Below are 115,343 nucleotides of genomic sequence, written 5' to 3' on the forward strand. Positions count from 1 at the left end.
GTTGTAAGCGTAATCACTTGCAGACTGTCTTTTGACTGGATTTGAAGAGTGCATGAAAAAAGCTTTCGCCTCCTTTTTTCAGAATATAATTATTATTGTATACAATAATACAGATATGTCAATGTCATCCACGAAAGACCGAAAAATAAAATCAATGAAGATCATCCTCTCAATCAAGGCGCCTTCATTTCTGGCATCCCGTCTGTTGAAAATGGTAAAATATATCACAATCGACAAAGAGGCGTTTCGCCTTAGAGCAAAAAGGAGGCCGTCCAAAAATGAATCCAGCTCACGAACCTCTTCCGCTCGAATTTTACAACAAACCAACAATCGAACTCGCCCAATCCCTGTTGGGCTGTCTGCTCGTCAAAGAAACAGAAGAAGGGACTGCTTCAGGATATATTGTGGAGACAGAGGCTTATAAAGGGCCCGGAGACAGAGCGGCGCACAGCTACTGCAACCGCCGGACGAAACGTACGGAAATCATGTATCATGAAGCCGGAGTGGTCTATACGTACACCATGCACACCCACACACTCATCAATGTTGTAAGCGGAGGGGCCGATGAACCTGAGGCCGTGCTGATCAGAGCGCTTGAACCCCATGAAGGCCTCGCGCTGATGGAGAAGCGTAGAAGCGGAAAGAAACCGCGCGATTGGACGAACGGACCGGGAAAGCTGACAAAAGCGCTTTCCATCACGATGAACGATTACGGCAGACCGCTGACAACGCCTCCGCTTTATATCGCAAAAGGGTATGAACCCCAGGACATTTTAAGCGGTCCGCGAATTGGCATTGACAACTCAGGAGAAGCGAGGGAATACCCTTGGCGATTCTGGATAAAAGGAAACCGCTACGTCTCAAGATAGTTAAAAGGTTTGGCTCCCGTTCAACAGGGAAAACAGTAAAAAAACAGGAGGGAGCCAAGCTATGAAAAAAATGTTTAAAAGCGCCGTCAAATGGGCGCCTGTCATCTATCCGATCGCATGGAAAATCATCAAAAACCGAAGAGAGAAAAAGAATCTGAAAGCCGGGTAAACCGGCTTTTTTTCTTGGAAAAAGGCCAAATTGACTTGAAAGCGCAACCATAATAGAATTTACTTAACTATGAGACAAATTTCACAAAAAGAATGAATATACCTCAGTGTATAGGTTTGGTCTCGATTCAAGTATCTTAGTGGGAGGGTCTTTTTCTATGCTCAATGCTCGGCTTAAGCTTATCCTCGGCGAATTGATAGGAGCAGAATCACCGTTAACCAGCACATATTTGGCCAATGAGCTAAATGTGACCTCTCGGACGATCAGGTCAGATGTGAAAGAATTAGACCGGCTTCTCTCCAAACACGGCGCTGCCGTCCAATCGATTAGAGGTGCAGGCTATCGGCTCTCCATCAAGAATGACCGCCTCTTTCGCCAGCTTCTGCAGCACACATTTCATGAAGAGCTTTCTACTCCCGTTTTTCCGAATGAGCGTATTCTCTATTTATTAAAAAGGCTTCTCTTAACTGAGGAGTATGTCAAACTTGAAGATTTAGCCGGTGAGATGTTTATCAGCAAATCGACGGTCCAAAACGATATGAGAGATGTGAAGAAAAGGCTCAAACCTTACGACATTGAACTGAAGATCAAACCGAATTACGGCTTTAAGCTGAAGGGAGATGAGATGAAGCTGCGATCCTGCATCGCAGAGCACCTTTTTCCAAAGCGGGAAACGGATACTGATATTATGAACACCCGGATATCCATTCTTCCAAAAGAAGAGCTTGCTATGATCCGTCAGACGATTTTAGAAAAAATAAGCGAAGATCACATTTCTCTTTCAGATATCGGACTAAACAACCTTCTCATCCACGTCGCCATTGCATGCAAACGCATCCGCAGCGGAAAACATGTTTCTCTTTATTCCACAGATGTAAAGGAGGTTATGAATCATAAAGAATATGAAGTGGCGAGGGCGATTGTCCGCACTCTTGAACAAAAGCTGCAAGTGGGCTTTCCGGAAAAAGAAACAGCCTACATCGCCATTCATCTGCTTGGCGCGAAAAGGACGGTTATGGCCTCCATTCGCAGCGATACAATCGAAAACATGATGGATGAAGAGACAGACCGGCTGACGCAATTGATTATGAAAGCCATCGATCAAAAATTGACCCTCGGCATTGGGAATGACAAAGAATTGAAAATCGGTCTCGGTCTTCACCTGAAACCGGCTCTGAATCGCTGCAGATACGGCATGAATATCAGAAATCCGATGCTGGACGCAATTAAAGCCAATTATCCCCTCGCATTTGAAGCCGGGATTCAAGCCGGTGAAGTCATCAAAAAAGAGACGGGATTTGACATTCAGGAAAGCGAGGTCGGCTATCTCGCTCTGCATATCGGCGCAGCCATGGAAAGACGCAACATGAACAGGCCCTCAAAACGCTGTATGATTGTCTGTGCGTCAGGAGCCGGAAGCGCCATGCTGCTTCAAGACAGACTGCGAGCAACATTCGGTTCAAAGCTTGAAATTCTTGGAACGGTTGATTACTACAAGCTGAATCTAATGTCGCTCCATGCACTCGACTTTGTCATCAGCACCATACCGCTGTCCGCTGAGCTTCCCATTCCGGTGATTCAAGTAAACGCCATATTGGGAGGGGGGGATTTAACGAAAATAGAACAAGTGCTTGCCGAAGATGACGGAATCGCTTCGACATATACGAAAAAAGAACTCGTCTTTTTGCAGGAAAGCCTGTCTTCCAGAGAGGAGGTCCTCCGCTTTCTGTGCGGAAAAGTGACGCAATCCGGGCTTGCAGACGCGGGGCTTGAAGCCTCCGTCTTTGAACGGGAGGCCGTTGCGCCCACTTGCTTCGGCAATCTGGTTGCGATTCCGCATCCGATGACACCAAAAACCGATTCGACTTTTTGGGCGGTTTGCACGCTGCAAAAACCGATAGTCTGGGAGAATAAGAGGGTTCAATTCGTTTGCCTTCTTTGCGTGGAAAAGGACAATACAGCAAATTTGCAAGAGATGTACAAATTTTTGGGCCGTGTTTTAGATGACAGGGCGATTGTCCGGGAACTTCTGAAATGCAAAACGTACGGGGAGTTTATGTCCGTCTTCAAAAAAAGCGGGCCGGCTCATCGATATGCTAAATAAAGATGTCCCCTTGTCTTTTTTCCTCTTCGCTGAGGAAAATCATTAAGTGTATATGAAAACGGTTTCATTATATGATAGAACTGTAAAAGAGATCAGACACGATAAGTAAAAGGGGGACATTTGAACATGAATATCTTATTAGCTTGCGCTGCAGGAATGTCAACGAGTCTGCTTGTGACGAAAATGGAAAAAAGTGCAGAGGAACAAGGCAAAGACTATAAAATCTGGGCCGTTTCCGGCGGAGAGGTTCAGAATCATATCGATAAAGCCGACGTCTTGCTTCTTGGCCCGCAAGTCCGTTACATGCTCCCGCAATTAAAAAAATTAGGAGAATCGAAAGGTGTACCCGTCGATGTCATCAATACGGTCCATTACGGAACTTGTAATGGAGCAGAAGTGTTAAAATCCGCCGAACAGCTTGCCGGCTCTTAAAGGAGGCGGCACAAGTGAATAAGTTTAATGCGTTTTTAGAGGAGAAGGTCATGCCGGTTGCCGGCAGAATTGCCGCTCAGCGCCATTTGCAGGCTCTCAGAGACGGTATTATTCTGACCATGCCATTAATCATTATCGGATCGCTGTTTCTCATCTTAGCCAATTTGCCGATTCCGGGATATCCGGAATTCATGGCAGGGATTTTCGGCGAGCAATGGGCTGATAAATTAAGCTACCCGGTTAATGTCAGCTTTGACATTATGGCGCTGATCGCAACGTTCGGCATCGCCTACCGCCTGGCCGAGAAATACGACATTGATGCTCTGTCATCAGGCGCCATTGCCGTAGCAGCTTTTCTGCTTGCGACCCCATACCAGATTCCGTTCACACCTGAAGGCGCAACAGAGGAAATTTTAGTGTCAGGCGGCATCCCGATTTCATTAATGGGAAGCAAAGGTCTGTTTGTCGGCATGCTGATCGCGATGTTCTCGACTGAGGTTTACCGCTGGGTCGTTCAAAAGGATATTGTCGTCAAAATGCCGGACGGCGTACCGCCGGCTGTCAGCAAATCATTTATCGCTCTGATTCCGGGATTCGCCGTTATCGGCTCGATCTGGGTGGCGCGTCTTTTAATTGAAATGACGCCGTTTGAAAGCCTCCATAATGTCGTCAACGTACTTTTAGGCACACCTCTGTCCATCCTTGGAGGCAGTCTCGGCGGAAGCCTTGTCGCCGAAACTGTGAAAATGCTGCTGTGGTCCTGCGGCCTTCACGGAGCAAACATTGTCGGCGGAGTGATGTCGCCGATCTGGTACGGTGCGATGGACGAAAACCGTCTTGCTTTCCAAGCCGGTGAAGCGCTCCCGAACATCTTTACGACACAGTTTTTTGAGATTTGGGTTAACATCGGCGGAAGCGGCGCCACTTTGGCTTTGGTCATTACGATGTTTGTTAGAGCGCGAAGCAAACAGATGAAACAGCTCGGCAGACTAGCCATCGGTCCCGCTATTTTTAACATCAACGAACCGATTATTTTCGGCATGCCGATCGTCATGAATCCGATGCTGCTGATTCCGTTCATCGTGTCGCCGCTGTTAATGTTAACGGCAACCTATATTGGAATGAGTACAGGTCTTGTCGCAAAGCCTGCCGGGATTGCGGTGCCGTGGACAATGCCGCCCGGCTTTTCCGGATATTTAGCAACAGGAGGGAAAATTTCCGGAGCGGTCATGCAGCTGATCAATCTGTTGATCTCGTTTGTCGTATACTATCCGTTCTTTAGAATGTGGGATCAACAAAAGCTGAGAGAAGAGAGCGAACTGGAGGCCGGGACGGCCGTAAGCGACGGTCAACAGGCCAGTGTATAGAAAAGGGGTGCCAAGATGTCCGAGGAATTGGAACGAACGATATTTCAAATTATCCTTCACGGAGGAAACGGCAGGAGCTTTTGCATGGAAGCGATAGCCGAAGCCAAAAAGGGAGATTTCGCCGCTGCAAAAGAAAAGATTCGGGCAGCTGACGAAGAACTGATCAAGGCGCATCACTTTCAGACAGCTTTGATTCAAAATGAAGCGAAGGGGACGAAAACCGAACCCTCACTTCTCATGATTCATGCGCAAGATCATTTAATGAATGCGATGACCATGAAAGATTTGGCCGCGGAGATTGTCGAGCTGTATGAAAAAATGAATGTCCACGGAGGTGTCAATTGATGAATAAAGGATTGAAAATCGTAACAATTGGCGGAGGTTCTAGTTATACGCCCGAGCTTGTCGAAGGATTAATCAAACGACATGACGAACTTCCGGTCAGCGAGCTTTGGCTCGTCGATATACCGGAAGGGGAAGAAAAACTCAATATCGTCGGCACGCTGGCGAAGCGAATGGTCGAAAAAGCGGGCGTCCCGATCGAAATTCATCTGACGCTCGACCGCAGAGAGGCTTTAAAAGATGCTGATTTTGTCACGACGCAATTCCGCGTCGGTTTGCTCGAAGCGAGAGCAAAAGATGAACGAATTCCATTAAAATACGGGGTGATCGGACAGGAAACAAATGGACCGGGCGGTCTTTTCAAAGGGCTCCGCACCATTCCGGTTATCCTTGAGATTGCAAAAGACATCGAAGAACTGTGCCCTGACGCGTGGCTTGTCAACTTTACCAACCCGGCAGGCATGGTAACTGAAGCACTGCTCCGCTACTCTAATTTGAAAAAAGTCGTCGGGCTCTGCAATGTGCCGATCGGCATGAAGATGGGGGTTGCAAAAGCGCTCGATGTTGATGAAAGCCGCATAAACATTCAATTTGCCGGATTAAATCATATGGTGTTCGGACTCGACGTTTTCCTGGACGGTGTCAGCGTCAAAGACAAAGTGATCGAAGCGATGGCAGATCCCGAAAATGCGATGACGATGAAAAACATCTCCGGAGAATCGTGGGAACCCGACTTTATCCGGGGCCTCGGCCTGATTCCGTGCGGCTACCACCGCTACTACTACAAAACGCAGGAGATGCTCGAACATGAACTGGAGGCTTCAAAAACGGAAGGAACGCGTGCAGAGGTCGTTCAGCAAGTTGAAAAGGAACTGTTTGAGCTGTATAAAGATCCGGAGCTGGCGATCAAACCGCCCCAGCTTGAAAAGCGCGGCGGGGCATATTACAGTGATGCCGCCTGCAACTTGATCAGCTCGATTTATAATGACAAGCACGACATTCAGCCTGTCAACACGATGAATAACGGAGCGATCGCAAGCATTCCGGATGACTCCGCAGTGGAGGTCAACTGTGTCATGACGAAAAACGGGCCGAAACCGATCGCGGTCGGAGATTTGCCTGTCACCGTGAGAGGTCTTGTCCAGCAAATCAAATCATTCGAACGCGTTGCGGCTGAAGCGGCTGTTACAGGTGATTACAACACCGCGCTTGTCGCCATGACAATCAACCCGCTCGTTCCGTCCGACAAAATTGCGAAACTAATACTGGATGAAATGCTTGAAGCGCATAAAGCGCATCTTCCGCAGTTTTTTAGATCTGTAGAAGCATAGGAATAAAATTGAGGTTCCGGTGTGTCAGCCGGAACCTTTTAATAGATATAGGCGCCGCCGTTTCCGAATGGCCCGGCGAAACAGCGGCCGTCCCATTCATGCTTACATATTTGCGCTTGCTTCTTTTTCTTTGACCAGATCTGACTGCCGGGCTTTGGCAAGCTGAGTGAAGATGAGGATGCCGATGCCCGCAATGATTTCGATGAAGCCGCCGATTGCGATCACGCTTCCCGCGCCAAGCGTTTTTGCGGCATATCCGCAGGCAATTGCCCCTAAAGGAAGCGATAGATTTGTGATCATATGGATGACTGCGAACACTTGAGGCTGGTCATCCCCTTCGACAGATGTCTGGATAATCGTGAATTCGGGGACATTGATCGAGCTGATGGCTGCTCCGAATGCAAAGGCGGCGAGAAATACGAGCGGCAGAAAAGTATTCAGTCCTGCGATAAAATAAGCCGCACCTTCAAGAATGCCTGCCGTGATGAAAAGGAGTCCGTACTTGTTGATTTTTACTTTTGCAAGGATAAAACCGAGTGAAAATGCTCCTCCTGCCGTCGTAGCCTTCAGCAGCGAGTGGATGAACGGCGTTCCGTTTAAATCCTCTGCAACATATACCGCAGAAAGGGCTTCCCATGGTGAAGCCGCCAGGTTCATGAAGATGCAATAAATCGCCAGCGGATATAATATTTTGTGGTTTTTCACTAATGTAAATCCTCTTTTTAATCTCGCAAAATATGTACCTCTTTGAGCAGGAGACTTAGATTGTGATTGATTCCGGGTGATGGTGTATTTGATGCAAAGCACGAATAGGCCCGATATGATATAAAAGATAAATGAAAAGACCAAAGTCGTTGCAGGGCCGATAAAAGTCAGCAGCACTCCGCACAATGTAACGGCTCCCAGCCTGATGACTTCTGAAGAAGACTGGAGAATCGCGTTGGCTTTTTGGATGAGATTTTCGTTCACGATCTGCGGAATCAGCGTAATCGACGCCGGGTTATAAGTCGCACCTGTTGCCGAATGGATGATCATGAGCCCTAAAACAAACCACATCGGTGAAAAGCCGTTTAAGTAGCAAATCGGTATTGTAATGACGACGGCTGCTCTTGTTAAATCCGAAAAATACATCCAGAATTTCAGGGCGCTTCTTTTGACTAAAGGCCCTGTAACCGGCGCCAAAAAGGCTTCGGGGAGGAAAGTGACGGCAAGAAGCAGGGAGGTACCGATTGCACCTTTTCCGTCAAAAATTAAGAACCATAAAATAGAGTTGAAGGCAAAACAGTCAGCCGAGATTTTGATTAGCCTGGAGATGAAAAGGAACGTGTAATTCTTTTCCCAGACGCTCAATTTTGTTTGATCCATTGTTCAGCGTCCTTTCTTGATTTGCATGTTACATGAGAACGGATAATCTCTCCTTTACGGTATGGTTATTGATAATTTTAACATAAAATATATAAAATGGAATCGTTTTGTGCGGAGGATTGACTAGGCGGAATGAAAAAGATGGGGAGCGGTGTGGAAACCGCCGGCACATTTCGCGATAAGGGTGCAAGCCCTCTTTTTTGCAAAAGAGAGCTTAAACCGCTTAGCAGGACTGGCTGACTTTATCAACTTCAACTGTCCAGCCGAATGTGTCTGGCAAAGCGCCTTTTTGAATACCGGTGATCGTTTGGTAGAGCCTTTTGGCGATTTCGCCTGTTTGCCCGCTGTTGATCACAAGGCTTTCGTCTTTCCAGATCAGCTCGCCGACCGGGGAAATGACAGCGGCGGTTCCGGTGCCGAACGCTTCTTCAAGCAGGCCGTCTTTGTGAGCCTGAACCAGTTCATCAACTGAAATTTTTCTTTCGGTTACGGAAAGTCCCCATTGTTTTAATAAATGGATGACGGAATTTCTCGTAATGCCTTCCAAAATGCTTCCGTTCAGAGCCGGAGTGATAATTTCACCGCTGATTTTGAAGAAGATGTTCATGCTGCCTACTTCTTCAATGTATTTCTTTTCAACTCCGTCAAGCCAAAGCACTTGCGAGAAGCCTTTGCTTTCCGCCACTTCCTGAGCCTTCAGGCTCGCCGCGTAGTTTCCGGCCGTTTTCGCATTGCCTGTACCGCCTGCCACAGCACGGACAAATTCGCTTTCAACGGCAATTTTCACAGGGCGGATGCCTTCTTTGTAATAAGATCCGACCGGCGATAAAATGATCAGCATTTTATACATATTGGACGGGGCGACGCCGAGGTACGGTTCCGTTGAAATAATGAACGGACGGATATAAAGGGATGTCCCCTCAGCTTGAGGAATCCACTCTTTGTCGATCTGAACCAGCTGCTTCAGCCCTTCCAGAACGGTGTCAGGATCAACCCGCGGAATGCAGAGGCGGTCGTTGGATTTATTGAGTCTCTCGAAGTTTTTTTCAGGTCTGAACAGAAGAACTCTGCCTTCGCTTGATAAGTAAGCTTTTAACCCTTCAAAAACGGACTGCCCGTAGTGGTAAACCATTGCCGCCGGGTCCATTTCAATCGGCTGATAAGGAACGATTCTCGGATCGTGCCAGCCGTTTTCAGCCGTATAGTCCATGATAAACATGTGGTCGGTAAATGTCCGGCCGAATTCGAGCCGGTCAGCCTCTGGTTTTTGCTTTTTTGCTGTACTGAGCTGTACGCTGATCGTTTGTTTTGTCATATTCATTCTCCCTGCCGTTTCTAGTCTTTTTCCAAAAAATATTTATCTTCTATTTTAAACCTTCTCTTGATAATCGCAATAGATTTCAGAGAAATTTGTAAAATAGAATTTTTGGAAACTTTAAAAATTTAAATCGGGCAAAAAAAGGACTCCCCATAGGGGAATCCTTTTTTATGATTGTTTTTTATAAAAGGATTCGATCTCCTGATCGACGTAAACCCAGCCTTTCCAGCCAAGGTGGAGCGTATCTTTCAAGAAGTATGGATCATATTCATGATTCGTTAAATCAGCAACTTGAAAGCCTTCTTGTTCGATTTCTTTTTTAATCTTTTTATAGAAATCTGTCCGGCCTTTTTTAGGGAAGCCGGTATAGTCGTAAAACTTGCCGTGGACCGGAACCGAGATGAACAGCGGTTCTGCGCCGGATTCTTTCAGAACATCCATCATGAGATGGAAATCGTGGAACTCGACTGACTCGGCGTAGTTCATCTTTTTATTGTGGCCTTTAAGCTTTTTCAGCTTCGCCTTCAATTTCTTATAAACGCCGTTTGAGATTTTAAACTCATTTTTGCGCGATTCTTTGGCGCCGACCTTTTCGGCCATCTGCTTTAATTCATCCCACGATTTGTTTTTTACATCCTGGGAAATGGTCCGCTTCGGTCCGTTTCCTTCAACCATGGAATAGTAGATATCCTTTTTCTCCAGAATGCTCCGGTAAGCTTTTGCCGGCGGCGTCAGAAGAGACAGCGCCACTTTGTCCTGATCGAGCTCGGCTTTAAAAAGGGCTGAAAGCAGAGCGTCATTTGTAACTGCATGAAATTTAAGCATGCGTTTGATCATTTTTTTCTTCAGCTCGGGATCGACATTTTGATTGAACACAAGATCGTATGCCTGCAAAGCCGAGAAGTTCGGCGCAAAGTGGGCTTCGTCTGAGCCGTCTTTTTGAAACCACTGCGGAGAAATAATGAAAACGATTTTTTTGCCTTTTAAATGATCAGACTGCGCCGCAAAGTTGATTGCATGAATCAAGGACTGTGAACCGCCTTTCCCGACCAGGTAAGGCGTGAACCCTTGATTGTTTACTTTAAAATAGTTAGACGGATGAAAGGCATCTAACCGGGACAATTCCGATGAACCGTAAATCGGCAGATATTTCGGATCTTCAAGCGCTTTGCCTTGAAGATACATACCCTGGAACATCATCGGGTTTATTTCTGTAGCTGAAGTTTCGACGCGATCTTTAGGAACCAGCTTTGCCAGCCATGCATTTGGGATCAAGATCGCGGTGAAAAAAAGTAAAAATGCCAAGATGATTGGCCCGAATAAAAAACGCTTTTTCATTATCTCAACTCATTCAGCTGCTTTATGATTTGATTTGGCGTGTTCCATGCATCCCGGTCAAACTCTGTAATCGGCACTGTGATGTTAAAGTGGCTTTCGAATGCGAGCAGCAATTCCACCGTGCCGAAGGAATCGAGGATTCCTTCTTCGAAAATATCAATATCCGGATTTTCCTTTACGATATCGTCCTGACATACCTCTGCTAAAACTGACAGTACTTCTTGATTAAAATCCATTATGAAAATCTCCTTTTAGTGTATTAGTTTCCCTGAGAAAATTAAAAATCCAAAACATACGAAGTGGAAGGTCACCACAATTGAGACGGCTGTCGTCCACTTATTGTTCGGCCACCACTTGTGCTTCTTATTCCATTTTTCAAAGAAGTTAAAGCCGACCATGAGCAGCGCGTGATACAGCCCGTAGACGATGTACTGAGGGGCAAGGCCGTGCCAGACGCCCATCAGAAGGAACAGCAGCACATATCCGATATTGGAAACAGCCATCCGGTTTGTGATCCATTTTTTCTTCGTCATCCAAAGGACAAAGCGCATGAACACGTAGTCCCTGAACCAGAAGGAAAGCGACATATGCCAGCGGTTCCAGAAATCTTTAATATTGCGGCTGATGAACGGCTTATTAAAGTTTTCAGGGGATTTGATTCCCATGATATAGCTGACGCCGACGGCAAAAGCCGTGTAGCCGGCAAAATCAAAAAACAGATAAAGGCTGTACGCATACATGTATGCCAATCCATGTGAGATGCTGCCGGAAGTCAAAAACGGCAGTTTCATAATGACATACGTATTAATGCAATAGCCGATAATGAATTTATATAAAAAGCCGAGAAAGATTTTATTGATTCCTTTGTAAAGCAGTTCTTCGTATTGCTCCTTCGTCCATACCGTCTGATCGTCTTTTTCAAAACGGCGGTACCTGTCGATCGGACCTGACGAGATAGTCGGAAAAAAGAGAATAAAGTAAAGCAGTCTGCTGATTGGGAGCTGCTTTTTAATGAGACCGTCGCGGGTTTCAATGATGAGCTGAACCCCTTTAAAAGTTAAATACGAGATTCCGAGAAATGTTGCCCAGTTGTCAACGGCGAAAAACGGCAGCAGCTTTGACAGTGCCAGAGGCAGGATAGAAGCTGCTGCAGCGAGACAAAATACGATGCCGCTGTTCGCTTTGAGACGGTAAGCGATATAGCCTTTGATCAGAACCACCTGCCAAAGCGTAAACAGACACAGCATGATCAGCCCGTGCAGGCTGTTTGAAAAAATAAGCGCCAGAACCAGAACGGAAACCGCCATGTTATATAAGCGGAAGCTTTTTCCGTTCAGTCCGAGAATGATGGTCGGCGCCAGTAAAATTCCTAATATAATGAAGAAAAGAAATGAACCATAGGGCGTCATACGGTTACCTCTTCTTTTAATCTCTTGCGGTCGATTTTACCGTTTGCTGTCATCGGAATCTCTTTTTGATACATGAATTTTCTCGGAATCATATAGGCAGGCAGCTTGCTGCCCAAATCTTTCTTAATCGCGCTGGTTAACTGGTATTCCTTTTCAAAATCGTGTTCGGCAGGCACGATCATGGCGATCAGATACTCGATTTTCTCCTCGCGGTAGAATGGAATAACGACCGCCGACTGCACGAATCGGGACTGATTGATTTGATATTCGATCTCTTCAAGCTCAATCCGGTAGCCATGCAGTTTGATTTGGAAATCGAGTCTTCCGAGGAAGAACAGCTGGCCGTTTTCTTTGTACCCTGCGTCACCGGTGCGATAAGCAGGGGCGCCGTTGTAAGAGAAAAACGCTTTTTCCGTCAGCGCTTTTTCCCCTAAATAGCCTTTGCTGACGCTGGCTCCGGTAATAATGATCTCGCCTTTTTCCCCGTCTTGGACGGCTTTTCCGTCTTCATCGATGATCACGATCTCGGTTTCCGGCTTTTCAGAACCGACGGGCAGAGAAGAATACTTGTTTAATACGTCGTCTGTTACTTCGATGGAAGTAACGGCAACGGTCGCTTCGGTCGGGCCGTATGTGTTAAAAACACGAGCCTTCGGAAATCTCTCTTTAAGCTGTCTGGCGACTGACGCCGGAAGCGTTTCTCCGCAGAACATAAACAAGCTCAGCTCAGGAAGCAGCTCTTCAGAATAAGACGGATCCATCAAGCACATTTGTGCGAATGAAGGCGTCGATGTCCAGACGTTGACGTTGGACTGTTTCAGCGCTTCAAACAACAATTTCGGCCGGTTAATCATATCTTTCGTAACCGTCCATAATGTGCCTCCGGACTGCAGGCAAGGGTAAAGATCCATCACAGATAAATCAAAGGAAAACGGGGCTTGATTTAAGAACACTTGGCCGCTTTCCACCGGAAAGTCATTCGTGATCCAATCTGTGAAGCTCTGAAGATTGTCGGCTGAGATTTGCACGCCTTTTGGATTTCCCGTGCTTCCGGATGTGTAGATAATGTAAAAGGTATCTTCACCATCTACCCAGCGTGCGGGATCTGTCTCCGGCACCCCGTCTCCTTCAAGAACGCCCGGTTCTACAACGGAAATGAGGGCGTCTCCCGTGTCAACCGAAGTGCCTGAGTTATTGAGTAAAAGCTCGGCTTTTGAGCTGTTGATGATTTTCAGAATCCGGTCTGCCGGAATCGATACGTCAACTGGAATGTACGGATGGCCGGCTTTCACGCAAGCCAGGAAAGAAACCGCCATGACCGGTTTCATATGTCCGTAGACAATGATCGGAGAAGCCTCTGTTAAAGCTTCGCTTTGAATCCGTGCGGCAAGGCGCTCAGATTGTAACCAAAGCTCTCCGTATGTCAGCTTTTCTTCTTCATTCACAAAAGCAAGGGTATCGGGTTGTGTTTGCGCGTATTTTTTAATTGTTTCTATCAGTTTCATTGTTTTTTTCTCCATTAAAAGTCATTATAAATATATGAACCTGTATTTGCTGTATGGAATCCGTAAATTAAAAACAGCAGCACGAGAATAAGAAAGTAATAGGAAGTGTTGAGCAGCCACTTCATTGTTGTTTTTTCATACAACATTCTTAGCTTATTTAACATTGATCTTTTCCTTTCCGTTATTGAATTGCCTTAACAACAGTATAAGACGAAAATGTTATATAAAAGTTTCATTTGTGGGAGAGTTTTATTTCTGAGCGCCGTCAGCTCAGAGCCTATCCTATTATAAACATTTTTTGTTATTGTGGAAATAAATTCTTTTTAAATCACAAAAAAACAGGCTCATATGAAAAGCGGAGCGCCTTTCGATATGAACCTGCAGTTTGTCGGAAGAAGGCTTCGTGCGTGAAGGAATTAATACCTTACAAACGCGGAACCCACAATGATCAGCAAAATAAATAATACAACAATTAAAGCGAAGTTTTTAGAGTATGACATATCATCACCTCCGTAATAAGTGGTAATACAGAATATGAAAGTTTTATGACTTTTGAAAGGGAAATAAATTTAAAAAAGTAGAAAATGATCAACCAGGCCACTTTTTGATCTTGCGCTATAAGTCGAAACTTTACTGTGGATTTGCCCGTCTACTAACTGAAAAAACGAAATGATGTCATAAGGAGAAAAATATGATGGATATGGCGATAGATAAGATGATAGGACTGCCTGAAGCCCAGATAGAAGATTTGAGAAACCTGATGGAGGACTGGAAGAACGAACTCCTCGTCTATAAATTTGCCTTGGATCAAATGGATACGAAGTTTTCGATTATCAGCCAGGAATATAATTTAATCCACGGCCATAACCCGATTGAGCATACGAAATCAAGGGTGAAAAGCTTTGAAAGCCTGATCAACAAGCTTGTGCGGAAGGGCTGCGATATTACGACAAAGGCCGCTAAGGAGCACATCAATGATATCGCGGGTCTCAGAATCGTCTGCTCGTTTTTATCCGACATTTACAATATGGTTGAAGTGCTGAAGGAACATGAAGACATCAAGATTTTAAAAATGAAAGACTACATTAAAAATCCGAAGCCGAACGGATACAGAAGTCTCCACCTGATTGTAGAGGTGCCTGTTTACTTGACCAACCGCGTCGAGCACGCCAAGGTGGAGATTCAAATCAGGACGATCGCGATGGATTTCTGGGCGAGCCTCGAACATAAAATCTACTACAAATTGAACAATGAAGTGCCGAACCAGCTCACGGATGAGCTGAAAGAAGCGGCTGACATCGCGAACTATCTGGATGAAAAGATGCTTCATATTCGAACAAAAGCGGATCAATAAAAAGCAGCCGGGCATTTTTTAGCCCGGCTGTTATTTTTTTCTGCCGCTTGAACCGAAGTTGTCAATGTTGATATCAACATCATATGTAATATCGGATTCGGCGAAAAGCTCATCCCATTTCCCTTTCACTTTTTCCCATTCCCGCGGATACTGAATTCTGTACTTTTCCCCGAATTTCAAGACGTCCGCCCGGTATTCGTCCTGCAGTTTGCCGAGCGCGCTCTTCATCCACACTTTGACCTGATCTCCGGCAAGACGCTCGGCTTCTTTCAGCTTTTTGTTTTGGAAGGCATGGCCCGGCGACGCCTTCGAGCTCTTCTTTTGTCAGCGTACTGATAAGTTTTTTGAATCTTTCACTATGCCAGCTCCGTCAAATACGTTTTTCAACTAAAAGAAAAGAGGAAGAACGCTCCTTTGTATCAAAGGTTATGACTGTCATGAATCGAAAAAACAAAACAAGAAAATGATAAGAGCATGAGGAGGTCTAAAAATGAAATCGGATATTGAAAAACTTGCGGAATGCGGTTTGCAATACGGAGCGGCAGCGATGATGCACCGGGAGTCGCAACGGCTTGATGCTGCTTTATACGGGGCCGTCGGCAGTGCTTTCGGCCGTGATGCGGGTGCGGGCGGTAAAGCGGACGGAGCTGGCGAAAGGCTGCTTTACGCTAACTAAATGGCCGGGCTGAAAAAGAACCGCGCCCTGTTTTTAACAGCCGTTGCATCCGGGACGATGCTGAATCCGCTCAACTCTTCAATGATTTCTTTGGCGCTGCACAGTATCCAGCATGAGTTTCACCTTTCATTTGCAACCGTATCGTGGCTGATTTCATCTTTTTATTTGGCCAGTGCGGTCGCACAGCCTGTCACAGGAAAAATCGGCGATTTAATCGGCCGGAAAAAGATGTTTTTGTCAGGGCTTGTTCTCGTTGCAGTATCGGCAATCGGCGCTCCTCTCGCACCGGCTTTTTCCGTCTTATTGATCATGCGTTTGTTTCAATCGATTGGGAGCGGCGCCATTTATCCTTCGGGAGTGGGGCTGATCAGAAGCCACATTCATGAAAAGCGGGCGTCCGCACTCAGTGTGCTGTCCATTTTTTCTTCGGCTATGACCGCTTTTGGACCGACTGTGGGGGGATTTTTAATCGTTCTCGGGGGATGGCCCGCCATTTTCCTCGTGAACTTTCCATTTATTTTGTTCAGCTTTTTGCTGGGGATGTATATGTTTCCGAAAGATGAGAAAAAAGCCGGCTTAAATGTCCGCGCCGTCATCAAGCGGCTTGATCTGACCGGGATTCTTCTGTTTGCGGGCGGAATCGTTCTCCTGCTGGCATTCCTGCTCTCATTGAGCACGGGCGAGCCCCGTTTTGCCGAGGGGATGTTCGGGCTTGTCTTGCTTTTGATGTTTGTTTGGTGGGAGCTGAGAGTGAGCAGCCCGTTTATTGATATCAGACTGTTGATCGCGCGCAGGACGCTAACTTCGGTCTATGCTCAATTTATTATGCTGAACATCTTTAACTACTGTTTGTTTTTTGGACTTCCGAGTTATTTTCAGGATGAAATGCACCTTTCCGTTCAAACGAGCGGTCTTTTGATGCTGTTCATGTCCGGGACGAGCGTATTGATTTCGCCTTTTGTCGGGACATGGATTGACCGTTCAGGTGAAACCCAGCCCGTTTTAATTGGTTCTTGCTTAATGGCGGCCGGCGCTATCCTGCTCACATTGTTTTTTGTCGATGCACCGATGTTGTGGAAAGGCATCATCCTCTCTTTGCTGGGGGTCAGCTACGGCCTTGGCAATGTCGCCCTGCAGGCTGCCATGTTTACGGCAAGTCCGCCGGACATCGTCGGGACCACTTCGGGGCTTTTCCAAACATGCCGCTATCTTGGCTCGATCTTTTCGTCTGTCATTCTGGGTCTGTTGTTTGGAGAAGAAATAACCGCGGGTCATTTTCAGGATCTGGGGGTGGTCATGATTGTGGTTGCCATCGGCAGCGTTTTGATGAGCTTCAGGTTTATTAAGCTGATGAAGGGTTGAAAAATGGAGCGCGAGATGCGGCTCCATTTTTGCTTCTCATAGATCCGAATGCTTGATTTGAAGATTGCACTTTGGCAATGGCAAAAGCGAAGAGGGAAAACCGAAAACTGGTATTAATTGCTTATTGAATGTTCTTAACGCTTCTTCTTTTTGATCACAGCTGTAATGATCATATAGACTATAAAGATAGTGAATAGCTGAATAAGGAAGGGAAACACAATCCATCATCTCCTAATAAATTTAAATATAAAAAACGTTGACTGTTGCAATAATAAGAGCGCTAAGGATTGTGATAACTGTCTGCGCACTCAATGCTGGCGAGATAAGAAAAAATTATAAAACATGGCTTTTTGTTTTATTAGTTTATTGCGCTCATCATTTTGCTTGAATTGAGGGTATAAATATCCCGATGTGAAAAACATGATAAATAAAGAAAAAGGAATTGAATTCATTTCAAATCGAGTTTTCCATTAGCCAATGTGCTAAAAACAGACAGAGACTTAAAGTCAACAAGGAAAAGAGTGACCTAAATGCGAACTCATGATTCAACTTCCTAAACATCTTCGCTTCTACTGTAGTATCGAAAAGGCTGCTTTCCCTGTGTCCTCATCTTGAAATAAAATAAACTTTACGTCAAGGAAGCTTTACAAAATGAGGCCCTTAGGCTCAACCTTGCAACTGCCGTTGATAGGAAAAGGCTATGCTTACATCCATCTTTAGGCTGGACGTCACAGCACAAACTGGACATGTTCGGAGAAATACCGGTTTTTTCCTGAATCGGTGAATTATTTTTTTAGGTATGCACGGGGAAGGTGATGACACGGAAGCGTGGGGAGGATAGGCGCTTTTGGTCTATGAAAAGAAGGAGGAGCAGATCAATTCGATCTGCTCCTTTTTAATATTACTGGGCAACTGAGGTGTAAGACGGTTTTCTGTTTTCTTTCTTGGTCAAGTTATACACGGCTGTTCCAGCGATTTGACCGGCTGTTTTCAGCCTGTCTTTGCTGATGTGTTCAATCGTGTCGTAAGGGGTGTGGTACCAAGGCTCCAATGCACCTGTTCCCGGCTCTCTCCAAATGAAGTTGGCCGAGTCGATGCCTGCTTCATGGAATGGGACATGGTCGGATGATCCGCCTTGATTTAAAAATAATACGTCTTTCCCAAGGCTTAAAGAAGCGGCTTTACTTAGCTGCCAGACGAGGTTTGCGGAACCGTCGGGCGTATTGATGTACAGCTGTGAAGCATTTTCCCAGCTTGTCGCCACCATATCTAAGTTAAAGTTGGCAACGCTCCGTTTGATTTCCTGACCTGACAAGGTGCTGACATAATGGCGCGATCCGAGGAGACCGATTTCTTCGGCGCCGAATGTAATAAAGCGAATTTCTTTATCGGCTGGAACCGTCTTCATGATCCGGGCCAGTTCAAGGACGACTGAAGTGCCGGAGGCATTGTCATTGGCTCCGGGAGCATAAGGGACGCTGTCATAATGCGAAGTCACATACACGATGTCCGGATTTTTGACACCTTTTGCTTTGCGGACGCCGATTACGTTTTGCGATGTTTGATTTTTATGAGCCTTCAGCTTCAAGATCGCTTCTTGTTCAGAAAGCAGCTTTTCTCCGTCTTCCTTTTTGACGCCGACTACCGGAACATCGACTTTATTACCGCCGAGATTCGGAGTCAGAGGGACGAGACCGTCGATGTTATTATAAATGATCACTCCGCTTGCGCCTGCGTCAGCAGCGTTTTTCGCTTTTTCATAGAATGTCAGCTCACCTCTTAAAATGACAGCGATTTTGCCTCTCGCTTCCTCGGCGAAGTCGCCGGGCAGGCCGAGGCCGGCATCATAGAGAGGAGCGGCCAGGCCTTCTGCTGCTGTCGGGGCGGAACCTGCGGCAGGCCGCGAAGGCACGTTATTTCCCTGAACGGTAAGCGTTCCTTCCAGCCGGTCAGGTATGCTGAAGGTTTGTGTGGTCACTTTCAAATGTGATTTTTTCATCTGTGAGGCGATGAAAGCGGCGCTCTTTTTTTCTTCTGCCGTGCCTGTCACACGCGGTCCGATCGTTTCGCTTAAATGATAAATCGTTTGATAGGCGCGGTTTTCGTTGAATTTTTTGCTGAATTTTTCGACATCTTTTACGATGGCTGTTTCCTGAGGCGCCGCTTGAACAGCATTCCCCGTTCCAGCGGTGAACACGCCGCCTGTTATTACGGATAGCGCCAATCCGATCATCATCATTTTTCTCTTCATACATAAACCTCCTCGATGGTCTTGTTTTCCTGAGAAGAGATATTCGCAGCAGAGCGGGTGAATCCTGCATGCATCTGATAAATGATTCGATAGACCAGTAATTTGAAGTTTGATAAAAAAGTTTTTTTGTTTAATAGGATGTTGACGTGAGCCTTCTTTCTGTTTAGAATACGTCCGACTTATCAGGATCCTGATTTTGAATCACATATGTGAATGTTGGAGGGTGTCATGTCAGTAAAATCCGCGGTACGTGTTGTACGTATATTTGAATTGCTGTCAAATCATCCGGATGGATTAACCGTAAAGGAGATCAGCAAAGAATTGTCGCTGCCGCAGAGCAGTACATTCAATTTGGCCGCTACACTTTTGGATGAAGGCTACCTTCAGCAGGATGCTATCAAGCGCTACAGGCTGGGGGCAAAACTAATTCAAGTTGGAACCGCTGCCATGGAGTCGATCGACATTTCGTCGCAGGGTGTTCCATTTTTAAAACAGCTGATGGACGGGGTTCAGGAGACGGTGTTTATGGCCGTTCTATCCGATGATCAGCTTGTCTACATTGCAAAAATCGATAACAACAGGTCAATCAGAACAACCGCACAGCCCGGTTCGCGCAAACCGCTTTATTGCACCGGGCTTGGCAAGGCATTTTTGGCATTCATGCCGGAGGATAAAAGGGAAGGGCTGCTCGACCGTATGGAATTCATCCGCTTTACCGGGCACACCATCACCGCCAGAGATGAGCTGGAAAAGCAGCTGCAGACATTTTTGGAACAGGGATATGCCGTTGACAATGAAGAAAATGAAGAAGGTTTGTTTTGTCTGGCGGCGCCTGTCTATGGTCCGGATGGCGTGATGAAGGCGGCGATCAGCACCGCCGGGCCAAAGGAGCGCATGCTCGCAAGAAAGGCCGTTATCGTTGAGCAGCTGCTTCACACAGCCGGAAAAATTACAGAAAGCATTGGCGGATTTAAAAAGCCGCTTGAGCAAAGGGGAGAGTTCTGATGGATGTTATTAGCATAGGAGAGACAATGGCGCTGTTCACTCCGAATGAAGACGGCCCTCTCAGATACGCAAGAAACTATCAGGTGAGAATAGCGGGCGCAGAAACCAACACGCTGATCGGGCTTTCGAAGCTCGGTAAAAAAGCCGGCTGGATTACCCGGCTTGGAAAAGACGAGTTCGGGGCGATGATTCTTTCTTCTGTCAGAGGAGAAGGCGTCGATGTCAGCCAGGTGAAGCTCGATGACGCGGCGTCGACCGGTTTGTTTTTTAAAGAAAGGAAAAGCGCGGCCAAAGTCAATGTCTTCTATTACAGGACGCTTTCAGCGGCGAGTTTTTTGAAAAAAAGCGATATTGATGAGCCATACATTGAGAAAGCGGGGTTTTTATACATTACGGGAATTACCCCGGCTTTAAGTGAAAGCGCTTCAGATGCAGTGTTTTATGCTGTGGAGCTCGCCAAAAAGCACAATAAATGCGTTGTATTTGATCCGAATTTTCGAAAAAAGCTCTGGGACGGAGAGCGGGCGCGGCAGACGATGTTTGATTTGATCAAACAGTCTGATATCGTGCTTCCGGGGTTGAGCGAAGGGCGTTTTTTGTTCGGCACCGCTGATGAGAAAAAAATAGCGGAAGCCATCCGCGGGCTCGGGGCTGAAACCGCCATCGTCAAGCTTGGTGCAAAAGGCGCCTATTATGCCGGCGGGAATGAAAACGGCTATGCGGAAGGCTATCAAATTCAGACTGCAGCGGACCCCGTTGGTGCCGGAGACGGCTTTGCAGCCGGCGTATTATCGGGTTTGATTGATCATATTCCGCTTTCTGAAGCTGTCAAACGCGGCTGTGCCGTCGGCGCCATGGTAGCTGCGGTAAACGGTGATATTGAAGGGCTGCCTGACCGCGATTCACTGTTTGCGTTTATGGAACAATCTGATGAAGAAGATGTCAGCCGATAAAAAAACCGTAAAGAAAGGGTGGCAGAAATGCATGTATTGTCACAAATCAAAGAACAAAAAGTGATTGCGATCATCCGCGGATATAATCCGGAGGAGGCAGTGAGCATTGCCGGCGCCTTAAAAGCGGGCGGCATCAGGCTTGTGGAAATTACGCTCAATTCCCCTCAAGCGATCAAAGCGATTGAAGCGATTTCAGCACATGTTGGAGACGAAATGCTTGTCGGAGCGGGGACCGTTCTTGATCCCGAATCTGCGAGAGCGGCGCTTTTAGCCGGCGCGCGGTTTATCCTGTCGCCAACTGTTCATGAAGAGACGATCAAGCTGACAAAGCGATATGGAGCGGTCAGCATTCCGGGCGCCTTTACCCCGACGGAAATATTGACGGCGTATGAAAGCGGGGGAGACATCATCAAAGTATTCCCCGGAACGATGGGGCCTGGCTATATCAAAGATATCCACGGACCGCTTCCGCATATTCCACTGCTTCCGACGGGAGGAGTCGGATTGGAAAACCTTCACGAGTTTTTACAGGCCGGTGCGGTCGGTGCTGGAATCGGCGGTTCACTTGTCAGGGCTCATCAAGATGTGAATGACGCGTTTTTAGAAAAGCTGTCCAAAAAAGCAAAGCAATTTGTTGAAGCAGCAAAACAAAAAAGGGGAGATCAGAGATGAAAATAACGGGATTCGAGTGTTTCCAAATTCCGCCGCGCTGGCTTTTCTTAAAAATCGAAACGGATGAAGGCATTACAGGATGGGGAGAGCCGGTAATTGAGGGGAAGGCGGCGACAGTTAAGGCGGCTGTCGGCGAATTAATGGAATATTTAATCGGCAAAGACCCGATGAACATTGAAGACCACTGGAATGTCATGTACAGAGGCGGATTTTATCGGGGCGGACCCATTCTGATGAGCGCGATTGCAGGCATCGATCAAGCGCTTTGGGACATTAAGGGCAAGTTTTACAATGCGCCCGTGCATCAGCTGCTCGGAGGGAAGAGCAGGGAATCGATCAAGGTCTATTCATGGATTGGCGGAGACAGACCTCAAGACGTCGGCCTCGCTGCCAAGCAAGTGGTTGACCAAGGCTTTACAGCCGTCAAAATGAACGGCACGGAAGAGCTGCAATACATCGATTCACATGAAAAAATCGATCAGGTGATTGAAAGAATATCAGCTGTCAGAGAAGCTGTCGGCCCGTACATTGGAATCGGCATCGACTTTCACGGCAGGGTGCACAAGCCGATGGCGAAGATTTTGGCAAAAGAGCTTGAACCGTTTCGTCCGATGTTTATAGAAGAGCCTGTTCTGCCGGAAAACAACGAGGCGCTCCGCGATATCGCCAGCCTCGTCTCAATTCCGATTGCGACCGGAGAACGAATGTTTTCAAAGTGGCAGTTTAAAAATCTGTTGACAGACGGCTATGTCGATATTATTCAGCCTGACTTGTCACACGCCGGCGGAATTACCGAATGCAAAAAGATCCTGTCGATGGCAGAAGCATTTGATGTCGCCGCCGCCCCTCACTGTCCGTTGGGCCCGATCGCTTTGGCGGCATGCCTTCAGGTTGATGCAACGTGCCATAATGCATTTATTCAGGAACAAAGCTTAGGAATCCATTACAACAAAGGCACGGATTTGCTTGATTATATAGTGGATCAAAAGGTGTTTTTCTATGAAGACGGCTATGTCCGGATTCCGGATGGACCCGGCCTTGGGGTTGACATCAATGAAGATCACGTCCGAAAAATGGCTTATATCGGGCACAACTGGCGCAATCCGGTATGGCGGCACAAGGACGGAAGCATAGCTGAATGGTAAAAATGATACCGTTTTCAAAAGGTGTCCGTCATTACAATCAAATAAAAGGAGAGGGCCTGTTCATGAAACAAACAACTTTGAAAGAGAAGCCGACAAAGGTTAGAGTGCGGGTACTGCTGTTTATTTTTGTATGTGTCGTGATCAATTATATGGATCGAAGCAATATCTCCGTCGCGGCTTCTGCAATCGGAGACGATTTAAACTTGTCTGCCGTTCAATTGGGCTTGATTTTTTCAGCTTTCGGCTGGGCATACTGCGCCCTGCAAATACCGGGAGGCGGGCTTGTCGACCGGTTTGGCCCGAGGCTTGTCTACGGTTTTACTTTGGTTACATGGTCGCTCGCAACATTGCTTCAGGGGTTTGTCCGCGGCTTCGGTTCTCTATTCGGGTTGCGTCTTGCGACGGGGGCGTTTGAAGCGCCGGCTTTTCCGACCAATAACCGGGTGGTGACTTCTTGGTTCCCTGAACAGGAAAGGGCTTCAGCCATTGCGTTTTATACGTCGGGGCAATTTGCCGGCCTTGCGTTTTTGACGCCGGCGCTCAGCAGCATCCAGCATGTCGTCGGCTGGCGCGGCCTGTTCATCGTAACGGGGGTAATCGGCATCATCTGGGGCCTGATCTGGTATATTTTTTATCGTGATCCCGACCGTCATCCAAAGGTAAACAAGGCTGAACTTGAGCATATAGAAAAAGGCGGGGGTATCGTCCGCCGCGGCCGGACTTCCGAAAAGGAAAAAACGGCATTTAATTGGAAGCATTTCAAACAAGTGACCGCTCATCGCAAGCTGTGGGGTATATATATTGGACAGTTCGCTGTTAATTCGACTTTATGGTTTTTTCTGACATGGTTTCCGACATACCTTGTAAAATATAGAGGCCTTGATTTTCTCCAATCCGGTTTTCTCGCCTCGCTTCCGTTTCTTGCGGCATTCATCGGTGTTCTGTTGTCCGGCTTCCTGTCCGACTATCTGATCAAAAGAGGCGTATCGGCCGGGGTTGCCCGCAAAACACCGATTATTACCGGATTGATCCTGTCTATTTCCATTATCGGTGCCAATTATGTCGATCAGACATCACTGATCATTTTATTTATGACGCTCGCCTTTTTTGGAAACGGTCTGGCCTCCATTACATGGGTGCTTGTATCGTCTTTAGCGCCTAAGCATTTGATCGGACTGACCGGCGGAGTATTTAATTTTGTCGGCAGCCTCGCTTCCGTTATCGTTCCGATAGTCATCGGCTTTCTCGCTAACGGCGGAAGCTTTGCGCCCGCACTCGTTTTTATCGGCACCCTTGCCCTTCTGGGAGCCCTTTCCTACATCTTTCTTGTCGGAAAGGTTGAACGGATTCAGATGCATGATGAGGAAAAGAAAAACGATTCTATATTCATGTGAATGTTCTCGGCGGCCGGATGCCCGGCGGCCTTTTTTGTTTGAAAGGAATAACCGCCGTGATTTGCCGCAAAATAACTCTAAAATATTTTGACGGACAGGTGTTCACGATGAAGACATATTTTCAAAAAGATTATCAGCTCGGCTCGTTTCAACTGTTTTCAACATCTCATATTCTGACTTTGCTGGTGCTTGCAGCGCTTGGTGTTTGTTTGTTCGTCTTTCGCAAGACGCTGCAAAAACCGCGGTGGAACCGGATGCTACGCTATGTCTTTGTGGCGGTTTTAGTCATTTCAGAAATCAGCTACCACTCCTGGTTCATCTATGTGAATTCCTGGACACCGCGCTATTGTTTGCCGCTTCACCTCAGCGACCTTTCGGTTTACCTTGTCATCATCCTGTTATTGACGAAAAACCTCAACTTGTTTAAATTTCTTTATTTTGCCGGTTTGGGAAGCGCTTTGCAAGCGATTCTGACGCCTGACTTGGGAAGGTACGGCTTTCCTCATTTCCGCTTTTTTGAATTTTTCATTTCCCACGGAATCGTCGTACTGGCCTGTCTTCTGATGATTGCGGCCGAAAAGTATAAGCCGACCGTGCGCTCTCTCTGGGTCACGTTTCTTCTCGTCAATATTTATGGGGCATTCATCTTTTTAATCAACCGTTTGCTGAAGTCGAACTATATGTACATGATGAAAAAGCCGGGCGGCGGAGCTTCGCTGTTAGACGTGCTCGGGCCGTGGCCATGGTATCTTTTATCAGCGGAAGCGGTCACGATCGTCTTCTTCTATCTTCTCTATCTGCCGTTTTGGATAGCCGGGAAGGTGAAAGACAAAAGGGATCTTGCATGATCCTTTTTTTTTTCGGCCTATCGACGGTGTTTATCTTTTGAAAAAAGGGAATAGAACAAAAAAAGAAAAGGAGATGGAAGACATATGAAAAGCGACCGAACCATGCATATTATTTCTTGTACAGACAATAACTACGCACAGCATTTAAGCGTGATGTTCGCATCATTGCTGACGAATATGGATCAGACGCGCGATGTGAAACTGTATGTCATCGACGGAGGGATTGAACCGGAAAATAAAAAGCGTCTGGAAGAGACGACCCTTCAATTCGGAGCCCCCATTACATTTCTTAATGTAGAAAAAAGCCAGTATGACCGGGCGGTCGAAAGCAGCCATATTACAAAAGCGGCATACTATCGGATTTCCATCCCGGATCTGATTGATGACGAATCCGTCAAACGAATGATTTATGTCGATTGCGACGCCTTAGTGTTAGAGGATATATCGAAGTTGTGGGACAAGGACATTTCACCGTATTACGCAGCGGCGGTTGAAGATGCAGGCCAGCATGAACGGCTGAAAAAGATGAACATCAGCGACGAAGCAAAATATTTTAACTCAGGTATCATGATCATCGATATGGAAGCCTGGAGAAAAAACGACATTTCGAAAAAAGTCATCGACTTTATCAATAACAACGATGAAGATATGTTTGTGTTTCATGACCAAGACGCGCTGAATGCGATTCTTTATGATCAGTGGCTCGAACTTCATCCAAGATGGAACGCCCAAACACACATTATTTTAAAAGAAAAAACACCGGCTTCCCTCATCGATCAAAAGCGCTATATGGAAACAAGGGCAAATCCGGCAATCGTTCATTTCTGCGGCGGAAACAAGCCTTGGAATTCACAAACCTCACACCCGTACGCCCGTCAATATTTTAAGTACTTGCAGTCCACAGCCTTTAACCAGCCGGCCAAATTGTCTAAAAACCATGTCAGCTAACATGCCAATCTCATTTTAAATCGCAGGATGAATCGATATAATTTACAACAAACCCTGACGTATCCCCATATTCGCTTGTTTCCTTTCATCGGAAACAAGCATTTTTCTTGGCGTGCAAACATTTTTGACGAATGGAGGAGTGCTTTTGGTTAAAGTGCTGTTGACGCTTAACGGACTGTTTTACCGCGCAGCGCCGCTGTTGAAGGAAAAGGTCGAACGGCTCGGTGCCGAATTTGCGTTTTTGGATTCAAATCGGTTGACGAGACAGGATTTACTGACTCATATCAAGGATGTCCATATTTATATCGCCGGCGTTGAAAAAGCGGATCGGGAGCTGATCGACGCTGCCCCGGAACTCCGATATATCATGAAATTCGGCGCGGGAATCGACAATATTGATGTAGAATATGCAAACGAAAAAGGAATCCTTGTCACGAATGCTCCCGGCCAAAACGCCTCGGCAGTCGCCGACTTGGCATTCGGCCTTCTGCTGTCTGGCGCCCGTTCGATCCCGCAGTCAAACGCCGCAGTCAAAGCCGGTTTATGGCAATCAGCGATGGGCTATGAGCTCGATGGAAAAACGCTGGGGCTTATCGGTTTTGGGGAAATCGGCAAAAAGGTTGCAAGGCGGGCCTCCGGGTTTCATATGAACGTTTTGGCGTACGGCACATATAAAGACTACAATGCAGCCAAACGGCTGAATGTACGGTTCGCAAAGCTTGACGATCTCCTGGCGAAATCGGACTTTGTCTGCATCAGCACGTCATTAAGACCTGCCACCTATCATTTGATCAATCAAGAAAAGCTGGCAAAAATGAAGAAAACCGCGTACCTGATCAACATTGCCCGCGGAGAAGTAGTAGACGAAAGCGCGCTCATTCAAGCGCTTGAACAAAAACAGATCAGAGGCGCAGCATTAGACGTCTTTGAAACCGAACCGCCGGCCGCCCGGATCACCAGCCTCGGCAATGCCATATGCACGGCGCATATCGGCGGCGCTACGTATGAGAGCATCAGGCGCATCGAAGAAGTGACATATCAAAATATCAAAAGGTTTATCGAAAAACAGCCGCCGGCTTTCCACGTTCCATCAAGACCGGAAACGCGATAAGCCGTGTCCGGTTATGTTCTTTGAAAAAACTCGACCATTTCTCCTTCCGGCCCAAAAAGAAAAAAATAGCGGAAGCCGTTCGGCAATACGGTGATCTCGTCTTCCATCAACTTGATGCCGGCGCCTTTTACGCGGGCGAATTCAGCCTCGATATCATCGGTTGAGACGGCAAAATGATGTACTTTTCCTTCCTGAGGAAGGCTGTCGTTATATCCCTCGATCAATTCAAGCTCTGTCTCGTCTCTGTTCTCAAAACCTAAAAAAGCGAGCTTCATGACGCCGTTTGTATGGGTCATTCTGCCTTTCAGCGTCATTCCGATCACATCCTGGTAGAATGCGATCGAAGCATCAATGTCTTTCACCATCAGCCCTACGTGGTCGATTCGCGACATTTCGCCATTCCTCCTTTTGTTTCTCCATCATTTTAGAAAGATCGGAATCATCTGTCAATTATATCGATTACATGATGAATAAGAATATTGATCAGGCGTTATGGTAGGATAGAGAAGACTTTAAAATAAGGACTGAAATCAAATGCATACATTAAAAATAAAACATCCATTCGCTGCAAAAATGAAAAAGGGCTATCCCTTAATTGAAAAAGAAGCTGTTTCTTCACAAGAAAACGGCATAAAAGAAGGTTCGCTGATCAGGATTGCCGATGAAAACGGCAGGTTTTTGGGAAAGGGCTATTATGGCGAGCAAAACAAAGGGATCGGCTGGATACTGACACGAAACGAAGAGGAATCGATTGATCAGACATTCTTTTTAAGCAGGCTGGCGAACGCCTTTCAGGCCAGAAAATCGCTTTTTCAAGACCCGGATACGACCGCTTTTCGTTTGTTTAACGGGGAAGGCGACGGAATCGGCGGCTTTACGATTGATTATTATGACGGCTACTATTTATTCCAATGGTACAGCAAAGGGATTTATACGTTTAAGGAAACGATTATGGAAGCCCTCGATGAATTGACGGACTATAAAGCCGTATATGAGAAAAAACGGTTTAATACGGCCGGGCAGTATGTAGAAGATGACGATTTTGTCAGAGGAGAGAGAGGGGAATTTCCGATCATTGTGAAAGAGAACGGCATTCATTTTGCCGTTTACCTCAATGATGGAGCGATGACAGGCGTTTTTCTCGATCAGCGCCATGTCCGCAAGGCGGTTAGGGACCGGTATGCGGAAGGAAAAACCGTGCTTAACACCTTCTCATATACAGGTGCATTTTCTGTGGCGGCGGCACTTGGCGGTGCTGAAAAAACGACGAGCGTTGATGTTGCAAACCGCAGTTTAAGCAGGACGATCGAACAATTCAGCGTGAACGGGCTGGATTATGAAGCTCATGATATTAAAGTCATGGACGTTTTTAAATATTTTCAATACGCGGCCAAAAAAGAACTCGCCTTTGACCTCGTCATCCTTGATCCGCCTTCATTTGCGAGAACGAAAAAGCATACTTTCAGCGCAGCAAAGGATTATAAAAATCTGTTGAAAGACGCGATTCGGATCACTGAAGATCAAGGTGTGATCGTCGCTTCGACGAACAGCAGCGCTTTTGGGATGAAAAAATTCAAAGGCTTTATCGAGGCGGCATGCAAAGAAACGGGGACGCGCTTTACAGTGCTTGAGGAGCATTCGCTTCCCGAAGATTTTAATACAGTGAAAAGCTATCCTGAAGGCGATTATTTAAAAGTTGTCTTTTTGCGGATCCGCCGCCGTTAATGTAAGGACGGGGAAAAATTTTGCGATAAAAACAATACCTGTCGATCAATTATTCATGTATATTGATATTACGCAAATCACTCAGGCAGGGGGAAGTTATGGATTACGGAATTTTAATATCGATAGGTATTTATATGGCAGGAATGCTTTTTATCGGATATTTTGCATATCGAAGAACTTCAAATTTGACCGACTACATGCTTGGCGGAAGAAATCTGGGCCCCGCCGTCACCGCGTTAAGCGCAGGTGCTTCCGATATGAGCGGCTGGCTATTAATGGGGCTGCCGGGTGCGATGTTTCTGAACGGATTGAGCAGCGGCTGGATCGTTGTCGGTCTGACAATCGGCGCTTATTTGAATTGGGTGTATGTTGCGCCGAGGCTGAGAACGTATACGGAAACGGCCGGCAACAGTATTACCATACCCGATTATTTCGAAAACCGTTTTAAAGACGGTTCAAGGCTGTTACGGGTGACGTCGGCTTTTGTTATTTTAGTATTTTTCACTTTTTATACATCATCCGGAATGGTGGCGGGCGGAGAGCTGTTCAGAACCGCATTCCACCTTGATTATCGGATCGGCATCTGGCTGACGGCCGGGGTTGTCATTCTTTATACGCTTTTCGGGGGATTTCTGGCTGTCAGCTGGACCGATTTTGTTCAAGGGACGATCATGTTTATCGCGCTCATCTTAATGCCGCTCGTTGTTTTTGTCCAATTGGGGGGAATTGCGCCGGCGTTTTCGGAAGTGAGCGCGGTCAACCCGGACCTCCTCCGCCCGTTTCAAGGAACAACCGCAATCGGTATCATCTCTTTACTGGCATGGGGGCTCGGCTATTTTGGACAACCTCATATTATTGTCAGGTTTATGGCGATTTCAAGCGTGAAAGAGTTGAAGAGTGCCAGAAGAATCGGCATGGGCTGGATGATCTTTTCGATTTGCGGAGCGATGCTGACAGGACTCGTCGGCATTGCCTATTTCAGCGCGAATCATCTTTCGTTAAAGAATGCCGAGACGATATTCATTAAGCTGGCCGACCTTTTGTTCCCATCGATGATTACGGGGTTTTTGCTGGCCTCCATTTTAGCAGCTGTCATGAGCACGATTTCTTCACAGCTTCTTGTAACCTCAAGCGCGCTGACAGAGGATTTTTATAAAGCGTTTGTCCGGAAAGGGGCTTCTGACAAAGAACTTGTTCTTGTCGGAAGGCTGTCTGTCCTCGCGATTTCACTGATCGCACTTATGATGGCGCTTCATCCGAATGAAACGATATTGAATCTTGTCGGCTATGCATGGGCAGGCTTCGGGGCGGCATTTGGCCCTGTCGTTCTGCTGAGCCTGTATTGGAAACGAATGACGAAGTGGGGCGCGCTTTCAGGGATGCTGTCCGGGGCGCTGACCGTTATTGTGTGGGAGCAAGTGAAAGCTTTTGACCCGGTTTATGAAATCATTCCCGGATTTATTGTTTGTACAGTCGTGATCATCGCCGTCAGCCTGATGACAAAGAAGCCGTCCGTAGAGATTGAAAAGGAATTTGAGACGGCGGTTGAACAGCTGAAAGGGTGAAAATACGGTGATGGTCTTTGTCAACGTACTGTTGACGGCCGCTTTTCTCACAGGGGCTTTCGCAGGATTCCTGTGGGCATTTTCCAAAGAAAAAGGCGATGAATTTTTCTCGGAAATGACGGCGGATGGATCGGGGAAATTTCACACTTTTCGGTTTGAATTTCCCCCAAACTGCCGCATGACAAGGCTATCAGGTGTATTTCTTTTATATTATTGCTGATGTGCTGCTTGATGTCTAAATGAAAAAAACCAAATTGGCGGAAAAAAACTTCCCCAATTTGGTTTTTTTATTTTTCGGCTATGATACTGCAATAAGGGAAATGAGCAACGGCGCTGCGCAAAGCGTGATGATCGCAGCCAGGATCATCGATACGCTTGAAATCGTTCCGGACACGGAGCTGAGCTCAAATGCTTTTGACGTACCTGCGCCGTGGGCGCTTGTGCCAAGCAGCACGCCCCTTGCGATTTCATTATCAATCCGGAAGTAGCGAATGACCATCGGTCCGATCACTGATCCGGACAGGGCGGTCAATATAACAAAAACAGCGGTCACCGCGGGCATTCCGCCGATCATTTCAGAAACGCTCATTGCAATTGGCGTTGTGACCGATCTGGGAACGAGGCTCTCAATCAGGTCTTCATTCAGCTTGAAAAGTTTTGCGATAAACGCTGTTGACAGGATCGCGATACAGCAGCCTACAGTCACGTTGATAATGATCTCAACCGCGTATTTTTTCAAGACTGGAAAGTATTTGTACAGCGGAATCGCAAAAGCCACGGTTGCCGGCTGGAGCATGTCTGTCAACAAGCGTCCGCCCGCATTGTATGCTTCAAAGGGCACGTTGATGAAAAGCAGCAGGCCGACAAGGATCACCGGCGTGACCAATAAAGGTGACGCATATACCTTTGGATGGCGTGAATAGACCGCTTTTGCGCCCAGATAAATTAACACTGTTGCGATCAGGCTTAAGCATCCGATGAGCATGTTTTTTTCCTTTCCTTTCTTTTGGCAATCAATTGAGTCAGCATTCCGGTCGACACCATGACGACGAATGTACTGATGAGGACAACGAGTATAATGCTTGTGCCGAATTCAGCCAGAATATCTCCGTAGTTCATAATCCCGACGGCTGAAGGGACAAAGAACAAAAGCAGCTCCGCGAGAAGCCACAAGGCGCCGATTTCAATCCATTCCAGCTTAATGATTTTGAAATGAAGAAGCGCAAAAATGACGATAATCCCGAGAATGCTGCCGGGAATGTTTATATGAAGAACCTCGGCAATCAGATTCATGAAACGCGCGAATAAAAACAAAAGAGCGACCTGACCTAATCCTTTAATGAATGTTTTCATGTCATTATCCCCCTTTCTAAACAAGAGTGTACATGAGTTTTAAGTATAGGTAAAATACATATACAGAATAGATATTATTCATTTTGTCTATAGTTGAAAACGCAAATCAGGTCAAAAGAAACAGTTTCCTGACTAAAATTAGAAATTGTCGTCCGGAATCATTTGGCGATTTTTTATGACCATTAAACTGCCGTATGCCCGTGTCTTTAGACTTGTCCGCGATGAAAGCGGTGTACAAATGATTCAAAAAGACGGGTTATATGTCCCTTGAAATGCGGTGTGAGGAAGACGGCGGCCTGTGTATATATCCCTAAAAACAGTATTTACAGCCTATTCAACATCCGTGATTTTCGACTTAAACTATAAATATTGGAAATGAGAGCAAGTCTAGTCAAAGATGTGAATCTATGAAAAACCACAATCAATGCGAATCATACTGCAATTTCAGAGGTGACAATAATGGACTACTCAGACACGCTGCAAAAAATACACGGTGTCCTCTCCCATAAGGCGGCAGAACTGGAAGAACAAATTGCAAGGCTGGAGCGGGCAAAGCGCGATGTAGAGCGGGAACAAAACCTCGGAATCGAAGAAATCAGGCAGATTTTGCGGCCGAACCTTGATGAGTCGTGGACCGGAAGCAGGGCAGCCGATTTTGACGAAGCACGTGATGAAGCGCACACGGCAATGTACAGAATTTTCACCGATGAGTATGATCGGTATATTCATAAAATTGATTTAAAGATATTTGCTTTAGATTCTGAAAAAGGGGCTGTTCAAGCTGCAAGCTGGTCAGCCGACCGGGCGGACTTTCTGATGGAAAAAGGAGAGGAGGCCGTCGACGCTCTGCACAGCACAATCAACGGTTTAAAAGGATGGTTGAAATGAGCAAAACGATTAAACTTAACCATGCAGCGGTTATGAAGCAGCTGGAACAAGTAAGCAGCACGCTTCAAGCCGTGTCTTTAAAAAGCCCGTCAGCCGGAGCGCTCGGGCGGAACAACCTTGATTTTACGAAAAAGTGGCTTGAACGGGAAGCCGAAATTTGCAATATGGTCAAACAGTATAAAGAGGCTGTTCGTAAAAACATTGAGGACACCCGCTCGAATGTGGACACGCTGAAGGAACAGGATGAGGCGATTGCCCGAAGATAGGCGCTGCCGGCTGTATGCCGGCGGCGTTTTTTTATGTTGATGTAGAAGGGTGCTCCGCGGGGGTGCAGAAAACAATGAAATTGGTTTAGAATATGAATACAAGCAGGAACTCTGAAAGGGTGTCAAACAAATGGACATACGCCACTTAACCTATTTCTTGGAGGTAGCCCGTCTGAAAAGCTTCACAAAAGCCGCGCAGTCATTATACATATCCCAGCCGACAATTTCCAAAATGATTAAAAATCTTGAAGAAGAGCTCGGGATCGAGCTGTTTTACCGGCGGGGGCGGCAGATCGAGCTGACTGACGCGGGGCAAAGCATGTATGTGCAGGCCCAGGAAATCACCAAGTCGTTTCAAAATTTAACTTCAGAGCTGAACGACTTGATGGACGTTAAAAAAGGGCACGTGCGGATCGGTTTGCCGCCGATGATCGGCTCCGGTTTTTTTCCGAAAGTGATAGGGGATTTCAGAGACAAATATCCGAACGTCACCTTTCAGCTTGTTGAGCACGGATCTGTGAAAGTGCAGGAAGGAGTGGAAGACGGGTCGCTTGATATCGGCGTTGTCGTCCTGCCTGCAAAAGAGGAGATTTTTCACTCCTTTACAATCGTAAAAGAAGACTTGATGCTGATCGTCCACCCGTCTCATCGTTTTGCCGATGCGGATGAGATCGAGCTTCGGCAGTTAAGCGAAGAACCGTTTATCTTTTTCCGGGAAGACTTTGTTCTTCACGAACGGATCATTACGGCTTGCTTGAAGGCGGGATTTCAGCCGAATGTCATTTATGAAACCTCGCAATGGGATTTCATCAGCGAAATGGTTTCCGCTAACCTTGGAATCGGGCTTTTGCCCGAAAGAATCTGCCGGGATCTTGACCCGGAAAGAGTGAGAATCATTCCGCTGGTGAGGCCGGCCATTCCTTGGCATGTCGCCGTCATATGGAGAAAAGACCGCTACCTGTCGTTTGCGGCGAGGGCATGGATTGATCATACAAAATCGTATATATGGAGCGATAATTCAAAAACAGAAAGGGATGCAGCCGAATGAATCTGGAAGATGCCGCAAGAGGAATTGAGAAAGTCAGAAAGCAAAAACCGCTCGTACACAATATGACAAACAATGTCGTCACCAACTTTACGGCAAACGGTTTGCTGGCTCTCGGCGCATCGCCGGTGATGGCGTATGCGAGGGAAGAGGCCGCCGACATGGCAAAGATCGCCGGAGCCCTTGTATTGAACATCGGCACGCTTTGCCGTGAATCTGTTGAATCGATGATCATTGCAGGAAAGTCCGCCAATGAACACGGAGTGCCGGTTATTTTTGACCCAGTCGGTGCCGGGGCGACGCCGTTTCGAACAGAATCGGCTCAGGCGATTATGCGCGAAGTGAAGGTTTCCGCCGTCAGAGGCAATGCCGCGGAAATTGCCAACACGCTTGGAGAGGACTGGCTGATCAAAGGCGTGGATGCAGGTGAAGGGAGCGGCGACAGAACAGAGCTCGCCAAAAAAGCCGCGAAATTATGGGATACAGCCGTTATCATAACCGGAGCTGAAGACGTCATAACGGATGGAACAAAAACGTATACCGTGGGCAACGGACATCAACTGCTAACGAAAGTGACGGGGACAGGCTGCCTGTTTACCTCTGTCATCGGTGCGTTTTGCGCAGTTGAAAAAGACGTTTGCCATGCCGCTGTATCTGCAGCCGCTTTTTATGGAACGGCGGCCGAGTTGGCCGCAGAGAAAACGGAAAACCGGGGGCCCGGAAGCTTTCAAATCGAGTTTTTGAATCAGCTTGCCGCTGTTGAAGCGATGGATATAAAAGAACGCGGCAGGATCAGAGAGGTGGAATAAGATGACGCGAGTCTCAAAAGAAACGATGAAAGATCTGTTGTCAGTCTATTTTATTATGGGTTCAAACAATACTGCGGGCGATCCTTTAACTGTCATTGAACAAGCTTTAAAAGGCGGTGCGACCCTTTTTCAATTCCGCGAAAAAGGCGAGGGCGCGTTAAAAGCAGGAGATCAAAAGGCGTTTGCTCGACAGGTGCAGGCTCTTTGCAAACAGTTCAATGTTCCGTTTATCATCAACGATGATGTAGAACTCGCGCTTGCGCTTGACGCCGATGGTGTGCATATCGGACAGGATGATGATAAGGCCGCCGACGTCAGAGCGAGAATCGGGGACAAAATCCTCGGCGTGTCCGCGCATACACTTGAAGAAGTCGTAAAGGCGGAAAAGGATGGGGCGGATTATATCGGTGCAGGACCGGTTTACCCGACTGAAACAAAGCAGGATACAAAAGCTGTGCAGGGCGTCTCGCTCATTCAAGAGCTCCGCAGGCAGGGGATTGGCATGCCTGTGGTCGGAATCGGCGGAATCACGGCCGAAAACTGCGTCCCCGTCATCGAGGCCGGCGCCGACGGCATCAGTGTCATCAGCGCCATCAGCAAGGCTGCCGATCCAAAGGCGGCCGCCGAGGCGTTCGGCAAGAAAGTGCAAGCTGCTAAACAAAGCGCGCATTCCTAAATGGAATATGCGCTTTTTTTGATATAAAAATTAAAATCTCTCGTTCATAAACCGTTCCAGAAAATGCCCGATCACAAGGGAGGACATGCCAAGCGATGAGGCAGTGCGGCCAAGCGAGGAGATTTTCAAATGATAATTAGACAAGGCTTCTGCTGCACTTCTTGAGGAAATCGTTTTTTTAATCGCATCGACGATGATCGGATAGGATTCCACAATGGTATTCCGCAAAATAATCGTATCGGGATTCAACGTCTTCAAGATGTTGAGAAGTCCGATGCCGATATGAAAACCGAATCTTTCAAACGTCTCCATCATACCCGGATCACTGCGGTCTGCAAGTTCTTTAACGGTTTCGTAAAGCGGGACTTCGGAATTCGCTCCATAGTGAGAGAAGACGGCTTTTTCCGAAGCGTAAAGCTCCCAGCAGCCTCTATTCCCGCACCGGCATAATGGGCCGTCAAAGTGAATGGACATGTGCCCGGCTTCTCCGGAAAAACCTTGCACACCTCTAAACAGTTTTCCATTCATTAAAATCCCTAAACCAATCCCGGTATTAATGCTGACAAACACGGCATGCTCCAGCTGTCCGGCTTCTCCGTATTTCTTCTCGCCCACGGCGCCGGCGTTTGCTTCGTTTTCAATTAAAATGGGAACGCCGAACCTTTCTTCCAGTTTTTCTTTTAACGGAATCAAATGGATCGGCTTATTTGGCGTAAACACCACCTGCCGTTCGTTGTCCACCAAGCCGGGTACGCACACGCCGATTCCGGTCAATCCGTATGGGGAAGGCGGTATTTTGTCAACGGCTAGCCCTGTCAATTCGATTAATGCCTCTTCTGTCGCCTGAATGTCTTCTTCATCCAGCGTCCGTTCGAATTGTTCAATCAAATGCCCTTCAAGATCGGTTAACACAACAATCAGATAATTGGTTCCGATATCTACACCGACCGCATAGCCGGCTTTTCGATTGAATTTCAGCATAACGGGCCTCCTGCCGCCGCTTGACTCGCCGGGGCCGGTTTCATAAATGATGTCCTTTTGAAGCAGGGAAGATACCTGGGAGGAAACAGTCGCTTTATTTAACCCCGTTATTTCCGAAAGTTTTGCTCTTGAAATGGGTGCGTTCTCAATAATCTGCTCAAGAATCAGAGCTTTGTTCATTTTTTTTACTAGGGCTTGATCCGCTGTATTCAATGTCAATCACTCCATTGTTTTGAAGCTGTGAATTTATTATAGTATAACAAATTTAGAAAACTCAATTTTTTCCTTCATTTCCATTGAAAGTGGTTGATTCATCTTGTAAAATAAATACAAGGAAGTTAGTTTAATGGTTAAACAAACTTGTTTTTCAACGTTTGCTTTGCAAGGAAAAGTGAAGGGGGAGATCGGAATGTTTTTTAAAAATGTCGGAATGATTGAGTATGAAGGAGCCGATTCGGAAAATCCTTACGCATTTAAATATTACAACCCTGATGAATACGTCGGCGGCAAAACGATGAAGGAACATCTTCGCTTCGCTGTTGCGTATTGGCATACCTTTGATGCGGACGGGAAAGACCCTTTCGGCGACGGGACGATGTTCCGGGCCTGGAACCGGATGACACATCCTTTGGATAAAGCAAAAGCCCGGGCGGAAGCGGCTTTTGAATTTTTTGAAAAGCTCGGCGTGCCCTATTTCTGCTTTCATGACGTTGATATCGTTGATGAAGGAGCAACGTTGCGTGAGACCTTTGCGTATTTGGATCAAATGTCGTCTTTTCTTAAAGAAATGATGGAGACTAGCCGTGTTCAGCTGCTTTGGAATACAGCCAATATGTTTACGCATCCGAGGTATGTCCACGGAGCCGCAACTTCTTGCAATGCAGACGTCTATGCCTATGCAGCCGCAAAAGTGAAAAAAGGGCTGGACATCGCCAAGGAGCTTGGAGCGGAAAACTATGTGTTCTGGGGCGGAAGAGAAGGTTATGAAACATTGCTGAATACAGATATGAAGCTTGAACTCGAAAACTTGGCTTCATTTTACAGAATGGCGGTTGAGTATGCGCGCGAAATCGGTTTTGACGGCCAATTTTTGATCGAGCCGAAGCCGAAGGAGCCGACGAAGCACCAATACGATTTTGATGCGGCCACAACGATCGCTTTTTTAGAAACTTACGGTTTAAAAGACCATTTTAAACTCAATCTTGAGGCGAACCATGCGACCTTGGCCGGGCATACATTTGAGCATGAACTAAGGGTGGCTGCCTTGCACGATGTGCTGGGTTCAATCGACGCCAATCAGGGCGATTTGCTCCTGGGCTGGGATACCGATGAGTTCCCGACCGATTTGTATTCTGCGGTTCTGGCGATGTATGAAATTTTAAAAGCAGGCGGGTTTAAAACCGGCGGCATCAACTTCGATGCTAAAGTAAGGCGCCCGTCTTTTGCGGATGAAGACTTATTTCACGCTCATATCGCAGGAATGGATACGTATGCAGTCGGCTTGAAAGTCGCCTCCCGTCTGCTTGAAGACAAAGCGCTCGACCAGGTCATTGAAGAACGTTATGAAAGCTATACGAAAGGCATCGGGCTTGAGATCAAAGAAGGCCGCACCGATCTGAAAAAGCTCGCCGCATACGCTCTTGAACACGACCAAATTGAAAATCAGTCAGGCCGCCAGGAACGACTGAAAGCGACCGTTAACCGTTACTTATTGAACGCTTTGCGCGAAGCGCCGGCAGAAAAGGAGACACGCTAGTGGAGGAATACGTGATTGGGATCGACCTCGGCACCAGCGCGGTTAAAATCATCCTTGTCAATCAGCGGGGAGAGCTGTGCGGCGAGGTCTCCAAACCATTTTCGATCATTCAGCCCCATTCCGGTTATTCTGAACAGGATCCCGCAGAATGGGCGGACAAAACGAAGGAAGCGATTAAGGAATTAGTTATGCATTTCCCGGGAAAAGCATCTCAGATTAAAGGGATCAGCTTCTCCGGACAGATGCATGGATTGGTACTTTTAAACGGCAAAGGAGAGGTTTTGCGAAACGCGATCCTGTGGAACGATACACGGACAACCGAACAATGCCGGCTGATTAACGACAAAATCGGAAAGGAACGCCTGCTCGAGATCGCGAAAAACCCGGCGCTCGAAGGCTTTACCCTTCCGAAGCTTTTATGGGTGAAAGAACATGAAAAAAAGCTGTTTGAAAAGGCGGCCGTTTTTTTGCTGCCGAAAGACTACGTCAGGTACACGATGACAGGGCGTCTGCACAGCGAATATTCAGATGCGGCCGGAACACTCCTGCTCGATGTGAAACATCAGACATGGAGCGGAGAATTCTGCAGCAAGCTCGGTATCCCGGAGTCCTTATGTCCGGATCTGATTGAGCCGGGCGCCTGTGTCGGCGGCGTCAGTCCGGAATTCGCGGCCGAAACCGGTCTGGCTCCTGAAGTCAAGGTGTTTGCCGGCGGCGCTGATAATGCATGCGGCGCGGTCGGCGCCGGTATTTTAAGAGAAGGAACCGCCCTTTGCAGCATAGGCACCTCAGGGGTTGTTCTCACATATGAATCAAACCGAGATCAAGAGTTTGCCGGCAATATTCATTTTCTGAACCACGCCGCCCCCAATGCGTTTTATTCAATGGGAGTGACGCTTTCTGCAGGACGGAGCTTCAGCTGGTTTAAAGATGTATTTGCCGGGCAAACGTCATTTGACGAATTAATCAGTGATATTGACCATTCCCGTCCTGGTGCCCGGGGGCTGCTGTTTACCCCTTACTTGTCAGGGGAGAGAACCCCTCATGCCGACGCAAATATTCGCGCCAGCTTCATCGGGATGGACAGCGCACATACACGGGCGGCCTTCGTCAGAGCAGTCATTGAAGGCATCACATTCTCCCTTCACGAGAGCATTGAACAATTCCGTGCCGCGGGAAAGGACATCAGCCGCGTGATTTCAATCGGCGGAGGCGCCAAAAGCGATCAATGGCTGCAAATCCAGGCGGATATCTTCAACGCCGACATCATCAGACTGACAAGCGAACAGGGGCCGGCATACGGAGCAGCCATGATCGCGGCCGTCGGGTGCGGCTGGTTTCCATCGCTTGAAGCTTGTGCAGACCGATTCGTTCTCATCAAAGAAACCTTTTCGCCCCGCCGTGAATACAGCAGACAATACAAAGCTCTGTTTCAAATTTACAGGGATGTCTACCGGCATACGAAAACGCTGAACGAGCGGCTGGCGAACTTTCGGGAATAAAAAAAACTTATGGGCCGGCCGGCTCATAAGTTTTTTTCGGGTGTGCATCCAGTTTAAGATTGATCCATGTGAATGCCAGTATGCGCTTTGACCTGAATTTCTGCAAATGCTTCTTGATCAGGGGTTTTTGAAGACAGAATCGTCCCGAGATAAGCGCCTAAAAAGCCGAGCGGAATGGAGATGATGCCCGGGTTGGAAAGCGGGATCAGCGGTTCTCCGACAAAAATGGCGTTTCCGGCCGGGTCCCAGACGCTCGGGCTGATGGAGACGAGAATCAGCGCGCTTAAAAGACCGGTCAGACTGCCGGCCAAAGCGCCGGCCGCATTGAATCTTTTCCAGAAGACGGTGAAGATAATGAGCGGCAGATTGGCGCTTGCCGCCACGGCAAATGCAAGCGAGACAAGAAACGCGACATTCAGCGATTGGGCGAAGACAGCAAGCAGAATCGAAAGGATGGATACGCCGATGGAAGCCCACCTTGCAGCGATCATTTGCTCTTTTTCCGTAGCCGTGCCTTTTCTGATAATCTGGCTGTATATATCATGCGCAAAGGCGGATGCCGCCGACAGAACAAGTCCTGTGACCACCGCCAAAATCGTTGCGAATGCGATGGCTGAGACGAAGGCGAACAGAAAATCTCCGCCGAGCGCCTGAGCAAGCAGCGGTGCAGCCATGTTCCCCGCTTTATCGGCAGCTAAAATGTTTTCAAAACCGACAAACGCGGCAGCACCAAAACCGAGAAAGACCGTCATAATATAAAATATACCGATAATCCATGTAGCCGAGATTACCGACTTCCTTGCCGTTTTGGCATCTTTTACTGTATAAAACCGGATGAGAATGTGAGGCAGGCCGGCTGTTCCGAGGACGAGTGCCAAATTGAGTGAAAGTGTTTCAAGAGGAACTTTATACTTATTGCCGGGGTTCAAAAAATCCGCCCCAAGCGGAGTAGCTGTTTTCATTTGTTCAAACATGTTCGTCAGACTGAAGCCGAATTTTGAAAAAACGATGATTGAAATAATGAGCGTCCCCGCCATCAAGAGAACGGCCTTGATGATCTGGACCCAGCTGGTTGCGATCATTCCACCGAATACGACATAGATGGTCATCAAAACCCCGACAATGCACACGGCCAGCGTATAATCGATGCCGAGCAGAAGCTTGATCAGCGCGCCGGCGCCGACTAACTGTGCAATCATATAAAAGGTGGAGATCGTGATCGTGTTTAATGCGGCGACACCGCGAATTTTCTTTTGTTTAAAACGGGAGGCAATCATGTCCGCCATTGTAAATTTGCCGAGGTTTCGGAGCGGCTCTGCCACAATGTAAAGCACGACTAAATAAGCGACGAGGAAGCCGATGCTGTAGAAAAAGCCGTCAAACCCGTTCAAAGCAATCATCCCGGCAATGCCGAGGAAAGAAGCCGCTGACATGTAATCTCCCGCGATAGCCAGTCCGTTTTGAATGCCGGTAAGCCCTCCTCCCGCCGTGTAAAACTCATTGGCCGTCTTTGTCTGTTTGGCCGCGAAATACGTAATGACAAGCGTGAGAGCAACAATGGCAAGAAACAGAATAAAGGCTGTGGCACTCATGAATCAACGCCTCCAATCTTCTTTTTGAAATCGTTTGCAATTTGATCGAATTGACCGGCTTTTTTTGTATACACAATGCACAGCGTCCATGTCATAACAAACTGAGCGATCGCGAAAACCCATGCCCATGTGATGGCTCCGACTGCCGGCTGATTCAAAAATGTGAAGTATGATGTCATAACCGGCAGCAGGAAATAAAAGAGCAGAAAGAAAATCGTCATCGGTACAATAAAAGCCCGTTTCCGTGATAACAACCGCTGGAACTCCGGAGATGCCGCAGCTTTGCTGTAATCTATTTTGCCTTCTCTCATTTGTTCTTTGCCCCTCCTTGTGTTTGTCTGAAAAGATACAACAAAGGTATGTAACAAGCTCCGGATTTATTCTTCAATTTTCACACAGCGTTTATTTATATAAGATGAAAGACCTGATCATCTCGAATAAATGTTTTTTCCATAAAAGAAACCGTTTGTTCACCTTCTCATTTGTCATGCCTTCCGCCCCGTTTCCGCCTCTGTCAGCTTCCTTCTCAGTTCATTTGCAGACGCAATCGCTTCCCGGTCTGTCATCACGCCGCCGGGCTTGTTCCCTTTGCCGAGCAAATAGCCGTCGAATGTCATGTTCATAAAATCAAATATGTAGTGAAACTGTTGGATAAGCGGCAGCCCTTTCAAGCGGGGATCATCGTCTCCGACAGCTGCGACGTAGACCGTTTTTTTCGCCATTTGCTGTTTAAATGCAGATCTTCCGTGCTCTACCAATGTCTGTGACCAGCGGTCAATAAAATTTTTCATCAGACCTGACATGCCGTACCAATAGATCGGAGTGGCAAAAACCAGGATATCCTTCTCAAGCACCCGGCTGATCAGGTCTCTGTAGTCATCATCAGGGTAAAAAGGGGCTGTATTGCTGTGCCTGTAGTCCGATACCGGCTGAATGTGATAGTTTCGCAGAAATATCTTATCGGCATCAAGTCCATCCACTAATCGATTCATCAGTTCTTCCGTATTTCCGTTTTCGCGGGAGCTTCCGCAGATTGCTGCTATCCCCATATTCTTCATCCTCCTTTGGAATCGGTTATGAATTCAGTTTAAGATAACAACAATTATCAGTAAAATTGATATTTTAGATATTTACCATCGGGAAAATCGATTATAGAGGCGAACTTAACAGAAAAGAGAGGATGGAAAGGAAGCCTGAGAATGTTATCAGAAGGATCAAGACGAAAAGCTCCGCCCTCCTTCGGGAGAAAGGCAATCGAAACCGATGCAGAAGAATGTGTATGGTACTGATGGCGTCAGCGTTGGTCAGCAATGCCTCTAAAACGCCTTAATCAATTCGTTCTGGTACCCCTTAAGAGAGTGAAGCTGGAAAAATGAAACGACCTATGTACAGGGCAAAGGTCAGGCTGCTCCTTAAAACGCGCGTTTCTATGGAGCAGACAGAATCTATACACAGGCAGCAGGCCTGCTGCTCAAATACGTCATTATCAATTAAAACACTCGTTAAAACAGCCGGTTGGATCATCTTGATAGATCAAGATTCAACAGAACCGCCTGTTTTTTTTGGATAACTGATGCTTCTAAACGCTTATTGCTTTATCGGTTTTTCAGCATCGCTTTGGATGGGCTGACTGTGAAGAAATTCTTTCACATCTTCAATTTGCAGCCCAAGTTTTTTCGCCTCCTTCATCAAAATCACCCAATCTTTGTCCAACTTGTGTTTCGTTTGAGTATTCATAGCTTCCTCCAATATGATAAGACGTTGTTCACCTCAAAGAAAAAACGGTTTTTCCTTGAGATGCAATAAAAGTTATAAAACAACAGCCATGTGAAAACAATGACAAATTTCATAAAAAATTCACAAAGTCATCATTGATGAACCTACCTATTCCCTAAATAACTGACTAAAAAAACCAAAAAATCTTAGATTCTTACTTATAATAATAAACAATCAATTACTGACTGGATAGTATTCAAATAAAAATGATCATTTTTCCCTATTAAGAATTTCTCAATTGCAGCCGAATATCCTTTGAATATTCTAAAAATAAGAAAGGGATTTTTGAGAGATTATTGTGTAGAAATATTAGAAAATCAATGGTTTCAAGGAATGATTTAGAATAAAGACATGATGGATAGGGAGGGTCCTTTCGGCTTAGTTGCTGTATGGGTTAAAGAAGGGTAATACGAAAATACTATTTTCGACCAGCATTAAGTGGAAAAAAAGAACATTGGTTTCAAATGCAGTGAAAAAAGTATAGCTTTTGCCTCAAAATCGCGTTAGTTCACCAAGAGAAAACCATTGTAATGGATAAAAACCCGAACTATTCCTTGTAAGGTATTTAATGGAACGGGGTTCTCTCATTTTGTTTTACCCCAAGTTTTTATTTGAAGAAATGATGAAAATACAAGCTGGAAAATGATGAAGGTGGTAAAATGAAAAAGCAAATATATCATCTTAGGATTGAAAAAGAAATTCACAGGCGTTTTATAGATTTAAATAGAAGAGTAACGCCGCTGAAAGGAGAGAAATCAATTGGCAATATTAGTATGCGGAGGGGCGGGCTATATTGGAAGCCATGCTGTAGCGGAACTGTTAAGCCGCAATGAAGAAGTCGTGATTATTGATAACCTGCAAACTGGACATGAAGAGGCGGCTTTAAAGGGAGCTTCTTTCTATAATGGAGATCTGCGTGATGAAGCATTCCTGAGAAAAGTGTTTCAGGAAAACGAGATTGAGGCTGTCATGCATTTCGCGGCCGATTCATTGGTTGGAGAAAGCGTAACAGATCCTCTCAAATATTATGACAACAATGTTTACGGAGCCGTTTGCCTGTTAAAGGTCATGAAAGAGTTCGATGTGAAGCAAATTGTCTTCTCATCAACGGCTGCAACATACGGAGAACCGGATCGTGTGCCGATTATGGAAACAGATCCGACGGATCCGACAAACCCGTACGGGGAAACGAAGCTTGCCATTGAAAAAATGCTGAAGTGGTCTGAAAAAGCATACGGAATCCGTCATGTCGTCCTTCGCTACTTTAATGTTGCCGGGGCGCATGTAGACGGATTGGTCGGCGAGGATCACCAGCCTGAAACGCACCTGATCCCGATCATCCTTCAAGTCGCGCTTGGCAAACGGGACAAGATTATGATTTTCGGCGACGACTATCCGACTCCGGATGGCACGTGCATCAGAGACTACATCCATGTGATGGACCTGGTCGACGCGCATATCCTCGCTGTCGAAAGGCTTCGAAAGGGCGGAGAAAGCACCGTATACAATCTCGGAAACGGCACGGGCTTCTCGGTCAAAGAAGTCGTTGAAACAGCCCGGAAAGTGACAGGCTGCACGATACCGGCAGAGGTTGCAGAGCGGCGTGCAGGAGACCCGGCACAGCTGATCGCCTCTTCGGAAAAAGCAGTGAAAGAACTGGGATGGCAGCCGAAATACGCCGAGCTGGAAACGATCATTGACAGCGCGTGGAAGTGGTTTAAAGCACATCCGAACGGCTATCAAAGCTAGAATGCGATGACGCTTATTAAATAGGATGAAAAAGAGCTTTCAGTTACAGAAGGAAGCTCTTTTTTTGATGTTTTGAAGTTTAAAGCGTGTTGTCAACAGGGAAAAGGAATGGGGGAAGATAATGATTCACTATGAAAAAATTTAACAATGTTAAATTAATCATTGACCAAAGTTTTTTATTGTGGTAAACCTAAATTTGACAGATTTTTTGTTCCGGAGGGATTTGTCAGCTCTTGCTATGTGTGTAAAAAGAACTAAAAAATTACCAGTCTATTTCCTTCGTTATTCATAATATCATGAACAAATTTTGACGATTTTGTGACATTCGGGTGAAAAAAAGGTGAACAATCGAAAAAAATAAGGCTAATTGGTGAAGATTTTGATAGCATAGCAAGGTAGAAGAAAAAAGTTTTTCAGAATCCTTTTATCTTAGATATTCTGACCAAATTTTAGACATCATTTAAGGAAGGATGGTGATCCTCTTGTTCAGAGCATTTAAACCACTGATTATGCTGACTCTGCTTTCCTCCGTTTTTTTATTGGGCGGCTGCAGTCAAATCGCGGTATTGGATCCTAAAGGACCAGTTGCTTCGCAGCAAAGAGATCTTATTCTATTATCGATTGGATTTATGCTGTTTATCGTAGCGGTCGTATTTGTCCTTTTCACTGTGATGATTGTGAAATACCGTGAGCGTAAAGACAGAAAGTCTCCTTACAGCCCGGAAGTAGAAGGCAATACATTTTTAGAAATCGTCTGGACAGTGGTTCCGATTTTAATTGTTATTGCGCTGTCAGTGCCGACAGTTCAAACAATTTATTCTCTAGAAGAGGCTCCAAAAGCATCAAAGGACAAGGAACCTTTGGTCGTATATGCAACATCTGTCGATTGGAAATGGGTATTCAGCTACCCGGAACAGGATATCGAAACGGTCAACTATTTGAATATCCCGACAGACAGACCGATCTTGTTTAAAATCTCATCTGCCGACTCTATGGCATCACTGTGGATTCCGCAGCTTGGCGGGCAAAAATATGCCATGTCCGGAATGGAAATGGAGCAATATTTGCAGGCAGACCATGAGGGTACTTATAAAGGCCGAAATGCAAACTTCACAGGTGAAGGTTTTGCAGAACAACAGTTTGATGTCAAAGCGGTATCTGAAAGCAAGTTTAACGACTGGGTGAAGAAAACGCAGAAAGAAGCTCCTAAGCTGACGAAAAGCCAGTACGATGAACTGATGCTTCCTCAGCATGCGGACGAAATGACGTTCTCATCGACACACCTGAAGTACGTTAACCACGGAAATGATGCGGAATACGCCATTAAAGCGCGCGAAAGATTGGGCTATAAACCATTGTCTCCGCATTCAAAATCAGATCCGTTTGAAAACGTGAAGACAAACAAAGATCAAAAACAATCTGAAGACCAAGATTCTCACTAGGAAAGGAGGAAGCTTGCATGAATTTGAAATGGGACGAATTCATAATTACAGGTGACCCATTAATTCTTGGAGCACAGATTTCCATTTTGCTTACATCCATTGCAATCGTATTTGTGCTGACATACTTCAAAAAATGGAAATGGCTTTGGAGAGAATGGATTACCACCGTCGATCATAAACGTTTAGGAATCATGTACCTCATTGCCGCAGTCATTATGTTTTTCCGCGGCGGTGTCGACGGGTTAATGATGCGTGCCCAGCTCACGCTTCCTAATAACGGCTTTTTAGATTCCAACCACTATAATGAAGTGTTTACGACACACGGTACGATCATGATCATTTTCATGGCGATGCCGTTTCTTATTGGATTAATGAACGTCGTCGTACCGCTCCAAATCGGTGCGCGCGATGTTGCATTCCCGTATTTGAACAACTTGAGCTTCTGGACCTTCATGGTCGGAGCGATGCTGTTTAATATTTCATTCGTCATCGGCGGATCGCCGAGTGCAGGATGGACGGCTTACATGCCGCTTGCAGGCAATGAGCTGAGTCCTGGGCCTGGGCAGAACTATTACTTGCTCGGACTTCAGATCGCGGGTATCGGTACGCTTCTCACCGGGATTAACTTTATGGTTACCATCCTGAAAATGCGTACAAAAGGCATGACCCTATGGCGGATGCCGATGTTCACTTGGACAACGCTGATCACTTGTGTGATTATCATTTTTGCCTTCCCTGTCTTGACAGTGGCTTTGGCGCTGATGACATTTGACCGCTTGTTCGGAACAGCCTTTTTCACCTTGGCGAACGGCGGTATGCCGATGCTGTGGGCGAACTTGTTCTGGATTTGGGGACATCCTGAGGTTTACATCGTGATTTTGCCTGCTTTCGGTATTTTTTCAGAAATCATTGCGACATTCGCAAGAAAGCAGCTGTTCGGCTACAAAGCAATGGTTTATTCAATTGTTGCCATTTCGGTTCTCAGCTTCGTCGTTTGGCTGCACCACTTTTTCACAATGGGCAACAGCGCGGCGGTCAACTCGTTCTTCTCAATTACGACGATGGCGATATCGGTGCCGACCGGAGTTAAAATCTTTAACTGGCTGTTGACGCTGCATCGAGGCAGAATCAAAATCACAACGCCGATGCTGTGGTCGCTTGCATTTATTCCGAACTTCGTCATCGGCGGTGTTACGGGCGTTATGCTTGCGATGGCAGCTGCGGATTATCAATATCACAACACATACTTCCTCGTATCGCACTTTCACTATGTGCTGATCGCGGGTACTGTGTTTGCATGTTTCGCCGGATTGATCTTCTGGTATCCGAAAATGTTCGGTCACAAACTGAACGAACGCATCGGAAAATGGTTCTTCTGGCTGTTCATGACGGGCTTTAACATCTGTTTCTTCCCGATGTATTTCCTTGGATTGCAAGGAATGCCTCGCCGAATTTACACATACGGAGCAGAAGACGGATGGACTGCATTGAACATGGTTGCGACATTCGGCGCATTGCTGATGGCCGCAGGATTCATCGTTCTCTGCTACAACATTTTCTACAGCTTCCGTCATTCAAAACGCGAGGAATCAGGAGATGCTTGGGGAATGGGTCGTACGCTTGAATGGGCTACATCTTCTGCGATCCCGCCGCACTATAACTTTGCGGTTCTGCCTGAGGTCACATCACCTGACGCATTTGCGCAAATGAAGGAAGACAATGTCGAGATTCATCCTGAAAGCAAGTTTAAAAAGATTCATATGCCGAGCAATTCAGGCCGTCCGTTTCTCATGTCATTATGCTTCGGATTTGCTGGATTCGGGCTTGTCTTTGAATGGTTCTGGATGGGAATCGTCGGTCTGATCGGTGTATTCCTCTGTATGATTCTTCGTTCATTTGAATATGACGACGGCTACTATGTAAGTGTTGAGGAAATAAAAGAGACTGAACGAAAGAATGCCAAGTAAAGGAGGCGGGATTGATGGAACATGCAGAACACAGCAATTCTAACGCTCCTATGGAATACCGTTCTGAAATCGGAAGGTTGAATATCCTTGGCTTTTGGATTTTTCTTGGAGCGGAGATTGCTTTATTCTCTACGTTATTTGCGACCTATGCTGTTCTTCATAACAGAACAGCGGGGGGCGTACTGCCGGCAGAACTGTTCGACGCAAAGCTCGTTTTAATCATGACGTTCCTGCTGTTAACGAGCAGTTTCACATGCGGCATCGCAGTGCATGAGATGCGCCGCGGCAGTTTGAAAGGCGTGATGATCTGGATGATCATTACCCTGTTGCTCGGTGCTGGGTTTGTCAGCTATGAGCTTTATGAGTTCAATCATTATGTACACGAAGGTGCCACTTTATCGACAAGTGCTTACTGGTCATCTTTCTTTGTTCTATTGGGAACGCACGGACTGCACGTATCGATCGGTATCTTCTGGATTATCGGCATTTTGCTTCAGACGAAAAAGCGCGGCCTAACCCCGCAAACGTCTGCTAAGCTGTTTATCTCAAGTTTGTATTGGCACTTCTTAGACGTGGTATGGATCTTCATCTTTACCGGTGTCTATTTGATAGGGTTGGTGAATGTATAATGGCAGCAAAACAATCGGCTGAACACAGCCACTTTCCTTGGAAGCATGTTGTCGGGTTCGTGTTGTCCATTGTGCTGACCTTATTGGCCTTGTGGGTGATTTATACGGATTTAAGCATGGCTGCAAAGCTGTGGATTATTTTCGGTTTTGCGATCATCCAAGCTGGACTTCAGCTCTTAATGTTTATGCATATGACTGAAAGTGACAGCGGCAAAATCCAAGTCGGGAATACGCTGTTTGCCGCATTTATTGCGGTTGCGATTATTGCCGGTTCCGTCTGGATCTTCGCTGCTCACAACTATCACGGAGACAACCCTGAGGGCGGTTCTCCAGGTGCAAAACATTCTGAGCACAGCGGACATTAATTGATTGGTAGAAGAGTGCGGATTTCAACGATCCGCACTCTTTTTTGATTGCTGTGAACGGAAAAAGAGAGAGCCTCGGGCTCTCTCTTCAGCGTGTCGACAAACCCTCGCATTCGTTGTCAGGTCTGCGCGTCGGTGCTCACGAATTCCAACATTCGCTCCGCTCCGATGCTCGGCCTTCCTAGACTGCAAGGGTTTTCAATCACGCTGAAAGGATGACAAAATCCCAAAACTAAAAGTCGTTTTGGGATTTTGTCAACAATCTGAAGAGAGAGCCTCGGGCTCTCTCTTTCTCATACACTCTTAACCGCGTTTTACGCCGCGGCCGAATTTGCCGTCGCCCGGCTTGCTCTTTTTAGAAAGAGTAACAGTCAGGAATGTACCATAGTTTTTAACTTGGGCAGTTTCCAATTTGCGCATCTGTGTCACCTCCTTATTACTTCCAGTTGATTACATATTCATGCTATCATAGAATAAAGTGGTAAAAACCACAAAAAGGCACGAAAACCCGACATCATCCTTCAATTCTATTCAGGGGGTTTTTATTGCGGTATTTGTTCGGAGGAAACTGACTTAAGGAGAGTGTTACTGATGATTCGCGTGTTGTTAGTAGACGACTACAGAGTTTTGACATCCGGAATGAAGGAAATATTAAAAAAATATAATATGGATGTCATCGTTTGCCACGAAGGAAATGAAGCTCTCGACCTCTTAAAAAATCAAGAGGTACATATAGACGTTTTTCTTTATGATTTAAAAATGCCGGGGATGAACGGGTTGGAACTGTCTCTTAAAACGCTTGAAATCGCACCACAATCCAAAATTATCATTATGTTTTCGGGAGATGAAATTCACTCATATTTTAATAAGCTGATCGAAGCCGGAGTCAAAGGGTTTATCGATAAATCGTATACAGACAGCATGATTGCTTCGAGTATTTTATTGTGTTTAAAAGGGGCTGTGTTATTTCCCGACGGCTTGCTGCAAAAACTGAGGCTCGATTCCGATCTTGCGGTGGACGAGCATTTAACAGACACAGAACTGGATATTTTGCAGAAGGTAGCCAGCGGTAAAACAAATAAAGAGATCGCAGCAGACTTACAAATGTCGACGCGCAACGTAGAGTATCACTTAAGCAAAATCTATAAAAAGCTTAAAGTAACATCGCGCTACTGCGCAGTAAAAAAAGGAACGATGCTTAATTTGATCAAGCAGAAAGCTTAAACAAGGTATATATTCGCTTTTCCCTGCAAAAGAGAGTCGATAGGCTCTCTTTTTCTTTTTTCCTCCGAATAAATCCCGTAATAATGGCCCATTGATGCAGTTGGCTAATCATGTCGGTTTTCGGTAGTTTTTTGCGGTTTTTTTAATATTGTCCTGTGATAATCTGATTCATGTGATCAGTTGGTAAATTCAGGGGTATCATCGCGTTGCAGGCTCTTTTTAAAACGCTCCAGCGCTGATAGGATAACGGCATTCGCTTGGGGAGTGGAAAGAACATCATGCATAAAGTGCTAAAAGAGAGCTTACCGGCTCTCTTCTCCTTTATCTTTCTGAAATCATGCATACCGGGGAGGTCTAACCTTTGAAAATTATTCGAAATCAAGAGACGGCGACAACCGTATTGGAGAATGAATGCATCGTCCTAAACCTGGACAACGGGCAGTATTTCGGATTGGAGGGAGCTTTAAAAGAGCTGTGGATCGAAATTGAAAATGAACGAAAGGATAAAAAAGATATTCTGATCAAGTGGCAATCGGCGTTCGATCAGACGGAGGAAGAATTGTCAGCGATTTTAAATGAGGCGATACAGGAACTGACACATCATAAGCTGATTAAAATAGAGGATAAAAGCTGATGAAAAAAAGAGCGCCTGTCAAAAATCATGAGTATTTTACAACCGTTCATGCTTTTGTACGTATGATGCTGTTAAATCATGACTTTGAAGAAGCCTATGAAAAAATTGCGATCCATCTGTTTCCGCTGTATGCGAGCGCACAGCAAAGAGGTGCTGGGCTGCTTGATACAGACGAACTGCACCGCCACGGCGAATATTTGTATTCGCTTGATGAAGACGACCATTTAGTTACTTCATGCGTTTCTATCGCATTGACAATTCAATCTATTTTATTCAGCAATGGGTCTGATGCCAGTCTCGTGATCGGTGTCAAGAAAATCGATGACAAGCTGTTTTCTCATGCTTGGGTTCAGATGGAAAACGGCAATTCAATTGACCCGAATCATAAAAATAAGAATTTAAAAGTTTTACAGACGTATAAGATGAGCGCTTATGCTGAAAGGTGGGTGTTATCTCTAGTATGAAAATATGGTTTGGAATGCAGGGAGACAACACCGTTGCATGGCAAGAGTGGGTCTCGGCCGTCAAAAAATGGGGGCGGGCGGAACAGATTCACAGCTACAGCGGCGGGATCGCAAACATGGCTGAAGCGCATATTCGATACGATGAAGCCTTTAGACCTTCGGCTCAAGCAAACCTTTTGCACCCCGTCATCTTAGACGGCTGGATCAGCGGCGGTCTTAACGCAAAATCGGATGGCACCAGAAAGATTGAACATGATGACAAGCTGTACGCGTCATTGCGGCAGGACAAAGCAGCCATGCTGTCTCACTCGCATGGCGAGTTTACAATGATGTGGTGGGAGGACAGTCTGCATAGTCTTGTTTTGGCGACGGATACATACGCAACCCGTCCGGTTTACTACTGGGTCAGTCCGAAAGGAGAATGGTTTGCAGCAAATGACATGCGCATCCTTTTGCTTGTTCACGATATTCCTTTTATCATCGATCAAGATGTGTGCAGAATGTTTCCCACTTCAGGGTTCGCTGTGGGAGAAAACGGCTTTGAAGATCGGACGTTTTTCAAAGGAATACGCAAAGTGCCTGCGGCCTCCTACGCTTTTCTCAGCAGGGATCATGCGGTTCACGTGCACAGCTATTGGGGACTTCCGCAGCTGTTAAACGAGAAAGGTCTTGCCGGAGATGCTGTTCCGCGGTTCCGGGAGCTTCTTCAGGAAGTGACAGCAGATCGTTTAAAAGATCAAAAGCATATTGTCGAATTAAGCGGCGGACTGGATTCAGCTGCCGTAACCGCCGCCGCAATCGCAGGCGGATGCAAGGAACAGCTGCTGGCCGTCAACATATCATTCGCCGATCCCGACATGATTTTAAGCCATGACAGGGACCTTGTGAAAAATATGATGCGAGATATGGACATCCCCGGCCTGATCATTCTTGGAGACGCTACAGCCAAAATTCCTAACGCGGAAATCGGGCGTGATCCGCTTTGGTTTGTAGACGGTCCTGATCCGAGAGCCAATTCACTGGTTAATGAGACTTTTACAGTGATCGCTGAGGAGTATGGTGCTTCGTCTGTCCTTACAGGTGAGGGCGGGGATTTCATTTTTAGCGGAGAAGTGTCAGTGATCGATTCTCTGCTTCGCCAGAGGCGTTTTTCTGAAATATTCCAATTGCTTCGCGAATGGTCAGGCGGCAGCGTGAAAGAGATGGTGAAGCTCGGGTTTCAATACGGAATCGCCCCTTTCATGCCTTATATCGGCGAAAAGCTCTATTATGACCTGCTGTGGTCAGATACGGAATATGAGCTGCCTGAATACTTTACTGCAGAACACCGAAAAAGAGAACGGGAGATCAATAAGGAAGATCATCTTCGCTACCGAAAAAGCCGGGAGCTCTCAGTGTGGGGGAAGAGGTTTCATTTTGACTTTTTGTGGCCGAGAGCGAGGTACATGGATGCTGTGGGTGTGACATTGCCTACGTACCATCCGTTTTTGGATCGGCGGCTGATCGAATTTTCATTTTCCGTACCGCCTGAACAGCATTTTGATGTTTTAAAAGGGCTTGAAGAACATTATGCCGGCTCTAAAATGCTTCTTCGCAAATCTTTCACCGATATCCTGCCGTCCTATGTATATAACAGATCAACGAAAACAACATATGCCCATATGGCCAGGAAAAGCTTTATGAATGACCGCAGACACGTCCTTCAGCTTTTTGAACCGGGGGAGCGCGTCTTCGTTGAAGAACTCGGTATCATTAAGCGCGATATATGGTGGAAACACTTGCTGGCTATGGCTATCCGCTCTGAAGATCCAAATAATGATCTGGGCATGGGCTATCAGTACATGAGATCTGTCATTGACTTGGAAATATGGCTCAGGGAAGCATCCAAGGGAAAGGAGCATCTTCTCGATCGGAGCCGTCCGGGAAAACCAAGGGTCATGGCTGATATCGAAACCGTCAATACGCCGGAGAAAGCCAAAATATACTCGTATCAATGACCACAATAGGTAAAGAAAATGAAGGTGAAGCATGTGTGGAAGATGAAGCATATCCAAGAGCCGCTGGAAACGGCGGGCCTGCTTGGAAAAATGGTCTGGAAATCCGGCCCGCGGCTGATGATTTGCATGGTTTTCTTTATGCTGATCGAGGCCGGAGCCCCTTTAATCCAATTGTACGCTTCAAAGCAAATGATCGACGGCATTGTCGAGCAGGAAGCCGTCATCCATGCGGAAATATGGGCTGTCATTTATGCGGGAAGCTTAATCATGATCAGTGTCGTTAAATCATTGGAAAAATGGGTAAAGGCCATGCTTTCTGAGAGATCGATGATCACAGTCAACAGTTTGTTAATCGACGCTTTTGACAGCATTCCGGGGATGCGTTTTTTTGAGGATCCAAAATACAGGGACCGGCTGGAAACGCTGCGGGATCGTTCGACATGGCTTCCTTCCCAATTCATTAATATCAGTTCCAACTTGGTGACTGCCATTATGTCTTTGGCGGGCGTCGTTTTGATCATCGCCTATCTGTCGCCCGTCCTTGCTTTCATCCTTATTTTATCTACCGCTCCATTCGCTTTTGTCCATAATCATTATAATGAATTGGAGTGGGAATATCACAAGGATTACGCCCCTGTCAGAAGGAGAGCCGCATATGCGCGCCACATTCTGCTCGGGAGACGATCCGCTAAAGAAGTACGCCTGTTTGGCCTGGGGTCTTTCTTTCTTGATTTATATCAATCTGCGTTTAAAGGCTTATATTCTGTGCTGCGGAACATTCAGATCAGAAGTGCACGCTGGTCGGTTTTAACGGGTTTCTTATCTGGGGCGGGAACGGGTTTGGGGTACTTTTGGATTCTGTCCCAATCCCATTCAAGCAGTTTTTCTGTGGGGGATATATCGCTGTACTTGGGAGCTGTGTTTCAATTATCAACGGCTCTCCGGGATATCGCCAAAGAAGGTGCAGACACGTTGGAGATATGGAGAATGGGAAGAGACTTTTTTCTTTTTATGAACGCTGAAAAGGATATCAGGCTTCCTTCCAATGGCGAATCTCTCGAAGAAGAAGGACCTCTGGCAGTCGAATTCAAAAATGTAACCTTCCGCTATCCTTTCAGAGAAGCGGCTGCGTGCACCCAGGTAAATGAAGCTGATGCGAATGAGGAAGATTTGGATATGTTCGATGAGCTTGGGGATGAAGAGCTGGGGGAACACGACAAGCAGCCTGAATCAGATGACATGGGTACAGGCGATGTTCTGAATCGAATCAGCTTTTCAGTATCACCGGGCGAAAGAATTGCCATTGTAGGGGCGAATGGATCAGGGAAAACAACGCTCATCAAACTGCTCTGCCGTTTTTATGAATATGATGAGGGTGAGATTAAAGTGAACGGCAAAGACATCCGCCAGGTTGATCTTCAAGAGCTGAGAAACAGGATGGCGGTCGTGTTTCAGGAGTTTGGCAAGTACGAATTGTCATTCCGGCACAATATCGCGATAGGCCGCACGGAAGCTTTAGGTGATGAGGAAAAAATTCGCGCCTCAGCCCGGGCTGCCAAGCTGGAACCGATCATCGAGGATTTGCCTGAAGGGCTGGAAACGATGATCGGTCCTGAATGGGGTGGTACCGATTTTTCTGGAGGCCAATGGCAGCGGATTGCTTTAGCCAGATCGTTTATGAAAGATGCCGGACTTGTCATATTGGACGAGCCTGCTGCAGCCTTGGATATTCGGGCTGAGTATGATATTTTCCGGCAGTTTCACAGCTTCACAGAGGGGAAAACGGTGATCATGATTTCCCACCGGTTCAGTACGGTAAAAATGGCCGACCGCATACTGGTTTTGAAAAACGGAAGAATCGCGGAAGAGGGAAGCCATCAGGAACTCATGGACAAAAACGGTGAATACAGCAGAATGTTCCGCATGCAGGCCAAATCGTTTCAGGGGAGGGACGAGGTATATTGCTGAAGTTTCATTCATTTTTCAAAAAGCTGCCTCAAACCGCTTCCATCATATTTTACGGTTTAACGTTGTTTTGGCGCTGCGACCCTTTTAAGTCGGCGGTTCTGTTTTTGATCACTTTGCTGGGTGCTATGCTCGGGCCGCTCCTCGTCTGGCTGAGCGCAGAGGTGATCGATGAGATTGCACGGGCGCCGTTTGAGCTGTCTTCTTGGAATACACTGGTCTGGGCGGCCTTTGCATACATTGCTTTTACACTGATCGTAGATGCCCTTCAGCCTGTGGCCGAAATGCAGAAAAGGCTCCTTACCGCCAAGCTCGAAGCTTATCTTGATGAAATGCTCATGAAAAAGGCCATTTCCATTCCTGATATCGCGGCTTTTGAAGACGCATCTTTTCATACCAATACACAAATCATCCGCTATAATGAATATTTTGTCACGATGTGGGTATCCATCGTGTCTCAAACCTTTGGCGGAATGGTGATGATTGCAGCCAGCAGTTTACTGATTGGCATGTCTGCACCTTGGGTGCCGCTGTTATTTCTCATATTGGCTGTTCCAAAGCTGTACTGGGAGGCGAAATTAAACAACGCGACCTTTGAAGGACGGAAAGAGGTTCAGGAACTGAGGCGGCGCGCGGAATATTATGCAGGTGTCCCTCTCATGTCTGAAACAGCCGGAGAGGTTAAGATATACAATCTTGTTCCTTTTTTTAAATCTTTTTATAAAAATACCTCGATGGAGCTCCTCCATACGCTGTCCAACGATCAAAAAAAACTGGCGCTGTATCAGCTGTTCTGGTCAGTATTACAATCTTTGGCCGCAGGTGCCGTCCTGATTTACATCGTGCACCAGGCTTTTTATGGTCGGTTGTCCATCGGGGATGTGATGCTGTTTATCGGGGCAGCGGTTCAGTTCAACGAAGGAATCAATGAAATGTTCGCTGCGTTTGCGATCGGTGCAAGAGAAACGAGGCATCTGGGAAATGTTCATTCTTTTTTAAACAGCAAAAATACCATGGAAAATGGGGATACCGCTCCAGCTGCTCAAAAGCAAAAAGGATTTACATGTGATCAAGTGGAATTTTCTTATGATGGAACCAAAACGGTCCTTGATATTCGTAAGCTCGATATTCCATTGAATAAGACAACCGTTCTCGTAGGAGAAAACGGATCAGGCAAAAGCACGCTCGTTAAATTGCTCCTGCGTTATTTTGATCCCAATCAAGGCACGATCTCGTATAACGGTTTACCGCTTCATAAGTATGATATTGAGCATTACCGGTCAAGTGCCGCGGCTGTGTTTCAGGATTTTTTGCGGTATGAAATGACATTGAAATACAATATCGGTTTGGGCGACATTTCTTCTTGCACCGACTTGGCTAAAGTAAAAAGTGCCTCGGCCTTCGGCGGAGTGGATCAGTTTTTGCATAAGCTTGAAAATGGTTATGAAACAGAGCTTGGCAGACTGTTCGGCGGCAGGAATTTGTCGGGGGGAGAATGGCAGCGGGTCGCCATATCCCGCGCGTTTATGCGGGACGAGTCTGCCGACATCTTGATATTTGATGAACCTTCCTCCGCTCTGGATGTATTTATTGAAGAAGAGATATTTGATAAGCTGCAAAAGCTGACGCGAGGCAAAACAGTCATTATCGTCTCGCACCGGTTAAGCACGGCCCGTTTTGCCGACCACATCGTATTTTTAGAAAAAGGAAGGGTAGCGGAGGCCGGTACCCACCAAGAATTGATGAAAAATCAGGCACAGTATGCAGAGCTGTATCGCATGCAGGCTGAAAAATACGCGCAGTAAAGGAGCAAACAATGAGCAATATAGAAGAACTTCGTCTGTTTCGAAAAGAAGATATTGAATGGCTGCAGACCTGGTTTGAGGATGCAGAAGTGAAAAGGCGGCTGGAAGGGATGATGCCGCTTGACGAGTGGTTCAATTTTGCAGACGGGAATAAAAACTACCGGGTATGGGCGGCTTTAAAGGAAGGCAAGCCCGTCGGTGCTGTCATGGTTGAAGTTGAGGAAGATTCGACTGGGAACATCGCTCTTTTAGTCGATCCGTTGTTGCGTGGAGGGGGATACGGAAAAGCGCTCATCAATAGAACGATGGCATTACCGGAAATGAGCCGGATCAACAAATGGTTTGCCGGAATTGAAGAGGATAACAAAAGTTGCTTAGCGTGCTTCCGATCAGTCGGATATTCATTGGAACACGATCAGCCGGATGAGGACGGCTACTACTCTCTGATTTATTTCCCGGAATCTTAAATAAGGAGCGTAAGACGATGAACCTGATCAAATGGATTGTTTTTTCCGTTGTTTCAGTCGCCTTTTTTCAGCCGGCATCAGCTGCTCTATTAAAAGAAAAGGATGACTATACCATTCTTGTATATATGATTGGATCTGACATGGAAAGCGATTTTCATATGGCAAGCGATGATATTCAGGAAATGATGGATGCCGGTTCATCTTCAAACGTCAATGTCGTTCTTCAGACAGGGGGAGCTAAGAAATGGGCGAACCCGTCAATCAGTCACAAGGTGAATCAGAGGTGGAAAGTCGAACATCAGAAGCTGGCGCCCCTCGAAAATATCGGGAAGACAAACATGGACAGTCCCGGCTCCGTCACAGACTTTATCACATGGGGAGTCAAAACATACCCGGCTAAAAAATATGTATTGATCTTCTGGGGGCATGGGCTTGGCTCCGTTGACGGCTACGGGGGAGACGAAAACTTCGGCAATAAAAAAATGAAAATAAGCGAGCTCCAGTCGGGAATCAAAAAGGCCTATGAACATACGAAGCAAAAGTTTGATTTAATCGGTTTTGACAACTGTAAAATGGCCGGAATTGAAACGGCATATGCCTTAAAGGATTATGGAAAATACATGCTGGCTTCAGTCGACTATACGAATCAAAATGGCTGGGATTACAAAAGGGCGCTGCAGTCTGTTCAAGACGACCCTTCAATCGATCCGAAAGAGCTTGGCAGGGAAATCGCGGCAGGCTACATACAGCAGTCAAAAGAAAACGGTGAAACAGAAGACCTGCAGCAGTCTATCATTCAATTGAACCGCGTCAAAGACGCTGTCGATGCCCTCGACAGATTGAGCTTAAGCATGAACCGGGCATTGAAAGAGCCGGATGGAAAGCGCCTGCTCCACTACGCACGCCTCGCTGCCGAAGATTATGCAGATGAATCGGATATGGTTGATTTGGCTGATTTGTCAAGCTTGATCGGTCAGCAGATCGGAGCCGAAAAAGAAGCGAAAGAGGTCGTAAAATCCGTCAAAAAGGCTGTCATCATGAACATCAAGTCTCCGGAGCACCCGAGAGGAAGCGGTATGTCCGTTTATTATCCGGCCAGAGACAACCAAAAGCGGTTTGCGGAAAAATCAAACATATACAACCTGCTTGATTTCAGCGGCCGGTATCAAACATTCATCAAAGATTACTCCCATTCAGCTTTTAACTTTGATCTATAATGGTGTCTCTTACAGCAAAAAAAGCGCCGGCTAAAAACCGGCACTTTTTTTATCGGCTCATGTGCTTTCGAATCAATGGAAGTCCGTAAATGATGAAAGCGGCGACATGGGCGATGACAACGTTGAGAATAAAGAGTACGATCATGAGAGAGTGTCCTGTAGGAGAAAGGCTGCTGGTCATATAGAAAAAGAAGAATACCCACATTAAAATGATTGGCGGAATAGAAGAAATCGCGACCTTTTTGTTGTCCAGCCATAAAAATAAAGGAGTGGCGCTTGCAATCAGCAAGTAAGCGAAAAACATATCCATGCGTTTTCAGCCCCTTTCAATAATGATAGCGCTGCCAAAAAAGCGGAATAAAACGACAATTGTGTCTAATTGGAGAATATTTTGTGAACATTCTGTTACATTTATTATACCACGTTCTTCGAAAAATGATACATACTGGAAAGCATTTTCCGCTCCAACTATCGTCTCAATTTTCGCGGTGATTCAGTAGGACATAAAGGGTGAAAGGGAAAAGAAGTAGACAGGCTGGACCGCACGATAAGGCCGCAGCCCACTTGGATCAACGATTTTTTCTAAACAAAAAAGGCCCTCGGCATTTGGCGCCGGGAGCCTTTTATTTGTCTAAAAAATAAAGTGGGCACACAATACAATGACAGGCAGCGTAATCAGCGTCCGAACGAGAAAAATCAAGACGAGGTCAAGGAATGTCACCGGGATTTTGGAACCGAGCAAAAGACCGCCGACTTCCGACATGTAGATTAATTGTGTAACAGATACACAGGCGATGATGAACCTGGTCATTTCACTTTCAATCCCGCTTCCGAGCACAGATGGCAGGAACATGTCGGCGAACCCGACGACAAGCGTTTGTGAGGCCTCGGCGGCTTCAGGAACCTGCAGCAGTTCGAGAAGGGGGATGAACGGCAGGCCGAGCCATTTGAAAACCGGCGTATATTCAGCGACAATCAGTGCGGCTGTGCCGAGCGCCATGACGACGGGAGCGACGCCCATCCACATATCGAGCACGTTTTTGGCTCCGTCCTGCAAGAAATCTTTGACGCTTGTATTTTGTTTTGCTTTTGCGACAGCCCGGCTGAGTCCCCATTGGAACGGAGTGTATCCTTCGGGAATCTCCTCTTGATCCTGATCCGCTTGGTCTGTAATATAAGTATCAGCCTTTCTTGATAAAGGCGGAATCCGCGGGCTGATCACCGCAGCTGCGGCACCCGCCAGCAAAATCGTCAAATAAAACGGAACGAACATATGAGCAAGGTTAACCTGTGAAATAATCACGAGGCAAAACGTGATGGAGACGACTGAGAAAGTCGTGCCGATGACGGCGGCCTCACGCTTCGTGTAGAACCCTTCTTCATACTGTTTGCTTGTCAGGAGCACGCCGATCGTGCCGTCGCCGAGCCATGAAGCCATACAATCGATCGATGACCGTCCCGGCAGCTTAAAGACAGGCCTCATCAGCTTTTTCATCAAAGCGCCGCACAGCTCAAGCAAGCCGAAGTTCAACAGAAATGGCAGAAACAGGCCTGCAAATAAAAAAACGGAGAAAAGAACGGGAAGCAGGCTGAATAATAATGTTCCGCCCGTACTCTTGGCATATACCGCTTCAGGGCCGATCTTAAAGTATGCCATCACTGCGAAAATCATGCCGAACAGGCGGACGATATACCAAAATAAAGATACATTCAGCAAGTTATAGAAAAACTCGCTTTTTTTAATGAAAGCCGGATGAAAGGTTTTGGTGATAAAGGTTAAGATAAATGTTGCGGTTACGATGACCGTCATGATCAACGGCAATTGCTGCTGAAGCAGCTTCTGCAATGCATTCGAAAAAACAGCAATAGGAATCGTTAAATTTCCTTCAATTTTAACGGGAATCATAAACAGAATGATTCCGATCAGCGAAGGGACCAAAAATTTTATGAGATCAAGCCGTTTACGCTTTTGAAGTGCTTTATCCAAAATGAAAAACTCCTTATGAATTGGTGATTCTGTACCGCTTCTGCCGAAGGCAAAAGTTTAATTTTATGCAACATTACTCATTTTAATACAAATCAATCAAAAATCAATGAATTTATCACATTCGACAATAGTTGGAAAAATCCTTTAAAATAGAATCGGAATTTGTTCGCAATAAAATCGAAACATTTTCTTCTTTTGTACGTCATATCATTTGTGAGGAAGCGGATGCCGTCTTCCTGCATGATTTCATCGTGTCATATTATAAGGGCGGGATTTCGAATGAGTCAGAAAAAGAATATTACAAATCCCTTTTATCAGGGGGATTTGATTTTTGTCTATATTGTCTTTTTTATCATAAGCGTTGTGGCTGTGTACGCCGCTCAGCAGTTTAATCAATATAATGAACCCTTTGCGATGAAACAGTCCCTTTACTATTTGCTGGGAGCCTTTATCATCATCGTGTTTCTTTATTTTGATTTGGAGCAGCTTGAAAAGCTCAGCTTTTATTTTTATCTGCTCGGCATTTTGATGCTGATCGTGTTAAAGTTCAGTCCGGCTTATATCGGATCATACAGATTTGCACCGGTCATCAACGGTGCAAAAAGCTGGTTTATGCTTCCCGGGTTTACGCTGCAGCCGTCGGAATTCATGAAAATCGGGCTGATCATGTATTTGGCTTCCTTCATGTCGAAAAACGGGCCTGTCGGAAAGCGTACGTTGAAAGAAGACTGCATCTTTCTGCTGAAAATCGCCGGTATTATCATTGTTCCGTTCGGCTTGATTTTAGAACAGGATACGGGTACAGCCGGGATTGTCGCGTTTGTCATTCTTGTGATGGTATTTCTGTCGGGCGTGAACTGGAAATTGATTTCTCTTATCTTTGGAACGGGTCTTACAGCCATTGTTTTGATTTTGTTTGTCATTATCAAATTTCCCGATGTCGCGGGAGCATTCGGGGTTGAACAATACCAAATCAACCGCGTCATGACCTGGGTCAATCCGAGCGAACAGAATGCCGACGATAAAATGCAGGTCGAAAGGGCGCAGCTGGCGATCGGTTCGGGAAAAGTATACGGAAATGGTGTAAGCGATCTTCAAGTCTATGTACCAGAGGCGCAAACAGACTTTATTTTTGCCGTCATCGGCGAGAGCTTCGGGTTTGTCGGATGCACGTTTGTTGTCATTATGTTTTTCTTCTTAATTTACCGGCTTGTCGTGCTCATCGACCGAATACATCCGTTCAGCAGGTTTGCCTCATTTTTCTGTGCGGGCTTTACCGCTTTAATTGTCATTCATACCTTTCAAAATATCGGAATGAATATCGGCATTATGCCCGTGACCGGCGTCCCGCTGCTTTTGGTCAGCTATGGAGGCAGCTCAGTCGTAGCAACCTTGATCGGCTTCGCGGTTGTCTACAATTCAAGCTGCCAGTTAACAAAGTATCAAAGCTATATGTTCAAATAACAGCCTGATGAATACAGGCTGTTATTTTATTCACCCTTTTTCACAATGTGAACGGTTGTTCATGCTATAATGAAAGTTAGTGCTTTTGATGAAGAAATAAGGCGGGGTATAATGAGCCAGAAGAAAAATACGACAAGTCCCTATTATCAGGGAGATTTGATTTTTATATTAGCGATGTTCTTTTTGATCAGTGTGATCGCTGTTTACGCTGCAGAGCCGTCTTTTTCACTGAAGGGTTATCCGGCCAAGCAATTGTTCTTTTATCTGCTCGGCATGTCGGTGATCGTCGGCTTTCTCTATTTTGATCTGGAGCAGCTTGAAAAATTCAGCATATACATATATCTATTCGGCATTTTGTCATTGATCGTCTTAAAGTTCAGTCCAACGTCGATCGCACCGATTATCAAAGGAGCGAAAAGCTGGTTTCAATTTGGTTCGGTCACACTGCAGCCGTCGGAATTTATGAAAATCGGCCTGATTATGATGCTGGCTTCGGTGATTTCCAAAGCAAGTCCGAAAGGCTCGCGCTCGATGCAGGAGGATGTTCACCTTTTGCTGAAAATCGCAGGGGTATCTGCAGTTCCGGTCGGTTTGATTTTAATGCAGGATGCGGGTACGGCCGGTATATGCATGTTCTTTGTCGCCGTTATGGTGTTTTTATCAGGTGTGAACTGGAAGCTGATTTCGATTGTGGCGGGGTCAGGAATCGCCCTCGTACTGCTCGTTCTGTTTTTGGTGATCAATTTTCCGGAGTTTTCGAAGGATACGCTGCATATCCAGCAATACCAGATCAACCGGGTGATGACATGGGTCGATTCGAGCCAGCAGGACGCGAACGATACGTATCAGACCGAAAAGGCCGTTACGGCGATCGGCTCTGGAGAAATCTTCGGAACGGGCATGAACAATTTGAAAGTAAACGTTCCTGAAGGCCAAACCGATTTCATCTTTGCCGTCATCGGGGAGAGTTTCGGCTTTATTGGCTGTACTTTTGTCGTCATCCTGTTTTTCCTTTTCATTTACCGGCTTGTCGTGCTGATCGATAAGATACACCCGTACAACAAGTTTGCGTCATTTTTCTGTGTTGGGTATACGGCGCTGATCGTCATCCATACATTCCAAAATATCGGAATGAACGTCGGACTGATGCCGGTTACGGGCGTTCCCCTTCTATTCATCAGCTACGGAGGGAGCTCTGTGTTGTCTGCTTTGATCGGCTATGCGATCGTTTATAACGCCAGCTGCCAGCTGACAAAATATAAAGGCTATATGTTTAAGTGAAAAAAGACAGCCGAATCAGGCTGTCTTTAGTCTTGGTTTAAAAATGCGAGAGCCGCCGACACAAGAACTTTCGCCGCGTTCAGCATGCCTTTTTCATCGATGTCAAACATCGGGTGATGGTGCGGGTAAACGGCTTCAGTCTGCGGATTACCCGCGCCGGTAAAAAAGAATGATCCAGGGACATGTTCAAGATAATAAGAGAAATCTTCGCCGATCATATTCGGTTCGAGTTCGATGACGGTTTCAGGGCCGACGATTCGTTTTGCACATTGGCGGACGATGTCCGTTTCTTTTTCATGGTTGACGACAGGCGGGTAGCCTTTCTCATAATCGAGTGAAAACGAAGCGCCGTTGCTGTCGCAGACGCCCTTGATGACGCGCTCCATCTCGGCGATGATCGTCTCTTGGACATGCTTTGAAAAGGTGCGGACCGTTCCTTCGATGACCGCTTCTTCGGCGATGACATTAAACGCCTGGCCTGAATGAAATGTTCCGATCGACAAGACGGCTGCTTCCGTCGGATCGATTCTGCGGCTGACGATTTGCTGGAGATGGTTGACGACCGAGGCTCCTGTGATTAAAGCGTCTGTTGTTAAGTGAGGAGCGCCTCCGTGTCCGCCCCGCCCGGATATCGTGACTTTAAATTTATCAGCGGCTGCCATCATCGGGCCTGATGTAACACCGACTTGACCGACGGGCATCGGAGCCCAGATGTGGGTGCCGAAAATGGCATCCACGCCTTCGAGACAGCCGGCTTCAATCATCGGCTTGGCTCCGCCTGGTGTGACCTCTTCACCGAATTGATGGATCAGCACGATATTTCCTTTCAAGTCTTTTTGGTGCTTTGCCAGGGCTTTTGCGGCTGTGAGGAGAGCCGACGTGTGGGCATCGTGTCCGCAAGCGTGCATGACGCCGGGGACAGTCGACCGGTACGGAACATTTTTTTGATCCTGTAATGGCAGAGCGTCGAAATCGGCTCTCAAGGCGACCGTCTTGCCGGGGCAGCCGCCTTTAATGTGACCGACGACCCCTTGGCCGCCGACGTTTGTTCTCACGTCAATCCCGAGGTTTTCCAAGTAATTTGGAATGGTGCGCGGTGTATTGACCTCGCGATGGGAAAGCTCCGGATATTGGTGAAAATGTCTTCTGAGTTCGATCATTTCCGGATATAATGCATCTAATTCTTCAATTACGGACTTCACCGTCATCTCCCTTTCCGCTTCAAAAATAGTAAGACGATTCTATCATTTTACCATATGAAATTGAATCCTTTTGCAGTCCGCCAAACCGTTTTGCTTTAGAGAAAAGCAGATATTGGATATGATAAAGGCTGAGGAGGTAAAAGGATGAATAAAACGATTGAAACCATTTTAAATCACCGTTCGATCAGGTCTTTTACAGATCAGCTCCTGACCGAAGAAGAGGTTCGCCTGCTTGTGGAGAGCGCTCAAAGCGCATCGACGTCAAGCTATATTCAAGCTTATTCGATCATCGGTGTCACCGACCCGGACAAGAAGCGCAAGCTTGCGGAATTGGCCGGGAATCAGCCATATGTTGAAAAAAACGGCCATCTGTTTGTATTTTGCGCAGACCTTTACCGGCATGACAAAATGGCCCGGGAAAAGGGTGTGGATATTACAGCTTCTCTTGAAGGGACGGAGACCTTTATGGTCAGCGTCATTGATGCAGCGCTTGCCGCTCAAAATATGTCAATAGCGGCCGAATCAATGGACCTCGGCATCTGCTATATCGGCGGGATTCGCAATAACTTGGACGAAGTCTCCAAGCTGCTGGAAACACCTGAATACGTTCTTCCGCTGTTCGGACTTGTCGTCGGCCATCCGGCCAACCCGTCGGCTAAAAAGCCGCGTCTGCCGCTTGATCATATTTATCATGAAAATGCCTATCAAGCGGACGATGCTGAGTTTAAAAAACATTTGTCTGCATATGACGAAACGATTTCAAACTATTATCAAAAGCGGACAGACGGCAAACGGTCTGACAAATGGACAGATCAGATCACCGGCAGCCTCAAAAACCCGCCGCGTGCGTATATGAATGAATTCGTTAAAGGAAAAGGTTTTAACAAAAGGTAAGGAACTTCCCCTCCGACTCGGAGGGGACTTATCTTGTCAGCATGTATTGAAGGAAAAGATAAAGCATCAGCCAAAAGGGAAGACTGAAAAGGATTCCGAATAAACAGCCTTTTGCAAAGCGTTCTTCTACGGCTGGCGGGTGCGTTTTTTGCTTCGTCTCATTCATCAGTATTAGGAGCTCCTTTAGGTTTTTCCATGATACTATTATTTCTTTTTGCGCAGGAAAAGTAAACGAAGATTTGGGGTGAAAAAGATGTTGTCATTAAGCATACTTGATCAGACTCCCGTTTCTGAAGGAAGCACAGCTGAACAGGCTTTGCAGCATACGGTGGAGCTCGCGCAAGCGGCGGAGCGCCTCGGATACAAGAGATTTTGGGTTTCCGAGCACCATTTTTCAAGAAACCTGGCAGGATCAAGTCCGGAGGTTCTGATCGGTTATCTTGCGGCTAAAACAAAAAAGATCCGTATAGGATCCGGCGGCGTCATGCTTCCCCATTACAGCGCCTACAAGGTGGCAGAAAACTTCCGCGTCTTGGAAGGACTTGCGCCCGGCAGGATTGATCTCGGTGTCGGACGTGCTCCGGGAGGGATGCCGATCGCTTCCATGGCTCTTCAAAATGGAGGAAGACGGATGGCTGACCAATATCCCGAACAAATTCAGGATCTCGTCACATATTTATACGATCAAGCCGATGAACACCACCGCTTTCCCAACTTGACCGCATCGCCGAACGTGGCCGCAGCGCCCGCTGTCTGGCTGCTCGGCTCCTCAGGGGAAAGCGCAAGGCTTGCCGCCCAAACAGGAGCATCCTATACATTTGCCCAATTTATTAACGGTGAAGGCGGAGAAGAGGCGGCAAGACTTTACAAAGAGAGGTTCGAACCTTCTGTATTGGGGGAACGGCCAAACGTGATCGTTGCCGTATTTGTGATTTGTGCTGAGACAGAAGAGAAAGCGGAGAACCTTGCCAAAAGCTTGGATTTCTCTTTATTGGCCAATGAACAGGGGATAGTGACCGAAGGCTTTCCATCATTGGAAACGGCGCTGTCATATCAATATTCTCCTTATGAAAGAAAGAGAGTGGAAGACAATCGAAAACGGATGGTCATCGGGACGCCGCGGCAGGTGAAGGAACAGCTGCTTGAACTGGCCGGCGCTTACGGAACGGATGAAATCATGGCGGTGACCATCACCCACGATTTTCAAGACAGGCTGGAATCATACCGGCTGCTGGCCGAAGCGTTTCATCAGTCAATTTAACGTTTTTGCTGAAAAAAATCGAGAAAATGGCGGATCGGAAAAAGAATAAACAGAATGCATATGTATAAAGCGGTAAACAGCCAGCTGAGGGGAACGAGGATGACGGTATCGACGGTTTGCTCCGCGGCTTTTTGAAAAGGCTGGGGCTCGCGCTTCTGCAGGTTGACGGCGAGGTACAAAATCGTGAAAAATATAAAGCAGACAATAATGAAGGATAGGCCGAATAATACGAAAAAAGAAAGCATATATACGATGTCCTCCGATTGCTTTTTTCACGTTTTGAAGAGAAGGGGGATCTTCTCCTGAACGCATTATCCGTATTTTAACATAAAAAAGCCTTGTTGAGTGGTTCTCAACAAGGCTTGTCATTATTCGACGATAAAAGGGTCTTCCGTCAGAATGTAGCTTGATTTTCCTTTGGCGGACGCATAGGCTAGCATATAATATTTTCCTGACTTAAGGGTTGCGGCGTCATTGATTTTGCCGTTCCATTGATAAGATTGATAGCCTTTGCCCTGGTTTTTGTAAACGCCGGCCTGGCCGAGAAGGTTCAGATTTTCATCATAGACGAGAAATGCGAGCTCTTCAGCCCCGCCCGGCAGGTAGGCTTCGATCGTGTAAGCGCCCTGCTTTGCCCCCGGTTCAACCGTTACGGATGTGACACGCGGATAGTCTGGCTCTTTGACGATCAACAGGAGCGGGATTTCGGCGACTTTTCTTCCGTCTTCACGGATGTAAACCGTGCCTTCATATGTGCCTGCTTTCGTTTTCGCGGAATTGACGGTTACTTTTGCCGCTGCTTTACCTGTTTGATGGGCCGGTACCACGACTCGTTCTGTTCCTGATACCGTGATGCCCGCTCCTTTAAAGGAGTATTCGAGCTGATAGGCTTTTCTGTGTGAAGAAAGGTTTTCAATCGTGAACGCTTGTTTTTTCGTTTGTTTCCCTTTGTCTTTCAGAAATGTTCCGTATGAATGGCTGCCCGGCGTTACAATGGATGAAGCTTTAAGGGCCTCGATGATGCGGATGCTGCCTGCTCCTTGCGTATTGTGAGGGAGAGGCTTTCCGTTTTCATCCGTCAATTTTTCCGCCGTATTCATCAGCACGCCTTTGATTTGCTCTGGCGTCCAATCCGGTTTAGCCTGTTTTAATATGGCTGCCGTTCCCGCGACATGCGGGGAAGCCATGCTTGTTCCCTGCTTTGAACCGTAACCGTGAGGGTTTTTCGGGTCGTGGGTCGGAATGGTGCTGACGATATTGACGCCTGGCGCTGAAACGTCAGGTTTAATCATCCATGTATCCATGACAGGTCCGCGGGACGAGAAGGAGGCAATCGTTTCCCCGAGTTTTTTGTCCAATTTGAAAGAAAAGACAGCGGAGCGTTTCCCTTCTTTGATTTGTTGAACAAGCTTTTCGCCCTCTTCTTTCGACAATTTGACGGTCGGTACGGCCATCCCTACAACAGTGGCCTCGATTTCCCCTGTTACATTATTGTAAATCACGGCTCCGACAGCGCCGGCGTTTTTGGCGTTTTCAGCCTTATCCACAAATGGAATGACGCCTCTCTGGATAACCGCTACTTTTCCTTTCACATCTTTACCTGTGAAATCGTCAGCTTGTCCGATGCCGGCTTCAACGAGTTCCACCTCTTGACCGTTCAATGCTTCAAGATCTTTTTCCTCCTGGTATCCCATCACTTTTGCTGACGAATACGAAGGAAGCGTCACCGAATATTCATTATACGGAAGCTGTGAGGCTCCGACGGAAATCGCATCCCTTGAAGTTCCCGGCGAGCCGACCGTCCAGTTTTCCGGACCGCTGTTCCCGTTTGACGTAACGGCGACAACCCCTTCGGCCATTGCCCAGTCCAGTGCGATGCTTGTTGCATAATCAGGGCTGTTCAGTGAATTTCCCAATGAGAGGTTCATCACTTTTGCTCCATCCGCAACGGCTTTTTCAATGCCCGCAATCACGTTCTCGGTTGTTCCTGAGCCGCCGGGGCCGAGCACACGGTAAGCAAGCAGCGTTGCTTCTGGCGCCACACCTTTAATCTGTCCGTTCGCGGCGATGGTCCCCGCCACATGAGTGCCGTGATCAGTTGCTTCCCCGCGCGGGTCGCCTGTCGGTGTTTCTTGCGGATCATAGTCATTATCCACAAAGTCATACCCCTTATATGGGCCGAAATTGTTCTTTAAGTCAGGATGTGTGTAATCCACACCCGTGTCAATGACGGCTACCTTAATGCCTTTGCCGGTATAGCCTGACTTCCATGCCTGATCCGCTCCGATGTATGGTGCACTTTTATCCATCTGTGGATAAATGGCGTCCGCTGCAAGTGTCACGTCTTTTCCTTTTATGCTGTCAGGTTTGTAAGCTGCGTTCGGATAAACCGCTTTAACTTCCTTGACGGCGAGCAGCTTCGGAATTTCACTGGCCGGCAGTTTCATTGAAAAACCTGAAAATACACGGTCGTATTCACGGCTTATTTTCGCTTTTTTGAGTGTTTTCAGCGCACTGTTTTTCGCTTTGCTGCGAGCGGTTTTTAAAGAAGCTTTCGTTTGTTTTTCCCCATTCGCTTTTGCTTCGGCAAGCGACTTTTCTTTCAGCTCCACAATAACCGTTGTCTGTTTATCAGACGTCACATCAATATCACCGTAGATTTCAGCTTTCTCAAGCTCAGGCGACTTTTGATCGGGAACGGTTTTTGCCTGCACTCCGGTGAGGAATGTGGATAACGCAAATAATAGAATAAAAGCCATAACGAAATTGCGCATGATACTTTTTCTCAATCTGTTTTCCCCCTTATGGATAAATGATTTCTTTGTAATCCTTAGAGTTTCGAACTTTTAAAATATTCTCTCAGTTTTAAAAAAATCCTTCTATATATAGAAATAATTTTCAAAGATTCAATGTATTGGAGTGAATATCTTTAGATTTATGCACAATTTACTGTGTATAAGTGAATAAACCTGTGTATAGATATTGTGGGGAATATACGTTCTTATACTAAATGTTGAATAAATATGTGGATATGTGGATATACCCTGTGGGTAATATGTGTTTATCCTTAGGATAAGCTGTGAGTAAGTTGCATTCATGGTTTGTTTCCGTTGAATCATGCGTTTCCATCAGTTTTCAACAAAACTTCTAAAAACTAGAATCATTTTGCACACACATTGTGACAAACATTTTCATTTTGCTGGGATAAGATAGAGCAAGAAAGTTTAATAGAGTTGCTAGTTTTATCACAACGAAACTGGAGGGGATCGGTATGAAAGGTTTGATATCATTTTTAAAATTATGGACGGCCGTGCTGCTGAATGCGGTGGTGCCTGTCAGAGAGACTCAGATGAAGGTGATGGCGTTCGCCGGCGGTACATATCAGGCTGCCGATGCTTATCAGGCAGGCGGCTTTTCGGAAAAAAGAGAAGAATCAACAGAGCGGATGCCGGGCTGTAAGAGAGCGATGTCCGGCAGTTTTACGACAGAACCCAACCGGGCTGTTTGCCAGAAAGCGGTGAAGAGGGTAAGAGCCGGACCAACTCTTTACACGGGAACTTAAACAAGGTAAAATCCCACTCATAACGGGAAGTGGGTGACAGCTTTGAAAATCTATAAAGTATTGAACAACAATGCAGCAATCATAAAGGAGGATGGTCAAGAAAAAATTGTCATGGGACCTGGTATCGCTTTTCAAAAGGGAAAAAACGATACCATTCCAAGAAACAAGGTAGAAAAAATTTTTACCATTCATGAAGAAAATGAAAAGTTTAAACAAATCCTCGAAACACTTCCGGAAGAACATATTGAAGCTGCCGAAGAGATCATCAGCTATGCGGAAGGGCGGCTGTCCGCACCGTTGAGCGATCATATCCACATCGCCCTTGTGGATCATTTGTCATTTGCGATCGAGCGAGTCCGCAAAGGATTCGTCATTCAAAATAAATTAATAAATGAAATTAAAGCGCTTTATAAAAAAGAATATGAGATCGGACTCTGGGCAATCGATTTTGTCAAAGAAAAATTGAAAGTCGAATTGCCTGATGATGAAGCGGGTTATATTGCGCTGCATATTCATACCGCAAAAATGGATGCGGAAAACATGCAGAAGACACTTAAATACACGAACATCATCAAAGAATTGATAGAAAAAATCGAATGCTGTTTTAATCAGAAGATTGACGAAAACAGCATCTCATATCAGCGTCTTGTCACGCATCTCAGGTATGCCATCAACAGGCTGGAATCAAATGAAGCGTTTCATGTCATGGACGAGGACATGCTTTATTTCATCCGGCAAAAGTATCCTGAAAGCTACCGGTGTGCGGCAGGGCTGGCGGATTACGTAAAAACTGAATATGATCTTCATCTTCCGGAATCGGAAGTCGGATATATTACGCTGCATGTCCAGCGTTTAAATGATTCCTATAGGTAATACCGCCTGATAACGCGCGATCAGGCTTTTTTTAGGTCTATTTTCACAGAAAATAAAAAAGTAGTTGACGAAAGCGTTATCACATAATAAAATGAAAGCGTATTAAAAAATAAATACCGGGGATTGTGACTGGTAAAGCAGGCAAGACCTAAAATTTGCTAGATGAATGGGGAGAATCTATCCGCCATTCGTTGGTGAATTTTAGGTCTTTTCTGCTTTTTTTTTAAAAAAAGGAGGAGTCATCATGAATCACAAAGAAATCGCCGTACGTCTTATACAGCTTCTTGGCGGAGAAGATAATGTTATCAGTGCAGCTCATTGTGCGACAAGGCTTCGTTTGGTGATCAAGGACGAAGCGAAAATCGACCAGGAAAAGGTCGAAGAGCTGGAAGGTGTAAAAGGAGCCTTTTCGAGCTCTGGTCAATACCAGATTATTTTCGGAACAGGACTTGTTAATAAAGTGTATGAACAGTTTGCCAAAGAGCTGAATCTTGACCAAAAGGAAACGGTTCAGCACAGCGATGCCGCAAAGGGAAAAATGAATCCTTTAGCGCGATTTGCGAAAACGCTGTCAAACATTTTCGTGCCAATCATTCCGGCCATTGTTGCAAGCGGTTTATTAATGGGGCTGTTGGGGATGATGAAGGCATTTCAGTGGGTCGATCCTGATGCGGCGCTGTATAAAATGCTTGATATGTTCTCAAGCGCGGCATTTATCATCCTTCCGATCTTGATCGGTGTCAGTGCTGCGAAAGAATTTGGCAGCAATCCTTACCTGGGGGCTGTACTTGGAGGTATTTTAATTCACCCGAGCTTGTTCAATCCTTGGGGACTGGCAACTGCATCACCGGATGTCATGAACTTTTACGGACTCAAAATCGAGATGCTTGGCTATCAAGGAACCGTTGTTCCCATTTTGCTTGCCGTGTATGTGATGAGTAAAATCGAAAAAGGCGTAAGAAAAATTGTTCCAAACGCGATCGATCTTTTAGTGACACCATTTGTCACGATTATTTCAACGGGATTTATTGCCTTTATCGCGATCGGTCCTTTAGGAAGAATGCTTGGTACAGGGATCACAAACGTTTTAACTTATGTGTATGATCTTGCCGGACCTGTTGCCGGACTGATTTTCGGAGGAACATACTCGCTGATCGTTTTAACTGGTGTTCACCACAGTTTCCACGCGATTGAGGCCGGCCTTATCGCTGATATCGGCAGGAACTACCTGCTTCCGATCTGGTCTATGTCCAATGTCGCCCAAGGCGGGGCCGGACTTGCCGTATTCTTTTTGGCAAAGCGCGCAAAAACAAAAGAAATCGCTTTACCTGCTGCTTTCTCTTCTTTTCTCGGCATTACCGAACCTGTTATTTTCGGCGTTAACCTCCGTTACCGCAAGCCGTTTATCGCGGCGATGGCCGGCGGAGCGCTCGGTGCTGCATACGTTGTCTTTATGAATGTTGCGGCAAACGCCTACGGTTTGACGGGAATTCCGATGATTGCGATTGTCGCCCCGCTTGGAATGGGCAACCTGATCCATTATTTGATCGGAATGGCGATCTCTGTGTCTGTCGCGTTTATCACAGCCTTTATCTTAGGCATTAATGAAGACGAGAAAAAGTGACGGAAGGAGGGGAAAACGATGAACCAAGATCAGGAGCTTCGTCAAATGGCAATAAACCGGGTTGAAGAATACCGGGATATTGTAAACCTTGATCCCTATCGGCTGCATTATCATATCATGCCTCCTGTCGGACTGCTGAATGATCCGAACGGGTTCATTCAGTGGAAGGGAGTTTACCATCTTTTTTATCAGTGGATGCCTTTTAAAACGGGGCACGGTGCAAAGCTGTGGGGGCACTACTCTTCAACAGATCTCGTGAACTGGCGGCATGAAGAGATCGCCCTCACGCCGAGCGACTGGTTTGATAAAAACGGCTGTTATTCAGGAAGCGCGATCGCTGAACATGATGTGCTCCACCTGTTTTATACGGGGAATGTCAGAGACGGCGAGGGAAATAGGGAGGCCTATCAATGTCTCGCCGTCTCGAAAGACGGCATCTCGTTTGAAAAACAGGGGGTTGTTGCAAGGCTTCCGGAAGGATATACGGCTCACTTCCGCGATCCGAAAGTTTGGAAAAAGAATGGCAGCTGGTACATGGTACTCGGCGCCCAGACTGAAAATCTTGAGGGCAGGGCGGTGCTGTTTCAATCGGATAATTTGAAAGACTGGCAGTTCCTTGGCGACATCACAGGTTCAAATACAGATCAACTCGGGGAATTCGGCTATATGTGGGAATGCCCTGACATGTTCGAACTGGACGGCAAAGACGTCTTAATTGTCTGTCCGCAAGGCCTTGAAGCAGAAGAGATGCGCTACCAAAACGTCTATCAGTCAGGTTATTTTGTCGGTGAATTGAACGAGCAGAAACCAGATTTTACACATGGAGATTTTGAAGAGCTTGACCGCGGCTTTGATTTTTATGCGCCGCAGACTACAAAAAACGAATCAGGCCGGAGGATATTGGTTGCCTGGATGGGTGTTCCAGACCAGGACGAACAGAGCCAGCCGACGATTCCGCATCAATGGGTGCACTGTATGACATTGCCGAGGGAATTGCATTTGCAAAACGATAAAATCGTTCAAAAACCGGTCGCGGAGCTTAGAAATCTCCGTCAAAACGAAAAACACGCAGCTATATCACTTAATCAAGCCACCGAAAAACTGGACATTGTTCAACCGGACAAAACCGAGCTTTTGATCAGCCCGCAACTTATTGAAGAGAGCTTTGAGATTTCCTTCAGGGGTGCCGCGCGACTCATTTACAATAAAGCAGACGGCATCATAACCTTGGAGAGAAACAGTTATGTTGATGAAAGAACGGAAGTCAGACAGTGCCGTTTGCATGAGCTTCGCGATTTAAACATCTTTTTAGACGCGTCTTCTATTGAAATCTTCGTCAATGGGGGAGAGGAAGTCTTTACGGCAAGATATTTTCCTTACCCGGGAAATAATGATGTTTGGATCGGTGCCAGAAAAGAAATCATAGTGAATGTGACATCCTGGACGGTGGCATAAAGGGAGCGGCTGCGGTTTGCTATTTTCTGTACAATCCCTTTATGATATGCTTTTTTTAGAGAGAGTGCAGTAATAAAGGGGTTGTTTTTTTGGATCAAAACCAGCAGAAGTTGACAGCCGTGCGTTTGAAAAAAATAGCGGATCATATTGAGGATACGAGAGAGGAATACAATGGTTTGCTTCTTCAGATGAAGAAGCTGATCGGAGGTATTGAAGATAAAACAATTCCGAATGATGAAGAAATACAAAAGAAACTTCAAGACACGTATGAACAAATGAAAGAATATGCTCTTTTTGTGGAATCGATCGAGACTTTTTTAAGATCATCTGCAAGAACGATGAAACGCGAAAGCTAAATAAAAGCCAGCCCCTTTTAATGGGGCTGGTTATTTATTTGCCGCTGAGCCGTAAAGCAGAGTGCTTCGTCGGCCCGACGTATTGATTCAAACGGAACGATTCGCGGATCGCTTCCGTAATAAACGTTTTTGCAGAATATATGGCTTCTTTTACATTTGAACCTTTGGCAAGTTCAGCCGTAATCGCTGCGGAATAGGTGCAGCCCGCCCCGTGAGTGTATGGAGTTTCAATTCTTTCTCCTTCGAGGACTTCTGCATCGCGGCCATCAAATAATACATCTACCGCTTTTTCATGATTCAGTTTGCCTCCCCCTGTAATGAGGACGTGTTCAGCGCCGAGGCCGTGAATGACTTTTGCCGCTTCCTTCATTTGCTCAACCGTTTTAATTTCTCCAAGTCCGCTGAGCTGGCCGGCTTCAAAAAGGTTTGGCGTAATGACCGTGGCAAGCGGAGCCAGAAGCTCTCTTAAAGCCTTTGCGTGTTCGGGATACAGCACTTCATTTGCCCCTTTACATACCATAACGGGATCAATGACGACATTTTTCATGCTGTGCTTCTTGATTGTGTCTGCAGCCAATTCAATAATGTCAACGGTCGGAAGCATGCCTGTTTTCATCGCATCTACCCCGATGCCGTCCACAATCGTCGACAGCTGGGCGCGGATGACTTCCGTATCAACCGGGAATACCTGATGATTCCAATTGTTTTCAGGGTCCATGGCGACAACAACCGTAAGGGCCGTCATTCCATAGACGTTCTTTTCTTGGAACGTTTTTAGGTCCGCCTGAATGCCGGCGCCTCCGCTTGAGTCAGAGCCGGCGATTGTCAGTGCTTTGTGCATTGTCATGTTCAGTCAATCCTCCACGATAAGAGATTCCATCCAAAGTTGGTTTATTACTTATTATAGACAGCTTTTCGCAAGATCACAATGAAATGGCTGCCGCTTTATAGTGCAGCGGTCCTCTGCCAAATTTCGTGAATGGATTGGCATAAAAAACCAAACCATCTTTTGATCCATGTGAAATTATTCGCATTATGATTTAATATGTTTAGAATGAAATAAGAAGGAGCGTATATTACAAACATGAACATATCTATCGTAGTTGTCACGCACAACCGGGTCACCGCTTTGTGCGAATTGCTTGAATCCATTACAAAACAGTCTGTTGCGCCGTTTGAAGTCATTATTGTTAATGATGCAGGGGAGAGCGTCGACTTTGTTGAGCGCCTTTATTCAGACCTTCCGATCAGAGTTATCCATCTGAAAGAAAACGTGAAGCATGTAAAAGCGAGAAATATAGGGGTGAAAGAAGCTTCCGGAGATGTTATTATGCTCTGTGATGATGATGATTTTTTCACTCCGTGCCATATGGAAAGAATGTTGAATGCGCTGGAGACCGCTGATTTTGTTTATTCGGATGCTGAGATTGTGTCTTTCGAAGAAAAAGAGGATAAAAGAATTCCGACAAGCCGTTATCTTTTTGCGTATTCCTTTAACTTGGATGAAATGAGGAAGTTTTCTACATATGTTCCTTCAGGGAGTATGTACAAACGGTCTCTTCATGACGAGATCGGCTATTTTGATCCTGCCGTCCACAATTATTGGGATTGGGACTTTTTCCTGAGAGCAGCTGAGCGGTTTCGCGTGAAAAGGGTTCCTTTTGCAAGCGTAATCTATGCGTTTTCAGATCAGGGTGACAACCAATCCGGAGATCTTGGCGGAATGAGACAGTATTATTTGGATGTCTTGAGTGAAAAGCATCAGCTTGGCAAGCTGCCGACAAAGAACTTTTTCGTACTTCTCGAAGAACCTGCCATGAAAAAAAGGGAGGCGGAAAGCGAAATCGTCTGGGACGGAAAACCTGTCGCATCCAGGCTTTCCGCCGCAAGACAATTGAGTTAAGGAGGCCTGAACATTGAAACAGATTTTGAATGACAGCTGGTGGCAGCAGCTAAAGGACGAGTTTAATAAGCCTTACTATCAAGAACTGAGGGAAATGCTGAAAAGGGAGTATGCAGAACACACCGTATATCCTGAACCGAACGATATATACAATGCTTTGCATTATACTTCCTATGAAAATGTGAAAGTCGTGATTCTCGGCCAGGATCCGTATCACGGTCCGGGTCAGGCCCATGGCTTAAGCTTTTCCGTCCAACCCGGCGTCAATCCGCCGCCTTCTTTGAAAAATATTTTTATAGAATTGCAGAATGACATTGGCGCCGACATCCCCAATCACGGTTCTCTCGTCAGTTGGGCGAAGCAAGGCGTTCTGCTGCTGAACACCGTTTTGACCGTGAGACGGGGTCAGGCAAATTCGCATAAAGGAAAAGGCTGGGAACAACTGACAGACAGTATCATAGATGTTTTAAACAAAAGAGATAAGCCGGTCGTTTTTATTCTCTGGGGCCGGCATGCCCAAATGAAAAAAGAACGAATCGATACATCCAAGCATTTCATTATCCAATCGCCGCATCCGAGCCCATTCTCGGCTAGAAACGGGTTTTTCGGGAGCAGACCGTTTTCAAGAGCCAATCAGTATTTGGAACAAATCGGTGATGAGCCGATTGATTGGTCCCTTCCGAATCTTTAAAATCGCGAGAACCGCTGAAATAAGCGGTTCTTCGTTTTGTCTGGCTCCTATCTACCTGAGAAGTTTTTTGATGATCCGCAGCCCGTTTTTCGATGAAGGGTAACGGAATGAAATGTCAAACAGGTTTGTCTGTTTTAAAACGCTTTTCTCATGGGAAAACGTCTTAAAGCTATGATGCCCATGGTAACTTCCGATTCCGCTTTCACCTACGCCGCCAAAGGGGAGGTAAGGTGTGGCTGTGTGCATCAGCGTGTCATTGATGCATCCCCCGCCAAATGAAATCCGGCTGAGGATGTGATTCTGTACCGCTTTTTCATTCGTAAACAAATAGAGCGCGAGCGGTTTAGGGCGGCTTTGAACCATTTGGATAACGTCTTCGATTGTTTCATAGCCGATGACGGGAAGGAGCGGCCCGAAAATCTCTTCCTGCATGATCGGCGATTCCCAGTCAGGTTCATCGATAATGGCCGGAGCAATTTTGAGTGCGTCTTTTTGATACGTTCCTCCTGTAACGATATTCTCGTTGTGTAAAAAGCGGAGTAACCGTTCGAAATGACGTTCGCTTATGATTTTTCCGTACGCCGGATGGCTTTCCGGCGCTTTTCCGTAAAATGTTTGGATCGATTGCTTGAGAGCGCGCATCAGCCCGTATTTCACATCTTTGTGTACGAGCAGATAATCAGGCGCGATGCACGTCTGTCCTGCGTTTGTCAGCTTTCCGAAAACAATCCTTTGAGCTGCAAGCTTAAGATCAGCATCCTTGTGCACGATGCAGGGGCTTTTTCCGCCAAGCTCAAGTGTGACTGGAATGAGCTGTTTTGCTGCGGCTTCCATGACGACTTTGCCCACGGGAACACTGCCTGTAAAAAAGATATAGTCAAATTTTTGCCGCAAAAGCTCTTGATTCGTCTCCACCCCGCCCTCAATAACGGACACATATTCGGGCGGAAAGATTTCCTTCATCATCTTGGATATGACGCTTGATACGGCGGGAGCAAGCTCTGACGGTTTGATGACGGCGGTATTCCCCGCAGCAAGTGCGCCGATCAGGGGCGAAACGGCAAGCTGAAACGGATAGTTCCATGGCGCGATGATCAGGACCGTGCCGTAAGGCTCCGCAATGACGATGCTTTTTGAACCGATGTGCGAGACGGCCGTTTTGGCCTTTTTCGGCTTGGCCCATTTTTTTAATCGTCTGCTGATGAAGCGGATTTCTTCCAGTACAATGCCTATTTCCGTCATATAGGCTTCGTGCTCTGATTTATTAAGGTCTTGCTGAAGGGCTTCAAGTATGTCCCGTTCATATTTTTTTACAGCATCTTTAAGAATGTTGAGCTGTTCCAGACGATTTTCAACAGCGAGTGTTGCCCCGCTTAAAAAATATCGCTTTTGCTCGGTAACGGTCGTTTCGATGGAGAGTGTACGTTCTGCTGCCATTCCCTGTTTCCTTTCGCTTTTAGAAATTCGAGTGAAGTTTTTTTCATTATGTGTGACAGCCTTTTCAGCTGTCAACTTCTAGCCGTAAGAAAATCGGCGTTTTCCACCTGCGTTTGCCTGCAGATATCTTTTTTAAAAGTGCAAAAGGCCATATTTCACAGCAGGAGAGGCAATTTTTCGCAATGGATATTTGCAAAGTGCATTCGGCACGAGAGAAGTTAATTTGGTAAAATGAAATGGAAACTGAAAACGGTTTGGAGGATCGATTTGATGAACATACATATATCAAGTTTGCTGCAGAAGATGGAGGACGAATTGAAAAAAGCAAAGGAATGCAGCCAGGAAAACGAATTGAAAATGCACATCGCGGTTATCCGCTCCCTTTGCGACGTCATTGTTGAACCGCAGCAGCGGCCGTCCGTCCAGTCTTCACCCTATGTTCAAACGGCCAATAAACCATCGAGCGACCAGCTGATGCTAGAAAAAATGATGGGGAGCGCCGGTGCTGAACAATACAAAAAACAAGAGAAACAAAAGCATGAAGATGACGGCAACGGAGATTCTATTTTTGATTTCTAGGCGCCGTCCGGCTGTTTTAAAAAAGAGAGGTTGATCAACTTGAAACTGCTTTTTGGGGCTTTACAATGGACGGCATTTATTATTGCGTCCGCAATCGTGGTGCCCATTGCAATCGGGCAGTCATTTGGGCTGAACCAGGCAGAGACAGCAGGGCTGGTTCAAAGCACTTTTTTCGTGCTCGGCACAACGGCTTTTATCCAATGTTTATTGGGACACCGCCTGCCGATTAATGAGAGTCCGGCTGGCCTCTGGTGGGGCGTGTACACGATTTATTCCGGTCTAACTGGGACCGTATTTGCGACTCATATCGAAACGCTTCAGGGGCTGCAGGGAGCGATGCTGTTAAGCGCGGTTTTCTTCTTTATTTTTAGTTTATTTAAAGTCATTGATAAGCTGGCTGTGATGTTTACCCCTGTTGTGACGGGCATTTATTTACTGTTGCTGGTCATCCAGCTTAGCGATCCGATCGTTAAAGGTGTCATGGGGATCGGCTACCGGAAAAACGAGGTCGATATCCCCGTGTTTTTGCTGGCGGTTGTGATCATGCTGGCTACGTTTCTGATGAGCCGGTCAAACATTCCGGTTCTTAAGCAATATTCAATTTTAATTGCGCTTTTCGGCGGCTGGGTCTTATTTGCCGTATTCGGCGTGGCGAAGGCGCCTGAGCATGCGAACCAGCTGTTCCGCCTTCCGGATATTTTTCCGTTCGGAATGCCGCTGTTTGACAGCGGATTAGTCGTAACCTCGCTGTTTATTACAGTGTTGTTAATCGTCAATATGCTCGCCAGCATACGGGTGGTTGAAGGAGCGGTCAGACAGTTTGAGAAGCTGGAGGAGAGGAAGCGGGCCCGTCCGGCCGGATTTATCGCCTCCGTCAGCCATTTGCTGAGCGGATTGCTCGGAGCTGTAGGCACGGTGCCGATATCCGGGGCGGCCGGGTTTATCCAAACGACGAGAATGTCTTCGAAAAAACCGTTTTTGCTCGGGAGTCTGATCGTGATCGTCATCAGCTTTTTCCCGCTGGTCATGAATACTTTTGCCAGCCTGCCGTCTCCGGTCGGCTTTGCGGTGAACTTCGTCGTGTTTTCAACGATGGTCGGCCTGGCATTTGCCGAATTCGATTCTTATGAAAAGGACGAGGCGGGCCGCATCCGTTTTGTTACCGGGATTGCGCTCCTTGCCGGCGTGGGGGTCATGTTTGTACCTGAAAGTGCTTTGGAAGGAATGCATCCTGTTTTTGTTTCTATTTTAAGCAATGGGCTTGTCCTTGGAACAATTGTAGCGATTGCTGCGGAACAGATGCAGCTTCGGAAAAAGAAATTTGACAATATCGTGTCATGAGATGTGCAAACGTTGAAATTAAAGGCGTGTGCGCTATGATGATAAAAGAAAGGCGGGGGATTTGATCATGAAATTATTTTTAATTTTAGGTGCTGTCAATGCTATGCTTGCGGTTGCTTTAGGGGCGTTCGGAGCTCATGGTCTTGAAGGGAAAATTCCCGAGAAATATTTGCAAATCTGGCAGACCGGCGTCCAGTATCATATGTATCATGCGCTCGGTTTAATTGCCGTCGCGCTCATCGCGGCAAAGATTACAGATGCGGGAAGCGTAACTGCGGCAGGTTGGCTGATGTTTGCCGGAATCGTTTTATTTTCAGGAAGTTTATATGTCCTCAGCCTTACGCAAATCAGCGTCCTCGGTGCGATTACTCCGCTGGGCGGCGTGGCGTTTATTGCCGCATGGATCATGGTTGTTGTTTCAGCGGTCAAATACTTGTAGCTTTACTAAAAAGCCAATCTCCTGAAAAGGATTGGCTTTTTTTATTTTAACAGGGGCTGATTCATGGTAATTTAATGTTATGAACAGGGCGAAAGACCCGGCTTTTGCATTTTGACAGAAGGGATGTGCATGGCGGAGGACCGGTCTCCGTTCAAAGATGAAAATTAAAGTGATCATTGCGGATGACAATTCATTCATAAGAGAGGGTATGAAAATCATATTGAGCACTTATGATGAATTTGAAGTGCTGGCGACGGTGGAGGATGGCTTGCAAGCGGTCGAATTTTGCCGCGGCCAAGCTGTGGATATCGCACTGCTTGATGTCCGCATGCCCAACATGGATGGAGTGGAAGCTGCGCGGCTCATTTCAGAAACGGGCGCCAAGCCTTTTATTTTAACAACGTTTGATGACGACGAATACATCGTCGCTGCAATACGGAACGGAGCAAAAGGATATTTGCTGAAAAATGCCGAGCCTGAGCGAATCAGAGACGCGATTAAAAGCGTGTACAACGGCCATACTGTCATGCAGGATATCATCCTCGACAAGATTAAGTCCAATTTGGCGGAGCAAAAAGAAGCGGAATCCAAAATAGACGAAAGCCTGTTTACCGAACGCGAGCTCGGAATTATGGCTCTGATCGCCAGAGGGCTGTCCAATAAAGAAATTTCGAAAGAGCTGTTTATCTCTGAAGGTACGATCGCCAATTATATTTCCTCGATTTTGGGGAAAACAGGGCTTGAACACCGGACGCAAATCGCGATTTATTATTTAACCGGAAACGTTAACTTTTAACCTGGGGGATCACCATGGAATTGCGGATTATGATCGGTAAACTGATTTTGTTGGGATTTATCATCTATCAATGCGTTTCTTCGGAAATTGACAATCTGCCGTGGCTTGTGTTCAGCATTCTTGTTTACGCCTGTATCAACCTCGGGATTGCGATTTTACCTGAAGGGAAAATAAAAAAGCTTTTTATTATTTTGTCTGTCATCATTTCAATTGTTTCTTATGCAGAGGTGCACCCCCTATTTATTTTATTTCTTCCTTTTAGCCTGTATGAAGGAGCGGCTGATTTCGGGCTGCCGAAGTGGGTGGTACTTGCGGCTTCAATCGTTCCGGTATTGTTTATCAATGAAAGTATCTCAGCGGTATACGCGTTGACAGCCGCTTTTCAATTTTTGCTGTACTGGGCGGCAAGCCATGATGCAGCGCGGATTGAAAAGCTTGAACATCATATCGATCAAACGAGAAGAGACCTGGAGAAGCTAACAAACATGCTGCGGGAAAACAAAGAGTTTATCAGACAATCCGAATATACGTATAAGCTTGAGGAGCGCAACCGGCTTTCCCAGGAAATACACGATAAAATCGGCCATTCCATGACAGGAGCGCTGATTCAGCTCGAAGCGGCGAAGCGCGTCCTTGACATAGACAAGGAAAAAGCTTCCGAGCTCCTGCAAAACGCGATTAACATCTCCAAGGACGGGATCGAAAACATCAGATTGACGTTAAAAAGCGTCAAACCGCCTTCAGAACAGATGGGTATCCACAGATTGAAGCTGTTTATCGATGAATGTTCGGCGCGGTACCATATGAATATTTCATTTTTGCATAAAGGCGATTTGGATGTTATTTCTCAAATTCAGTGGAAGATTATTTTTGAAAATATCACCGAAGCGCTGACAAACTCGGTGAAATATGCTGAAGCGACACATGTGTCCATTTATATTCATGTGCTGAATACGCTCATTAAAGCCGAAGTGAAAGACAACGGAAAAGGGCGGCAGAAAATCAAGAAAGGGATGGGGATCATCGGGATGGAGGAACGGGCCGCTTCTGTTAACGGAAAGGTGATTGTTGACGGTTCGAACGGCTTCTCTGTCACCACCCTGCTGCCCAAGCATGAATGATTTCATGAATTGAATATGAATTTTCTCATGTGAAAAAGATGAAATGCTGCACTGCCGCACCTTTCATCTTTTTTTTATAATGAAATTAAAATGAGGTGAGAACATGAATGTATTGGAAATCCATCATCTAACGAAAAAATTTGGCGACTTTGTTGCTGTCGATAATATATCACTCTCAATCGAAGAGGGCGAAATATTTGGATTGCTGGGCGCAAACGGGGCCGGAAAAAGCACGACCATTCACATGATCTCGAGTTTGCTGAGAAGCAATGAAGGCGAGATTTTGATTCTCGGAAAAAACATTGCGAAACACCGTAAGTTCGCCAAGATGAATATCGGTATTGTTCCGCAGGATCTGGCCATTTACGAGGATTTGACGGCATATGAAAATGTGAAGTTTTTCGCCGGGCTCTATGGTCTGCGCGGAGCCCATTTGCACAATCGGGTGGAAGAAGCATTGCAGTTCGTCGGTTTAAGCGATAAGCATAAAAGCTTTCCGAAAAACTTTTCCGGCGGGATGAAAAGAAGGCTCAATATCGCCTGCGCGATCGCCCACAGGCCAAAGCTGATCATCATGGACGAACCGACGGTGGGAATTGATCCGCATTCGAGAAATTATATTTTGGAATCCGTCAAAAAGTTAAATGCGATGGGATGTACGATTATTTACACGAGCCATTATATGGAGGAAGTTGAAGAGATCTGTACAAGGATCGCCATCGTTGATCACGGAAAAATTATCGCCGAGGGAACGAAGGAGCAGCTGAAATCGATCATTACCAACACGAAAGATATTCAAGTCGTTCTTAAATCTGCGGAAAATATCGATATCGGCGAACTGAAAGCGATCAGCGGCGTGGAAGCGGCCGTTCTTGAAGACAATACGCTCAAAATCAACTCGGATGCAGGCGTCAATAATTTAAACCAGATTATTGAAAAGCTGATGAAAAACGGGGCCGAGATTCGTTCATTGGAAGAAAAAGCGCCTAATTTGGAAACCGTGTTCCTGACCTTGACCGGAAGACAGTTGCGCGATTAGAAAGGGGGGGCCATGGTTTGAATACACTCATCATTGCGAAAAAAGAAATTGTATCGGCTTTTCGGGACAAGCGGACATTCCTTTTTATGCTGGCATTTCCGATTGTACTGATTATGATTTTGGGTACCGCGCTGACGAACGCTTTCGATCAACAAGCAACAGCGGTCGGCGAGGTTCATGTCTTGTATAAAGACAAGGCTGACGGGGCGTTTTCACAAGGTTTTAAAACATTCGCAAAAGAAGCGAAAACATCCGGCGTTCATTTTAAAAAAGTATTGTCCGATATGGATGGAAGACAAGAAATCAAACAAGGGAATTACGATGCTTACCTTGAGATCGAAAACAGCGGCATCAAGCTTTACCAAATGGATAAAAACAGTATGAAAAACAGCATTATTCAAGGAATGCTGACCGCGTTTGCAAACCGGTACAATGCTGCAGCGGAGATCATCAAAGCCGCTCCTGAGCAAGCGGGTGCCGTGCTCGGGAACACACCGGGCGACCATTATATCAAGGAGGCGTCGCTCAGCTCAGATAGAAAGCCCGGCTCCATAGATTATTACGCGGTTACTATGACCACTCTGATCGCGCTTTACAGTGCACTAAGCGCCAGTTATTTAATAAGGGGAGAGCGGCTTGGAAAAACAGCCGACCGGCTGATCGCCGCACCGGTTCTTAAAGGCGAGATTTTTGCCGGCAAGCTGATTGGCAATCTTGTGACAAACGGATTGTGTATTTTTGCCGTCGTCATATTCAGCAAATACGTATTTAAAGCGAACTGGGGAGATCATATTGGACTCGTGGCGGCCGTGCTGTTCAGCATCGTATTGTTTGCCGTATGCCTCGGCCTCGGCGTCAGTTATTTGACGAGAACGGGGGAAGCGGCAGTGGCGATCATTAACGTGTTGATTCCGCTGGTTGCGTTTTTCGGAGGCGCTTATTTTCCTGTCGACGGTACGGAAGGTGTTTTAGCTTTGATCAAAAACCTGTCTCCGCTCGCCTGGACGAACGAAGCTATTATGAACATTATATTTGCGGACGATCTAGCGGCGGGGCTGCCCGCCATCTTGCTGAACATCGGTTTATCCCTGTTATTTCTGCTGATTGCCGTTGTCTCATTGCAGAGAAGGGAGGGGCTGTAAGATGAAAGAAATGCTATGGCTTGTCAAAAACACACTGAATGTCACCTTCAAAAAGAAGATCAATATCTTTCTGTTTGTATGTCTGCCCTTACTAGGCATATTCGTATCGCTTTTAACAGAGGGAAGCATGGACAAGACAGATTTGCGCGTTGGAATTATCAATCATGACGGCGGACGAATCGCCGAGGATACTAAGGATTTTTTGAAGGGGATCGAGAATGTCAACATCAGCACGGTCAGTGAAGCAGAAGGGAAAAGTCAAGTTGCGTCAGGGGAGCTTGATTGCGTCATTACGTTTGAACAAGGCTATTCTCAAAGCGTGCAGAGCGGAGAACCGGCTCATATCGCGATTGCATCTGTCAAAGGCGCTGAAATCACCGGATTTGTGAAATCGTATGTTTATCATTATATTGATAATATTGCCGCAATCGGCAAATCGGCGCAGGGGAATGAAAAGCGTTTTGAGGAAATGTATAAAAATTACCGGAGTTCTGAAACGGGTGTCAAAACATATACGGTTGAAGACACGGCGAAAAATAGAAACATGACGGAGCGGACGGTCGGTTTTCTTCTGATGGCGATGCTTTTTTCAGCGGGAAGCTTGACCGAACTGTTAGTGAAGGAAAAAGAGAACAGAACGTACTTCAGGCTTTTGACCACACCGATAACGGCAAGGCAGTACGTGATGTCCAACGTGGCCGTCAGTATGTCTGTCATCACATGCCAAATCTTTTTAACATTGATGATGGTGAAATATGTGTTCCGCATGGAGACCGGCATCTCATTTTGGGAGATGGCAGCGGTGCTGTTTATCTTTGCGCTAAGCGCGGTCGGCCTGGCATTGATCACAGTCGTCTTTGCAAACAGCTCCAAGTCATCCGGGGTATTGCGAAATTTAATTTTTATGCCGACGATCATGCTGTCCGGATGTTTTTGGCCGATTGAAATCATGCCGTCTTTCGCACAGCGTATCGCGGACTTTCTTCCGCAACGATGGGTGCTGGATACGCTGGCGAAATTGCAGGAGGGACAGCAGCTTCAAAGTCTGTATTTGAATATCATGATCCTGTTTGCTTTCGCTGCTGTCTTTTTCCTCATCGTTATTTACAAATTCAAACGCAATAATGATGTGAGAAACTTTGCTTAATATTGATAAAAAAAAGGGTTCGGTTTTAATTAAACCGAACCTTTATCTTGGGGTGTATGAGGCCATTGAATACGGATAATCATAAGTGATCGGCTCATCAAACGTAATATAGTCAAGATACACCATCAGCAGCAAATAGCGTGTGCCAGTTTTTCTGTCGCTTAAAATGATGTGGTCGCGGCCGGCTGCTTCAATTTCTCCCCGAAAGACTTTCGCATTCCATTCCGGATTGTTTTCGAATGTCATATATACGGTTGCCACTTTTCCGCGATTGAGCCGCAAAATGTTTTCAATGTAGGATTGCTCAAGCGGCAGCATGCCTGGGATGCTCGGCGAAGTCTGCTGTGCTGAAGGCATCGGAGGGACCTGGACTCCTGCCGGCTGCGGCTGAAACAGCTGTGGGCCGGGCTGCTGATGCGATTGCTGCCCTCCCATTTGGGTGAAAGGCTGCTGTCCCTGCTGCTGGTACATTTGCCCCATCTGTCCCATCTGCGGATAAGGGTTGGGCCCCATTTGCTGCCGGAAATCCGGCACCTCAAGCTCCTGAAGCGGCTGAAATTGATTTTTTTTAAATTTCATCTCGTTCCTCCTCATTTCATTGTGTCAAAGTCATGCCTACCGTCCATACATGAGGAATGATAAAGTGCTGCTATGAAGACGATCCGGCTGTAAAAGCAGGGGGGCTGACTCAAGATGATAGATCAATATTTCCCATCCCTTTTACAGTATGAACGGGCGGGATGGAATATGACGACACATCATGTTGGAAAGAGAAAAACAGAAAGACCGCTCGTGAAAAGAGCGGTCTTTCTGCATATCAACCAGTAATCACTTCATCTTCAGGATGGCGGATCGGCGCCTTCTTCGGCTTGGCCAGCGTAAACGCCATAGTCAGAGGCCCGACGCGGCCGATAAACATCATCATCATGATAACCGCTTTGCCTGCGGTCGTTAAATCAGGTGTCAGTCCCATTGACAGGCCGACCGTTCCAAAAGCGGAAAATACTTCAAAGACGATTTCCAAAAATGGAGCATTCTCTGTGATCGTCAATATAAATAATGCGAAAAGCACGAATAAAAAACTAATCACAATGATGGCCAAAGCTCTTAAAATGGTTTTCATCTTAATCGCCCTTTTAAACACAACCGTCTCGCTTTTTCCCTTTAAAAAGGTGATCGTCGCCAAGATCATCACGATAAACGTTGTCAGTTTAATTCCGCTCCCTGTTGACGCGCTTCCGGCTCCGATAAACATCAAAACGATGGTTAACAGGAGGGAAGGCGTTGTCATCTGGGCAATATCAAGCGTATTGAATCCGGCAGTTCTCGGTGTCACACCTTGGAAGTAAGCACCCCACATTTTGTCGGCTAAAGGCAGTCCGCCGAGCGTACCCGGATTCGAGTATTCCAAAATAAAAATCAGCAAGGCGGCTGTCGTATTGATGATCAATGTTCCAACGATCATGAGCTTGGAATGCAGCGATAATGTCCGGAAGTTTCGCTTTGTCCATAAATCCAGCAGAACGGTAAAGCCGATACCCCCTGTAATGAAAAGGCCTGTGATGACAATGTTGACAATCGGGTCGCCGACATATTGAGACAAGCTGTCCGGCCACAGGGAGAACCCCGCATTGTTAAAGGCTGAAATCGTGTTAAACAAACTATGAAACAAGCCTTTTTGCAAACCGTATTCAGGAACCCATCTGATCGAAAGGATCAAAAATGCGACAAATTCTATAACAATGGTGAAAATAAACAAATGCTTGACCAAGCGGACAAGTCCGCCTAAAGAAGTCTGGTTAAATGCTTCTTGCACGAGAATCCGCTGCTGCAAGCCGATTTTTTTGCCGATCATCATGACGACGAGGACGGCAAATGTCATTAAGCCGAGTCCGCCGATTTGAATCAGGCACATAATAACTGTTTGTCCGAAAACCGTAAAATCTGCCCCTGTGTCGACAACGACAAGGCCCGTAACCGTAGTTGCAGAGGTGGCTGTAAATAAAGCATCCACCCATGAAATGTAAGTTGTGGAGGCACCGGGCAGCTTCAATAAACAGGCGCCGATCGCAATGATAATCAAGAAACTGAGCGCCAGCGTCTGCGGCGGACTAATATTGATGATCTTACCTTTTACAAGATTTGAAGAAACCAATTTAGGCATTTTTTCGTTCCTTTCTTCATCCATTCAGTCAAAACATGAATGGAGAAAAAGCAAGGTGATTTCAATTTTAAACACAGATGGTAATGTTTCAATAATGTCAATAATGTACAGCCAGATACATCGTTTGTCAACAAAAATCAGGAGAATGAAGAGAAGGAATGTAGACGGGTCTTTTGTCCTTTACTAAAGCACAGCGGAGAAAATCAAGAGGAGCAACGCCTGGTTAAATTCTATTATTTTGTATTTATTTTAAAAATATGACATGGAAAACATTTACTACCTGCTGAAAAAATGGTAGTTTTTAATAGAAATCACCAAAGTGCCGGCGCTTTGGAAAGAAGGCGTTGCTTGATGTTGCCTTTCTTGCACGCTTTCGTCATGACGAATGATGAAAAAAATGATGACCAGGGGGAATTGCTGTGTTGAAAAGAATGTATCGTTCTAAATTGTCAATCTTGGCGGTTAGTCTCGTGATGATGGTTGCGATTTTTCTGCCTTCATTCCAGGCCAGCGCTCAAACAACCAAAACTGAATCTGTCTACCGCCCGGCTGCGAAAGCTTCCTTGTATTCGGTGATAACAGGTGCCAGCAAACAGGAGTGGTCGTTCTCGGATATTGAGCTGACGTATCGTCCGAATTCAATTCTGGCGCTGGGAACGGTTGAATTTACATTGCCGTCGGGATTTTCCGCAACAACGAAAGATACCGTGAACGGAAGAGCGCTGACAACGGGGCAAATTTTGAATAACGGAAAAACGGTAAGGCTGCCGCTTACAATTGATCTGTTGGGCATTGCGGAGTTTAAGCTGGTGCTGGCAAACAAAACGCTGCCTGCCGCAGGGAAGTATACATTCCGGGCGGAGAACAGAGTGCTGGGGCTCGGATCGACTTTTTATGCTGAATCTTCAATCGAGGTGCAAAAAAGGGCGACTCCCCCTACACAGCCGTGCAACTGCAAGTAAATTAGGAAAAAAGCTCCAAAGACCTCGGTCTTTGGAGCTTTTTATCATTACACATGCAAAAATGCAGGCAGCTGTTCATTTGCGAGGCGGTTGCCGACAAAGAATGAACCGAATTCACCGTAGCGGGCGCTTACTTCATCGAAGCGCATTTCATAGACGAGCTTTTTGAACTGGAGCACATCATCTGAAAAGAGCGTGACACCCCACTCATAATCGTCAAATCCGATTGAGCCGGTAATAATCTGTTTCACTTTTCCCGCATAGCCGCGTCCGATCATCCCGTGGCTGCGCATCAAGCTTCTTCTTTCTTCCATAGACAGCATGTACCAGTTGTCATCCCCCGATCTTCTTTTATCCATCGGATAGAAGCAGACATATTTGGCGGTCGGGAGCTCAGGGTACAGGCGTGCACGCACTTGCGGATTTTCGTAAGGGTCTCCGTCGCCGCTTCCCATATAGTTGCTCAGCTCGACAACAGATACGTATGAATAAGCAGGTATCGTGTATTCAGCGAGTTTAGATTTATTAAACTCAAGTTCAATTTGATTTAATTCCTCCATCGTAGGACGCAAAATCATCAGCATGAAGTCCGCTTTCTGGCCGACAATGCTGTAAAGTGTATGGCTTCCGTTACCTTCTTTTTGAGCAGCTCCCCATTTTTCAAGAAGACCTGTAAATTCGCTGATAATGATCTGGCGCTCATCGCTTGAAAGCATTTTCCATGCGGACCAGTCCATTGTCCGGAAATCGTGAAGGGCATACCAGCCGTCAAGCGTTTGTGCGGCTTCGTTCGTTTTTTGCTGTTCGCTCATTTTGCAATCACTCCCAATTTGTATGTACTTGCCTTCATCATATCATAGTTTGCCGCGTTTTATCCGTTTAGAAGATTTGAACAAAAGGTGACGATCTGTCGTATAACTGGGAAAGGCTGTTATATACTAATAGAAGTGTTTAAAGCCTGCCGCACTTAAAATTAATTTAAAAAAAGCGTTTAAAAAGTGAAAGCATTATAATAAAATACAGAAGGATTGAATTTATATCACAAAAGAGTATGCTTAATAGAGAAATGAAGTATTTGTGACACTTTCAAGGAGGGTATATAGTGGCAGATCTATTTACAACAGTGCAGGAAAAAGTAGCAGGAAAAGGAGTTAAAATCGTATTTCCGGAAGGTATGGACGAGCGCATTCTTAAAGCTGTCAACGACTTGGCCGGAAACAACGTGTTAAAGCCGATCCTTGTTGGAAACGAGCAGGAAATCAAAGATAAAGCGAACGGGTTGAATTTGACGCTGGATGGCGTTGACATATACGATCCTCATACATACGAAGGAATGGAAGACCTTGTTCAGGCTTTCGTTGAACGCCGCAAAGGAAAAGCGACGGAAGAACAGGCCCGCCAAATCCTTTTAGACGAAAACTATTTTGGAACGATGCTTGTTTATAAAGGACTTGCCGACGGTCTTGTCAGCGGTGCGGCTCATTCAACAGCGGATACGGTTCGCCCTGCACTGCAAATTATTAAAACAAAAGAAGGCGTGAAGAAAACTTCCGGCGTCTTTATCATGGCGCGCGGCGATGAGCAGTATGTATTCGCAGACTGTGCGATCAATATTGCGCCTGACAGTCAGGACCTTGCGGAAATCGCAATCGAAAGTGCGAACACAGCGAAAATGTTCAACATTGACCCTCGTGTCGCCATGCTCAGCTTTTCAACAAAAGGTTCGGCAAAATCAGACGAAACTGAAAAGGTAGCCAATGCGGTTGCAATCGCCAAAGAAAAAGCGCCTGAGCTTACACTGGACGGCGAATTCCAATTTGACGCGGCATTCGTTCCGTCTGTCGCCGAGAAAAAAGCGCCGGACTCCGTCATTAAAGGTGATGCAAACGTATTTGTTTTCCCAAGCCTTGAAGCGGGGAACATCGGCTATAAAATCGCTCAGCGCCTTGGCAACTTCGAAGCGGTCGGTCCGATTCTGCAAGGGCTGAACATGCCTGTAAACGACCTCTCAAGAGGATGCAACGCTGAAGACGTTTATAATCTTGCGCTGATTACGGCGGTTCAAGCGCTGTAATTTGTTTTTTAAAAAAGGTGAACCTGAAGAGGTTCGCCTTTTTTTATGCTTCAATCGCTACATTCAGCAGAGATTCCGCCCCTTTCCGACCGGGATCGAGAGGCGGCCACTGACAAAGGTCAAAAGGAAAATCGGAACCCGGAACAAGGCGGTCTTCTCCGATGAGCTTCTTCAAATATGCCGCACTTTCTTTCTCCCACAGCACGCTGTCAAACCAAAACTTCCGCAAATATTCGCGCGGCGGCGCCGAAAGCGATGAAGAAACACCGGCCCATTTGTCATATCCTTTGTCCAGTCTTCCGATCTGATAAGGCAAAAAGCCGCCGCCGTGCGCCAACAGAATTTTCACATTGCGAAAACGGTCTGTAAACCCGCTTAACAAAAGGTCAGCGGCGCAAATTGTCGTTTCCCACGGAACGCCGATCAAATTTGGCAGCATCCTGCGGCGGAGCCGCGGATCTTCAGAAAGAAGCGGATGGATAAAGATAATCGCTTTTCTTCTGTCAGCCGTTTCCCAAAACGGTGTAAATGCTTCGTCTGAGAGAAGCATTTGCGAAGCGCCGGGGCCGATAATCGCTCCTTTAAGGCCGTTGTTCATCGCTTCATTCAGGCGCTCGCTCGCCTGTAACGGGCTGTTCAGCGGGACGGTGCCGAGGCCTGAAAGGCGGCCGTCGTGTTTTTTTACCCATCCGGCAAGCGCTTTGTTGTATACAAAGGACAATTCGTCTGTGATTTCTTCGGCGAGATCGTAGAGGAAAAGCTGGGGAACCGGCGATACCAATGAGTGTGTAACGCCGGCCTCCTGCTGGGCTTCCAAATATAAAGCTTCCTGATAGAACAGCTCTTTTAATTCAAAGCCCCATTTGTGATTGACCGTCAAAAACTCCGCTTGGCAGCCAGCTTTTTTTTCGCGGACGGCGTGAACCTTCTTTTCATTGTCGTCCAGCCAAAGCAGCACATCGTGCGGTATAAAGTGCGTGTGAAGATCATACAAAGCCGATTCCCCCAATTTTTATATTCGTTTCCAGTACCCGATTCTTTCGGAAATATCCCGGGCCGCTTTTTTTACTTGGTATACGATTTTCGCCTGCCGTGCCTTGATGCGTTCTGCGGGGCCTACAACACTGACGGCGTACAACACTCGTCCCGCGTGGTTTCTGACGGGTGCTGAGATGGATGTGACACCATCAATGAACTCCCCGCAACTGACGTCAAATCCGTTTTCTTTAACGGTTTTCAGCGCCTCCCTTAATTTGTCCCCGTCTGTAATCGTTTGTTTCGTACAGCTTTTCAAGCCTTCTTTGACATACTCATCCAATATGCCGTCTTCGTCAAAGGCGAGAAGCACCTTGCCCGAGCTTGTGCAATGCATCGGGTTTTGCCGCCCGATATATGAGAGAAGTTCGACAGGGCGGGGGCTTTCCGTCCGATTGAGATAAACGACGCTGAGATCGCGTCGCATCGCAATATGCGACGTTTCGCCGGTCTCTTCTGTCAGCCGTTTGAGGACCGGCTGGGATTCGCGGTTGATTTCAAGAGTGGAGTTGACAATGGTGTTTAACTTCAGAACCGATAAGCCGAGCTTGTATCTTCTGGATTCCGGGTCCTTCATGACAAACCCTTCGCTTTCCAACGTAGTCAAAAGGCGCGAGACTGTGCTTTTTCCGAGGCCGAGCGATGAGGCGAGTTCGGTTAGTTTCTTTTCCGGTGTATCTAATGTAAACGATTGAAGCAGCCGAAGTGCATTTTTTACTGAACCGAGCAGCTGGTGGTCCTTTGTCTCAACAGTCATAGGTTCCTCAACTCTCTCCCTTGTTTTCGTTGCCTTTTATTCCATAATATAACATGATTTAAAAAATAAAAAAGCGGAAAATATCAAATTTTCGGAAAAAATCTCCGATTTGTTCCGCATAGAGGAACATGGCTGTTTTCTTGTCGTTTAAAATCATTTAACTTAATGGAAAGGATTTGAAAAGGAGGATGTTTGTAGAATATGAATGTTCAGACCCCATCGGCAAAACTCGTAAAACCTTTTGACTGTCAGCACTACATAAACGGCAGGTACTTTCCTTCAGAGAACGGCAGTACGTTTGACAACATCAATCCGGCTACACAGGAAATCATCGGGAGCGTTGCGGAAGGAGGCAAAAAAGAGGTTGATCTTGCAGTCGCGGCAGCAAGGCGTGCTTTAAACGGACGCTGGAAAAACATGACCGCTGACGAAAGGATTCGGATCATCAGAAAGGTCGGCGACATCATACTTGAGCGTAAAGACGAACTGGCAAGGCTCGAGACATTGGATACGGGGAAGCCGCTTTCGCTCTCAAGTAATTTAGATATTCCGCGGGCTGCTTTCAACTTTCATTTTTTTGCGGATTTTATGAGAGGAGCCGGAACAGAAGCTTATCAAACTGACGATCTTGCAATCAATTATGCGATCCGCCGTCCGGTCGGCGTCGTCGGGCTGATCAATCCGTGGAACTTGCCGCTGCTTTTGCTGACGTGGAAATTGGCGCCTTGTCTGGCGGCGGGAAATACAGCCGTCATCAAACCGGCTGAACTGACGCCGCTGACAGCCACGCTCCTCGGGGAAATCTGCCATGATGCAGGAATGCCTGACGGAGTCGTCAACATCGTCCACGGGTTTGGGCCTGATTCCGCCGGCGCTGCGCTTTCTGAGCATCCCGATGTTGATGCGATATCTTTCACGGGAGAAACGACAACCGGCAAAATCATTATGGAAGCTGCTTCGAAAACATTAAAGAAACTTTCCTTTGAATTGGGAGGAAAGAACCCGAATATTATTTTTGCCGATGCCGACATGGAGGAAGCCGTCAGCATCTCATTGAAATCGAGTTTCGTCAACCAGGGCGAAGTATGTATGAGCGGCTCCCGCATCTATGTCGAGCGGGAAGCGTATGACGAATTTCTGAACAAGTTCGTTGAGAAAACGAAAGAGCTCAAAGTCGGCGATCCTTTTGATCCGGATACGAATATCGGCGCCTTAATTTCTTCTGAACACACCGAGCGTGTGATGAACTACATCGAATTGGCCAAACGGGAAGGCGGCGTTATTTTAACCGGAGGAAAACGTCCTGAAGGACAGGAATCCGGCTGCTTTCTTGAACCGACGATTATCACCGGACTTTCCCGCAATTCCAGGCTCATCAAAGAAGAAATCTTCGGGCCGGTCGTGACGGTGATTCCGTTCGACGAAGAGGAGGAAGTTATTGCACAGGCTAATGATACACATTACGGATTAAGCGCGACCGTATGGACGAACGACCTCCGCCGGGCGCACCGCGTAGCCGGGCAAATCGAATCGGGCATGGTATGGGTCAACAGCTGGTTTCTCCGCGATCTTCGGACGCCGTTTGGCGGCATGAAACAGAGCGGGATCGGACGGGAAGGAGGCATTCACAGCCTCGAGTTCTTCAGCGAATTAACCAATATTTGCATCAAGCTGTAAAAGGGGGAAATCGGATGAATACGACAGCATTAAAAGATACGGCGCGCCTCTTGTATCTTGCCGAAACAGAGAAGCGCGAGGTTGAAAGAATCACAAAGGACTACCCGGAGCTGACCGTCGAAGAGGCGTATGCGATTCAAGAAGAACTGATTCAACTGAAATTATGGGATGGCAACGGTATTATCGGTCCGAAAATGGGCCTGACAAGCCGGGCGAAAATGGAGCAGATGAACGTCGAGGAGCCGATCTACGGTTATATTTTTGAAGATATGATCGTACCAAACGGCGGAAGCATCCGGATGAACGAGCTGATTCACCCGAAGGTTGAAGCCGAGATTGCTTTTGTGCTTGGAAAGGATATTGAAGGGCCGGGTGTTACAAAGGAGCAGGTCCTTGAAGCCGTTGCTGAATTGATTCCCGTTCTTGAAGTGATTGACAGCCGTTATGAAAACTTCTCATTTACCCTGCCTGATGTCATTGCGGACAATGCGTCATCTTCAAGGGTGGTGTTAGGTGAAAAAGTGAAGATGCCGGACCATTTCAAGCTTGATGAAGCAAAAGTCTCTTTAGTGATAAACGGCGAGGTCAAAGAGCAGGGCACTGGTGCAGCGGTTGTCGGACATCCCGCAAATTCGGCGGCCATGCTCGCCAATATGCTCTCCAGGAAGAAACAAAAGCTTGCGGCCGGAAGCATCATTTTAACGGGCGGTGTAACGGGAGCTGTCATGCTGCAGCCGGGCGACCGCGTTTCAGCACAAGTAGAAGGACTGGGAGATGTATCATTTTCAGTCCAATCATAACCTGAGGTGATCATATGCCGATCGTTCATATTCAACTATTAGAAGGCCGGCCGCCTGAAAAGGTCGAGGAAGTCATTCAAAAAGTGACGGAAACGTTGAGCGCCACCCTTGATGCTCCGAGGGAAAACGTCCGTGTTCTTGTCACCGAAATTCCTAAAAGCCACTGGGGCATAGGCGGAACACCGGTTTCAAAATTAAGACCTTAAAGAAGGCGATGGGAGGAATCGACATGTCAATCGAATTGGCGGCGCTTGTTCCGCATACACCGAGGATGTGCTTTGAAGATAAAACCCCTGACTTTCAAAAAGAGCTGGTCAAAGGGATGAAGCGGCTCTCCGGGATCATCGAAAGAATTCAGCCTGATGCCGTTGTCTTGATTTCCTGTCACTGGACGTCAAGCTTCGATCATCTGATCGATGCGGCTCCCGATCATCAAGGTGTTTTAACAGCATTGGAGTGCCCGAATTTAATTTCCGATGTTCCGTATTCTTACCCCGGGGACACGGAATTGGCGCTGCAGTTGGCCGAAGCCGGCGCAAAAGAGGGGCTTTCCGTCATTCCGATCAATGATCCAGCCTACTGCTGGGACTACGGGACGGTTGTTCCGCTGCGCTATCTCGTTCCAAAAGGGGATATTCCGGTCATCGATTTATCGGTTACATTGGCCGCGAACCTGGAAGAAACATATTTGTGGGGCCGGATTGCCGGAAGAGTACTGAAGGAAAGCAGAAAGAAAATCGTGTTCATCAGCAGCGGGGCACTCAGCCACCATTTAGTGAGAGGGCCCGAATGCATGCCGACTTTGGCCGAACAAGCCCTCGATGCTCAATTTTTAACCTATTTAACAGACAACGATCTTATATCTGCTCAGCAGATGCTGCCTCAATATGCTAAAAACGCCGGACTTGAAGCCGGCGGCCGCCATATTGCAATGCTTTTGGGCGTGCTTGAAGACGGATGTAAAAGCACGTTTTACGGATACGGCCAGTCTTCGGGGAGCTCCAATGTCGTCATGGCATTCGAACCGGCGGGGCAAAAAGCCCGCACGCACGCTTTCGATGAAAAAGACACCGTGCGTTAAGCTGTTTTCATAATACGATTAGAATCATGGAGGGGAACATGAAAAATCGTTCAGTTCATCCGGCAGAAATCATGGCAGCCAGCAAATTCAACAAAGTGCATCTGACTGTTTTTCTATGGTGTTTTTTCGCCATCGCTTTTGACGGTTATGATATTGCGATGTACGGCGTCAGCCTGCCGTGGCTGATGGAGGAATGGAGCCTGACCGCCATTCAAGCCGGAGCGATCGGCAGCTATACATTGATCGGTATGATGCTCGGCGCGCTTATTTTTTCACCGCTCGCAGATCAATACGGCCGCAAAAAGGTGTTAGGCTTCTGTATTTTTCTGTTCAGCCTGTTTACGGCATTAGCCGGGCTGATCGATTCTCCGCTTTTGTTTACGATCATGCGGTTTCTCGCTGCTCTTGGAATGGGCGGTTTGATGCCGAATGCGATTTCGCTGATGACAGAGTATTCGCCGAAAAAAAACAGGGCGGTGATCGTAGCTGCCATGTATTGCGGCTATTCCGCAGGCGGTGTGCTGGCTTCCCTCGTCGGCATGTTCGCCGTGCCCGGGACTAGCTGGAGAGTGCTGTATCTGATCGGAGCCGTACCGCTGTTCGTGCTCCCGTTCTTTTTCAACCGGTTCCCTGAATCTTTGTCATTTTACGTTTTGAAGAAAAAGACGAAAGCGCTGGCTGAGATTCTCAATCAGGTTCATCCGGCGGGACGGTACAGGGAAGACGACAATTATCAAATTTCGGTGATTACGAAAGAAAAGAAGGGCTTTCCGGTTAAAAAACTGTTCGAACAAAAACGTGCAGCGAGCACATTCGCATTCTGGCTTTCCGTTTTCAGCTGTCTTCTCATGGTTTACGGCTTAAATACATGGCTTCCGAAAATGATGCAGGCGTCAGGCTACGGGCTGTCGTCAAGCTTGTCATTCAATCTGGCGCTGTGCAGCGGACAAGCCGCAGGAGCGGTACTCGGCGGATATTTGGCAGATAAAGCCGGCCATAAAAAAGTGCTTGCGGCTATGTATATCATCGGAGCCTTTTGTTTTGCAGCGTTTGGAATGACGATGAACCCCGTTCTTCTGTACTTGCTGATTGCTTTAGGCGGAGCATGCACTGTCGGAGCGCAAAATATCGCCAATCCTTATATTTCAGAATATTATCCGAAAGAAATCAGAGCGACCGGAATCGGCTGGGCGCTTGGGGTCGGCAGACTCGGAGCGATCATTGCGCCTTCGCTGTTTGCATTGATTCTTGCTGCCGGGATGGAGCCGAAGCAGGCTTTCATGGTGTTCGCGGTCCCGAGTGTTTTTGCTGCACTCGGCATCATGCTCGTCCAAGAGAAGCACGCTTCATTTGATTTTGTCTCTAAATCGGAAAGCGCCGAGTTTACGTTAGAAGCCACATCAAAACATAGATAAAGGGAGGAAACCATTTTGCGGACACAAGTGGGAATTATCGGAGCGGGGCCTGCCGGGCTTATGCTCGCAAACCTGCTCCAGCGCCGGGGAATCGAAGCGGTCGTGATCGAATCCCGCTCGCGAAAGGAGATTGAAGAGACCATCCGTGCAGGCGTTCTTGAACAGATGACGGTAGATTTGCTAAATGAAACAGGCGCCGGTGAACGGATGATGAAAACAGCCATGTTTCATCAGGGGATTGAGATCCGCTTTGGCGGCAAGCGGCACAGAATTGATATGCACAAGCTGACGGGAGGAAAGCACATTGCTATCTATCCCCAGCATGAAGTGATCAAAGATTTAATCGATGTCCGTCTGCAATCGGGAGGGCGCATCGTTTTCAATGTGTCTGGCGTCCGCCTGTCAAATATTGATACAGAAGCGCCCGTCATCACTTATCAGACTGAAAACGGCGATACAGAAGAACTGACCTGCGATTTCATTGCAGGGTGCGACGGCTTTCACGGGCCGAGCAGACAAAGCATTCCGAAGGAGATTCGCAAAGAGTACGAAAAGGAGTACCCATACGGATGGCTCGGCATATTGGCCGAAGCTCCTCCGTCCTCGTCTGAACTTGTGTATGCCCATCATGAAGACGGGTTTGCCCTCGTCAGCACGAGGACTCCGGAAATCCAGCGGCTTTACCTGCAAGTCAGCCCTTCAGATTCAATCGGGAACTGGCCGGACGAAAGGATATGGGAGAAGCTTCATTTAAGGCTGTCGGCCGATGACGGATGGAAGCTGACTGAAGGCCCGGTGATTCAAAAGAACATTGTCTCGATGAGAAGCTTTATATGCGATCCGATGCAATACGGCAGACTTTATTTAGCGGGGGATGCCGCGCATATTGTACCGCCGACCGGTGCGAAAGGCCTGAATCTTGCGATGGCGGATGTCCAGCGGCTTGCGTGGGCGCTCGAAGACTATTACGAAGCCGGCAAAACTGAACGGCTGGAGCGCTATTCTGAGGCTTGCCTCCGCCGCGTCTGGAAAGCGGAGCGCTTTTCCTGGTATATGACATCCCTGTTGCACCGCCATCACGGCTACACGCCATTTGACTACCAAATTCAGTTGGCTGAGCTTGACCATGTCACAACCTCCACAGCGGCCGCTCAAAGTCTTGCCGAAAATTACGTCGGGCTGCCGCTCGAATTCGGAGAACCGTCTTTAAGCGTCACATGAATGAAGGGGAAGCGCCGGAGATAAGAAAAATCTCACATCATGTTTTCGTAAATGGTATAATGGATGTTGGCTGAAATGCATAACGAAAGGGTTTACAATATATATGGCAAAGCAACCGATTGATCTACTCATCCAGCCGAAATGGAGAATCATTGACCAATCCAGTCTCGGCCCATATTTTGATGCAAAACAATCATTTGCGATAGATGATACGCTGTGCGCTTCTGTCGGAAAGGGTTTGTCTCCGGCGACGGCGCGTTCCTGGGTGCACCACGACACGATCGTGCTCGGAATTCAGGATACAAGGCTCCCTTATTTACAAGACGGGATTTCATTGCTTGAAGAAGCGGGCTATCAAGTCATCGTTCGCAATTCCGGCGGACTGGCCGTCGTTTTGGACAGCGGGGTTTTAAACGTTTCGCTGATTTTTCAGGATAAGAAAAACGGAATTGATATCGACCGGGGCTATGAAGCGATGTTTGAGCTAGTGAAGCGAATGCTGTCATCCTATGACGCGGTAATCGAAGCCTATGAAATCAAAGGCTCTTACTGTCCGGGAAGCTTTGATTTGAGCATCGGGGGAAGGAAGTTTGCGGGAATTTCCCAGAGGCGGCTGAGAGGCGGAGTGGCTGTTCAAATTTATTTGTGCGCTGATCAAAGCGGAAGCGGTCGCGCTGAGCTGATCAAACGCTTCTACGACACCGCATTGAAAGACATGCGCGGGAAAACAAAAGCCGTTTATCCCGATATTCGCCCGGAAACGATGGCTTCGCTCTCTGAGCTTCTCAATGAAGACATCTCGGTGCAGGACTTGATGCTCTTGCTTCTGACACAGCTGAAAGAGCTGGGCGGGGAGATTTATCAAGGCCCCCTCACGCCCGCAGAAGAGGAAGCGTATGAAAAAAACCTCGTCCGTATGATTGAGCGGAATGAAAAAGTGTTTGGATAGAAGAAGAGCCTCTGCGCTCCCGTTATATTCGTTGGCAGGCATGCTTAAAGCGGTGAAAAACCGCAGTTGCCTCTAGCGGACTGTGAAAATGCTTCAAAGACGGCAAAATCCTAAAACGGTTGAACGTTTCAGGATTTTGTCACACCTCACCGCTTCCGGAGCGGTTTTTTTATGCTGCGCTTGAAGCGCTTTTTCGTTTTACATATGTTTTGATGAGAAGATAAGCCGCCAAAGCGATAATATACGCCAAACTGACGGCCATTAAAATAACGGTTGCCGGTGTATGCTTGGCCGCGTAGACGAAAAAATCAAGCTGGGAAATATCGTGTGCGTGTTTTATGGAGTCCCCTTCATAGAGCAACTTTGTAAATTTAGCTGTATATTTCCACTCCCACGGCACCTTTAAAAGCTCGCTGCCTTGATACCAGCTTGCCAATGCAGAAAACAAAAACAAAAGGGATGCCGTGCCGAACTGTACCGCGTATAAAACAAACTTCATCGAATACCCCGCCTTATAAATTGCTATCCCTATTATGAAATTTTTGTCATATGAAAGCAAGCAGAAGAGGTAAAAATACCCCCTTTTTCAAGAAAGGGGTATCAGCGAATCGGCAAATCTTTGTATGCGTTGTCAGTCCTGGCTGTCTGAGCTTCTCTCTGCCGCATACTCTGGAAGCGCTATTCAGCCATTTTTTCTAAATTGCCGTTCCGGTCCATTTTGAAGGCGGGCGCAGCGTGTTCGTCTTCTTCGAATAAAACTAGTTTTCTTGCACGGTTCATAATTTTTACGAGCGTTTCGTAGTCTTCCTGGATGGTCGACTGGTCTTTTTCTAGCTTTTTGACTTCCGCTTCAAGCTTTTCAACTTTTTTCGTCAGCTCTTCATTTTCCTGTTTTAAGCGGTCATTTTCCATTTTTAAAGCGGCAGTCTGTGCTTCGTTTCCTGTATAGTTTTGCAGGAAGCGGATCACATCATCGATCGTCATGTCTTTCGATGAATCGGCTGTATGGCCGGCCTGCGGCTGGTTTGGCGATAGAAGGTGCGATAAACTAGCTAACTCTTCTTTAAAGCTCTCATCAACATAAGGCAGATGCTCGCTGGCGATCGGCTGCTGTTCACTTGAATCGACGGTTGCGTTCTGCTGCTCAACGACGCTTTCTGCAGGCGGTTCAGCTTCTGTTTCGACAGGCGGCTTGTATAATAAGCGTTTTTTCGCCGGCTGGCCGTTTCCAAGGGCGCGCATTCTTTGCTTCCTTTGTTTTTTAGCCAGCTGCAATGCTTTTTCGTATTGGTGGCGGACAACCGCGTTCCATCTAAAACCGCAGGCGGCTGATGTCCTGTTCAGTCTGTCTCCGACTTCCTCGAAGGCGTTCAGCTGTGTGCTGCCTTCCCTGACATGCCGCAATACCGTTTCAGCAAGCAGTAAATCATTCTCTTCAGACCAAGCGTCTTGTCTTTGTTTCATCACTTCTCAACTCCCATTGTCAGTATTGGTATTAGATTGTCCATTTTGGAAAATATTTATACAAGTTTGCTAAAAGAATAGGAACTGATTTTTTTAGCGCGATCCTTGCAGGAATGAAAGAATCCTTGTAAAATGAAGGATGGTGTCATTTTTTATCAAAGTTCGGCACGGTTGAATGCCTTTCATAAAGACAGATGAACAAAACGAAAGGAAGCGTATGAAATGGCTAATGAATTTCGAGTATGCGACGATTGTCAGGCCACTAATTTAAAGACGCTTTTGCCCCGTCTGAAAGAAATCGATCCGGATGCAAAAGTGGAAATCGGCTGCCAGTCTTACTGCGGGCCGGGACGAAAAAAATCGTTCGCGTTTGTCAATAATCGTCCGCTGTCAGCTCCTGATGAAGACGAGCTGATCGAAAAAGTGAAAAAGAAACTCAAAAAATAACCGCCTCCCTAACGGGTCAGGCGTTTTTGCTTGTTTGCCGGCTTTTTTGCAGTCTGGAACAAATAGCCGGGTAAATTCAAGGATGTTTTCAAAAAAGCAGACTCGATATAATAGAAACAGACCTAAAAGAAAACAAGCAGATCGGGCAATACTTACAATATACATTTAGTTTTCCGAAGAAAAAGAGACGGATGGGCAGCGATCAGTTTGCCTCACGTTTGAAAAAAAGAGGGACAAAAATGGCGTATCCAAACGGAAAATTATCAGAAGAAAAAGTGTTTAAAGATCCTGTTCACCGCTATGTCCATGTACGGGACAAGCTGATATGGGACTTGATCGGAACCCGTGAATTTCAGAGGCTGCGCAGAATCAAACAGCTTGGAACGACCTATTTGACGTTTCACGGAGCCGAACACAGCCGTTTCAATCATTCTCTCGGCGTCTATGAAATTGTCAGAAGAATGGTTGATGACGTTTTTAAAGGCAGAGAGGAATGGGATGACAGCGAGCGCGATCTGTGCCTTTGCGCCGCATTGCTGCACGATTTGGGGCACGGCCCGTTTTCCCATTCGTTTGAAAAGGTCTTCCGGCTTGATCATGAAGATTTTACGAGAGCGATCATTTTAGGCGATACAGAAGTTAACCGAGTGTTAAACAAGGTGAGCCCGACGTTTGCAAAGGATGTCGCTGAGGTCATCGCGAAAACCTATCAAAACAAGCAGGTCGTCAGCCTGATCTCAAGCCAGATTGACGCTGACCGCATGGACTATCTTCAGAGAGACGCCTATTATACCGGCGTCAGCTACGGCCATTTCGATATGGAGCGGATTCTCCGCGTGATGCGGCCGCGCGAAGACCAAATCGTGATTAAGCAAAGCGGAATGCATGCTGTTGAGGATTATATTATGAGCCGGTACCAGATGTACTGGCAGGTCTATTTCCATCCTGTGACAAGAAGCGCGGAAGTGATTTTGACGAAGATTCTTCACCGTGCAAAGCAGCTTCATGATGAAGGCTATGTTTTCACGCATGCGCCCGTGCATTTTTATTCTATTTTTGAAGGCAATGTCACATTGGAAGATTATTTGAGTCTTGACGAAGCCATCATTCTTTATTATTTTCAGGCCTGGGAAAAAGAAGAGGATGAGGTTTTGTCCGATTTGTGCCGCCGATTTATCAACCGCAGGCTGTTCCAGTATGCGGAATTCAATCCGAATGAGGAAATGGCGACTTACTTTGAACTGACCGCCTTGTTTAAAGAATCAGGGATTGATCCCGATTATTATCTTGTGGTGGATTCGTCCTCAGACCTTCCTTATGATTTCTACAGACCGGGGGAAGAAGAGGAGCGCCTCCCGATTCAATTGCTGACGCACAACGGCCAGATTAAGGAGCTGTCGCGGCAGTCCGATATTGTCGATGCGATATCAGGCAAGCGGAGAACGGACCATAAGCTGTATTTCCCGCTCGATTTAATCGAAGGATTGCCTGACGGCCGTCATGCGAAAAGAATGAAAGAGTTGCTCGGACTGATATAGAAAGAAAAGGATGAAGGAGATGGCGGAGATTTGTTAAAAGAACATGCAAAGCTGATGAAGGTCTTCTCGGATTCGGGGGAGATTGTCGGGCGGAAAAAGCTGCAGAAAATCATTTATATCGCAAAGAAATTGGAGCTTCCCTTTTATGAAAAGTATGATTTTCATTTTTACGGGCCCTATTCAGAGGAGCTGACGCTTCAAGTCGAAGAACTTTGCAATCTTGGATTTCTTCATGAAGTCAAAGAAAAAAAAGGCGGCTATTATCAATACCGCTATTCGCCCACTGAATCGGGAAAGCAGTTTTTGAGCCAGTGTGAGCTGGATATGCGGGATATTAAAGCCTATATAGACGACGTGAACGGCCAGTCATCGCGCTTTTTGGAACTGGTGTCGACGATTCTGTATTTTGAAGGACTGGAGCAGGAAGAGATTAGAGAAAAAGTGTTTACCGTAAAAAGCAAGCAGCGGTATACGGACGAAGAATTCGATGAAGCCGTCGCTTACATAAAAAAGCTTAGAGACCTTTGTTCATAAGCCTGCCGGAAAACGGTAGGTTTTTTGTTTTGTTTTTTTTGTAAACATTTTGGAATTTTTGTGAGGAAATAGAAAGGAGCAGTAAATAGAACACATGTAATATTTCCTCTTTTGGGATGAATTGAAGGAATTTTTAGATAACTAGAAGAATCTTTCTTTCGTTCAAAAAAAGGAGGGAATTAGCAGTGAAAAAGCGTTCTTTATTCTTATCTCTATTACTTTCTGTCAGTCTCATCCCCGGTGTGACGGCAGGCGCCGCCAAGGTGGACGGGCACGATCATGACCACGGCCATGAAGTAAAAGGAACTCATATCGATTCTTTGCCAAAAGCGAAAGACTTTAAAGACTTGAAAGGAAAAGTTCAAATTGAAAGAACGGTCAATACGAAAATATTGGATGAGAAAGGAAATGTGACGGGAACGAAAACGTTTAAAAAGAATACGAGCAAAGGGACATTTTCAACCCAGGCAGGCACGGGCAGTCAGAAAGTGAGCGTCCTGGCCGTGGCTGACGCTCAGTATCGCGCGAAATACAGCGATTGGCAGACGAGAATCGTCCAAATTATTGAGCAGGCGGATGTCATGTTCAACAGGGATCACGATATTGATTTTGTCGTCGAAGCCGTGGCGCCTTGGACTTCTTCAGGCAGCAACAGCTCTCAAATTCTATCAAACCTTCAGAGCAATTTCAGCGGGCGCAGCTATAAATTTGTCGTCGGATTTACGGCGAACAGCAATTTTGACGCCGGCGGTATTGCATACGTATACAACAGCAAGCCGAACGGCAGCGCCTTCAGCGTAAACCTCGACCAGGGAACGGCCAACACGGCAAAAGCGGCGACCCACGAATTTTCCCATAACTTCGGCTTGAACCACGATGCGCAAGGAAGCGGAATCCGCTGCATTATGAACTACGACTACGCCTACACGGTCGATGTCTGGGATTCGGCTCACAATAGCCAGATCACAAGAAATAAAGCTTGGTATAAATAATAAAAACGGCGTCCCGCACGTAAGCGGCAGACGCCGTTTTTATTACATATCGCTCATTCGTTTGCCGGCGACACCGTAGTTTTCCTTTTTCATTTCCTCAATGATGACCGCGATTTTTTCTGCAGGTGCGCCTGTTGTTTCGGAGACGGCTTCGGTCACTTTTTTCACCAGATTTCTTTTTTGGTCATCTGTGCGGCCTTCCAGCATTTGAACCGTTACATACGGCATATGTTCTCCTCCTCCTTTTAAAAAATGGCTGCTTACTTTAGCATCAGCTGCTCTTATAGTATACTGGAGATAGTAAATCTTTGTATATGAGAAAGAGGGAAAGCCACATTTTAGACCGTTTTCTTATTTATCCGCTGGAAATGATTCCGTATGTTGTTTTGACACTTGCTGCCGCATTCACCGTGCATGAGGTCGCCCATGCGTATGTGGCTTACAAATTCGGCGATGAGACGGCCAAGCGGCAGGGCAGGCTGACGCTCAACCCGCTCAAGCATCTTGATCCGTTTGGAACGATTTTGATTTTTATTTTGGGATTCGGATGGGCAAAGCCGGTGCCCGTTAACCGCTTTTATTTTAAAAATCCGAGGCTGGCCGGATTTCTCGTGTCAATCGCAGGGCCGATCAGCAACCTGATCCTTGCTTTCATCGGTTTTATATTGCTGCTTTTGTCCGTGAAGCTGTCCGGGACGCTGCCTTCCGGTTTTTACAGCGGCTTGCTTCAATTTTTTACGATTTGGGTGAATCTCAACCTGCTTTTATTTCTGTTTAATTTAATGCCGTTCCCGCCCCTTGACGGTTTTCGGGTTATACAGGATGTGGTCGCCCCCGATGTACGGGCGAAGCTGTCGAAATATGAAGCGTACGGCTCGATCGTGTTTCTGATCATCGTCATTACGCCGCTTGGCCAATATGTATTCTGGCCGTTTTTGAATGAAGGGCGGGAATTGATCATAGAGATATTTAACAGCGTTTTCCGGCCGCTGATGTAGGAGGTATTTTTGATGGAACAAGGAAAAAAGAAAAAAACAATCGGATTCAACATTATTAAAAGCGATCCGACAGACGGGCACGGGGGATTTGGAGCAGGCGCTTTAAGCCTTGACAACATCTCGCCTGTCTTTGTCGATGTCGAAGAGAAAGAAGCGTTTGTTGATATCGGCGCCATGCACGCCCGCAGCACGGTTGAAAAAGGAATCAAATTTTTGCCGAACAAGGAAGAGGTGCCGAACGGAAAACCTTACTGGCTTGTGTGGGTTACGATCGACCGCAGGGAAGAAGGCCCTTATTATGCGGGCGTGACGGCTTGCGAAATGACGGTGGACAGAAGCATCCGCCGCGGCTACAAATCGCTTCCAGAGCACGTGAATTTAATGGATAAGTCGATGAAGCGGAAGATTATCGTCGAGCATATGGATGAAGGTTCTAAGCACGTTCTTGCCGATTTTCTGAAAAAACATGATCAAGGGCTTTGGGAACGTTCATCAGACGAGCTGAAAAAGGGATTGCTCCAGCAATAGGAAAAAACCCCCCGGACCGCCGTGAAGTCCGGGGGGTTCGTCTATCCCGCTAAAAAAGTTCATTCTCCTTTTTTAAACCATTTTTCCCACCACTTTTTCCGCTTGTGGGGAGCGGCGGGCTTTTCGCGCCCGGCTTTTTGCTCCTTATAGATTTCTTTTCCGTAGCAAACCTGCTCAGGTTCAGTACCTTCGATAAAATAAGCGAAATATTTGGACGGGCAGCTGGGCGCCGCCGCATAGCCTGTAGACGGGTCAATATACATCCCTTTTACGCCTTCAGGCGGCTTTAAAACTGCAGCGGGCGCGTCTTTAAGTGCTTTTTCCATAAATTCTGCCCAAATTTGTTTGGCATAGTTTTTTTCTGCGACGGCATCGATTGTGCGCTCTTTGTCATATCCTGTCCACACACCTGAAGCAAGGCCGGGATAAAAGCCGACCATCCAGCTGTCGGTGCTGGTCGTTCCCGATTTTCCGGCGTATGGGCGCGTCAGCTGATCTGCGATCGTCCGCCCGGTAACAGATGTATAGCCGTTGAGTGATTTGTCGAACATTCCGCTCATCATGTCGGCCGTGATAAAAGCCGCTCTTGGGTCAAGGATTTGTTTGCTTCGCTTCGGTTTTTCGTAAAGAACCTCCCCGTTCGAATCGGTAATTTTCGTAATAAAGGAGGGTTCGATTTTTTTTCCGCCATTGGCAAACATGGCGTATCCGTTCACCATTTCAATTGGCTTCACGGGGGATGTTCCGAGCGCAAGCGACGGCACTTTTTGCAGCGGGCTCGTGATGCCGAATTGTTTTGCGGCATCAATCAGTTTGTCCATGCCGAGGAAAAGGTGCGTTTTCACGGCGTAAATATTATCAGACAAAGCCAGGGCCTGAAGAAGAGTGATTGGGCCGTTTGCGTAATAGCCGTGATAGTTGCTCGGGGAATAAGCGCTGCCTTGCCCGAGCTCAAATGTCGTTTCCGCGCTCCTCATCCGGGTGGCCGGCGTAAAACCGTTTTGAACAGCCGAATAATAAAGGAAAGGCTTCATGGTGGAGCCGGGCTGCCGCATAGCCTGGGTTACGCGGTTAAACGGGCTTTTTTCGTAGTCGCGTCCTCCGACAAGCGCAAGAACGCTGCCGTCGGACGGGTTGATCGCTGCAAACCCCGCCTGAATGTCTGATGACGAATCGATCGTGCGTTCAATCGTGTCCTCGGCAATTTTTTGGAGACGCGGGTTGAGCGTGGTGAATACATTGTAGCCGCCGGTTTCCGCTTGCTCCGGTGTCAAATGCAGCAAGCGCGCGATTTCTTTAACAGCTTCGTCATAAAAGTACGGAGCGGTTTTAGCGGTTGTTTGCTTATCCTGCTTTTCAAAGCGGAGCGGCAGTTTTTTCAGATCTGCCGCCTGCTTTTTCGTCAGCTTGTTTTCTTTCTCCATCATTGTCAGGATCATTTCCTGGCGTTCTTTCGCTTTTTTTTCATTAACAAAAGGCGAATAAACGGAAGGACCTTTTGGAATGCCGGCAAGCATCGCGGCCTCCGCCGCATTGATATCCTTGGCCCGTTTGCCAAAATACAGCCGGGAAGCCGCTTCGATCCCGTAGGCTCCATGCCCGTAATAAATCGTATTTAAATAGCCTTCCAAAATATCTTTCTTTGTGTAGTTTTGTTCGAGCCGTATCGTATAAAAAGCTTCATTCCACTTTCTTTTCCATGTTTTATCGTGGCCGAGGTAGAGGTTTCTCGCATATTGCTGTGTAATGGTGCTGGCTCCCTGAACCTTGGACATCGCCTTTAGATCGGCGATGAGGGCGCCGCCCATCCTCATATAGTCAAAGCCGTGGTGCCGGAAGAAGTTCCGGTCTTCAACGGCAAGCGTGGCATCGATGACGGCGGGATTCATGTTCTTCAGCGAAACCCAGTACCGCTTTTGCCCGTAATGCGTCTCCCCCATTTGCTTTCCGCTTCCGTCATACAACACGGTAGACCTCGGCACCTGAATCGAAGGAGCGCCTTGCCATTTGGCCGCCAGGACCACCGTCATGACAACGATTGAAAGGAAGATCAGCATCAATGCTCCCATGAACAAAAATGCGCGTATCGTCTTGATGGTTAAACGGACCCGCTTGTCCGTCATCATGTCCATGTTCAAATCTCCTCCCGCATAAATAAATGTTCTTATCATTATGAGGAAAAAGAGGAGGATTTAAACAAGCGGGAAGGAAAAAACAGCAGACCCTCGAGCAGCCGATTAACAGAGCAACCGGAGGAATCCTAAGTTTTGGCGGTCGCCGCGGCAGAAGCGCCCATCTGTGGCAAGCTCAGCCAAAACGGCCGCCGGGAATGGAATGACTCCTGAAAATGAATCGATCCGTCTTTACAATCACCTGCAATTCCTCTATACTTTTTCCTTAGGCAAAAGCCGATGCTTCAGTGCAGAATAATCGCCGCCGCAGGCGAGAAAAATAGATGGAAATACAGCTTATCATGAAAGGAAGATGACGCTTTGAGCGGACTTTGGTATACAGAGAAGCAAACGAAAAACTTCGGCATTACGATGAAAATCAACAAGACTTTACATACAGAACAGACGGACTTTCAAAAGCTCGAAATGGCCGAGACGGAAGAATTCGGCAACATGCTGTTTCTTGACGGCATGGTCATGACATCTGAAAAAGATGAATTTGTCTACCACGAAATGGTGGCGCATGTGCCCCTGTTTACGCATCCGAACCCTGAGCATGTCCTTGTGGTCGGCGGCGGAGACGGCGGCGTCATCCGTGAAATTTTGAAGCATCCGAGCGTCAAAAAAGCGACGCTTGTTGATATCGACGGCAAGGTGATCGAATACTCTAAGAAATTTTTGCCTTCCATTGCAGGCAAACTTGACGATCCGCGCGTCGAAGTAAAGGTCGATGACGGCTTCATGCACATTGCACAATCTGAAAATGAGTACGATGTCATCATGGTCGATTCAACCGAGCCTGTAGGGCCGGCTGTCAACTTGTTTACAAAAGGCTTTTACGCCGGCATAGCAAATGCGCTAAAGGAAGACGGCATTTTCGTTGCTCAGACGGACAACCCTTGGTTTACACCTGAACTGATCACTAACGTTCAGCGCGATGTAAAAGAGATCTTCCCGATTACAAAGCTGTATTTGGCCAACATTCCGACATATCCAAGCGGATTGTGGACGTTTACGATCGGTTCGAAAAAATACGATCCTCTTGAAGTGGAGGACAGCCGCTTCTTTGATATTGAGACGAAATACTATACAAAAGACATTCATAAAGCGGCATTCGTCCTTCCGAAATTCGTCAGCGATTTAATCAAATAAAACAGTTTGGCGCAGGATGGCATTCTGCGCTTTTTTTCAGGGAGGTTTTTGAAGATGAGATTTGATGAAGCATATTCCGGCAAGGTGTTTATTGCAAGCCGCCCCGATTGGGAAGAGGCGGACGCCATCCTTTACGGCATGCCGATGGATTGGACGGTCAGCTACCGTCCCGGATCGCGCTTCGGTCCGGCGAGAATCCGCGAGGTGTCCATCGGGCTTGAAGAATACAGCCCTTATTTGGACAGGGAGCTGGACGAGGTTCATTTCTTTGACGCCGGCGACATCCCGCTGCCTTTCGGGAACCCGCAGAAGAGCCTCGACATGATTGAAGAATATGTTGACAGCATTTTAGAAAAAGGAAAATTCCCGCTCGGAATGGGGGGAGAACACCTCGTTTCATGGCCGGTCATTAAAGCGATGTACAAAAAATATCCCGATCTTGCCATCATCCATATGGATGCACACACAGATCTCCGCGTCGACTATGAAGGAGAACCGCTCTCGCATTCGACGCCGATCCGCAAAGCAGCGGAACTGATCGGTCCCGGCAATGTCTATTCATTCGGCATCCGTTCCGGTATGAAAGAAGAGTTTGAATGGGCAAACGAAAACGGCATGCACATTTCCAAATTTGAAGTGCTCGAGCCGCTTAAAGCCGTCCTGCCGAAACTCGCGGGGCGTCCGGTTTATGTCACGATTGACATCGATGTCTTAGATCCCGCCCATGCGCCGGGAACCGGTACGGTTGACGCCGGGGGCATCACATCAAAAGAGCTGCTCGCTTCGATTCACGAAATCGCCCGCTCAGACGTCAACGTCGTTGGAGGAGACCTTGTTGAGGTCGCACCGGTCTACGACCATTCGGAACAAACCGCAAATACGGCAAGCAAGCTGATTCGCGAAATGCTGCTCGGCTGGGTGAAATAAACAGGCTGTCCTTTTTCGGGACGGCTTTTTTCTTAGAAAATAGTTTATCTTCCCGTCCGTTCTGTTAAGATGGTATAAAGGAGCAGCGGTTGAACTTTTTTTCCCGAATGATTATACTAATCAAGTCAAATCGGATCAAAAAAGGAAGTGTCGGAATGGATCAGGAGACACCCGTTAATATCCATGTGAAATCTGTCATCCGGGAAGGATCGGACACAGAAACGATCGAGTTCCGGACAACTGGGTTTTATTATATGAAAAAAGATAAAATATATCTTTCTTATCATGAAGAGCATGATGCTGGAAAGGTGAAGACGATCGTCAAAGCAAGCGAAAACGAAGTTCTGGTGATGCGTTCCGGCGCCATTGAAATGAAACAGCGTTTCAGGCCGGGCAGCCGCACCGTCACACATTATAAAATGCCTTTCGGCAGGCTCGAGCTTGGCGTGGATACAAAATCCGTATCAGTCACCCGGCAGCCGCCAGACGGAAAGATCAGCGTTGAGTACGATGTGATTGTAAGCGATGAACAAAAGCATTTACATATGATGTCGATTTCGTATAGAGGAGGACACGAGTCATGAACATAGTCGAACAAATGAAAGATGTGCTGAAGCAGGAAATTAAAGAAGCTGTCATGAAAGCCGGCCTCGCCGCAGAAAGCGAGATTCCCGAAGTCGTATTGGAAGTCCCGAAAGACAAGGCGCATGGCGACTATTCCACTAACATGGCGATGCAGCTGGCAAGAATCGCCAAAAAAGCGCCGCGGAATATTGCCGAGGAAATCGTCGCATCCTTTGACAAAGGAAAAGCGTCGATCGACAAACTTGATATCGCAGGACCGGGGTTTATCAATTTCTACATGAACAATCAATATTTAACGAAGCTCATTCCGGCTGTACTTGAAGCAGGAGAGGCCTACGGTGAAACAAATATCGGAGGCGGAGAACGCGTTCAGGTGGAATTCGTCTCAGCAAACCCGACGGGCAACCTGCATCTTGGACATGCCCGCGGAGCCGCTGTCGGAGATTCCCTCTGCAATGTACTTGAAAAAGCGGGGTATGAAGTGAGCCGCGAATATTATATCAACGATGCCGGCAATCAAATCAACAACCTCGCATTATCCGTCGAGGCCCGTTACTTTCAGGCGCTTGGAAACGACAAGCCGATGCCTGAAGACGGATATCACGGCGAAGATATTAAGGAAATCGGCCGAAAGCTCGCCGATGAATTCGGCGACCGTTTTGTTCATGAAGAAGAGAGCGAACGCCTCGCGTTTTTCCGCGAATACGGCTTAAAGTACGAATTGGGCAAACTTCGTGAAGACCTCGAGAATTTCCGTGTCCCATTTGATGTCTGGTACTCAGAGACATCGCTTTACCAAAACGGAAAGATCGATCAGGCGCTCGCAGCCCTTCGCGAAAAAGGGCACATCTATGAAGAAGACGGGGCGACATGGTTCCGCTCAACGGCGTTCGGCGATGACAAAGACCGCGTCCTGATTAAAAAAGACGGGTCCTACACGTATCTTCTGCCTGACATCGCTTATCACAAAGACAAGCTTGACCGCGGCTTCCAAAAGCTGATCAACGTATGGGGAGCGGACCATCACGGCTATATCCCGCGCATGAAAGCGGCCATTGAAGCGCTCGGTTATGACAAAGAAACGCTTGAGGTCGAGATCATCCAGCTCGTCCACCTCTACAAGAACGGCGAAAAAATGAAAATGAGCAAAAGAACCGGAAAAGCCGTGACAATGCGCGATCTCATTGATGAGGTCGGCCTTGACGCGGTGCGTTACTTCTTTGCGATGCGCAGCGCCGATACGCACATGGACTTTGACCTGGATCTGGCTGTCTCCACATCGAATGAAAACCCGGTTTACTACGCGCAGTACGCTCATGCGAGAATTTGCAGCATGCTGCGACAAGGCGAAGAAAAAGGTATTTCATTTGAAGGGAACCTTGATCTGACGAAAATCGCTTCTGAAAAAGAGTATGATCTGCTTAAAGTGATCGGCTCGTTCCCTGAGGCTGTTGCCGATGCCGCAGAGAAGCGGATTCCGCACCGCATTACAAACTATATTTTTGAATTGGCATCTGTGCTCCACAGCTTTTACAATGCTGAGAAAGTTCTCGATCCCGCTGATGAAGAAAAAAGCCGGGCGCGTTTATCATTGATGAAGGCAACACAAATCACATTAAATAATGCACTCAAGCTGATCGGCGTATCAGCTCCTGAAAAAATGTAAAACGAATCCCCCGTCCTTTGAACGGGGGATTTTTTCTTGATTTGGTGAGGAGGCGTCTCACACAAAGGAAGGCTCGCCGCCTTCCCTTATTGAACTTGAGCGTCAGAAAGAATCGATTGTGCTTTTCTTACTAACTCCTGCGCCATCTTTCCTTCGATGACAATCAGGCACTCATTTTCGCGATTGGCCATTCTGAACATTTCCAGCTCAATTAAATCTTTAATTTTGCACATCGTTTTTCTTGAGCATATATAAAGCTGATGTCTGGCTGAGCGGCAAAGTCTGTACAGCTCAATCAAGTTTTTTAACGTCATCGATTGTGCGCGGAGCTTAATAGACTCTGCTTGGTTCATCATATATCCCTCCGTATGTAATCATCACTTTGTTGAAATGTTACCCGCATGTTATACAGGATAAACGTACGATTCATAAAAAGTATGAAATCGACTTCGCCAGCCATTCGACGGGCCGCTGCATCATCGGCCGCTTCGCATACCGCTCCTTTGTCAGAAGCTCGGCGTGTTCAATGCTTTCCTTGACGACGTCAAAGAATTGTTTTGCCCAGTCTTTATCATGGATGACGACATTCACTTCATCATTGAAAAACAAGCTTCGGTTGTCAAAATTCGATGTTCCGATCATCACATGCCGGTCGTCGACGATCAATGCTTTTGCATGATAAAAGCCTCTGTAGTACCGGTAAATATAGCAGCCCGCTTCCAAAAGTGCGGGAAAGTTCGTGTAGGCGGCTTCTTTGACAAGCGGATGGTCGGCTTTCATCGGCACGAGAACCGACACGATCACGCCCCTTTCCCTGGCTGAAAGAACTGCCTGCTGCAAAGCCGGACTCGGAATATAGTACGGCGTGCAAATCATGATTCTTTCTTTTGCCTGTTCAATAAATGAAATATATTTTTCCTCCAGAGAAAATCCCTTTGTCGCATGCATCGAATGGGTGACAGCTCCTTGATGGAGCGGCGGAAACACGCCGCTGTCCGGCTGTGCCTGTGGCGCTTCTCTTTTGAAGTCCGATAAAAAAATGCGCTGCAAGTCGGCAACACCTTCCCCCGTCATTCGCAAATGGTAATCCTTCCACGGTCCGAATTCCGCTTTTTTACCAAGGTATTCTTTCGCAATGTTAAATCCGCCCACATAGCCGATCTTTCCGTCTATGACGGCGATTTTCCGGTGATTTCTTGCATTCAGCCGATAAAAGAAATAAGGGAAGCCCGGCTTGTTGACAAAAAAAACGTGCGCTCCGCTTTGTTTCAAGCCTGACAGCGTTTTTTTCTTTACCTTCATCGCGCCGATCCGGTCGATCAGCAAGCGGACGCATACGCCGGCTTTCGCTCTATCCTTCAGCACCTTCAAAAATTCAAGACTGATGTCATCGTTCTTTACAATATAAAACATGACATGCACCGACGATTCGGCCTGGCGGATGTCATCCATCAGCCGCTCACACAAGTCTTCTCCATTATGAAT

117 protein-coding genes (2 of these 117 only partly in view) are annotated in these 115,343 nt (G+C 46.7%); 78 read left to right on the plus strand and 39 right to left on the minus strand.

What is annotated here, in order from left to right; genetic code table 11:
- Window positions 1-54 carry the 5' end (the start) of a GntR family transcriptional regulator gene (locus tag MST20_RS08625; RefSeq protein ID WP_243941566.1) on the minus strand. 618 nt of this gene lie to the left of the window's left edge, so the window shows 54 of its 672 coding nt (coding positions 1-54); it begins with the start codon at window positions 52-54; its stop codon lies off the left edge, out of view.
- A gap of 224 nt (window positions 55-278) precedes the next feature.
- Here MST20_RS08625 and MST20_RS08630 point away from each other — a divergent pair, with 224 nt between their 5' ends.
- The 6 genes from MST20_RS08630 to licH all read left to right on the plus strand — a co-directional run bounded on the left by MST20_RS08630 (window position 279) and on the right by licH (window position 6,614).
- Window positions 279-869 (plus strand): DNA-3-methyladenine glycosylase, encoded by a 591-nt coding sequence (locus MST20_RS08630; protein WP_243941568.1) that lies wholly within the window; start codon window positions 279-281, stop codon window positions 867-869.
- 326 nt (window positions 870-1,195) lie between these two features.
- Window positions 1,196-3,142 carry a BglG family transcription antiterminator gene (locus MST20_RS08640; RefSeq protein WP_243941571.1) on the plus strand — a complete coding sequence of 649 codons (1,947 nt, stop codon included), beginning with the start codon at window positions 1,196-1,198 and terminating at the stop codon, window positions 3,140-3,142.
- Window positions 3,143-3,268: 126 nt separating this feature from the next.
- Window positions 3,269-3,574 (plus strand): PTS lichenan transporter subunit IIB, encoded by a 306-nt coding sequence (gene licB, locus MST20_RS08645; protein ID WP_003186297.1) that lies wholly within the window; start codon window positions 3,269-3,271, stop codon window positions 3,572-3,574.
- Window positions 3,575-3,588: 14 nt separating this feature from the next.
- Entirely contained in the window at window positions 3,589-4,941 is a 1,353-nt protein-coding gene (gene celB, locus MST20_RS08650; protein ID WP_165428381.1) for a PTS cellobiose transporter subunit IIC, read from the plus strand.
- A 15-nt stretch (window positions 4,942-4,956) separates the two neighbouring features.
- Window positions 4,957-5,286: a PTS lactose/cellobiose transporter subunit IIA gene (locus tag MST20_RS08655; protein ID WP_043926908.1), complete on the plus strand. Its 330-nt coding sequence runs from the start codon at window positions 4,957-4,959 to the stop codon at window positions 5,284-5,286.
- On the plus strand, window positions 5,286-6,614 hold the full coding sequence (licH, locus tag MST20_RS08660) for a 6-phospho-beta-glucosidase LicH (RefSeq protein ID WP_243941573.1): 1,329 nt from the start codon (window positions 5,286-5,288) through the stop codon (window positions 6,612-6,614). The genes MST20_RS08655 and licH overlap by 1 nt, the downstream gene beginning before the upstream one ends.
- Window positions 6,615-6,716: 102 nt before the next feature.
- Here the strand turns inward: licH and MST20_RS08665 are convergent, their stop codons facing one another.
- The 8 genes from MST20_RS08665 to MST20_RS08700 form a co-directional block, all read right to left on the minus strand.
- A complete protein-coding gene (locus MST20_RS08665) occupies window positions 6,717-7,979 on the minus strand; it encodes an MFS transporter (protein WP_243941574.1) in 1,263 nt (420 codons plus the stop codon).
- Between the two features lie 223 nt (window positions 7,980-8,202).
- Window positions 8,203-9,294 (minus strand): branched-chain amino acid aminotransferase, encoded by a 1,092-nt coding sequence (locus tag MST20_RS08670; protein WP_075751631.1) that lies wholly within the window; start codon window positions 9,292-9,294, stop codon window positions 8,203-8,205.
- A 171-nt stretch (window positions 9,295-9,465) separates the two neighbouring features.
- Entirely contained in the window at window positions 9,466-10,635 is a 1,170-nt protein-coding gene (gene dltD / locus MST20_RS08675) for a D-alanyl-lipoteichoic acid biosynthesis protein DltD (RefSeq protein WP_243941576.1), read from the minus strand.
- Window positions 10,635-10,871 (minus strand): D-alanine--poly(phosphoribitol) ligase subunit 2, encoded by a 237-nt coding sequence (dltC, locus tag MST20_RS08680; protein WP_003186284.1) that lies wholly within the window; start codon window positions 10,869-10,871, stop codon window positions 10,635-10,637. Before dltC ends, dltD begins: the two co-directional genes overlap by 1 nt.
- Before the next feature lie 15 nt (window positions 10,872-10,886).
- Window positions 10,887-12,044 carry a D-alanyl-lipoteichoic acid biosynthesis protein DltB gene (dltB, locus tag MST20_RS08685; RefSeq protein WP_243941578.1) on the minus strand — a complete coding sequence of 386 codons (1,158 nt, stop codon included), beginning with the start codon at window positions 12,042-12,044 and terminating at the stop codon, window positions 10,887-10,889.
- Window positions 12,041-13,549 (minus strand): D-alanine--poly(phosphoribitol) ligase subunit DltA, encoded by a 1,509-nt coding sequence (gene dltA / locus MST20_RS08690; protein ID WP_243941580.1) that lies wholly within the window; start codon window positions 13,547-13,549, stop codon window positions 12,041-12,043. Before dltA ends, dltB begins: the two co-directional genes overlap by 4 nt.
- A gap of 14 nt (window positions 13,550-13,563) precedes the next feature.
- Window positions 13,564-13,713 carry a teichoic acid D-Ala incorporation-associated protein DltX gene (locus tag MST20_RS08695; protein ID WP_003186278.1) on the minus strand — a complete coding sequence of 50 codons (150 nt, stop codon included), beginning with the start codon at window positions 13,711-13,713 and terminating at the stop codon, window positions 13,564-13,566.
- A 252-nt stretch (window positions 13,714-13,965) separates the two neighbouring features.
- Entirely contained in the window at window positions 13,966-14,085 is a 120-nt protein-coding gene (locus tag MST20_RS08700; RefSeq protein WP_377902634.1) for a YjcZ family sporulation protein, read from the minus strand.
- Window positions 14,086-14,264: 179 nt separating this feature from the next.
- On the opposite strand from MST20_RS08700, the gene ywaC reads away from it, so the two are divergent.
- Entirely contained in the window at window positions 14,265-14,903 is a 639-nt protein-coding gene (gene ywaC / locus MST20_RS08705; protein ID WP_031314764.1) for a GTP pyrophosphokinase YwaC, read from the plus strand.
- 30 nt (window positions 14,904-14,933) lie between these two features.
- Here ywaC and MST20_RS08710 read toward each other — a convergent pair whose 3' ends face one another.
- Window positions 14,934-15,131 carry a Ger(x)C family spore germination C-terminal domain-containing protein gene (locus MST20_RS08710; RefSeq protein WP_347880866.1) on the minus strand — a complete coding sequence of 66 codons (198 nt, stop codon included), beginning with the start codon at window positions 15,129-15,131 and terminating at the stop codon, window positions 14,934-14,936.
- A gap of 262 nt (window positions 15,132-15,393) precedes the next feature.
- Between MST20_RS08710 and MST20_RS08715 the strand changes: the two genes are divergently transcribed.
- Window positions 15,394-15,579 carry a hypothetical protein gene (locus MST20_RS08715; RefSeq protein WP_065644425.1) on the plus strand — a complete coding sequence of 62 codons (186 nt, stop codon included), beginning with the start codon at window positions 15,394-15,396 and terminating at the stop codon, window positions 15,577-15,579.
- A complete protein-coding gene (locus tag MST20_RS08720; protein ID WP_243941584.1) occupies window positions 15,580-16,941 on the plus strand; it encodes an MFS transporter in 1,362 nt (453 codons plus the stop codon).
- A 901-nt stretch (window positions 16,942-17,842) separates the two neighbouring features.
- Here MST20_RS08720 and MST20_RS08725 read toward each other — a convergent pair.
- Window positions 17,843-19,192: a M28 family peptidase gene (locus tag MST20_RS08725; protein ID WP_243941586.1), complete on the minus strand. Its 1,350-nt coding sequence runs from the start codon at window positions 19,190-19,192 to the stop codon at window positions 17,843-17,845.
- A gap of 228 nt (window positions 19,193-19,420) precedes the next feature.
- Here MST20_RS08725 and MST20_RS08730 point away from each other — a divergent pair, with 228 nt between their 5' ends.
- The 8 genes from MST20_RS08730 (at window position 19,421) to MST20_RS08765 (ending at window position 27,268) form a co-directional block, all read left to right on the plus strand.
- The gene (locus MST20_RS08730) at window positions 19,421-20,197 is read left to right on the plus strand and encodes an IclR family transcriptional regulator (protein ID WP_065644428.1); all 777 of its coding nucleotides are present in this window, start codon (window positions 19,421-19,423) and stop codon (window positions 20,195-20,197) included.
- Window positions 20,197-21,150, plus strand: a complete 954-nt coding sequence (locus tag MST20_RS08735; protein WP_243941589.1) for a sugar kinase — start codon at window positions 20,197-20,199, stop codon at window positions 21,148-21,150. Before MST20_RS08730 ends, MST20_RS08735 begins: the two co-directional genes overlap by 1 nt.
- A gap of 27 nt (window positions 21,151-21,177) precedes the next feature.
- Window positions 21,178-21,822 (plus strand): bifunctional 4-hydroxy-2-oxoglutarate aldolase/2-dehydro-3-deoxy-phosphogluconate aldolase, encoded by a 645-nt coding sequence (locus tag MST20_RS08740; RefSeq protein WP_243941591.1) that lies wholly within the window; start codon window positions 21,178-21,180, stop codon window positions 21,820-21,822.
- Complete coding sequence (gene dgoD, locus MST20_RS08745; protein ID WP_243941593.1) at window positions 21,819-22,967, plus strand: galactonate dehydratase; 1,149 nt, start codon at window positions 21,819-21,821, stop codon at window positions 22,965-22,967. The genes MST20_RS08740 and dgoD overlap by 4 nt, the downstream gene beginning before the upstream one ends.
- A 62-nt stretch (window positions 22,968-23,029) precedes the next feature.
- Window positions 23,030-24,361 carry an MFS transporter gene (locus MST20_RS08750; RefSeq protein ID WP_243941595.1) on the plus strand — a complete coding sequence of 444 codons (1,332 nt, stop codon included), beginning with the start codon at window positions 23,030-23,032 and terminating at the stop codon, window positions 24,359-24,361.
- Between the two features lie 107 nt (window positions 24,362-24,468).
- The gene (locus MST20_RS08755) at window positions 24,469-25,209 is read left to right on the plus strand and encodes a YwaF family protein (protein ID WP_243941598.1); all 741 of its coding nucleotides are present in this window, start codon (window positions 24,469-24,471) and stop codon (window positions 25,207-25,209) included.
- A gap of 84 nt (window positions 25,210-25,293) precedes the next feature.
- Complete coding sequence (locus MST20_RS08760; RefSeq protein WP_075213733.1) at window positions 25,294-26,157, plus strand: glycosyltransferase family 8 protein; 864 nt, start codon at window positions 25,294-25,296, stop codon at window positions 26,155-26,157.
- A 145-nt stretch (window positions 26,158-26,302) separates the two neighbouring features.
- Window positions 26,303-27,268, plus strand: a complete 966-nt coding sequence (locus MST20_RS08765; RefSeq protein ID WP_279599976.1) for a phosphoglycerate dehydrogenase — start codon at window positions 26,303-26,305, stop codon at window positions 27,266-27,268.
- A gap of 11 nt (window positions 27,269-27,279) precedes the next feature.
- Here MST20_RS08765 and MST20_RS08770 read toward each other — a convergent pair whose 3' ends face one another.
- On the minus strand, window positions 27,280-27,660 hold the full coding sequence (locus MST20_RS08770; protein WP_243941600.1) for a VOC family protein: 381 nt from the start codon (window positions 27,658-27,660) through the stop codon (window positions 27,280-27,282).
- A 142-nt stretch (window positions 27,661-27,802) separates the two neighbouring features.
- On the opposite strand from MST20_RS08770, the gene MST20_RS08775 reads away from it, so the two are divergent.
- Together MST20_RS08775 and putP are read left to right on the plus strand one after the other, a co-directional pair.
- On the plus strand, window positions 27,803-28,993 hold the full coding sequence (locus tag MST20_RS08775) for a class I SAM-dependent rRNA methyltransferase (protein WP_065644437.1): 1,191 nt from the start codon (window positions 27,803-27,805) through the stop codon (window positions 28,991-28,993).
- 98 nt (window positions 28,994-29,091) lie between these two features.
- Window positions 29,092-30,558 (plus strand): sodium/proline symporter PutP, encoded by a 1,467-nt coding sequence (putP, locus tag MST20_RS08780; protein WP_243941602.1) that lies wholly within the window; start codon window positions 29,092-29,094, stop codon window positions 30,556-30,558.
- 298 nt (window positions 30,559-30,856) lie between these two features.
- Here the strand turns inward: putP and MST20_RS08785 are convergent, their stop codons facing one another.
- The gene (locus tag MST20_RS08785) at window positions 30,857-31,543 is read right to left on the minus strand and encodes a CidB/LrgB family autolysis modulator (protein ID WP_243941604.1); all 687 of its coding nucleotides are present in this window, start codon (window positions 31,541-31,543) and stop codon (window positions 30,857-30,859) included.
- Entirely contained in the window at window positions 31,525-31,911 is a 387-nt protein-coding gene (locus MST20_RS08790) for a CidA/LrgA family holin-like protein (protein WP_020453376.1), read from the minus strand. The genes MST20_RS08785 and MST20_RS08790 overlap by 19 nt, the downstream gene beginning before the upstream one ends.
- A gap of 459 nt (window positions 31,912-32,370) precedes the next feature.
- On the opposite strand from MST20_RS08790, the gene MST20_RS08795 reads away from it, so the two are divergent.
- From MST20_RS08795 to thiE, 5 genes are all read left to right on the plus strand, one after another.
- Window positions 32,371-32,799, plus strand: coding sequence for a YwqH-like family protein (locus MST20_RS08795; protein ID WP_020453375.1), 429 nt, complete (start codon window positions 32,371-32,373; stop codon window positions 32,797-32,799).
- The gene (locus tag MST20_RS08800) at window positions 32,796-33,065 is read left to right on the plus strand and encodes a YwqI/YxiC family protein (protein WP_065644440.1); all 270 of its coding nucleotides are present in this window, start codon (window positions 32,796-32,798) and stop codon (window positions 33,063-33,065) included. Before MST20_RS08795 ends, MST20_RS08800 begins: the two co-directional genes overlap by 4 nt.
- 130 nt (window positions 33,066-33,195) lie before the next feature.
- Window positions 33,196-34,113: a cidABC operon transcriptional activator CidR gene (gene cidR / locus MST20_RS08805; protein WP_243941606.1), complete on the plus strand. Its 918-nt coding sequence runs from the start codon at window positions 33,196-33,198 to the stop codon at window positions 34,111-34,113.
- The gene (thiM, locus tag MST20_RS08810) at window positions 34,110-34,919 is read left to right on the plus strand and encodes a hydroxyethylthiazole kinase (RefSeq protein ID WP_243941608.1); all 810 of its coding nucleotides are present in this window, start codon (window positions 34,110-34,112) and stop codon (window positions 34,917-34,919) included. The genes cidR and thiM overlap by 4 nt, the downstream gene beginning before the upstream one ends.
- A gap of 1 nt (window position 34,920) precedes the next feature.
- Entirely contained in the window at window positions 34,921-35,595 is a 675-nt protein-coding gene (gene thiE / locus MST20_RS08815; RefSeq protein WP_243941610.1) for a thiamine phosphate synthase, read from the plus strand.
- 30 nt (window positions 35,596-35,625) lie between these two features.
- Here thiE and MST20_RS08820 read toward each other — a convergent pair whose 3' ends face one another.
- On the minus strand, window positions 35,626-36,789 hold the full coding sequence (locus MST20_RS08820) for an ROK family transcriptional regulator (protein WP_243941612.1): 1,164 nt from the start codon (window positions 36,787-36,789) through the stop codon (window positions 35,626-35,628).
- A 196-nt stretch (window positions 36,790-36,985) separates the two neighbouring features.
- Here MST20_RS08820 and xylA point away from each other — a divergent pair, with 196 nt between their 5' ends.
- Window positions 36,986-38,332 (plus strand): xylose isomerase, encoded by a 1,347-nt coding sequence (xylA, locus tag MST20_RS08825; protein ID WP_041817477.1) that lies wholly within the window; start codon window positions 36,986-36,988, stop codon window positions 38,330-38,332.
- Window positions 38,332-39,834: a xylulokinase gene (gene xylB / locus MST20_RS08830; RefSeq protein ID WP_243941613.1), complete on the plus strand. Its 1,503-nt coding sequence runs from the start codon at window positions 38,332-38,334 to the stop codon at window positions 39,832-39,834. Before xylA ends, xylB begins: the two co-directional genes overlap by 1 nt.
- 53 nt (window positions 39,835-39,887) lie before the next feature.
- Here xylB and MST20_RS08835 read toward each other — a convergent pair whose 3' ends face one another.
- The 4 genes from MST20_RS08835 to MST20_RS08850 all read right to left on the minus strand — a co-directional run bounded on the left by MST20_RS08835 (window position 39,888) and on the right by MST20_RS08850 (window position 43,163).
- Window positions 39,888-41,426, minus strand: a complete 1,539-nt coding sequence (locus MST20_RS08835) for a solute symporter family protein (protein WP_243941615.1) — start codon at window positions 41,424-41,426, stop codon at window positions 39,888-39,890.
- The gene (locus tag MST20_RS08840; RefSeq protein WP_020453366.1) at window positions 41,423-41,737 is read right to left on the minus strand and encodes a DUF485 domain-containing protein; all 315 of its coding nucleotides are present in this window, start codon (window positions 41,735-41,737) and stop codon (window positions 41,423-41,425) included. The genes MST20_RS08835 and MST20_RS08840 overlap by 4 nt, the downstream gene beginning before the upstream one ends.
- Window positions 41,738-41,911: 174 nt before the next feature.
- Window positions 41,912-42,475 carry a flavodoxin family protein gene (locus MST20_RS08845; protein WP_243941617.1) on the minus strand — a complete coding sequence of 188 codons (564 nt, stop codon included), beginning with the start codon at window positions 42,473-42,475 and terminating at the stop codon, window positions 41,912-41,914.
- 538 nt (window positions 42,476-43,013) lie between these two features.
- Window positions 43,014-43,163, minus strand: a complete 150-nt coding sequence (locus tag MST20_RS08850; RefSeq protein ID WP_041817368.1) for an anti-repressor SinI family protein — start codon at window positions 43,161-43,163, stop codon at window positions 43,014-43,016.
- A 798-nt stretch (window positions 43,164-43,961) separates the two neighbouring features.
- Here MST20_RS08850 and galE point away from each other — a divergent pair.
- From galE to qoxD, 5 genes are all read left to right on the plus strand, one after another.
- Window positions 43,962-44,951 (plus strand): UDP-glucose 4-epimerase GalE, encoded by a 990-nt coding sequence (gene galE / locus MST20_RS08855; RefSeq protein ID WP_243941619.1) that lies wholly within the window; start codon window positions 43,962-43,964, stop codon window positions 44,949-44,951.
- 473 nt (window positions 44,952-45,424) lie between these two features.
- Window positions 45,425-46,393 (plus strand): cytochrome aa3 quinol oxidase subunit II, encoded by a 969-nt coding sequence (gene qoxA, locus MST20_RS08860; RefSeq protein WP_020453363.1) that lies wholly within the window; start codon window positions 45,425-45,427, stop codon window positions 46,391-46,393.
- Between the two features lie 17 nt (window positions 46,394-46,410).
- Window positions 46,411-48,360: a cytochrome aa3 quinol oxidase subunit I gene (gene qoxB, locus MST20_RS08865; protein ID WP_243941621.1), complete on the plus strand. Its 1,950-nt coding sequence runs from the start codon at window positions 46,411-46,413 to the stop codon at window positions 48,358-48,360.
- A gap of 14 nt (window positions 48,361-48,374) precedes the next feature.
- A complete protein-coding gene (gene qoxC, locus MST20_RS08870; RefSeq protein ID WP_023856999.1) occupies window positions 48,375-48,989 on the plus strand; it encodes a cytochrome aa3 quinol oxidase subunit III in 615 nt (204 codons plus the stop codon).
- Window positions 48,989-49,354 (plus strand): cytochrome aa3 quinol oxidase subunit IV, encoded by a 366-nt coding sequence (gene qoxD / locus MST20_RS08875; RefSeq protein ID WP_059230872.1) that lies wholly within the window; start codon window positions 48,989-48,991, stop codon window positions 49,352-49,354. Before qoxC ends, qoxD begins: the two co-directional genes overlap by 1 nt.
- Before the next feature lie 303 nt (window positions 49,355-49,657).
- Here qoxD and MST20_RS21360 read toward each other — a convergent pair whose 3' ends face one another.
- Window positions 49,658-49,774 carry a lariocidin family lasso peptide gene (locus MST20_RS21360; protein ID WP_423734433.1) on the minus strand — a complete coding sequence of 39 codons (117 nt, stop codon included), beginning with the start codon at window positions 49,772-49,774 and terminating at the stop codon, window positions 49,658-49,660.
- 171 nt (window positions 49,775-49,945) lie between these two features.
- Here MST20_RS21360 and MST20_RS08880 point away from each other — a divergent pair, with 171 nt between their 5' ends.
- The 8 genes from MST20_RS08880 (at window position 49,946) to MST20_RS08915 (ending at window position 59,127) form a co-directional block, all read left to right on the plus strand.
- Window positions 49,946-50,578, plus strand: a complete 633-nt coding sequence (locus MST20_RS08880) for a response regulator transcription factor (protein WP_020453360.1) — start codon at window positions 49,946-49,948, stop codon at window positions 50,576-50,578.
- Between the two features lie 361 nt (window positions 50,579-50,939).
- On the plus strand, window positions 50,940-51,212 hold the full coding sequence (locus MST20_RS08885) for a PqqD family peptide modification chaperone (protein WP_003186189.1): 273 nt from the start codon (window positions 50,940-50,942) through the stop codon (window positions 51,210-51,212).
- Window positions 51,212-51,676: a lasso peptide biosynthesis B2 protein gene (locus tag MST20_RS08890; protein ID WP_165428356.1), complete on the plus strand. Its 465-nt coding sequence runs from the start codon at window positions 51,212-51,214 to the stop codon at window positions 51,674-51,676. Before MST20_RS08885 ends, MST20_RS08890 begins: the two co-directional genes overlap by 1 nt.
- Window positions 51,673-53,673, plus strand: a complete 2,001-nt coding sequence (locus MST20_RS08895; RefSeq protein ID WP_243941623.1) for an asparagine synthase-related protein — start codon at window positions 51,673-51,675, stop codon at window positions 53,671-53,673. Before MST20_RS08890 ends, MST20_RS08895 begins: the two co-directional genes overlap by 4 nt.
- A gap of 42 nt (window positions 53,674-53,715) precedes the next feature.
- Window positions 53,716-55,641 carry an ABC transporter ATP-binding protein gene (locus tag MST20_RS08900; protein WP_243941625.1) on the plus strand — a complete coding sequence of 642 codons (1,926 nt, stop codon included), beginning with the start codon at window positions 53,716-53,718 and terminating at the stop codon, window positions 55,639-55,641.
- Window positions 55,635-57,443: an ABC transporter ATP-binding protein gene (locus tag MST20_RS08905; protein WP_243941627.1), complete on the plus strand. Its 1,809-nt coding sequence runs from the start codon at window positions 55,635-55,637 to the stop codon at window positions 57,441-57,443. Before MST20_RS08900 ends, MST20_RS08905 begins: the two co-directional genes overlap by 7 nt.
- Before the next feature lie 11 nt (window positions 57,444-57,454).
- A complete protein-coding gene (locus MST20_RS08910; RefSeq protein WP_243941630.1) occupies window positions 57,455-57,910 on the plus strand; it encodes a GNAT family N-acetyltransferase in 456 nt (151 codons plus the stop codon).
- A gap of 17 nt (window positions 57,911-57,927) precedes the next feature.
- Entirely contained in the window at window positions 57,928-59,127 is a 1,200-nt protein-coding gene (locus MST20_RS08915; RefSeq protein WP_165428351.1) for a clostripain-related cysteine peptidase, read from the plus strand.
- Window positions 59,128-59,176: 49 nt separating this feature from the next.
- On the opposite strand, the gene ywcE is transcribed toward MST20_RS08915, so the two are convergent.
- Window positions 59,177-59,437 carry a spore morphogenesis/germination protein YwcE gene (gene ywcE / locus MST20_RS08920; protein ID WP_020453353.1) on the minus strand — a complete coding sequence of 87 codons (261 nt, stop codon included), beginning with the start codon at window positions 59,435-59,437 and terminating at the stop codon, window positions 59,177-59,179.
- A gap of 321 nt (window positions 59,438-59,758) precedes the next feature.
- Window positions 59,759-61,114, minus strand: a complete 1,356-nt coding sequence (locus MST20_RS08925; protein ID WP_243941632.1) for a YjiH family protein — start codon at window positions 61,112-61,114, stop codon at window positions 59,759-59,761.
- A 279-nt stretch (window positions 61,115-61,393) separates the two neighbouring features.
- Here MST20_RS08925 and MST20_RS08930 point away from each other — a divergent pair, with 279 nt between their 5' ends.
- Window positions 61,394-62,578, plus strand: coding sequence for an FtsW/RodA/SpoVE family cell cycle protein (locus MST20_RS08930; protein ID WP_243941634.1), 1,185 nt, complete (start codon window positions 61,394-61,396; stop codon window positions 62,576-62,578).
- 111 nt (window positions 62,579-62,689) lie between these two features.
- On the plus strand, window positions 62,690-63,859 hold the full coding sequence (locus MST20_RS08935) for an FtsW/RodA/SpoVE family cell cycle protein (protein WP_243941636.1): 1,170 nt from the start codon (window positions 62,690-62,692) through the stop codon (window positions 63,857-63,859).
- A gap of 26 nt (window positions 63,860-63,885) precedes the next feature.
- Here MST20_RS08935 and MST20_RS08940 read toward each other — a convergent pair whose 3' ends face one another.
- Window positions 63,886-65,061, minus strand: coding sequence for an amidohydrolase (locus MST20_RS08940; RefSeq protein WP_347880861.1), 1,176 nt, complete (start codon window positions 65,059-65,061; stop codon window positions 63,886-63,888).
- Between the two features lie 144 nt (window positions 65,062-65,205).
- Between MST20_RS08940 and nfsA the strand changes: the two genes are divergently transcribed.
- Window positions 65,206-65,955, plus strand: coding sequence for an oxygen-insensitive NADPH nitroreductase (gene nfsA, locus MST20_RS08945; protein ID WP_243941640.1), 750 nt, complete (start codon window positions 65,206-65,208; stop codon window positions 65,953-65,955).
- Window positions 65,956-65,983: 28 nt separating this feature from the next.
- Here nfsA and MST20_RS08950 read toward each other — a convergent pair whose 3' ends face one another.
- Window positions 65,984-66,121, minus strand: a complete 138-nt coding sequence (locus MST20_RS08950) for a hypothetical protein (protein ID WP_243941643.1) — start codon at window positions 66,119-66,121, stop codon at window positions 65,984-65,986.
- An 87-nt stretch (window positions 66,122-66,208) separates the two neighbouring features.
- Between MST20_RS08950 and MST20_RS08955 the strand changes: the two genes are divergently transcribed.
- A complete protein-coding gene (locus tag MST20_RS08955) occupies window positions 66,209-67,216 on the plus strand; it encodes an LLM class flavin-dependent oxidoreductase (RefSeq protein ID WP_243941645.1) in 1,008 nt (335 codons plus the stop codon).
- Here the strand turns inward: MST20_RS08955 and MST20_RS08960 are convergent.
- Entirely contained in the window at window positions 67,213-67,461 is a 249-nt protein-coding gene (locus MST20_RS08960) for a hypothetical protein (protein WP_165428344.1), read from the minus strand. The two genes, MST20_RS08955 and MST20_RS08960, sit on opposite strands and share 4 nt — an antisense overlap.
- A 123-nt stretch (window positions 67,462-67,584) precedes the next feature.
- A complete protein-coding gene (locus MST20_RS08965) occupies window positions 67,585-70,005 on the minus strand; it encodes a S8 family peptidase (RefSeq protein ID WP_243941647.1) in 2,421 nt (806 codons plus the stop codon).
- A 482-nt stretch (window positions 70,006-70,487) separates the two neighbouring features.
- Between MST20_RS08965 and MST20_RS08970 the strand changes: the two genes are divergently transcribed.
- From MST20_RS08970 to MST20_RS08990, 5 genes are all read left to right on the plus strand, one after another.
- The gene (locus MST20_RS08970; RefSeq protein WP_243941648.1) at window positions 70,488-70,778 is read left to right on the plus strand and encodes a hypothetical protein; all 291 of its coding nucleotides are present in this window, start codon (window positions 70,488-70,490) and stop codon (window positions 70,776-70,778) included.
- A 42-nt stretch (window positions 70,779-70,820) separates the two neighbouring features.
- The gene (locus MST20_RS08975) at window positions 70,821-71,651 is read left to right on the plus strand and encodes a PRD domain-containing protein (protein WP_243941650.1); all 831 of its coding nucleotides are present in this window, start codon (window positions 70,821-70,823) and stop codon (window positions 71,649-71,651) included.
- 244 nt (window positions 71,652-71,895) lie between these two features.
- Window positions 71,896-73,275, plus strand: a complete 1,380-nt coding sequence (locus tag MST20_RS08980; RefSeq protein ID WP_023857021.1) for a sucrose-specific PTS transporter subunit IIBC — start codon at window positions 71,896-71,898, stop codon at window positions 73,273-73,275.
- An 18-nt stretch (window positions 73,276-73,293) separates the two neighbouring features.
- Window positions 73,294-74,730 (plus strand): sucrose-6-phosphate hydrolase, encoded by a 1,437-nt coding sequence (locus tag MST20_RS08985; protein ID WP_243941652.1) that lies wholly within the window; start codon window positions 73,294-73,296, stop codon window positions 74,728-74,730.
- A gap of 89 nt (window positions 74,731-74,819) precedes the next feature.
- Complete coding sequence (locus MST20_RS08990; protein ID WP_065644515.1) at window positions 74,820-75,086, plus strand: hypothetical protein; 267 nt, start codon at window positions 74,820-74,822, stop codon at window positions 75,084-75,086.
- A 34-nt stretch (window positions 75,087-75,120) separates the two neighbouring features.
- Here MST20_RS08990 and MST20_RS08995 read toward each other — a convergent pair whose 3' ends face one another.
- Window positions 75,121-75,933, minus strand: a complete 813-nt coding sequence (locus MST20_RS08995) for a bifunctional hydroxymethylpyrimidine kinase/phosphomethylpyrimidine kinase (protein ID WP_243941655.1) — start codon at window positions 75,931-75,933, stop codon at window positions 75,121-75,123.
- A 237-nt stretch (window positions 75,934-76,170) separates the two neighbouring features.
- Between MST20_RS08995 and MST20_RS09000 the strand changes: the two genes are divergently transcribed.
- A complete protein-coding gene (locus MST20_RS09000) occupies window positions 76,171-76,989 on the plus strand; it encodes a glycosyltransferase family 2 protein (RefSeq protein WP_020453338.1) in 819 nt (272 codons plus the stop codon).
- A 13-nt stretch (window positions 76,990-77,002) separates the two neighbouring features.
- Window positions 77,003-77,680: a uracil-DNA glycosylase gene (locus MST20_RS09005; RefSeq protein WP_020453337.1), complete on the plus strand. Its 678-nt coding sequence runs from the start codon at window positions 77,003-77,005 to the stop codon at window positions 77,678-77,680.
- Window positions 77,681-77,731: 51 nt separating this feature from the next.
- On the opposite strand, the gene MST20_RS09010 is transcribed toward MST20_RS09005, so the two are convergent.
- A complete protein-coding gene (locus tag MST20_RS09010) occupies window positions 77,732-79,117 on the minus strand; it encodes an aldehyde dehydrogenase (RefSeq protein WP_243941657.1) in 1,386 nt (461 codons plus the stop codon).
- Between the two features lie 270 nt (window positions 79,118-79,387).
- Here MST20_RS09010 and MST20_RS09015 point away from each other — a divergent pair, with 270 nt between their 5' ends.
- The 8 genes from MST20_RS09015 (at window position 79,388) to MST20_RS09050 (ending at window position 86,721) form a co-directional block, all read left to right on the plus strand.
- The gene (locus MST20_RS09015; RefSeq protein ID WP_023857026.1) at window positions 79,388-79,696 is read left to right on the plus strand and encodes a YwdI family protein; all 309 of its coding nucleotides are present in this window, start codon (window positions 79,388-79,390) and stop codon (window positions 79,694-79,696) included.
- A gap of 39 nt (window positions 79,697-79,735) precedes the next feature.
- Entirely contained in the window at window positions 79,736-81,037 is a 1,302-nt protein-coding gene (locus MST20_RS09020) for a purine/pyrimidine permease (RefSeq protein WP_243941659.1), read from the plus strand.
- 67 nt (window positions 81,038-81,104) lie between these two features.
- Window positions 81,105-81,476: a DUF423 domain-containing protein gene (locus tag MST20_RS09025; RefSeq protein WP_065644517.1), complete on the plus strand. Its 372-nt coding sequence runs from the start codon at window positions 81,105-81,107 to the stop codon at window positions 81,474-81,476.
- 157 nt (window positions 81,477-81,633) lie between these two features.
- On the plus strand, window positions 81,634-82,272 hold the full coding sequence (locus tag MST20_RS09030) for a response regulator (protein WP_243941661.1): 639 nt from the start codon (window positions 81,634-81,636) through the stop codon (window positions 82,270-82,272).
- Between the two features lie 14 nt (window positions 82,273-82,286).
- Window positions 82,287-83,393 carry a sensor histidine kinase gene (locus tag MST20_RS09035; RefSeq protein WP_243941663.1) on the plus strand — a complete coding sequence of 369 codons (1,107 nt, stop codon included), beginning with the start codon at window positions 82,287-82,289 and terminating at the stop codon, window positions 83,391-83,393.
- A gap of 103 nt (window positions 83,394-83,496) precedes the next feature.
- Window positions 83,497-84,432: an ABC transporter ATP-binding protein gene (locus MST20_RS09040; protein ID WP_243941666.1), complete on the plus strand. Its 936-nt coding sequence runs from the start codon at window positions 83,497-83,499 to the stop codon at window positions 84,430-84,432.
- A gap of 17 nt (window positions 84,433-84,449) precedes the next feature.
- Complete coding sequence (locus tag MST20_RS09045; RefSeq protein WP_279599979.1) at window positions 84,450-85,574, plus strand: ABC transporter permease; 1,125 nt, start codon at window positions 84,450-84,452, stop codon at window positions 85,572-85,574.
- A 1-nt stretch (window position 85,575) separates the two neighbouring features.
- A complete protein-coding gene (locus tag MST20_RS09050) occupies window positions 85,576-86,721 on the plus strand; it encodes an ABC transporter permease (RefSeq protein WP_243941668.1) in 1,146 nt (381 codons plus the stop codon).
- Window positions 86,722-86,763: 42 nt separating this feature from the next.
- Here the strand turns inward: MST20_RS09050 and gerQ are convergent, their stop codons facing one another.
- Window positions 86,764-87,300 (minus strand): spore coat protein GerQ, encoded by a 537-nt coding sequence (gerQ, locus tag MST20_RS09055; protein ID WP_243941670.1) that lies wholly within the window; start codon window positions 87,298-87,300, stop codon window positions 86,764-86,766.
- Window positions 87,301-87,414: 114 nt separating this feature from the next.
- Here gerQ and MST20_RS21180 point away from each other — a divergent pair, with 114 nt between their 5' ends.
- On the plus strand, window positions 87,415-87,549 hold the full coding sequence (locus MST20_RS21180; protein ID WP_265625390.1) for a hypothetical protein: 135 nt from the start codon (window positions 87,415-87,417) through the stop codon (window positions 87,547-87,549).
- Here MST20_RS21180 and MST20_RS09060 read toward each other — a convergent pair.
- On the minus strand, window positions 87,539-88,885 hold the full coding sequence (locus MST20_RS09060) for a TrkH family potassium uptake protein (RefSeq protein WP_243941672.1): 1,347 nt from the start codon (window positions 88,883-88,885) through the stop codon (window positions 87,539-87,541). The two genes, MST20_RS21180 and MST20_RS09060, sit on opposite strands and share 11 nt — an antisense overlap.
- A gap of 422 nt (window positions 88,886-89,307) precedes the next feature.
- Here MST20_RS09060 and bslA point away from each other — a divergent pair, with 422 nt between their 5' ends.
- Complete coding sequence (bslA, locus tag MST20_RS09065; protein WP_189319643.1) at window positions 89,308-89,847, plus strand: biofilm surface layer hydrophobin BslA; 540 nt, start codon at window positions 89,308-89,310, stop codon at window positions 89,845-89,847.
- Window positions 89,848-89,894: 47 nt separating this feature from the next.
- On the opposite strand, the gene hemQ is transcribed toward bslA, so the two are convergent.
- On the minus strand, window positions 89,895-90,659 hold the full coding sequence (gene hemQ / locus MST20_RS09070; RefSeq protein WP_106070915.1) for a hydrogen peroxide-dependent heme synthase: 765 nt from the start codon (window positions 90,657-90,659) through the stop codon (window positions 89,895-89,897).
- A 290-nt stretch (window positions 90,660-90,949) separates the two neighbouring features.
- Here hemQ and pta point away from each other — a divergent pair, with 290 nt between their 5' ends.
- A complete protein-coding gene (gene pta, locus MST20_RS09075; protein ID WP_020453322.1) occupies window positions 90,950-91,921 on the plus strand; it encodes a phosphate acetyltransferase in 972 nt (323 codons plus the stop codon).
- Window positions 91,922-91,964: 43 nt separating this feature from the next.
- Here the strand turns inward: pta and MST20_RS09080 are convergent, their stop codons facing one another.
- Both MST20_RS09080 and MST20_RS09085 read right to left on the minus strand, forming a co-directional pair.
- Window positions 91,965-92,915 (minus strand): amidohydrolase family protein, encoded by a 951-nt coding sequence (locus MST20_RS09080; RefSeq protein ID WP_243941674.1) that lies wholly within the window; start codon window positions 92,913-92,915, stop codon window positions 91,965-91,967.
- A gap of 18 nt (window positions 92,916-92,933) precedes the next feature.
- Window positions 92,934-93,713, minus strand: coding sequence for an IclR family transcriptional regulator (locus tag MST20_RS09085; RefSeq protein WP_243941677.1), 780 nt, complete (start codon window positions 93,711-93,713; stop codon window positions 92,934-92,936).
- A 201-nt stretch (window positions 93,714-93,914) separates the two neighbouring features.
- Between MST20_RS09085 and MST20_RS09090 the strand changes: the two genes are divergently transcribed.
- From MST20_RS09090 to lipL, 7 genes are all read left to right on the plus strand, one after another.
- Window positions 93,915-95,390, plus strand: coding sequence for an aldehyde dehydrogenase (locus MST20_RS09090; protein WP_243941679.1), 1,476 nt, complete (start codon window positions 93,915-93,917; stop codon window positions 95,388-95,390).
- Window positions 95,391-95,404: 14 nt separating this feature from the next.
- On the plus strand, window positions 95,405-96,190 hold the full coding sequence (locus tag MST20_RS09095; protein WP_243941680.1) for a 2-keto-4-pentenoate hydratase: 786 nt from the start codon (window positions 95,405-95,407) through the stop codon (window positions 96,188-96,190).
- Window positions 96,191-96,204: 14 nt separating this feature from the next.
- Window positions 96,205-96,396, plus strand: a complete 192-nt coding sequence (locus MST20_RS09100) for a 4-oxalocrotonate tautomerase (RefSeq protein ID WP_020453317.1) — start codon at window positions 96,205-96,207, stop codon at window positions 96,394-96,396.
- Between the two features lie 23 nt (window positions 96,397-96,419).
- Window positions 96,420-97,271: a DODA-type extradiol aromatic ring-opening family dioxygenase gene (locus tag MST20_RS09105; protein ID WP_243941682.1), complete on the plus strand. Its 852-nt coding sequence runs from the start codon at window positions 96,420-96,422 to the stop codon at window positions 97,269-97,271.
- Window positions 97,272-97,309: 38 nt separating this feature from the next.
- A complete protein-coding gene (locus MST20_RS09110) occupies window positions 97,310-98,686 on the plus strand; it encodes an MFS transporter (protein ID WP_243941684.1) in 1,377 nt (458 codons plus the stop codon).
- 15 nt (window positions 98,687-98,701) lie between these two features.
- Window positions 98,702-99,907, plus strand: a complete 1,206-nt coding sequence (locus tag MST20_RS09115; RefSeq protein WP_243941686.1) for a 4-hydroxybenzoate 3-monooxygenase — start codon at window positions 98,702-98,704, stop codon at window positions 99,905-99,907.
- A gap of 103 nt (window positions 99,908-100,010) precedes the next feature.
- Window positions 100,011-100,856, plus strand: a complete 846-nt coding sequence (gene lipL / locus MST20_RS09120) for an octanoyl-[GcvH]:protein N-octanoyltransferase (RefSeq protein WP_106070909.1) — start codon at window positions 100,011-100,013, stop codon at window positions 100,854-100,856.
- A 169-nt stretch (window positions 100,857-101,025) separates the two neighbouring features.
- Here the strand turns inward: lipL and MST20_RS09125 are convergent, their stop codons facing one another.
- Both MST20_RS09125 and MST20_RS09130 read right to left on the minus strand, forming a co-directional pair.
- Window positions 101,026-101,355, minus strand: a complete 330-nt coding sequence (locus tag MST20_RS09125; protein ID WP_243941688.1) for a YjdJ family protein — start codon at window positions 101,353-101,355, stop codon at window positions 101,026-101,028.
- 179 nt (window positions 101,356-101,534) lie between these two features.
- On the minus strand, window positions 101,535-102,323 hold the full coding sequence (locus tag MST20_RS09130) for an RsfA family transcriptional regulator (protein ID WP_243941690.1): 789 nt from the start codon (window positions 102,321-102,323) through the stop codon (window positions 101,535-101,537).
- A 219-nt stretch (window positions 102,324-102,542) separates the two neighbouring features.
- Here MST20_RS09130 and MST20_RS09135 point away from each other — a divergent pair, with 219 nt between their 5' ends.
- The 4 genes from MST20_RS09135 to MST20_RS09150 all read left to right on the plus strand — a co-directional run bounded on the left by MST20_RS09135 (window position 102,543) and on the right by MST20_RS09150 (window position 105,831).
- On the plus strand, window positions 102,543-102,767 hold the full coding sequence (locus MST20_RS09135; protein WP_003186096.1) for a YuzB family protein: 225 nt from the start codon (window positions 102,543-102,545) through the stop codon (window positions 102,765-102,767).
- 239 nt (window positions 102,768-103,006) lie between these two features.
- A complete protein-coding gene (locus MST20_RS09140; protein ID WP_243941693.1) occupies window positions 103,007-104,305 on the plus strand; it encodes an HD domain-containing protein in 1,299 nt (432 codons plus the stop codon).
- Between the two features lie 30 nt (window positions 104,306-104,335).
- Window positions 104,336-104,839, plus strand: coding sequence for a YwgA family protein (locus MST20_RS09145; protein WP_152846227.1), 504 nt, complete (start codon window positions 104,336-104,338; stop codon window positions 104,837-104,839).
- Window positions 104,840-105,024: 185 nt separating this feature from the next.
- On the plus strand, window positions 105,025-105,831 hold the full coding sequence (locus tag MST20_RS09150; protein WP_165428328.1) for a zinc-dependent metalloprotease: 807 nt from the start codon (window positions 105,025-105,027) through the stop codon (window positions 105,829-105,831).
- A gap of 42 nt (window positions 105,832-105,873) precedes the next feature.
- Here the strand turns inward: MST20_RS09150 and MST20_RS09155 are convergent, their stop codons facing one another.
- Entirely contained in the window at window positions 105,874-106,059 is a 186-nt protein-coding gene (locus MST20_RS09155) for a 2-hydroxymuconate tautomerase (RefSeq protein WP_020453307.1), read from the minus strand.
- A gap of 86 nt (window positions 106,060-106,145) precedes the next feature.
- Here MST20_RS09155 and MST20_RS09160 point away from each other — a divergent pair, with 86 nt between their 5' ends.
- Both MST20_RS09160 and MST20_RS09165 read left to right on the plus strand, forming a co-directional pair.
- Window positions 106,146-106,829, plus strand: a complete 684-nt coding sequence (locus MST20_RS09160) for a site-2 protease family protein (protein ID WP_243942541.1) — start codon at window positions 106,146-106,148, stop codon at window positions 106,827-106,829.
- A 12-nt stretch (window positions 106,830-106,841) separates the two neighbouring features.
- Window positions 106,842-107,357 (plus strand): YwhD family protein, encoded by a 516-nt coding sequence (locus MST20_RS09165; protein WP_243941694.1) that lies wholly within the window; start codon window positions 106,842-106,844, stop codon window positions 107,355-107,357.
- Between the two features lie 59 nt (window positions 107,358-107,416).
- Here the strand turns inward: MST20_RS09165 and MST20_RS09170 are convergent, their stop codons facing one another.
- The gene (locus tag MST20_RS09170; protein WP_243941696.1) at window positions 107,417-109,489 is read right to left on the minus strand and encodes a transglycosylase domain-containing protein; all 2,073 of its coding nucleotides are present in this window, start codon (window positions 109,487-109,489) and stop codon (window positions 107,417-107,419) included.
- A gap of 360 nt (window positions 109,490-109,849) precedes the next feature.
- Here MST20_RS09170 and speE point away from each other — a divergent pair, with 360 nt between their 5' ends.
- From speE to argS, 4 genes are all read left to right on the plus strand, one after another.
- Entirely contained in the window at window positions 109,850-110,680 is an 831-nt protein-coding gene (gene speE / locus MST20_RS09175) for a spermidine synthase (RefSeq protein WP_075751577.1), read from the plus strand.
- 54 nt (window positions 110,681-110,734) lie between these two features.
- Window positions 110,735-111,607 (plus strand): agmatinase, encoded by an 873-nt coding sequence (speB, locus tag MST20_RS09180; protein ID WP_059230843.1) that lies wholly within the window; start codon window positions 110,735-110,737, stop codon window positions 111,605-111,607.
- Window positions 111,608-111,762: 155 nt separating this feature from the next.
- Complete coding sequence (locus MST20_RS09185; RefSeq protein WP_243941698.1) at window positions 111,763-112,191, plus strand: YwiB family protein; 429 nt, start codon at window positions 111,763-111,765, stop codon at window positions 112,189-112,191.
- The gene (gene argS, locus MST20_RS09190; protein WP_243941700.1) at window positions 112,188-113,858 is read left to right on the plus strand and encodes an arginine--tRNA ligase; all 1,671 of its coding nucleotides are present in this window, start codon (window positions 112,188-112,190) and stop codon (window positions 113,856-113,858) included. The genes MST20_RS09185 and argS overlap by 4 nt, the downstream gene beginning before the upstream one ends.
- An 86-nt stretch (window positions 113,859-113,944) precedes the next feature.
- Here argS and MST20_RS09195 read toward each other — a convergent pair whose 3' ends face one another.
- A complete protein-coding gene (locus MST20_RS09195) occupies window positions 113,945-114,211 on the minus strand; it encodes a hypothetical protein (protein WP_023857054.1) in 267 nt (88 codons plus the stop codon).
- Between the two features lie 73 nt (window positions 114,212-114,284).
- Window positions 114,285-115,343: the 3' portion of a cardiolipin synthase gene (gene cls / locus MST20_RS09200; protein ID WP_243941702.1), read on the minus strand. The gene runs 132 nt beyond the window's last position; only the last 1,059 of its 1,191 coding nucleotides appear in the window; its start codon lies beyond the right edge, outside the window — the gene reads right to left on this strand; its stop codon occupies window positions 114,285-114,287.

The sequence above is a fragment of the Bacillus sp. B19-2 genome, from assembly GCF_022832475.1.
In the GTDB taxonomy this organism is placed as follows: Bacteria; Bacillota; Bacilli; order Bacillales; family Bacillaceae; genus Bacillus; species Bacillus paralicheniformis.

Coding starts and splice junctions, on each gene's coding strand:
- MST20_RS08630 (WP_243941568.1), top strand. CDS start 279: ATGAATCCAGCTCACGAACCTCTTCCGCTCGAATTTTACAACAAACCA.
- MST20_RS08640 (WP_243941571.1), top strand. CDS start 1,196: ATGCTCAATGCTCGGCTTAAGCTTATCCTCGGCGAATTGATAGGAGCA.
- licB (WP_003186297.1), top strand. CDS start 3,269: ATGAATATCTTATTAGCTTGCGCTGCAGGAATGTCAACGAGTCTGCTT.
- MST20_RS08655 (WP_043926908.1), top strand. CDS start 4,957: ATGTCCGAGGAATTGGAACGAACGATATTTCAAATTATCCTTCACGGA.
- licH (WP_243941573.1), top strand. CDS start 5,286: ATGAATAAAGGATTGAAAATCGTAACAATTGGCGGAGGTTCTAGTTAT.
- MST20_RS08665 (WP_243941574.1), bottom strand. CDS start 7,979: ATGGATCAAACAAAATTGAGCGTCTGGGAAAAGAATTACACGTTCCTT.
- MST20_RS08670 (WP_075751631.1), bottom strand. CDS start 9,294: ATGACAAAACAAACGATCAGCGTACAGCTCAGTACAGCAAAAAAGCAA.
- dltD (WP_243941576.1), bottom strand. CDS start 10,635: ATGAAAAAGCGTTTTTTATTCGGGCCAATCATCTTGGCATTTTTACTT.
- dltC (WP_003186284.1), bottom strand. CDS start 10,871: ATGGATTTTAATCAAGAAGTACTGTCAGTTTTAGCAGAGGTATGTCAG.
- dltB (WP_243941578.1), bottom strand. CDS start 12,044: ATGACGCCCTATGGTTCATTTCTTTTCTTCATTATATTAGGAATTTTA.
- dltA (WP_243941580.1), bottom strand. CDS start 13,549: ATGAAACTGATAGAAACAATTAAAAAATACGCGCAAACACAACCCGAT.
- MST20_RS08695 (WP_003186278.1), bottom strand. CDS start 13,713: ATGTTAAATAAGCTAAGAATGTTGTATGAAAAAACAACAATGAAGTGG.
- ywaC (WP_031314764.1), top strand. CDS start 14,265: ATGATAGGACTGCCTGAAGCCCAGATAGAAGATTTGAGAAACCTGATG.
- MST20_RS08710 (WP_347880866.1), bottom strand. CDS start 15,131: ATGAAGAGCGCGCTCGGCAAACTGCAGGACGAATACCGGGCGGACGTC.
- MST20_RS08715 (WP_065644425.1), top strand. CDS start 15,394: ATGAAATCGGATATTGAAAAACTTGCGGAATGCGGTTTGCAATACGGA.
- MST20_RS08720 (WP_243941584.1), top strand. CDS start 15,580: ATGGCCGGGCTGAAAAAGAACCGCGCCCTGTTTTTAACAGCCGTTGCA.
- MST20_RS08725 (WP_243941586.1), bottom strand. CDS start 19,192: ATGAAGAGAAAAATGATGATGATCGGATTGGCGCTATCCGTAATAACA.
- MST20_RS08730 (WP_065644428.1), top strand. CDS start 19,421: ATGTCAGTAAAATCCGCGGTACGTGTTGTACGTATATTTGAATTGCTG.
- MST20_RS08735 (WP_243941589.1), top strand. CDS start 20,197: ATGGATGTTATTAGCATAGGAGAGACAATGGCGCTGTTCACTCCGAAT.
- MST20_RS08740 (WP_243941591.1), top strand. CDS start 21,178: ATGCATGTATTGTCACAAATCAAAGAACAAAAAGTGATTGCGATCATC.
- dgoD (WP_243941593.1), top strand. CDS start 21,819: ATGAAAATAACGGGATTCGAGTGTTTCCAAATTCCGCCGCGCTGGCTT.
- MST20_RS08750 (WP_243941595.1), top strand. CDS start 23,030: ATGAAACAAACAACTTTGAAAGAGAAGCCGACAAAGGTTAGAGTGCGG.
- MST20_RS08755 (WP_243941598.1), top strand. CDS start 24,469: ATGAAGACATATTTTCAAAAAGATTATCAGCTCGGCTCGTTTCAACTG.
- MST20_RS08760 (WP_075213733.1), top strand. CDS start 25,294: ATGAAAAGCGACCGAACCATGCATATTATTTCTTGTACAGACAATAAC.
- MST20_RS08770 (WP_243941600.1), bottom strand. CDS start 27,660: ATGTCGCGAATCGACCACGTAGGGCTGATGGTGAAAGACATTGATGCT.
- MST20_RS08775 (WP_065644437.1), top strand. CDS start 27,803: ATGCATACATTAAAAATAAAACATCCATTCGCTGCAAAAATGAAAAAG.
- putP (WP_243941602.1), top strand. CDS start 29,092: ATGGATTACGGAATTTTAATATCGATAGGTATTTATATGGCAGGAATG.
- MST20_RS08785 (WP_243941604.1), bottom strand. CDS start 31,543: ATGCTCATCGGATGCTTAAGCCTGATCGCAACAGTGTTAATTTATCTG.
- MST20_RS08790 (WP_020453376.1), bottom strand. CDS start 31,911: ATGAAAACATTCATTAAAGGATTAGGTCAGGTCGCTCTTTTGTTTTTA.
- MST20_RS08795 (WP_020453375.1), top strand. CDS start 32,371: ATGGACTACTCAGACACGCTGCAAAAAATACACGGTGTCCTCTCCCAT.
- MST20_RS08800 (WP_065644440.1), top strand. CDS start 32,796: ATGAGCAAAACGATTAAACTTAACCATGCAGCGGTTATGAAGCAGCTG.
- cidR (WP_243941606.1), top strand. CDS start 33,196: ATGGACATACGCCACTTAACCTATTTCTTGGAGGTAGCCCGTCTGAAA.
- thiM (WP_243941608.1), top strand. CDS start 34,110: ATGAATCTGGAAGATGCCGCAAGAGGAATTGAGAAAGTCAGAAAGCAA.
- thiE (WP_243941610.1), top strand. CDS start 34,921: ATGACGCGAGTCTCAAAAGAAACGATGAAAGATCTGTTGTCAGTCTAT.
- xylA (WP_041817477.1), top strand. CDS start 36,986: ATGTTTTTTAAAAATGTCGGAATGATTGAGTATGAAGGAGCCGATTCG.
- MST20_RS08835 (WP_243941615.1), bottom strand. CDS start 41,426: ATGAGTGCCACAGCCTTTATTCTGTTTCTTGCCATTGTTGCTCTCACG.
- MST20_RS08840 (WP_020453366.1), bottom strand. CDS start 41,737: ATGAGAGAAGGCAAAATAGATTACAGCAAAGCTGCGGCATCTCCGGAG.
- MST20_RS08845 (WP_243941617.1), bottom strand. CDS start 42,475: ATGGGGATAGCAGCAATCTGCGGAAGCTCCCGCGAAAACGGAAATACG.
- MST20_RS08850 (WP_041817368.1), bottom strand. CDS start 43,163: ATGAATACTCAAACGAAACACAAGTTGGACAAAGATTGGGTGATTTTG.
- qoxB (WP_243941621.1), top strand. CDS start 46,411: ATGAATTTGAAATGGGACGAATTCATAATTACAGGTGACCCATTAATT.
- qoxC (WP_023856999.1), top strand. CDS start 48,375: ATGGAACATGCAGAACACAGCAATTCTAACGCTCCTATGGAATACCGT.
- qoxD (WP_059230872.1), top strand. CDS start 48,989: ATGGCAGCAAAACAATCGGCTGAACACAGCCACTTTCCTTGGAAGCAT.
- MST20_RS21360 (WP_423734433.1), bottom strand. CDS start 49,774: ATGCGCAAATTGGAAACTGCCCAAGTTAAAAACTATGGTACATTCCTG.
- MST20_RS08880 (WP_020453360.1), top strand. CDS start 49,946: ATGATTCGCGTGTTGTTAGTAGACGACTACAGAGTTTTGACATCCGGA.
- MST20_RS08890 (WP_165428356.1), top strand. CDS start 51,212: ATGAAAAAAAGAGCGCCTGTCAAAAATCATGAGTATTTTACAACCGTT.
- MST20_RS08895 (WP_243941623.1), top strand. CDS start 51,673: ATGAAAATATGGTTTGGAATGCAGGGAGACAACACCGTTGCATGGCAA.
- MST20_RS08900 (WP_243941625.1), top strand. CDS start 53,716: ATGAAGCATATCCAAGAGCCGCTGGAAACGGCGGGCCTGCTTGGAAAA.
- MST20_RS08910 (WP_243941630.1), top strand. CDS start 57,455: ATGAGCAATATAGAAGAACTTCGTCTGTTTCGAAAAGAAGATATTGAA.
- MST20_RS08915 (WP_165428351.1), top strand. CDS start 57,928: ATGAACCTGATCAAATGGATTGTTTTTTCCGTTGTTTCAGTCGCCTTT.
- ywcE (WP_020453353.1), bottom strand. CDS start 59,437: ATGGATATGTTTTTCGCTTACTTGCTGATTGCAAGCGCCACTCCTTTA.
- MST20_RS08930 (WP_243941634.1), top strand. CDS start 61,394: ATGAGTCAGAAAAAGAATATTACAAATCCCTTTTATCAGGGGGATTTG.
- MST20_RS08935 (WP_243941636.1), top strand. CDS start 62,690: ATGAGCCAGAAGAAAAATACGACAAGTCCCTATTATCAGGGAGATTTG.
- nfsA (WP_243941640.1), top strand. CDS start 65,206: ATGAATAAAACGATTGAAACCATTTTAAATCACCGTTCGATCAGGTCT.
- MST20_RS08950 (WP_243941643.1), bottom strand. CDS start 66,121: ATGAATGAGACGAAGCAAAAAACGCACCCGCCAGCCGTAGAAGAACGC.
- MST20_RS08955 (WP_243941645.1), top strand. CDS start 66,209: ATGTTGTCATTAAGCATACTTGATCAGACTCCCGTTTCTGAAGGAAGC.
- MST20_RS08960 (WP_165428344.1), bottom strand. CDS start 67,461: ATGCTTTCTTTTTTCGTATTATTCGGCCTATCCTTCATTATTGTCTGC.
- MST20_RS08970 (WP_243941648.1), top strand. CDS start 70,488: ATGAAAGGTTTGATATCATTTTTAAAATTATGGACGGCCGTGCTGCTG.
- MST20_RS08980 (WP_023857021.1), top strand. CDS start 71,896: ATGAATCACAAAGAAATCGCCGTACGTCTTATACAGCTTCTTGGCGGA.
- MST20_RS08985 (WP_243941652.1), top strand. CDS start 73,294: ATGAACCAAGATCAGGAGCTTCGTCAAATGGCAATAAACCGGGTTGAA.
- MST20_RS08995 (WP_243941655.1), bottom strand. CDS start 75,933: ATGACAATGCACAAAGCACTGACAATCGCCGGCTCTGACTCAAGCGGA.
- MST20_RS09000 (WP_020453338.1), top strand. CDS start 76,171: ATGAACATATCTATCGTAGTTGTCACGCACAACCGGGTCACCGCTTTG.
- MST20_RS09010 (WP_243941657.1), bottom strand. CDS start 79,117: ATGGCAGCAGAACGTACACTCTCCATCGAAACGACCGTTACCGAGCAA.
- MST20_RS09015 (WP_023857026.1), top strand. CDS start 79,388: ATGAACATACATATATCAAGTTTGCTGCAGAAGATGGAGGACGAATTG.
- MST20_RS09025 (WP_065644517.1), top strand. CDS start 81,105: ATGAAATTATTTTTAATTTTAGGTGCTGTCAATGCTATGCTTGCGGTT.
- MST20_RS09030 (WP_243941661.1), top strand. CDS start 81,634: ATGAAAATTAAAGTGATCATTGCGGATGACAATTCATTCATAAGAGAG.
- MST20_RS09035 (WP_243941663.1), top strand. CDS start 82,287: ATGGAATTGCGGATTATGATCGGTAAACTGATTTTGTTGGGATTTATC.
- MST20_RS09040 (WP_243941666.1), top strand. CDS start 83,497: ATGAATGTATTGGAAATCCATCATCTAACGAAAAAATTTGGCGACTTT.
- MST20_RS09050 (WP_243941668.1), top strand. CDS start 85,576: ATGAAAGAAATGCTATGGCTTGTCAAAAACACACTGAATGTCACCTTC.
- gerQ (WP_243941670.1), bottom strand. CDS start 87,300: ATGAAATTTAAAAAAAATCAATTTCAGCCGCTTCAGGAGCTTGAGGTG.
- MST20_RS21180 (WP_265625390.1), top strand. CDS start 87,415: ATGATAGATCAATATTTCCCATCCCTTTTACAGTATGAACGGGCGGGA.
- MST20_RS09060 (WP_243941672.1), bottom strand. CDS start 88,885: ATGCCTAAATTGGTTTCTTCAAATCTTGTAAAAGGTAAGATCATCAAT.
- hemQ (WP_106070915.1), bottom strand. CDS start 90,659: ATGAGCGAACAGCAAAAAACGAACGAAGCCGCACAAACGCTTGACGGC.
- MST20_RS09085 (WP_243941677.1), bottom strand. CDS start 93,713: ATGACTGTTGAGACAAAGGACCACCAGCTGCTCGGTTCAGTAAAAAAT.
- MST20_RS09090 (WP_243941679.1), top strand. CDS start 93,915: ATGAATGTTCAGACCCCATCGGCAAAACTCGTAAAACCTTTTGACTGT.
- MST20_RS09095 (WP_243941680.1), top strand. CDS start 95,405: ATGAATACGACAGCATTAAAAGATACGGCGCGCCTCTTGTATCTTGCC.
- MST20_RS09100 (WP_020453317.1), top strand. CDS start 96,205: ATGCCGATCGTTCATATTCAACTATTAGAAGGCCGGCCGCCTGAAAAG.
- MST20_RS09105 (WP_243941682.1), top strand. CDS start 96,420: ATGTCAATCGAATTGGCGGCGCTTGTTCCGCATACACCGAGGATGTGC.
- MST20_RS09110 (WP_243941684.1), top strand. CDS start 97,310: ATGAAAAATCGTTCAGTTCATCCGGCAGAAATCATGGCAGCCAGCAAA.
- lipL (WP_106070909.1), top strand. CDS start 100,011: ATGGCAAAGCAACCGATTGATCTACTCATCCAGCCGAAATGGAGAATC.
- MST20_RS09125 (WP_243941688.1), bottom strand. CDS start 101,355: ATGAAGTTTGTTTTATACGCGGTACAGTTCGGCACGGCATCCCTTTTG.
- MST20_RS09135 (WP_003186096.1), top strand. CDS start 102,543: ATGGCTAATGAATTTCGAGTATGCGACGATTGTCAGGCCACTAATTTA.
- MST20_RS09140 (WP_243941693.1), top strand. CDS start 103,007: ATGGCGTATCCAAACGGAAAATTATCAGAAGAAAAAGTGTTTAAAGAT.
- MST20_RS09155 (WP_020453307.1), bottom strand. CDS start 106,059: ATGCCGTATGTAACGGTTCAAATGCTGGAAGGCCGCACAGATGACCAA.
- MST20_RS09160 (WP_243942541.1), top strand. CDS start 106,146: ATGAGAAAGAGGGAAAGCCACATTTTAGACCGTTTTCTTATTTATCCG.
- MST20_RS09165 (WP_243941694.1), top strand. CDS start 106,842: ATGGAACAAGGAAAAAAGAAAAAAACAATCGGATTCAACATTATTAAA.
- MST20_RS09170 (WP_243941696.1), bottom strand. CDS start 109,489: ATGGACATGATGACGGACAAGCGGGTCCGTTTAACCATCAAGACGATA.
- speB (WP_059230843.1), top strand. CDS start 110,735: ATGAGATTTGATGAAGCATATTCCGGCAAGGTGTTTATTGCAAGCCGC.
- MST20_RS09185 (WP_243941698.1), top strand. CDS start 111,763: ATGGATCAGGAGACACCCGTTAATATCCATGTGAAATCTGTCATCCGG.
- argS (WP_243941700.1), top strand. CDS start 112,188: ATGAACATAGTCGAACAAATGAAAGATGTGCTGAAGCAGGAAATTAAA.
- MST20_RS09195 (WP_023857054.1), bottom strand. CDS start 114,211: ATGAACCAAGCAGAGTCTATTAAGCTCCGCGCACAATCGATGACGTTA.